Genomic DNA, 115,343 nt, shown 5'->3' with positions numbered 1-115,343 from the left:
GAATTTTGCCATTGACTTTGCCATTGAAATTCCTTTTCTTTACGATTCAAATTTAAGCTAAAATGACCAAACAAGAACGCGTGACGTTTGTTATTAATACGTTAAAAGAATTGTATCCCGAGATTCCAATTCCTTTGAACCACAAAGATCCTTACACCTTGTTGATCGCGGTTTTGCTTTCGGCCCAATGCACGGATGTTCGCGTCAACCAAATCACTCCCCTGCTTTTTGCCAAAGCCGACAATCCACATGACATGGTGAAAATGTCGATTGAAGAAATCAAGGAAATCATTCGACCTTGCGGTTTGTCGCCAATGAAATCAAAAGGAATCCACGGTTTGTCGCAAATCCTGATTGACAAACACGGTGGCGAAGTGCCGCAGAGTTTTGAATTTTTGGAAGAATTGCCGGCCGTGGGGCATAAAACGGCGAGTGTCGTGATGTCGCAAGCCTTTGGAGTTCCCGCTTTCCCGGTGGACACGCACATTCACCGATTGATGTACCGATGGAATTTATCCAATGGAAAAAACGTGACCCAGACGGAAAAAGACGCCAAACGCATTTTTCCAGAAGAAACCTGGAATGATCTACACCTGCAAATGATTTGGTACGGACGGGAATATTCACCGGCACGAGGTTGGGATTTAGAGAAAGACATCATCACCAAAACGGTGGGCAAAAAATCTGTTTTGGAGGAATACCATAAAAAAACGTCCCGATAATTTCGGGACGTTTTTTTTTAATTAGCTATAATTTCGAAAGTTTTACCTTTTACTTTTATTACGCTAAGCGCTTTTGAATAATTCAATAAAAAAGAAATCGTTTCTTTTTTGGGTTCCATCTTGTTGACAACTGATGGTTTCTTAGAGTAAATTTTTGCCATAGAGAAGTAAATTTTTTGTTTTTATTTACAACGCAAAAATTTGCACTATAGTATCAATTCGTTAAAATAATTTGATGTTTATCAATAACTTTTCTCATATTCATCAAAGCGTAACGCATTCTGCCTAAGGCAGTATTGATGCTAACCCCCGTTATTTCTGAGATTTCCTTGAAACTCATGTCTTGGTACATTCGCATCACCAAAACTTCTTTTTGATCGGCAGGAAGTTCCTCGATCAGTTTTCTCAAATCAATTTCAACTTGATTTTGAATAATTTTGTTTTCTATCGTAAGCGAATCATCACTCATTATCGAGAAAATGGAAAATTCCTCAGTTTCTCGGAACATTGGCATTTTTTTGTTTTTTCGGTAATGGTCAATAATCAAGTTGTGTGCAATTCGCATTACCCAAGGCAGGAATTTGCCTTCTTCGTTATAGGATTTTGATTTTAAAGTACGTATGACTTTAATAAAAGTGTCTTGAAATATATCATCCGAAATGTCTCTGTCAGAGATTTTTGAATAAATAAAACCGAAAATTTTCGATTGATGTCTATTGATTAATACGGTCAAGGCATTTTCATCGCCATCAACGTATTTTTTTACCAATAAAGCGTCTGAATGTTGAATATCAGCCATAGTTATACCTTTTAGTTTTTTTTAATAAAAATTGAAGCAATTTCTTCTAAAAAGTAGTTCTATAGTATAGGCTAATGTTTTTTTGTAGTTATTTATAGGTCAAATTTAACAATTAATTACAATAAAATGCAAGTTAAAACCAATAAAATTAACAGATTTAAAAAAAAATGAAAATACCGTCAACTAGCAACATACTTTTTTTTCAATAAAACCGTTACATAGCCCCATAACCAGAATTTTTCATGGTTTTTAAAAACTTCAAAAACTACTTGAAAAATTGGGAATAATTCAATGACAATTCTCATTTTAAAATTGATTACTTTTGTGAAAATTCGGTTTTCACATGCAAATTGACCTTTCTACACTAGATCCAAAGAAAAACATCATCATTAAAGGAGCACAAGTTCACAACTTAAAAAATGTGGATGTGGCGATTCCCAGAAACAAATTAGTGGTCATCACCGGGCTTTCGGGTTCCGGAAAATCAAGTTTGGCTTTCGATACTTTGTATGCCGAAGGACAACGCCGCTATGTGGAAAGTTTGTCTTCGTATGCCCGTCAGTTTTTGGGAAGATTGGACAAACCAAAGGTAGAATACATCAAGGGAATTGCGCCTGCGATTGCCATCGAACAAAAAGTAAACACGACCAATGCGCGTTCCACCGTTGGAACTTCGACTGAAATCTACGATTACATCAAATTATTGTTTGCCAGAGTGGGGAGAACTTTTTCCCCAATTTCGGGACAAGAAGTCAAAAAAAATACGGTTTCTGATGTTATCAAAGACGTAAAAGAATTTGGGGCAGACAGCAAATGGTTGCTCCTCGCTCCTATTCATCTGGAAAACGGAAGAGCTTTGGAAGACAAATTAAAAGCCTTGCTCAACCAGGGATTTTCAAGAATATTGGTCAACAATGAAACTATTCGCCTTGATGACATTGAAGCCCATACTTTAGACAACAAGGACATTCTTCTTATCATCGACCGAATTGTTGTCAAAGACGAGGAAGAATTCTACAACCGTCTTGCCGATGCGGTACAAACTGCCTTTTATGAAGGAAAAGGAATTTGCCATTTGCAGGAATTGAATACGCACAAACGCTACTCCTACAGTAATAATTTCGAATTGGACGGCATCAGTTTCCTGGAACCAAATGTCCATTTGTTCAGTTTCAATAATCCGTATGGGGCTTGTCCCGTTTGTGAAGGGTACGGAAACATCATCGGAATTGACGAAGAATTAGTCATTCCCAACACTTCATTATCCATTTTTGAAAACGCCATTTATCCGTGGCGTGGTGAAAGCATGAGCTGGTTTCGTGATGAATTGGTCAATAACGCTTACAAGTTTGATTTCCCGATTCACAAGCCTTTTTTTGAACTTTCCGATGCGCAGAAAGATTTGGTTTGGACAGGAAACAGCTATTTTCAAGGTTTGAACGGATTCTTCAAGGAATTGGAAGACAAAAATTATAAAATACAAAACCGGGTAATGCTTTCGCGTTATCGTGGCAAAACCAAATGTAATTCCTGCAAGGGAAAACGCTTGAGAATCGAAGCTTCTTACGTGAAAATCAATTCCAAAACCGTTTCGGATTTGGTTGATTTACCGATTAAACATTTGGTTACTTTTTTCAAAAACATCGATTTGGATGTTTACGAACAACAGATTGCCAAACGATTGTTATTGGAAATTAATAACCGTTTGTCATTTTTGACGGAAGTTGGTTTGGACTATTTGACGTTAAATAGAAACTCTGCTACACTTTCTGGCGGTGAATCGCAACGTATCAATTTGGCGACTTCTTTGGGAAGTAGTTTAGTGGGTTCGATGTATATTCTCGACGAACCCAGTATTGGTTTACATCCAAAAGATACCGAAAGATTAATCAAAGTATTGCAGTCTTTGCGTGATTTAGGAAACACCGTTATCGTGGTCGAACACGACGAAGACATTATGAAAGCCGCCGACATGATTATTGATATTGGTCCGGAAGCGGGAACTTTTGGTGGTGAATTGGTAGCTCAGGGAACTTTCGACGAAATACTGAAATCAAGTTCACTAACAGCAAAATATTTGAATGGAGAATTAGAAATTAAAACACCTCGTATTCGCAGAAAATGGAGCAATTACATTGAAATTCTGGGAGCGAGAGAAAACAATTTACAAAATATAGACGTCAAATTTCCTTTGGAATGTTTGACAGTAATTACCGGAGTTTCTGGAAGTGGAAAAAGTACTTTGGTCAAAAAAATCCTGTTTCCGGCAATGCAGAAAAAGTTGGATGGTGTTGGCGAAAAAGCGGGACAATTTACCGAAATGCGTGGCTATTACCATAAAATTCAGCATATCGAATACGTGGATCAAAACCCGATTGGGCGGAGTTCCCGTTCGAATCCCGTAACGTATATCAAGGCCTATGACGATATTCGGGAATTGTTTGCCAAAGAAAAACTATCAAAAATCAGAGGTTATCAAGCCAAACATTTTTCATTTAACGTCGATGGCGGAAGATGCGAAACTTGTAAAGGCGAAGGAACCATCAACGTTGAAATGGTTTTTATGGCGGATGTGCAGTTGCATTGCGAAACCTGTAATGGCAAAAGATTCAAAAAAGAAGTTCTGGAAGTCACTTTCGACGGCAAGAACATTCACGACATTCTGACGATGACCGTTGATGATTCGATTTCGTTTTTTACTGCCAACAAACAAACCAAGATTATACAAAAGCTGCAACCGCTACAAGACGTTGGTTTGGGTTATGTGCAATTGGGACAATCCTCTTCTACCCTTTCTGGTGGAGAAGCGCAACGTATCAAACTGGCTTCGTTTCTGGTTAAAGGTGCAACCAAAGAAAAAGCGCTTTTCGTTTTTGACGAGCCTACAACCGGATTGCATTTTCACGACATCAAAAAACTCTTGGCTTCTTTTGATGCCTTGATTGATAAAGGGCATTCTATTTTGGTAATTGAACACAATCTAGATCTGATAAAATGTGCCGACTGGATTATTGATTTAGGTCCTGAAGGTGGCGAAAATGGCGGACAATTACTCGCCGAAGGAACTCCCGAAGAAATCCTGAAAATGAAAAAATCAGTTACCGCTAAATATCTGAAAGAGAAGTTATGATAATTTGAAGCCTTTTTCCATACAACCTATTTAAAACACATCGTTAAAACAAAAATTTTACAATAAATAATAGTAATTATGTAAAATATTTAGCTACATTTTTTACAATTTTGTACGTTGAACAAGAACGTCTAATCTATCAATACTGATGGAATCTAAAAGTGTTTTATTGACTTATGAATACCCAACAAATTCATTTTCTAAAAAAAACACTGCGAGTGTTGATTTGGTGTGTTGTTTCGATAACTGCGCTTTTACTCCTTCTTGCAATATTAATTCAGGTTCCTTCCATCCAAAATTATGCAAAAGACAAAGCCATTTCTTATTTGCAAAATAAAATCAAAACCAAAGTTTCTTTAGACCGAATTGACGTTAATTTTCCAAAAGAAATTGTTCTGGAAGGATTTTATTTTGAAGACCAGAAAAAAGACACCTTGTTAAGCGGCAAACGATTGGAAGCTGACATTGATTTATTCAAACTCCTAAGCAGTGAATTGGAGATTAATTCTGTTTCCCTGCAAAATGCTACCACCAATATTTCCAGAAACAAGAACGGTGTTTATAATTTTGATTACATCGTCAAGGCATTCGAATCAAAAGAACCGGAGGATCCAAATAGTAAACCATTCAAAATATCGGTCGAAAACATCAATCTCGAAAATGTAAATTTTAATTTCAAGGATGATTTTTCCAGAAATGATCTTCGCGTGAAACTCGTCCACTTTGACACCAAATTCAAGAAGTTCGATTTGGATAAAATGGAATTTGACGTTCCAAATATTGATTTAGATGGCTTGAAATTGGTTTTGAATCAAGATGCTGTCGAAAAAATTGCCGAAGTATCCGTAAATACCTTGGACACCATTTCGAAAAGAAAAGATTTCAGTTTGAAATTGGGAAAAATCAGTTTGTCTAAAATTGATGTTTCTTATGACAACAAGGATTCCAAATTGGGTTCGGGAATCTTTTTGGGCAATTTGGAATTATCCGTCAACCAAATTGATTTGAACAACCAATTCCTGGATTTCGACACTTTCGAATTAAAAAACGGGAGAGGAAATTTGCGATTGGGCACAAATGACAGACAACTCATCACTCCCAATTTAGACACTACTTCCATAGCCCAAACGGGTTGGAAAATAAAATTGAATGCTGTCGATTTGCAAAATATAGCCTTCAAATATGACGATATGCAGTCCGAACCCATCCCAAAAGGAATTGATTTCAATCATCTTGATTTGGACAAATTCAATCTTAAAGCAGAAAAACTGTATTATAGAAATGACACTACCACGGGAAACATAAAATCACTTGTGGGAATTGAAAAAAGCGGGTTGCAAATTCAGGCCTTAAAAACAGATTTCTTTTATGGTCCAAAAAAGGCATATTTGAATCATTTGTATTTAAAAACACCGCAAACGCTGCTGCAAAACAGCATTAAAATTGGTTATCCTTCGATTGCTGCCTTAAAAAAGAATTCCGAAAACCTCTTTTTGGACGTCAATTTAATTCAATCAAAAGTTGGATTTAAAGACATTTTACTATTTAGCCAATATTTGCCCAAAGAAAATCCGTTTAAAAGCAATCCAAATGCCATTGCGTATTTGAATGCGCGTTTGAACGGAAAAATAAAAGACTTGAATATTCCGCAGTTTGAAATGAGCGGTATTGGAAACACCAGAGTTTCCGCTTCAGGCAGAATTATAGGCTTGCCAGATGCCCAGAAAGCCTATTATGATTTGGATATCAAGAAATTTTCCAGCACTGCCAAAGATGTTCTTTCGTTTGTTCCGGCAGGAACGGTACCAAAAACTATTCAATTACCGTCGCAGTTTAATGTCCAAGGAAAATTTAAAGGTTCGGCTCAGAATTTCAAGACTAATTTGGCTTTAAACAGCAGTTTCGGAAATGCCAAAGTCGATGGTTTGTATGACCAACGCATTAAAAATCAAGAACAATACGATGCGACCGTTTCCTTGCTCGACTTTGATTTAGGCCGCTTCATAAAAAATGATTCTTTGGGGAAAGTTACGCTTAATGCAAAAGTAAAAGGCAAAGGATTAGACCCAAAAACGGCTCAGGCAGAACTGGATGGAATTGTCCAAAAAGCTGAATTCAATAAATACACCTATCGAGATTTAACTTTAAAAGGAAATATCAAAAACGGATTATTCGATGTGAAATCTGGAATGAAAGACCCGAATTTGCATTTTGATTTGGTTGCCAACGGAAATGCAAAAGACAAATATCCATCGGTACAATTAAAATTAAATCTGGATATTGCCGATCTTCAAAAACTGAATCTTCACGCTGGTCCGATGAAATTACGCGGAAATGTCGATGCGGATCTTGCCAATACCAATCCAGATTTTTTGAACGGGGAGATTTCCCTTTCCAACATCCAAATTTTGCAGGAAACACAAGCTGTCGTGCTGGATTCTATTAAAATTGTGGCTTTCGCTGACAATGAAAAAAACAACATCAAAATAAGTTCCCAATTTCTGAAAGCCGAAGTTGACGGGAAATACAAGCTGACCACATTGGCAGCAACCGTAAAAAAAACATTGTCAAAATACATTTATTTAGGGAATGCAAAAACTAAAGTTGCATCAAATGAAAAACAACAATTAACTTTTAAATTGTCTGTAGACAACGATCCTGTCCTTTTTAAAATTTTTCCAAAACTGACAGGATTGGAACCCATTAACATCACCGGAAAATACAATAATGTCACCGATTCATTGGAAGTAAAAGGAACGATTCCCAGAATTGTGTATGACAACAACACCATTGCCGACGGGAAAATAAATATTGAAAACAAAGGAAATGCTTTGGAATACCAATTTTCCGTGGCCACAATCGAAAGCGGACAAATTAAACTTCCGCATACCAGTTTATCCGGAAAAATGGAAAACAATCTTCTTTCTTATGCTCTTGAAGTAAAAGACACAAAAGACAAACAACAATATTTTATTGCTGGCGAATTGCGTCATGATGATTCCAAAAACATATTGAAAATTGATGCCAAAAATTTTGTGCTCAATTATGACAAATGGAATATCAATGCCGAAAATGCCATTGAATTTGGCGATAAACGACTTTACGTCAACCAATTTTATTTGGACAATTCCGGAAACGAACTTAAAATCCAGTCGCAAGGCACTCAGGACAATGCGCCACTGCAGATTGATTTCGTGAATTTCAAGATTGAGACGATTTTGAATATGGTCAAAAAAGACAAATTGTTGATGCAAGGTTTGATAAACGGTTCCGCTTTGGTGGAAAACGTGATGACAAATCCAACTTTTACCTCGGATTTAAAAATTGACAAATTTGCCTTTAAGGGCGAAGCTGTTGGTGACATTGCGATAAAAGTGGACAACAAAACCAATAATTTACTGACTACAAATGTTGTGCTTAGCGGAGAAGGAAACGACGTTAGCCTGCTCGGGACTTACAAAATTAACGATGGTACTTTTGACCTTAACCTAAACATGAACAAGTTAAACGTCAAAAGCATTCAAGGGTTCAGTATGGATCATATTAAAGACGGAACAGGATATTTATCGGGGAATTTCAAGATTACGGGAAATACCGATGCTCCAAAATTAAATGGCGAATTAAACTTTAATGACACCGGTTTCAGAACCACAAAACTAAACTCTTTGTTCAAAGTCACTGATGAAAAAGTCAGATTTCAAAATGAAACAATTGCGTTTGACAACTTCACTTTATACGATGAAAATGACAATGAATTAACAGTAAACGGAACGATTCATTCTGCGGATTTCAGGAATTTTGACTTTGGCTTGACCCTTGTTGCCAATAATTTCAGGGCCATCAATTCTAAAGCTGCCGACAATGATTTGTTTTATGGAGATTTATTTTTGGACACGAAATTAAACATCAATGGAACGATTGACAATCCGATTGTTGGCGGAACCATCAAAATAATAGAAGGTACCAAATTTTCGGTTGTTTTACCCCAATCCGACCCTTCCATTGCTGACAGGGAAGGAATTGTGGAGTTTGTGGACGAAGATAATTTGTATCTGAAACAAACAGACGCCCTGCAGAAAAAACTCAATCAATCCGCCTTAATTGGCATGGATGTGAGTGTTGATATTTCAATCGAGAAAGAAGCCGAACTTACTTTGGTTATCGACAAAGGAAATGGAGATTACCTGAATCTTAAAGGCGAAGCCGAACTCACCGGAGGCATTGATCCATCTGGAAAAACGACTTTAACGGGTAAATATGAATTCACGGAAGGTGCTTACGAAATGAATTTCAACATGATCCGACGAAAATTTGAAATCCAAAAAGGAAGTTCCATTACTTGGAATGGCGAGCCAACTATGGCCACTTTGAGAATCACGGCCATTTATAAAGTGGAAACGGCGCCAATCAATTTACTTGGAAACCAGTTGGGAACTGTAAGCCCAACCGTAAAAAACACTTACAAACAAAAAATTCCGTTTCAGACCATCTTGAAAATGAATGGTGAATTGTTGAAACCCGAAATCACGTTCGACATTATTCTGCCTGATGGAAATTATGGTGTTTCCTCAGATATCGTGACGGCTTCCCAGGCAAAACTGGAACAGTTGCGACAAGAACCTGCGGAATTAAACAAACAGGTTTTTGCTCTTTTGTTGTTGAATCGTTTTATTGGCGAGAATCCTTTTGCCAGTGAAAGTGGCGGAACCAGTGCCGAATCGTTGGCCAGACAAAGTGTAAGCAAAATACTTTCTCAGCAATTAAATGATCTTGCCGGGGATTTAATATCGGGAATCCAGTTGGAATTTGATTTGGAATCGACAGAAGATTACACTTCCGGGACGATGCAAAACAGAACCGACTTGAATGTTGGTGTTTCTAAAAAACTTTTTGATGACAGAATCAAAATAACAGTGGGAAGCAGTTTTGGAGTCGAAGGCCAAGAACGGGCCAACGAAGATGTTACCAATATTGCCGGTGACGTTGCGTTGGACTATCAACTTACCAGGGACGGACGCTACATGGTTCGCGCCTACCGAAAAAATGAATATCAGGTTGCCATTGCAGGACAGGTTGTAGAGACGGGACTTGCCTTTATTTTGACGATGAGTTACAATAAATTTCGGGAGCTTTTTCACCGCAGTGCTGAAGAAAAAGCAATCATAGAGAAAGAAAAGATTCTTAAGGAAAAAGCAAAAATCAGGGCAGAAAAGGAAAAACAAAAAAGTTTGGAGAAAGAGATAATTGAGGAAAATGAGCAAAAAAATTAGAAATATGAAAACCAGACATCTAAAATATTTGATCGTGCTATCCTTGTTTTTTGCCTTTGGATGCAGCAACACCAAATATTTACCCGAAGGAGATTTTTTGTACACCGGAAGTTCTGTAAAAGTTAAAGATTCTATCCTGAAAAAGAATGAAAGAAAAGCGCTTGAAAAAGAGGCGGAAGATTTACTTGTTCCAAAACCAAACAAGCAAATACTGGGATTGCGACCTAAACTATTGATTTACAATTGGGCTGGACAACCTAAAAAAGCCAAAGGAATCCGATATTGGTTGAGAACCAAAGTCGGTGAAGCGCCCGTGCTTTTCAGCAAGGTCGATTTGGATTATAACGCGTCAATATTGAGGAATTTCACGGAAAACAAAGGTTATTTCAAAACCAGGGTCAGTGCCGATTCGACTGCCAAAAACAAAAGGGCATCCGCAGAATATACGATAATACCAAAAAGACAATACAAAATAAAAAGCATCCAATTCCCAACGGATTCATCAGATTTGGGGAAATCGATTGCCAGGACGAGCCGCAGGACTTTGTTGAAAGAAGGAAATCCGTATGATTTGGATATTATAAAAGCCGAGCGGGAACGCATAGATGCCAGACTGAAGGAAAAAGGATATTATTATTTTAATCCAGATTATATTTTGGCCCAGGTGGATACCACAAAAGGCGATCACGAGGTAACCATTAAATTAAAAATAAAAGACGAAACGCCCGATAAAGCCACAATTCCCTACAAAATAAACAAGATTGTGGTGTATCCCAATTTTTCGATTTTAAAAGACAGCGTTACCTATAAAAACGAGGATATTGTCCAGTATAAAGATTTTACCATTATTGATTCGGCGCATACTTTTAAACCAAGAGTGTTTGACAGGTCGTTGTATTTCAAAAAAGGGGATTTTTACAACCGAAAAAACCACAATCTCACTTTGAACCGTTTTGTAAATCTGGGCACATTCAACTTCGTGAAAAATGAATTCAAGGTTTCGGACAGCATAAAAAATACTTTGGATGCCTATTATTATCTGACGCTTTTGCCTAAAAAGTTTATTCGTGTCGAGGTTTTGGGCAAAACCAATTCAGCCAGTTATACCGGTACGGAAGTTAATGTCAACTGGAATAACCGAAACGTGTTTCGTGGTGCTGAATTACTGACGGTTTCCGTATTTGGCGGTGCCGATTTCCAGCTTTCTGGAGAAAACAAGGGACATAATATCTTCAAACTGGGAACAGAAACCAGTTTGACTTGGCCTCGATTCATCACGCCGTTCAAGATGGAAGGTTCCAGCGAATTCGTTCCCCGAACCAAAGCAACGGTACGCTATGAATATCAAAACAGGACACAACTTTATGCTTTAAATTCCTTTAAAACTTCTTTTGGCTACATCTGGAAAGACAATATTCGAAAAGAGCATCAATTGAACGTTGTTGACATAACCTATGTAAGCCCGAACAATGTAACGGCAGAATATGAGGAAGATATTTTGGCAGATCCGTCGTTGGGGAAAGTAATCGAAAAACAATTAATTTTTGGAACAACGTATTCCTACACGTTCACGAATACAATGTTGAAACGCAAAAAAAACACTTTCTATTTTAATGGCGAAGTGGATTTGGCTGGAAATATTACAGGATTGGCAACTGGAGCCAATATCAAACAAGGCGACACAATAAAAATATTCGATGTTCCCTTTAGTCAATATGTAAAAGTAAAAGCGGATTTCAGGCATTATTTAAAATTGGGAAAAGAAAGCGAATTGGCCAGCCGGATTATTGTTGGTGCTGGTTTTGCCTATGGAAATTCAACTACATTGCCTACAACCAAGCAATTTGTTGTGGGTGGAACCAACAGTATTCGCGCCTTCAGGGCAAGATCACTCGGACCGGGAAGTTACCAAGCTCCCATTACTTCCAACTCCTATTTGCCCGATCAATCAGCGGATTTAAAACTGGAATTCAATACGGAATACCGAGCGAAAATTTATGGTTTGATGAAAGGAGCCTTGTTTGTGGATGCCGGAAATATTTGGCTATTGAATGCCGATCTCGACAAACCCGGAGCCGAAATTTCGAAAGATATCATGAAACAGATTGCCGTTGGAGCCGGTGCGGGATTGCGTTTCGACTTTACTTTTCTAATATTGAGAACCGATTTGGCCTTTCCGCTAAGAAAACCGTATTTGCCTGAAGGACAAAGATGGGTGATGGATGCCATTGATTTTGGAAGCAGCGCTTGGAGAAAAGAAAACCTGATATTGAATATCGCAATTGGATATCCTTTTTAGGATAACATTAAAAATTGATTTGGGAGAAGTATCTATTCGATTTTGTCAAAAAAAAAAAGCATCATTATCATCCATAATGTTGCTTTTTGTAAAAAACTTACTTGACCCTTTTCGCTATAATTTATGATTTTTGTCTTTTGCCAAAAAAGATTAATTGTTGTTGGCAATGGCTCGATTTGAATTACCATTGATACGATTAAAATCCAAAGCTTGAGTCTCGTTTGAAATGTTGTTTCCCGTAATTGCATTGTCTTCGGCAAGGAGTTCCTCTGCAGTTTTTTCGACTTTGTTGACATTCACGATTTCAACAACTTCTTCAGGCATTGAATTTCTATTTATAACGGCAAAGTCCAAGGCTTGAGTCTCGTTTGAAATGTTGTTTCCGGTAATTGCATTGTCTTCGGCAATCAGTTCGTCGGCAGTTTTTTCGACTTTGTTGACATTCACGTTTTCAACCACTTCTTCAGGCATTGAATTTCTGTTTATAACGGCAAAGTCCAAGGCTTGAGTCTCGTTTGAAATGTTGTTTCCCGTAATTGCATTGTCTTCGGCAATCAATTCGTCGGCAGTTTTTTCGACTTTGTTGACATTCACGTTTTCAACCACTTCTTCAGGCATTAAATTTCTGTTTATAACGGCAAAGTCCAAGGCTTGAGTCTCGTTTGAAATGTTGTTTCCCGTAATTGCATTGTCTTCGGCAATCAGTTCATCTGTGGTTTTTTCAATTTTAATTGTTCTTATACTTTCAATTTCTTCAAAAACTGTTGAACAAAAATCCCTTTGTTGGTCAATTCCATTAGCTGCATTACTTACATTAACAAAAGATAGCAATGCGATTCCGGTAAATACGATTGAATTTTTCATGATAAATAATTTAAATGTTGATTTTATTGATTTTGAATTTGTTTTTATAAGGCATCGCTCAACAGGAGTGATGCCTTATTGAAGTTAATTAGACTTGTTTTAAAATTTTAACGGCATCATTGGCATTCGATAATTCGGCGTGTTTCAAGGCTGTATATCCTTTTTCATCTTTTGCTTTAAGATTGGCTCCGTTTGACAATAAAATTTTCAAGATTTCAACCTTGTTGTAACGGGCAGCAATCATTAATGGACTCAAACCGTTCGATTTTTCATTCACATTTGCTCCATACTCGATAAACTTTTTTACCGCTTCAACATCCCCCTTTAAAACGGCAGTGCCTAGAGGCGTCACACCATCATAAGTTGTAGTTACAATTTTGGCAGCAGTTGTGGAATTGGGATTGGAGGCCAAAGAAACATTTGTAAAAGCTAATAAAGCTACACCTAGATAAACGATTGATTTTTTCATGATAATTGATTTTTTGATTAATTGTTCATTTTTTGATTGATTGTTTTTGAAATATTAAAATCATATAATAATATCCTATGCAAATATATATCTAAAAGACAGTATCTTGTTTTACATAGTACCAAGTTTTAACTATACTTTAACATTTGAGACGCTTTAAACGTAAAATTAAAAGACTGTAATTAAGCTATTTACGAATAAGCCAAAGTTTTTTCCAACAAAAAAAAGGAAATTAGGAACGTCAAGAACAGCAAATTTTCGATAACTTTACTTTAAATAAATCACTATGCAATCTACAGCCAAAACAGTAAATGACTATCTGGAGGAACTTCCAGAGGAAAGAAAAGCTGCCTTTTCAAAGCTTCGAAACAGTATTTTGAATACTATTCCAAAGGGGTTTGAGGAACAAATGAGTTATGGAATGTTGGGTTATGTAGTCCCGCATTCCATTTATCCAGACGGGTATCATTGCAGTCCAAAACTACCGTTGCCTTTTATAAGTATTGGTTCGCAAAAGAATTTTATCGTCTTGCATCATTTGGGAATTTATGCCAATCCAGAACTATTGGAATGGTTTACGAATGAATATCCAAAACACGGAAATTATAAACTGGATATCGGAAAAGGATGTATCCGTTTCAAGAAAATGGATCAAATTCCTTTTGATTTAATTGCAGAGCTCGCAGGAAAAATATCGGTCGAAGACTGGATCGAATGCTATGAAACCCAATTAAAAAGCCGCAAATCCAAATAGATTTACGGCTTGTTTATGCGTGAGATTCTAACTTTTTATTTTGCCAAATAAGCCAAAACATTTTTTTCGATACGCTCGTTAATATTCGAAATATCGGCTTTAACGAATTTTTCGCCCAAAATATTTTCATACAATTCGATGTATCTTTCTGAAACCGTTTCGATATATTCGTCGGACATATCAGGAATTTGTTGCCCTTCCAGTCCTTGAAAACCATTTTGGATTAACCAACGACGCACGAATTCTTTCGATAATTGTTTTTGCTCTTCTCCCCTGTCTTGGCGTTCTTGATAGCCCTCTGAATAGAAATAACGGGAGGAATCCGGTGTATGGATTTCGTCTATAAGGACAATCACGCCGTCTTTGGTTTTTCCAAATTCATATTTGGTATCCACCAAAATCAATCCGCGACTGGCGGCAATTTCGGTTCCTCTTTGAAACAAGGCTCTGGTATATTTTTCCAACACCAAATAATCTTCTTCGGTAACAATTCCTTTCGACAAAATGTCTTCACGGGAAATATCTTCGTCGTGTGACCCATTATCGGCTTTGGTTGTTGGAGTAATTATGGGTTCCGGGAATTTATCGTTTTCTTTCAACCCTTCGGCCATGGCAACACCGCAAATTTGTCTTCTACCCGCCGCATATTCACGAGCGGCGTGTCCTGAAACATAACCACGAATCACCATTTCCACCTTGAAAGGCTCGCATAAATGACCAACGGCAACACTTGGATCTGGCGTTGCAATCAACCAATTTGGGACGATGTCTTCAGTAAGTTCCATAAATTTGGTTGCAATTTGATTCAGGATTTGTCCTTTGTAGGGAATTCCCTTTGGCAAAACCACGTCAAAAGCCGAAAGCCTGTCGGTGGCAACCATAACCAAAAGTTCGTCATTGATATTGTAAACCTCCCTTACTTTTCCTCGGTAAACTGATTTCTGGTTCGGAAAATTAAAATTGGTGGTGGTAATTGTATTCATTGTCTTAGATAGTTGTTGTTGGTGCAAAAATAGGTTGTTTCGAAGAGATACACAAAATTGTTTCAAAGATAATAGTATAAACGCACCAGTTCTTTTTTGCCACGAATTTCACAAATTTGCACTAATTTTAGTGATTATTAAAAGTAAAACTAAACTAGTTTTAACTGCTTTTAGAAGATTCGTGTAATTTTATGGCTTCCGAATTTGTGTTAATTCGTGAAATTCGTGATTAATTTTTTATTGTTTAAACTTGATGCGTTGGCCTTGTCAAAGATATATATTCCGCAGAAAAAGTTACTTTTTCAGCAGCGTGGTGTTAAACAAATTCAATATTCGGCTGTATTCATCAATCCAGGAATACGTTTCTTTGAAACTGTGGGATTCTACCGGAAAAACGGCGAGTTCCCAATTTTTCTTGCTCAATTCAATAAACCGTTGCGACAAACGAACAATATCTTTGTATTCGACATTGTCGTCAACCATTCCGTGCAACATAAGCAAATTGCCTTCCAAGTTTTCGGCATAATAAATTGGGGAACTTTTTTTGTAGGCTTCGGGATCGGTTTCCGGAAAATTCAAAATATTCCCCGCATAACCGTGGTTGTAATGTGCCCAATCCGTCACGGAACGCAAAGCCGCTCCAGACTTGAATTCTTTTGGAGCGGTAAGCATCGCCATCAATGTCATAAAACCGCCGTAAGAACCTCCATAAATCCCCACTCTATTGGCGTCAATTCCGTAGTTATCGACCAGATATTTCTTGCCGTCTATTTGATCCGACAAATCTTTTCCACCCATAAAACGATAAATTCCGGTTCTAAAATCGCGACCGTAACCATCACTGGCTCTATAATCGATGTCCAAAACGGTGTAACCCAAATCGGCCAACATAGTATTGAACATGAATTCCCTGTGGTATCTACTCCAATAATTATGCGCGTTTTGCAAATATCCCGCTCCATGCACAAAAAGCACTGCCGCTTTGTTCGCATTGGCCGTTTGAGGCTTGTACAATCTTGCATAAACCGTGGTGCCGTCTTGAGCCTTGAACGTAATCACTTCCGGTTCGCGCCATGGATATGCCTTGAAACTTTCGGTGGTTGAAAAAGTGATTTGGCGAAGTGTCGTGTTCTTTTTGTTATCGGCAAGATACAATTCCCAAGGTTTGTTTTTATAGGAATAACGCACCAACAACGTCGTTTCGTCAGGCGATACAATTACCTCGTGAGCGCCATCTTTGGTCAAAACAGGTTGTAAAACAGGATTGGAAGCATTCAATTTATAGAAATTCCTGTTCCCCGGATGCGTGGTGTTCGTGGTCAAATAAAATGTCTTCTTGTCATTGGACAATTTAACGTCTCGAACTTCCCAATTTCCTTTTGTAAGCTGGGTTTTCTTTTTTGTTTTTAAATTATAGGTGTACAAATGGGAATATCCCGTCTCCTCCGATTGAAAATAAATAGTGGAATTGTCGCCAAGAAATCCAAGGGTTCCAATTTCAAAAGAAGATGATGGAATTCCGGGCCCACCAATCCAAGCTTCGTCGTGCTGATGCTCGATTTCTTCGAAAGTTCCTTTTTCCAAATTAAAACCAACCAACCAACGATCTTTATTGTCCTGGCTCCTGATTTCCGAAACGGCAAAAGACCCATCTTGATTATAAACCGGATCATTCACCGCGATTAATTTATCGACTTTGTCCTTGTTTTTTAGTTTTTCGTAAGATTCATAATACTTTGGCGTATCTTGAATATGACTCAATGAAGAAAAATCCACGAAGTAAACCGTGTCTTTAGCGATGTTGTAGATTCCGAATTTTGTTGCCGCCAAATTGTTCTTGGACACTTTAGGTTTGGTGTTCGAGATTTGATTGTATCCGTCTGAGCTAATGAAAGCCTCCATTTTTTCATTCTTGTATTCCTTTTTTTCCATCAGCACGAAAGTGGCAAAATCCCCTTTTGGACTCGCTTTAAGACCTCCAAAAACATATTTGTCGTTGTAATATGCTCTTGGAAAATTGGATTTTATGTTTTTTGATTTGGCCTCATTCCATTTTTTCTTTGCTTCCTGATTCCTGACAAACTGGAATAATTCTTTCTGTTGGTCTTTCAAGAAAGAAGCTTTATCATTAGCCGGTTCAGGAGCTTTTCCTTGCTTGAAATTTGAAATCTGGATAATGCTTCCTTCTTTTGCATTGTACTTGAACAGATTTCCGTTTTGTTCAAAAAACAAAATCCCTTCTTCAAAACCCAATTGCAGGTTTGAAACAGGATCATTGTTTTGATATATTTTTTTGGTGGTTTTGCTTTTTTTGGAATACGAAAACAAAGCGCCTTTGTTTGAATAATAAACCAAATCGGATGTTGGTTTTTGTTTAAAATCCAATTTCGAAAAAGCACTTTCTTCAGGAGTCGCCAATTTGGGTTGTGCCAGTCCTTTTTCCCAAAAGTAGGTACTTGATCCCAATTCGTTGTTTGGATTCCATTCAAAATAGACTTTTTTGCCATCCAAAGACCAACGTGTGGTATCCGGCTGATTGCCAATGAAGGCTTCTCCCTTCATTATCTCTTCCAATTTCAATTTTTGGCCTTGAGCTGTTGTTGAAAATACGATACCGATAAGAACCAGAAAAAATTTATTCATTCTATGTAAATTATTTTTGACAAAAATACGCCTTGAAGATTGACAAAATTGTTAAATATTTTAGAAATTGACGAAGCGTTTAAACAACTGTTTTTACTATTTTTTCAGACAAGTATTTGGCTACACCATCATTGTCGTTGGAAGTGATCACTTCTAAATGAGGGAGTTTGTTTTTCAAACTTTCCACGGCATTGCTCATTATCAATCCTTTTTGGGTTGCCAACAGCATTTTTTCGTCGTTGAAACCATCTCCAAAAGATATGGATTCCTCAAAAGTGTAGTTCTCCATTTCCAAAATTCTCGAAATGGCGACACTTTTATCTACCGATTTGTCCATGAACTCCAAACAAAACGGAAGACTGAAGGCGTGATGAAATTCCTCCGAATGGTCTTCCAGAATTTTGTCCTTCAATTCGACTAATTTATGGTGTTCATTATGGGTGAAAAATAATTTTATGGCGCTTAAATCTTCAACCGATTTAAAATCCACAATTTCTGGCGGATAATTCATCACCGTTTGAAAACTGTTCAGCTTTTTATTTTCCTTGTTGGTTTGCCAAACGTTCTCTTTAAACAACACGGTCGTAAACTCCGAATCAATATCCAAATCCAAAATCGATTTTATGGAATCGCTTTCTATGTCGAAAGAAAAAAGCAGTTCTTTTGTTGGCGAATGAATTCGTGCTCCATTTGAGGTTACCAAATAAACGGGGCAGCCCAAGCTTTCGACGATGGGTAAAGCATCGAGATGATGACGCCCAGTGGCAACAATTATGAGGTAGTTTTTGCCGTGAAGTTGTTGGAAAACGGCTTTGGTGTAATCTGATATTTGATGTTCTGAATTGAGTAATGTGCCGTCTAAATCGCTAATTACTACTTTTATGTTCGCAAAATTTGAATTCATGTTAAAAACCAAGTATTTATGAACGGCAAATTTAAGGCTTTATGCTCGGAGGAAAAAGCTAAACATTTCTTAATTAATCCAACCATTCAAATAAATACTCATCCTTGTGTTCAATTTTAAATTTTTCTAAAAACTCAAGATACTCTTCTTTAAACGTTTTTTTCTGATGATGTGTTTTTTGATTTTTTATGTATTGCACCACTTTATCAATATGACTAAAACTATACGAAAACGCACCAAATCCTTCTTGCCAATAAAATGGAATCGTAGTGAACTGCTTTTCGTTTATGAAAGAATTACTGGATTTCTTGATTTCCCTTACCAAATCAGAAAGACAACAATTGGGTTTCATCCCGATAAAAATATGAATATGGTCGGGCATTCCATTTATGACAATTAATTTCTGGCCTTTATTTTGAATAATTCCAGTAATATATTTATACAATTCGTCTTCCCAAGATTCGTGAATCAATGCTTTTCTATTTTGAACCGAAAAAACAACTTGAATGTATATTTGGGAATAGGTATCTGCCATTATGATTTGCTTTGTTTCAAAAATCCCGGAGGGATTTCATATTTATGGAAAAATGATTTATAAATAGATTCGACCCCAGCTGGGGTCGAATATCATTTAAAACAAAATCAATTTCTATAAATATGTAACGGCTCTGCCGTTATTTAATCGTGATTTTCAATCATCTTGTAGGCATCAATCACTTTTTTGACCAAGCGGTGACGTACAATATCCTTGTCGTCAAGATATATGATTCCTATTCCGTCAACGTCTTTCAAAACCAATATTGCTTCTTTCAAACCAGAAATGGTTCTGCGTGGCAGATCGACTTGACCTGGGTCGCCGGTAATCATGAACTTGGCGTTTTTCCCCATACGGGTCAGGAACATTTTCATTTGGGAATGTGTGGTGTTTTGGGCTTCGTCAAGAATCACGAAAGCATTGTCCAATGTTCGTCCCCTCATAAATGCCAAAGGCGCAATCTGGATAACTCCCTTCAAGATATAATCTTCCAGTTTTTCGTTGGGCAACATGTCTCGCAAAGCATCATACAAAGGTTGCATGTACGGATCCAGTTTTTCCTTCATGTCGCCGGGGAGAAAGCCAAGATTTTCGCCTGCTTCCACGGCTGGCCTCGTCAGGATAATACGCTTGACCTGCTTTTCTTTCAGTGCTTTCACCGCCATGGCAACACCGGTGTAGGTTTTCCCTGTTCCTGCCGGACCAACGGCAAAAACCATGTCGTTTTTGTTCATGGTGTCCACCAACAATTGCTGGTTTGGCGTCATCGCTTTGATGATTTTTCCTCCAACGCCGTGTACCAAAATTTTGTCGTTGTCAAAAGCCTTTCTGTCCTCTTGGATGCCGCCTTGAATAACCCTTTCAATCACGTTGTCGTCAATGTTGTTGTAACGGGTAAAATGAAGCATCAAGCGGTTGAAGCGGTTTTCAAACTCATCCAGAACTTCTTTCTCACCAAATGCCTTCAGGGTTGTTCCTCGAGCAACAATCTTCAATTTGGGATAGTACTTTTTAATGGTTTCAAGATGAGTGTCTTGAGCGCCCCAAAAATCTTTTGGAGCGATGTCTATGAGCTCGATGATTCTTTCGTTCAAGATGGATATAGTTTTAATTAATAAATAAGGTTATTATTATTAGCTTTGCGTTTCTCAAATTTAATGAGTTTTAGGTTCAGTTTTCGTTTTATTTATAAACAATTTTATGTCAATAATTACCCTTACTACCGATTACGGCTTGAAAGACCACTTTGTTGGCGCATTGAAAGGGAAAATTTTATCCGAGTATTCCGAGTCCACAATTATTGATATTTCGCACTACATTGACCCATTCAACACTGTTGAAGCAAGTTACATTATCGGGGCTGCTTATTCCAGTTTTCCAAAAGGTACCGTACACCTCATTGGCGTGGATTTGGAATTAAATAAAGAAAACCAACATATCGTGATGCAATGGAACGATCATTATTTTATTGCCGCCGATAATGGCATTTTGAGTATGCTCACGCAAAAAATTGTTCCCCAAAAAATAGTCACCATCAACATTCACGATCGTTTGCCCAGCGATGCCACCGATTTGGATGTTTTCGTAAAAGTCGCTTGTCATATTGCCAAAGGCGGTTTGCTGAACGTGATTGGCAAGGAAATAAAATCCATCAAGCAAGTCACCGATTTGCAGGCTGTTACCGCCAATGACGGAAATTCGATAAAAGGATACGTGATTTACATTGACCATTTTGGGAATGTGGTGACCAATATTTCCAAAAAACAATTCCTGGAAGTCGCAAAAGGAAGACCTTATGAAATCGTGTTAAAAACCAAAAATATCAAAACGATTCTGCCCAATTATTCGGCTATTGCCACTTCTGACAAGTATGAAATCAAGAATTATGAAGGCGAAAAATTGGCCATTTTCAACGAAGCCGGTTTTCTGGAAATAGCCATTTTCAGAAGCAATCCATCCAAAGTTGGTTCAGCAAACAGCTTGTTAGGGTTGAATTATAGGGATGTAATTAATATAGTGTTTAGTTAAGCAATGATAAAACAAAAATGAATAAAACAACAATTTTAGTATTGATTATGACAACTTTATCTTGTCTATCACAACAAAACAGAATTGATATTGAAAAGATAAAAGAACTTAAAATAACATCAATTACTGGTAGTTCCATTTCTATAAAAAATGGTTTTATAAATACTGAGAGCAGCAACACATTTGTAGAAATTTTTAATGAAGAAGGCAAATTAACAGACCAGTTTTTCGCAAACTTAAAAGGTGAAAACATAACCAAATTAAAGTTATACTATGGAAAATGTAAAGGATATGAAAAATCAGAAGATATTGAAAAAGTTAACGGTAAAGACAAAATAACAAAAACTAATAAAATAATTTTTGATGATTTATGTAGAGAAAGTAAAATAATCTCGGTTGATGAAGAAAATAAAATTTCTGAAATTGAAGAAATAATTTATAATGCAGAAAATCAAAAAAAATCTAGCATTTCTAAAAATGCAGAAAAAGAGATAACAAGTAAAATTATATTTTCATATCCTGAAAAAAACATTGAGGAAACCAATGCGTATTTTGAAAACGATAAATTTTGGTATCACCATAAAATTAAAAAAGACGAAAACGGTAATGAAATAGAAAGTATATCATTTGATGAAAATGGGAAAATTGAACATAAAGAAACTACTAAATATCAATACAATAGTAATAATAAAATAATTGAAGAATTACATTTTGACGAAAATGATATATTGAAATATAAAAAGGATTACTTGTACAATAGTGATAATTTAATAGAAAGAATAACGTCAACAAAAAAAGAAGTTGGTATAAATATGCCAAACTTAACAGAAAGTGTAAGTATCACAATATATTATTATACAAAGAAATAAATACTAATAACACAGATCGCTAACATTTTCAATAATGAGTTAAAATCCTAAATCAAATGTTCGTACGAATAGTAAAAATGTCCTTTCACGAAGAAAACATTCCAGCATTTCTGGAAAACTTCGAAATAATAAAAGACAAAATACGAAACGCAACCGGAAATCGATTGTTGGAACTGTATCAAGACAAAACCAATAAATGTATTTTCTTTACGTACAGTTATTGGGAAACCGAAGAAGATTTGGAAAATTACAGAAAATCGGAGCTTTTCAACGAAGTTTGGGCATTCACGAAGCAATTGTTCAACGACAAACCAGAGGCGTGGAGCGTTGACAAAATAGCCAGTTTAAAATAAAAACAATGAACATAGTCATTAGAAAAATCTATTATGCACTTCCTGTTTCCCTGAGATACAGCCTAAGGAGAATCATTTATTTGCCTCAAGATTTATTGGTAAAAAGAGATTCACTTGTACCTCCCAAAGGTATCATCTTTACTGGAAGTGGCGATTATTTAAACATTGGAAACCATTTTTTTGGACATTTTAAAAAATATTGTGAATTTACAAAAGACAGTTCCGTTCTTGATATTGGTTGCGGAATAGGAAGAATGGCAATTCCTTTTACCCATTATCTTTCTCCAAAAGGTCGTTATGAAGGTTTCGACATCGTAAAAATAGGCATTGATTGGTGTACCAAAAACATTAGCAGCCGCTTTCCCAATTTTACTTTTAAATTAATTCCATTAAAGAATGATTTATACCGTTTGGACACGAATGAAAAAGCTGCCGAACTGCAATTTCCTTATGAAGACAACAGTTTCGATTTGGTGTTTTTAACCTCTGTTTTTACCCATATGCTGCCTTCGGATGTTGAAAATTACATTAACGAAATTCAACGGGTTTTGATAAAAGACAAAAAATGTTTTGCCACTTTTTTTATCATCGAAGAAGAAAATGAAACTAAACCAAATAGCATTGGAAGCAAAAATTTCCCCCATGATTTTGGAAATTATTTTCTAATGGACAAATCCGTAAAAGAAGCCAATGTCGCTTTCAAGAAAAGTTACATTGAAGATCTTTTGAAGAAAAACAATTTAGAACTTACCCATTTCATCAAAGGAAACTGGTCCGGAATTCAAAACACGGAATTAAACGAACATCAAGATATAGTGATTTTTAAAAAATTATGAAAAAGCTATTACTTTAGACGAAATAACAAACATTTAAAATAACTGGAATGAGATTGCTTCGTTCCTCGCAATGACAATATGAAATCAATAGTAGCAAGAGAAATAAAATCCTTTTTCGGTTCGCCAATAGGCTATTTGGTAATAGCCGTTTTCCTGATTGGAAATGGCTTGTTCCTTTGGGTTTTCGAAGGAGAATACAATATTTTGGACAGCGGTTTTGCCGATTTGAGTCCGTTTTTTACTTTGGCTCCCTGGATCCTGATTTTCTTGATTCCGGCAGTGACAATGCGCAGTTTTTCGGATGAAAAAAAACAGGGGACATTGGAATTGTTGTTGACAAAACCCTTGAGCATTTGGCAAATCGTGAACGGAAAATTTCTGGGTTCAGTACTGTTAATCGTTATGGCAATAATTCCAACACTGATTTACGTCAAGGTAATTTCTGATTTGGGAATGCCCGAAGACAACATCGACATGGGCAGCACAATGGGGTCTTATTTTGGATTGTTGTTCCTGATTGCGGCCTATTCCGCGATTGGAATCTTCACTTCCACCCTATCCGAAAATCAAATCGTGGCTTTTATTGTGTCGGTATTTTTGTGTTTCTTTTTTTACTATGGATTCGAAGGTTTGGCAACAATTTTACCTGGTTTTCAAGGTTTAATTTCTGGTTTCGGAATGCAAGATCATTTCAAAAGTATGAGTCGTGGCGTGATTGACACTCGTGATGTCGTTTATTTTGCGAGCATCGCGGTCTTGTTTCTTTCATTTACAGTTTATAATTTAAAATCCATTAAATCGTAATGACAACTTCCAAGAAAAACAACATACAATCCTTACTGATTATCATTGCCATTTTATTGGTTTTAAATATAATAAGCGGTTATTTTTTCCACCGTTTTGACTTGACCAAGGATAAAAGATACACGCTTTCGCCAACTTCCTTGAACATCATCAAACAGGTACAAAATCCTTTGTACGTAAAAATCTATTTACAAGGCGATTTACCCGCTGAATTCAAGCGTTTGCAAAGTGAAACTAGGGATTTATTCGAAGAATTTCAATCCTATAACAAGAATATTTTTTTCGAATTCGTAGATCCTTTGGAGAATGAAGAAGAAAGTATGGACAACATCAAGGAGTTGTATCTAAAAGGGCTTACGCCAATAAACATTACCGTTGACGACAAAGGAAAACAATCGCAAGAAATGGTTTTTCCTTGGGCAATTGCGGTTTACAACAACAAGGAAGTCAATGTTCCCTTGTTGAAAAATATTATGGGCGCATCGACTACCGAAAAAGTGGTTGGCTCCGTGCAACATCTGGAATATTCCATTGCCGATGCCATCAACAAAATCACCAAAGGCAAAAAGAAAAAGATTGCCGTAATCAAAGGAAACGGCGAACTTTTCGATCTTCAGATGGCTAAATTCCTGATGCAAGTTCGGGAAAGTTATCACATTGGCCCATTCACTTTGGATTCGGTTGCCAAAAATCCAACGGGAAGTTTGGACGCTTTACAAAAATACGACTTGGCGATTATTGCCAAACCAACCGAAACGTTTACGGATTCCGAAAAACAAGTCTTGGACCAGTTCATCATCAATGGTGGAAAAACCTTGTGGTTGGTGGATCAAGTCAATATGGAAATGGACAGTTTGTACAATGATTCCGGTTCGACTTTGGCATTTCCAAGAGACTTGAATTTGAACGACATGTTCTTTAAATACGGATTTAGAATTAATCCCGATTTGGTGAAAGACGAGCGAGGATGTCCCATAAAACTGGCTACTGGCGAACAAGGAAGCGCCACGCAATATCAAGAATTCAATTGGAAATTTGCGCCGCAAGTGTATCCTATTAGCAAGCATCCCATCGTGAAAAACCTGGGCGGAATCAAGTTCGATTTTGCCAGTGGTATCGACACTTTGAAGAATGGAATCAAGAAAACCGTATTGTTGCAATCTTCCCAATATTCGAAGAAAATTGGCTCCCCGGTTGAAATCAATTTGAATATCGTGGAAGAAGAAACTTCGCCTAATCATTACCTGAATACGGGCTATATTCCGATGTCGGTTTTGCTGGAAGGTTCGTTCCATTCGATGTTCGAAAACAGGATTTTGCCTTTTGACCAAAAATCTTTTCAACCCCTTGGCAAAGCCAATAAAATGATTGTGGTTTCGGACGGCGATTTGATTCGAAACCAATTGGACAAGAACTTTCAACCCGTGGAATTAGGTTATGACCAACGTTCCGGAAATTTATATGACAACAAGGATTTCTTGATGAATTGCGTCAATTATTTGCTGGATGATAGTGGACTTATTAACATTCGAAGCAAGGATCTGGATTTGCCTTTATTGGATAAAGAAAAAGTTCATGAAAGTTACACCCTGACACAAATCCTAACTATCGGGCTTCCAATCTTTATTTTAGGGCTTTTTGGCGTTGTTTTTACGTTTCTCAGAAAGAAAAAATACGGCAAGTAATGTTAATAAAAAATTTGAAAAAGTAAAATAGTTTACGATATATTTGTGGCTAGCATAGATTTTGGAAATTCACTGAAATTTATACCCGAAAAAATAAAACAAAACAGATGAAATCGCCATGCTTCAACAAGCAAATTAACATAAAAAATGGCGATACCATATTCCGATAAAAAACAAATATAATCTTCATATGAAATTTATAGTATCGAGTTCGTACTTATTGAAACAATTACAAGTTTTAGGAAGTGTCATTAACAGTAGCAATACGTTGCCTATTTTGGACAACTTTCTTTTTGAATTGGACAACAGTGCCTTGACCGTTTCTGCCTCTGATTTAGAAACAACGATGTCAGCCACTTTAGACATCGATTCCACCAGCAAAGGAAGCGTGGCTGTTCCTGCAAAATTGCTTTTGGAAATCCTTAAAACCTTTCCAGAACAACCGTTGACTTTCACCGTTGAAGAAAATAGCACGATAGAAATTAGTTCCAATTCAGGAAAATATGCCTTGGCGTATGCTCCGGGTGAAGAATTTCCAAAATCAGTGAACTTGGACGAACCTTCTGTAACTTTGGTTCCTGCCGATGTTTTGGCAACAGCCATCAGCAAAACCATTTTTGCGGCCGGAAACGATGATTTGCGTCCGGTAATGTCTGGTGTTTTCTTCCAATTTTCTCCTCAAGGTTTGATATTTGTGGCCACCGACGCCCACAAATTGGTAAAATATGCAAGAACCGATGTAACGGCTTCACAAGTTGCCGATTTCATTATGCCAAAGAAACCTTTGACTATTTTGAAAAATATTTTGGGAGCTTCAGATGCGGAAGTAAAGATTGAATACAACGATTCGAATGCCACTTTTTCTTTCGACAATTATGTTTTGATGTGTCGATTGATTGACGGAAAATATCCAAACTATGAAGCGGTAATTCCAAAAGAAAATCCAAATAAATTGATGATTGACCGTTCCCAATTCTTGAGTTCTGTTCGTCGTGTTGCGATATTCTCCAATAAAACCACGCACCAAATTCGTTTGAAAATTGCCGGTGCCGAACTGAACATTTCTGCAGAAGATATTGATTATTCGAACAAAGCTGAAGAACGTTTGACATGTGATTATCAAGGTGACGACATGCAAATAGGGTACAATTCCCGTTTCTTGACAGAAATGTTGACCAACTTGCAATCCGACATGATTATGCTTGAAATGTCATTGCCTAACAGAGCCGGAATCTTGACTCCAGTTGATGGATTGGAAGACGGAGAAACAGTGACGATGCTGGTAATGCCAGTAATGTTGAATAATTAATTCAAAACCACAATATAAGTTAACTAACCAAACCATTTTTATATTTAAAAACTGTCTCGATTTATTGAGACAGTTTTTTTTTTATTCGTGTACTGCCAAAATTGGAATACTGGAATGGTTGGCAATTTTTTGGGTTAAACTGGGCTTGAACAGTTCGACGAAAAAATTTCTTTTATACGTAAGCATAGCCAATACGTCGATATCTTTAAATAAAATAAAATCCATAATTGTTCCCTTCACGTCATCGCTTTGAACTATGGAAAACTGGACTGGTTCTCCTTCAAATTCTGTTTCCCAATGTTTGATTGTCTCTTTGGCAACATCTGAATGATCTGTTTTAACATAAAGACATTTCACTTTAGCCTCCATTTTTTTAGCGATTTTCAGCACGTCTTTAAGGGCTTTTTGGTCTTTCTCCCTATATCGGGTCGTAAATCCAATGACTTCAATTTTTTTGAATTTGGCTTCAAATGGTATGCATAAAACAGGAACATTAATCGTACTGATGACTGAACCCGCATTGGTTCCCAAGAAAAAGGCTTCCCATCCAGATGCTCCAGCTGTTCCCATTATCACAAATTTAATTTCATCTTCCTTTATGGCTCTTTTGATATTGAAAATCAAATTGCCGTCCATCAATCTGTGGCTCATTTTAATTTTGTCCAATTTCAATTCTTCGGCTATCTTCCGAAGTTTTGCAATCTCGTCTTTGAACATGTCAAATTGGGACAATTGAAGCGAGTCGAAAAGGACATTGTAATTCTCTGGAAAAAACTGGCTGTCAAAAACCGGCAGCTCAAAGGTGTGCAATAAAACCAGTTCTCCCTTCACTTTTTTTGCAAATTCCAAAGCGTGGACAAAAGCATTGTTCGCCACTTCGGAAAAATCTGTTGGAAACAAAATCTTTTTCATTTTTTATACTATTAAAGTGAACAATTTCTAAAAATTCAACGAGCTATCAAGCATGAATAACCAAAATGGGAATTTCAAATTCTGAAACATTTTTCTTGGCATAGGTAGGAACAAACATGCCTTCAAAAATATTGTTTTTATAAGTCAACATCGTCAAAACATCGATTTCCTGATGAGAAATAAAATCCAGCGTCATTTGCTTTATCTCTTCGTTTCGAACCTCAAAAAAAGCAATGGGTTCCTCACTAAAATTTTCTTCCCATTTTTTCTTGGTTCCTGCATCAATTTCTGATTTATGAGTTCTCACATAAAGGGATTTAACGGTTGCATTTATCATTTTGGCCATATCCAATACCACTCCAAGCGTTTCTTTGTCTTTGGCTGTATAATGATTTACATATCCAATCGTTTTGATATTTTTAAATTTCACTCCCGAAGGAACACAGAACATGGGAATTTCCAAGCCTAAAATTACAGAACCCGAATTGGAACCGGCAAAAAGAGCCTCCCATTCGCTAACGCCCGAAGTTCCCATAACCAAATAATCTATTTTATCCTCCTGTATCGATTTTTTAATGTTCGCCCTCAAATCTCCTTCCATCAGCCGATGCGTCATTTTTATGTGTTCCATTTGGTGGTTTTCCATAATGGCTCTCAGTTTTGGAATCTCCTCCTTGAACTGCTCAAAATTGGCCAACTCCACGGAATCATATATTTCATTGAAATTCTCTGGAAAAAACTGGTCGTCCATTGGTATTAAATCATAGGAATGCAGGACCATTAATTCCCCTTGAACTTTATTGGCAAATTCTAAAGCATATTCAAATGCATTTGTGGCAACTTCAGAAAAATCGGTTGGAAATAGAATACGTTTCATTTTAAATTATTTAAAGATTTAAACATATGCTTATAACCATAAAGATACAATTTTAACATATTAATTCCCAGATATTTATGCTTTTTATATAAAAAACAATATAAAGATTGGATGATATTAAATAAAATGGAGTCCGAAAAAATTAAAAATTGATACTTCTATAGATTTATTACCTTTGCAATCATTAAAAAATAATATGTTATACAACGATTCCATAGTGGCATTGGCCACACCTTCAGGAGCAGGAGCCATCGCCATCATTCGGATTTCCGGAGAAGAAGCCATTACCATTGGAAACTCCGTCTTTCAATCCATCAAGGGAAAGGATTTGACCCAACAAAAAACCCACACCTTGCACTTGGGACATATTATTGACAACAACAAAACGCTGGACGAAGTTTTGGTTTCCATTTTCAAGGGACCAAATTCTTATACCGGAGAAAACACCATAGAAATATCCTGTCACGGCTCGACTTATATCCAACAGCAAATCATTCAATTATTGCTTCGAAAAGGCTGTCGAATGGCTAACCCGGGTGAATTTACGCTGAGAGCTTTTTTGAACGGCAAACTTGATTTATCGCAAGCCGAAGCCGTTGCCGACTTGATTTCATCCGACAATGAGGCTTCACACCAAATTGCGATGCAACAAATGCGTGGTGGTTTCTCGAATGAAATTGCCAAACTGCGGGAAGAATTGTTGAATTTTGCTTCCTTGATTGAACTCGAATTGGACTTTGCCGAAGAAGACGTGGAATTTGCCGACAGAAGCCAATTTCACGAATTATTGAATAGAATCGAGTTTGTTTTGAAACGTTTGATCGATTCTTTTGCCGTGGGGAATGTCATCAAAAATGGAATTCCCGTGGCTATTGTGGGTGAACCCAATGTGGGAAAATCGACTTTGCTGAATGCTTTATTGAACGAAGAACGCGCCATCGTTTCGGAGATTGCGGGAACCACCCGTGACACCATTGAAGATGAATTGGTTATTGGCGGCATCGGTTTTCGATTCATCGATACAGCCGGAATACGCGAAACGCAAGATGTAGTGGAAAGCATCGGCATCAAAAAAACGTTCGAAAAAATAGAGCAAGCCCAAGTGGTTGTTTTTCTTTTTGACAGCTCCGAATTTAAAATTTCGGGACTAAAATTAAAAGTGGAATTAGAAAAAATAAAAAACCAATTTCCGTTGAAACCCTTGGTTATTATTGGCAACAAAGCCGATAAACTAACCGAAATGGAAATCCAAAACATCAAAACGGAAATCCCGGAAATCCTGTTGATTTCTGCCAAAGAAAAACTGGGCGTTGAAGAACTCAAAAACCAACTTCTTTCCTTTGTGAATACAGGTGCTTTAAGAAACAATGAAACCATCGTTACCAACACCCGTCATTATGATTCTTTGTTGAAAGCCCTGGACGAAATCCAAAAAGTAAAATACGGATTGGAAACCAATTTGTCCAGCGACTTGATGGCTTTGGATATTCGAGAAGCTTTGTACCAATTTGGGATGATTACCGGACAAGTCACGAATGACGAGCTTTTGGGAAACATATTTGCCAATTTTTGCATCGGGAAGTAATGACAATACAAGAATTAATTGGCGAATATTCTATTTCCGGAAGCAACCAGGATGATACCAATGAAATGACTTACAAAGGCATTTTGACGTTGTCGCTGGATAAAAACAACCGCATTAAAGCCCATTGGCTCATCAATAATGAGCAAGTACAAACGGGCAATGGTTTCTTCAAGGACAACATTCTGGTAATCAATTTCAACTACAAAGGAGAAGAAAACATAACCTATAAAGGTGTTGCGGTTTACCAATGCATCACCAAAGACGTATTGGATGGATTTTGGTCCGAAAAACACGGAAACCCACTCTTTTTAGGGACAGAGCATTGCTTGAGAATAGAAAGTACCGAACGTTTACACTAAATTGCAACTTTCAAACACACCATTCTTCTAGCTCATTTGCTACAGTTTGATAACCATTACGCCCTTCGAAAAAAATCAACAATAATGAAAATTACTGTTTATTTTCCATCAAAATACAACTCCATTTTGCAGTATCAAAAAATGATTGTAGCTTTGAAAAAACCGATTTAATCTCCTCATTACAGCATCCATTTTTATGAAAAAATACTATCTTCACAACGGAACCGAAAGCAGCGGTCCTTTTGACATGGAAGAATTGAAAGCCAAAAATATCACCAAAACAAGCCCTGTTTGGTTCGAAGGCATGCAACACTGGAAAACCGCCGGGGAAATACCAGAACTAACCAGACTTTTTATAGCAAATCCACCTCCTTTTACTCCTGTTTCAATTCCAGAACCTACACCAAAAGTGGAGAAAAAAAGAGAAGAACGCAAAATTTTGGGCTTGTCTAAAAACAGCTTTTTTTTAGTTTGTGGAGTCTTGGTTTTGACAACGGCAACCATTGTTTTCAATAACCTCCAAGAAAACAGAAGCCGAGAGTTAAGAATAAAAAACCATAAAACTGAAGTCGAAAACTATCAATTGGAACTCAAACAAAAAGAAATAGAAGACCAAAAAGTTCAGGCAGTCCTGCAGGAGAAAATTGAAGCTGAAAGAATGGTCAGGGAGAAAAAACAAAGCGACAACAATAGACTTTCGGAAATCAATAAAATGTTGGCGGACTACCAAAACAATTTGGTGGTAACCGAAAAAAAATTACAGGATGCATCGGGTTTTAAACTATTAAGAACCGCCGAAGAAAAAAAGGAACAAATGGATTTGTTGCAAAAAAACATTGATTCTTTCAGAAATGAAATGAGCAAATTAAAAAACGAATCCGACCAGTTGAAACTGGAATTGGAGAAAATACCCTAATAGACCAGTACAACTTTAAAAAGAAAGTTCTCTTTATTTCAAACTAAACTTCTTGCTGAAGATTTTAATCCACTTTGAATTATTCTTAAAATAAAAACACAAAAAAATCAATTTAGATGTAATTTTAAATAAATCAGTTTAATTATTATCATATAAATTCGATAATCAGTGATTTTTTTTCAATATTTGTATATACTAAACAACGTTGTTAAAAAAGCACTTCCCTATGTCCATAAAAATAGCCATTTCACACAAAACTGCTTATAAATTTGATCGGAGTGTAAAACTATTTCCTCATATTTTCAGGCTCAGACCTGCCGCTCATTCCCGAACGTCAATTGAAGGATATTCATTCAAAATCTATCCCGAAAATCATTTCATCAACTGGCAGCAGGATCCTTTTGGAAACTATCAGGCGAGAGTGGTTTTTAACGAACCAACAACCGAATTACGGGTCGAAGTCGAAGTAATCGCCAAACTGGAAGTCATCAATCCTTTTGATTTTTTCATCGAAGAATACGCCGAAAATTTCCCTTTTCTGTACGACAATAAGCTGCACAAAGAATTGATTCCTTACCTTGAAGTAAGGCAAAATGAAAGAGGAATTCTATTTGATGAATTTGTTTCGAAATTAACTCAAAAGAAAGACTTGATCACTGTCGATTTTCTGGTATTTGCCAATCAATTGGTTTTTCAAACCTTGAATTACAATATTCGTCTCGAAGTGGGCGTGCAAACCTGCGAAGAAACATTACAAATACAAAGCGGTTCCTGCCGTGATTTTGCCTGGCTTTTGGTGCAAGCATTGCGAAGTATTGGCTTGGCTACCCGATTTGTTTCGGGTTATTTGGTTCAATTAACATCGGATGTAAAATCACTTGACGGACCATCCGGACCAGAAAATGACTTTACCGATTTACATGCCTGGGTAGAAGTTTATTTACCCGGAGCCGGCTGGATTGGACTCGATCCCACTTCCGGGCTTTTTGCCGGCGAAGGACATATTCCTTTGTGCTGCACGCCCGATTACGAAAGTGCCGCTCCCGTAACTGGTGCTACCGAAATCTGTCAGGTGAATTTCGAATTTGACAACACCGTAACCCGCATTCACGAAGATCCAAGAGTGACCAAACCCTACACCGAACAGCAATGGGAAAACATTATGGAGGTTGGTAATGTTGTCGAAAAAGACTTAATTGAAGGTGATGTTCGTTTGACAATGGGTGGCGAACCTACTTTTGTTTCTATCGACGATTTTGAATCTCCCGAGTGGAATTCTACTGCCGATGGTCCTTTGAAACGTAAACTCGCTTATGATTTGGCACTTAGACTAAAAGGTCGTTTTGCTCACGGAGGATTGCTTCATTTTGGTCAGGGAAAATGGTATCCGGGCGAATTATTTCCGCGTTGGCAATATGCTTTATACTGGAGAAAAGATGGATTACCACTTTGGAAAAACGATGCTTTGATTGCCAAAGAAGATGGAAAAAAACTCACTTTTCACGATGCCGAACGTTTTGCCATAGAACTGACAAAATATCTGGGCATTGACATCAAAAATATAAATCCTACCTACGAAGATCCTATTTACTGGGCTTTGGAAGAAGGAAAACTGCCGGTTAATCTAGACCCGCTGGCTGTTAATCTTAAAGATTCCATTCAGCGTCATACACTGGCTAAATTATTGGAAAAAGGACTAAACAATCCTTCAGGTTTTGTACTACCACTAAAATGGATTCACGAATACAAAAACTGGGTCAGCTGTGTCTGGGAATTCCGAAGAGGGCAATGTTATCTTATTCCTGGTAACTCCCCTATTGGACTGCGTTTGCCTTTGGAATCGTTGCCGAAAGTTTCTAAAAATAAAAGAGAACAACCCGTTTCCCGAAGTTTATTCGAAGAATTACCACCATTAGGAGATTATTATGAATCTGTAGAAGAACGTTACGGCAGTACTTCGCCAACTTACAGAGCGAATGTAACTCCAAAATCGAAAGAGGAAACAGAAGAAAAGGAACCTTTATTATTTGAAGTAGAGACTTTTTCGACTGCAATGTGTGTGGAAGAACGTGATGGAATTATCTATGTTTTCCTGCCTCCAACAGACTATTTGGAAACCTATTTGGATTTGATTGCCTCAGTAGAAGCAACTGCCGAAAAATTGCAGATACCGGTTCGAATTGAAGGTTATCAACCTGAAACCGATTACCGCATCGAAAAAATGATGGTAACTCCGGATCCCGGTGTTATTGAAGTCAATGTTCATCCTGCGAAATCCTGGCAGGAAATTGTGGACAACACCACGGCTTTATACGAAGAAGCTTTTCTTTCCCGTTTAGGAACCGACAAATTTATGGTTGATGGCCGTCATACCGGAACTGGCGGTGGAAATCACGTGACATTAGGTGCTTCAAAACCAGAAGACAGTCCGCTGTTGCGAAGACCCGATTTATTGCGAAGCCTGATTACCTATTGGCAACATCATCCTGTTTTGAGTTATCTATTTGCAGGACCGTTTATTGGTCCGACAAGTCAGGCACCTCGTATTGACGAAGGTCGTGACGAACGCTTGTATGAAATGGAAATTGCCTTCGAACAAATTCCAAAAGACAAAGACATTCCTTTTTGGATGGTGGATCGAATTTTTAGAAATCTACTGACCGACATCACAGGAAATACGCATAGAACTGAATTTTGCATCGACAAGTTATACTCTCCCGATTCGCCAACAGGACGTTTGGGAATACTAGAATTACGGGCTTTTGACATGCCTCCGCACAAACACATGAATCTGGTTCAAAACCTATTGGTTCGTTCTTTGGTAGCCAAGTTTTGGAAAAATCCGTATGAGAAAAAATTAGTGCGTTGGGGAACCGAATTGCACGATAAATTCCTGTTGCCACACTTCGCTTATCTGGATATGATTGATGTAGTAAATGATTTGAAAGATGCTGGTTATGATTTTGATATTTCGTGGTTTGATCCATTTTTCGAATTTAGATTCCCGCATCACGGAGGTATTACAGTGGATAATATTCAATTGGAAATTCGTTTGGGAATTGAGCCTTGGCACGTTTTGGGAGAGGAATTATCAAGTAATGGAACTGCTCGTTTTGTGGATTCCTCATTGGAAAGATTGCAAGTTAAAGTTTCTGGAATCATCCCCGAACGCCATATTTTGCTGTGCAAAGGTTGTAGAATTCCATTGAGAAGCACGGGAACCAAAGGCGAATACGTGGCTGGAATTCGTTACAAAGCCTGGAATCCACCATCGGCATTGCATCCTAATATTGGAGTTGATGTACCTTTGGTTTTTGATATTGTTGATACCTGGAATAATAAATCAATTGGTGGCTGTACCTATTTTGTTTCGCATCCCGGAGGACGAAGTTTTGAAACTTATCCTGTAAATAGCTATGAAGCTGAATCTAGAAAAATTAGTCGTTTTTGGGATTTTGGTCATACACCATCCGCTGTTTCAGAACAAAGCGCACCCGTTATTAACACACCGACAGTTTCGAGATTTGTTGCTGAAAATAAAACCAATCTCAAACCGGACACACCTATAGAATTGGTTAATCCGGAATATCCAAATACACTGGATTTGAGACATTTTTGGGTGGCAAAAGAATAATATTTATTTCAAACATTTGCATTGCTGTTCGCATTAAAAGCTATTATTTTGCATAATAATAAAACGTAATTCATTCAATATCGACAAATGATTCAGGATATTTCATTGGGACTGCTCCAAACCTATAAAGAAAAAATCAATTCTTACGACGAAGTACTGGATCAAAATGGTCAGGTAAAGCCGTATTGGCAAGGGCTTTTTGACACTTTAGAATCTATTGGAATTGCAGAATTGGAATTGCGCAATCAAGAAATTGTAAAAAAATTAAGGGAAAACGGGGTTACCTATAATGTGTATGATTCCAATAAAGAATCAAATCGTGCCTGGAAATTGGATCCCATTCCGTTCCTGATTCACGAATCTGAATGGAAAGTCATCGAAAAAGGATTGTTGCAAAGAGCCCGTTTGCTGAATTTGATTTTGAAAGACCTTTACGGACCTCAATTATTGATTAAAAACGCCATTATTCCTGCCGAATTGGTTTTTGACAATTCGGGATTTCTCTTGCCTTGTTTTGACATTAGACAAAAACACGACAAACAATTATTGAATTATGCCGTTGATTTAGCCCGCGGTCCCGACGGAAAAATGTGGCTGTTGGACAACAGAACCCAAGCCCCTTCCGGTGCAGGATATGCTCTCGAAAATAGAATTGTAATGAGCAAGGTGATTCCTGAACTCAATAAAAAAACATATAGAAAAAGGCTTTCTCCTTATTTTAATCAACTGCAACAAACCGTTGATATGTTGGGAAACAATACCAATGAAAATCCAAACGTGGTTTTCTTGACTCCAGGCCCTGGAAACGAAACTTATTTTGAACACGTTTATCTTTCGTCCTATTTGGGTTATACCTTGGTTCAAGGAAACGATTTATTGGTTCGAGATGGTTTTGTGTGGCTGAAATCGATTGACAGACTCGAACGGGTAGATGTCATCATCAAACGATTGGATGACGAATGGTGCGACCCTTTGGAATTGCGCCGAGATTCCCTGCTGGGAATTCCGGGGCTGTTGCAAGTGATTCGTTTGGGAAATGTTTCGGTTATAAATCCTCCTGGAACCAGTGTTTTGGAAAATTATGGTTTGATGGCTTTTATGCAAAATGCCTGTAAATTTCTGTTGAATGAACCTTTATTGTTGAATTCCATAGCAACTTGGTGGTGCGGTCAACCGAAAGAATTGAACTTTGTTTTGGCTAATTTACCCAAGTTAATCATCAAAAAAACCAACCGAAAACAAGGTTTTAGATCCATTTATGCACGTTTATTGAATGTAGAACAACTGGAAGATTTAAAGAATCTGATTCTTAAGACCCCAAAAGATTATGTTGCCCAAGAAGAAGTGAGTTTATCTACCACTCCAGCTTTTATTAATGGAACGATAGAACCCAGATATGCAGCCATTCGTGCTTTCTTGATAGCTGACGGAGATGATTATAAAGTAATGCAAGGCGGTTTGACCAGAAGTTCTGCCTTAAAAGACAAGTTTGAGATTTCGAATCAATTGGGTGGAATTTCAAAAGACACCTGGATTATTACGGATGCACCAACAGAATATATTGAAAGAACGGTAGAACGAAAAAACACCAACAATCAACTGAATAATTCGTTAACGAGTCGCAATGCCGAAAACTTGTTTTGGCTGGGTCGCTTGTGCGAAAGAACGATGGCTTTGCGTAGTTTTCTGAAAATAATTTTGAGTAGCCTCAACGAAAACGTAACCAAGCACGGCAATAAACAACCTGAATTTTTGGTGGTTTTATTAAAATCGTTGACTCATCTTACACAAACCTATCCGGGATTTGTTGGAAAAGAAGACGAAGACGGGGAAGAATTTGACAATGAAGCTATTTTTGAAAACCCACTTGCCGAATTATTGCTTTTGATTAATGATCCAACCAAAAAGGGTTCAGTGGCTTACAACATTCAATCTCTCCTTCGAACCATTAACCAGGTGAGTGAAAAATGGAATCACGACACCCGACGCATCATCAATTTATTGGAAGACAGTCTTTTTGTGCTTAAAAAAACCAACACCAATAAAATCAATTATGTCAATCACGCCTTGGACAAATTGCACATTCGTCTTTTTTCCTTTTATGGAAATATATATGAAACCTTGCCTCGAGACAATGGTTTTTATTTATTGGAAACAGGGAAAAACGTGGAACGAATTTTATCTTTAATTTCTGTTTTCCGTTCTACTTTCAATTACAAAAAAATTGAGGAAGAAGAAGTCCTTTTGATGGAAGCTATTCTGGAAAACCACCATTTATTGGCACAATATCGACATATATACAAATCGCATTTGAGTTTGAAAGCCGTTATCAATATGGTGTTTTTAGAAAAAAACTTACCTTATACCCTTTCCTTTTTATTGGACACGCTTTCGTATTATCTGTCTCAATTACCCAAAACCAATGAGCCGAATCGATTGAGCATTGCCGAGAAATCAGCTTTGGAAGCCAGCACGATTGTTAAATTAATTAATGCTGACCATCTTATAGAAGTGGACGAGGAAACCCAATTTCGACCTGAATTGGACGAAACGCTCTCCAAGGTTTTTGAACTGATTTGCAATGTTTCCAACAACTTGTCCCGTTTGTATTTTAACCATTCTGTGATGCAACATTCCGTTTTAGACACCCTTGAAAATAGAGATACTGATGAAATATAAATTAAAACATAAGACTCTTTATACCTATGTAAATGAGGTGCACAATTACCAAAGCATTTTGTGTCTGCAACCACAGAATTCTGCCAAGCAAATATGTACCAATTTCAAATTAGAGATTGAACCAAAACCGTCTAAAATATATTCTCGCACGGATTATTTTGGTAATATCCAACATTATTTTTCGCTTCACGAATCGCATAAATCACTAAAAGTTATGGTTTCCAGTGAAGTTGAAGTATTGAACAATGTCGTTCAGCCGCTAAATCCAATTACCTGCGAAGAGGCCAGAATAAAATTCATAAAAGATCACGCCCTTAAAACGGAAGTTTTACAATACCAATTGCCTAGTCAATACATAACCTGGGACGAAGAAATACAAGCTTTTGCTAAGACCTGTCTGCTTCCAGATGTATCTCTTTTTGAAGCTATTTTGGATTTAATCAAAAAAATATATACCGAATTTCAATTCAAATCAGGTTCTACTAATGTCAATACACCCCTAAAAACAGTACTTAAAGAACGAAAAGGCGTTTGTCAGGATTTCTCACATCTGGCGATTGCCAGTTTGCGAAGTGTGGGAATTCCGGCACGATATGTAAGCGGTTATATCGAAACTTTACCTCCAAAAGGAAAACCAAAATTAGAAGGTTCTGATGCTTCACACGCCTGGATTTCCGTTTATATTCCTGAAATGGGCTGGTGCGAATTTGACCCAACCAACAATATGATTCCGCAACAGCGTCATATTGTAACGGCTTACGGAAGAGATTTTGCTGATGTGTCTCCTTTAAAAGGAATTATTTTCAGTTCTGGCGATCATAAAGTAAAAGTCGAGGTAGATGTGATACCTTTGCAATAATTATATTTTTAATAATAACACCATCAAAAGACATCCACTTTTAACGCCAAGAAAAGCATCAATATTAGATCTAAAAACAGCAAACGCACTATTTGCAGAAATTATGAAATCGGGAATTCCTTTTGGTTATCAACAAGCCAATTGTCATAATATCTCACATTATATCAGTTTGTTATTAGCATCTAAAGGCTATCAATGTGCCAAAATTTGGGCGTTTGCTCCTGTTGTTTATTCTACTTCCAGTTCCAAATTAATATCGATCCCTGATAAAAAAAACATATCACCTACCGGAAAAATCGATTGGGGTTATCACGTGGCTCCAATTGTTAAGGTTCGGATTGGAAATAAAGTACGTAAAATGGCTATTGACCCGGGATTATTTAAAACTCCTGTCCGCTACAGAACCTGGCTTGCCAAACTAAAAATAAAACAACTTATCTATTTAATTGTAGATTCGGAATGGTATTTATTCAATTCCTCTATGATTCCTAATTCGGAACTGCTTCCTTATGATGAATCACTAGATGCTAATCCAACTAATGTTAAACTGCCGGATTGGTTTTCGGACAAACTCATTACTGACTTTTTCAAATACGAAGAAGATGCTCTAGAGCAACATTGGATAGAACAAGGATTGTCAGTTAATGAAACCGCTATCGCTTTTTATGATGCGGAAATCAAACCGATACTGAATTCTCCTGAGCATCAGAATTTAGTTTATGATTACAAAATGTTAGTGGGAAATGTATTTAATTTTGAAACCGTTATTAGAGATGGCAATTGGAATTATGAAATGACTACTGACTTTCAGATTAAACATCAGGAAATAATTGCAAAATACCGCCAAATTTATTTAGCAAATCTCAACAAATGGCAAGAGTCTATGGCAGTTTTGAATGACTTAATAAACAATTAAATCTTAATCACTTTTTAACCAACCAGTAATACTCATTCGGGTATTTTGGGTGACCAAAACTTCGTGAACCAATTCATCACTTTTAAAGAAAACGGTTTTCCCTTGGGTGGGACTGATTTTCTGATTGTTGTCTAATTGATGAATGAGTAATTCGCCACCATCACTTTCCTGCCAATTGCTGTTCAAATAGCTAATCATCGAATATTTTCGACTGGGATTATTTTTGAATTGATCTAAATGTTTCAAATAGAAATCTCCCGTTTCATACAACGAATAATGAAACTCATAGCCCGTTATTCCCGCATAACAACTTTCGTTCAAATACAAAATAAAAGCCTCGATTTGAGTAAAAAATTCGTTTTCAAAAGTATTATTGTTCTTTTTATCCAGCCAATAAATCGAATCACTTCGAATCGCACCGTCATAAGAAAGTTTCTCGGAATTGCCAATTCCTGCTGATTTCAGCAAACTATTTTGGTTTAAAGTCAGTAAGTTTTGTTTTAGATTATTGGCTAATTCAGCACTCAAAAAATGTTCTGATATACCTACTTTATTTTCAATATAAGTGGCAATCAAATCCTCAAAGGAATTTTCCATTATTATTTTGGAAAGACTGAAAATACAGCCAACGGAGCAAGGTAGGCTAAATAAAATGGGGAAATGCCTTTTTGGGAATTAATAAAAAAAGGGTTTAACATATAACGCTTAACCCTTTTTCTATTTTTACAATTTGCTGATATAACTGCCGTACAAATCCTTGAACTGATAACCTTCGGAAAGGCGGTCTTTGCTCAATTTTTTGTATTCTACCAATCCCCAAAGAATAAACTCTTTCATAAAATAGCTGTCTTCTTTTTCTAATTGTGGCTGGTATTTTTTGACTAAAGCTTCCAACGGAGCAATACTCTCTAAAATGGTTTTGTACTCCTCATCCGAACAATCGTCTAATAATTCGAAGCCACTTTCGGTAAAAAACCATTCCAAAATATCTGAATAAGGCGTTTTTTCACCTTGCTTTTCCAACTTTTCAATTTTAGGAAAATAACCGGGGAAGAAAGTACGAATCGCATCTCCAATTAAATGTTGCGCCACAATAGCTGCTCCCTCCTGCTCTCCTTCGTACACTAATTCTACTTTTCCGGTAATGGCAGGAATAATTCCCATAAAATCGGATAATCTCAAAGTCGTTTTATCCACTCCCGATTTCAAGGCACGACGTTCGGCAGTGCTTAATAAATTCTCTAAAGCGGTGATGCTCAATCGGGCACTCACTCCACTTTTGTTATCTATAAATTCACTTGCTCTGGCTTCAAAACTGATTTGTTCCAATAAATCTCTAGCTAATGAAGGAACATAAACCAAGTCACTTTGAGCAACATCCAGTTTAGCTTCTTGCTCTGTAATCGTTCGGGCAATTTTGATGGTTTCCGGATAATGCGTCAGGATTTGAGAACCAATTCTGTCTTTTAAAGGCGTTACAATACTGCCACGATTGGTATAATCTTCCGGATTAGCGGTAAAAATAAATTGCATATCCAATGGCATTCTTAATTTGAATCCACGAATCTGAATGTCGCCTTCCTGCAAAATATTAAACAACGCCACCTGAATTCTGGCTTGCAAATCGGGTAATTCGTTGATGACGAAAATACTACGATTCGCTCTTGGAATCATCCCAAAATGAATTACTCTGTCATCCGCATACGACAATTTCAAATTCGCCGCTTTAATTGGGTCGACGTCACCTATTAAATCGGCAACTGTAACATCTGGAGTAGCCAATTTTTCAAAGAAACGTTCGCTTCTATGTAACCAAGATATTGGAGTTGCATCTCCTTTTTCCGCAATTAAATCTTTGGCAAAACGGGAAATCGGATGCAACGGATCGTCATTGATTTCTGAACCTGTCACAAACGGAATGTATTCGTCTAATAATTCAATCATTTTGCGCGCCAATCTCGTTTTAGCCTGACCACGAAGTCCCAACAAATTGATATTGTGACGGGATAAAATGGCTCGTTCCAATTCTGGAATTACAGTATTTTCAAAACCGTGAACTCCTTCAAATGTGGGTTGTCCTGACTTGATTTTCTCCCGTAAATTATGACGCAACTCGTCTTTGATACTTTTAGTTTCGTATCCGGATTTCTTTAATTCGCCTAGTGTGTTTATGTTGTTCATTTGTTCTTTATTGAAATTGAAATTCGTTTAGTAATACGGTTTGCGTTAGGGATAGAAGTGTAAATCCTTTTTTGAGGCTTTTCGCCGAAAAAAAGATTGAAACGAATAGCCCGACCCTTGGGTAACGCCCAAAACTATTTTATTCTTTTTTTACGATTGGTTTCATAATCTTCGAAAATCATTTCGCCCAAACCTTTTAATCCCGTGTAAAAAGCTTTTCCCTGATTGGCTTCGGTAAAACGATTCACAAATTGTTGCAAATACGGATCTTTGGCAATCATAAAAGTCGTGATAGGAATGTGCAATTTTCGGGCTTGTTGCGCTTCGTTGTAGCATTTATCGACTATATATTCGTCGAGACCGTTGCTGTTCATATAATAGGTACCGTCTCTTTCCCGAACACAGCTCGGTTTTCCGTCGGTAATCATAAAAATCTGTTTGTTGGTATTCTTTTTTCTGCGGAGTAAATCCATTGCCAATTGCAAACCGGCTACGGTGTTGGTGTGAAAAGGACCGACTTTTAAATAGGGTAAATCCCGAATAGCAATCGTCCAGGCATCGTTTCCAAAAACCAAAATATCTAAAGTATCTTTGGGATAACGAGTCGTGATTAATTCGGCTAAAGCCATTGCCACTTTCTTGGCAGGCGTGATTCTGTCTTCGCCATATAGAATCATACTGTGACTGATGTCAATCATCAAAACCGTACTCATTTGGGATTTGTATTGGGTTTCTTCGACCACCAAATCATTTTCGGTCAGCATAAAATCGGCTACACCATTATTGATTTGGGCATTGCGTAAACTTTCGGTTAAGGAAATTCTTTCCAATCCGTCTCCAAAATGAAATTCCCGAAATTCTCCCGTATGTTCATCGCCATTTCCGGCGTGTTTGGTTTTGTGATTTCCGCTTCCGGAACGTTTTAGATTTCCAAAAATGTTATCCAACGCTTGTTGGCGAATGGCTCTTTCGGTTTTGGCTGTAATTCCTGTTCCTGTAGTTCCATCGTCTTTGAGTTCATCCCGGATGTATCCTTTTTTCTTTAAATCTTCGATAAAATCATCAATGGTATAAGCGGAATCGGTGAGTTTGTATTCTTTGTCCAACTCCCGAAGCCAGTCGATAGCTTCGTCAAAATCGCCCGAAGTATGGGTGATTAACTCCTTGAAAATCGTAAAGAGTTTATCAAACGGAGACTGAAATGGTGCTTCGTAAGTCTTGAAATAAAATCCGTTTTTGATGGTATCTTTCATATTTTTTAAAATTACATTATTTTAAAAAGAACAGAAGCCAAACATTTATTAATTTTTAGTTAAAAGGGAAGGATTGCAGATTTAGGATTAACGATTTTTGATTTCAGAAGTATAGAACTTCACAAATCCATAACTAAATATTTATCAACACAAAATCTGAAATCGTTAATCATCATTCGAAAATCTTTTATTCAAACTTTCCGTCTAGATAAAACCAACTGCCGTTTTCCTGTTTAAAAGTTGAAAACTCATAATGCACTTGGTTTACTTTTTTTTTATCCAAAAAATAAGCTTTAAACTCAACCGTATTTTCTGTAGAAGAAATGATTTCCAGTTTTTGCCACTCATTGGCTGTAGCCCAATTCAGGATTTCGGACTTAGAATAGTATTTTCTTTGAGAACTATGTGTAGTATTCAACAAATAATCCGCTTGATGAGTCACATAAGCGGAATATCTTGATTTCATCAATGCCAAAGCAGTTGGAGCTTTTTCAATTCCATCAATATATTTTTGGCAGCAGTCTTGAAAAGGAATTGCTGAACCACAAAAACAGAGACCCAAATTACTCACCTTCTTCTTCCGGATTAATTTTTTGAAACAATTGATTAATCAATATCTGATATCTACTGATTTCGATCAAATCTTCATCTTCATCGGTGTGATCTAAAAAATCATCTAGTTTTTCACTCACTTCCAATAGTTTATTATTTGCCGATCTATTGTCTTTGGCTGCAATTAAATCTATAATTTCCTGAACTCCGTTTTTTAATTCCTCAAATTGACTCTTTCCCATAATTAGTTGTTTTCGTCAGCTTTATTTTCGTTGAACTTTTTCACAATTTGTTTCAATTTCTCTTTACGCAAGGCTTTAGCAGCTTTCACTTTATCCTGCTCTTTGTGCAACTTATCGTTGTGAATCTTGATATTTCTTTCGTTATTTCTTCCCATTATAGTTCTCTTTTTATTTCATCCAATGTTTTATTGGTGAAAATTAATTGATTGATTATTTCTTGTCGCAACTCATCTAAATCATCGTATTCAAAATACTTTGACCACGAAGTTAAAACAAATAAATTTCTGATTTGTTTAATCTTTTTTGTGGTCTCAAAACTCGTTCGCAGTATGGCTTTATTATCGTAATTCGGATTGTTTTTGTGTTGGTAGTTGACTGTGTTTTTAATGAAATTTGCTTCCAAATAATATAATTCTTCTTCGGAATTGTCAGGATAAAATTCGTTCCAGGCAGCAAAACCCAATTTGGTTTTAGAAGCTGTTTCCGGTTCCATGGGTTCCAATCGCCATTTACTATTGGCCAATCTCCCCCAATGATTGGACAGTCTATACATTCCTTCCTCGGTATAAAAATATTTACTCCCCGACTTGCTGTCGTATTGCACTGGTATTCCTTCAATTTCCTCAGGAAACACTTCCTGAAAAACACAAAACGTATTTTTGAAAGAATTGGGACTAGGACGAAATACTTTATTCATAGCACAAAGATAATCAGAAAGGCAATAACAACCCAATACAAACAATAATTGATTAACTTTGCAGCTTAGAATTACATTAAAACAAATTGATTATGACCAAGCCTTCAGAAGAAAAAATGCTGCAAAAAGGAATTTATACTGGAATAATAGAGCAAGACGAAAACAACAACTTTTTTTGTGGCGAATATCTATTGGATTATAAAATGGCTCAAAAATTTGCTTTAGGCGATTTGGTAACCATAAAGTCCATCATTGAAAACCCAAGCGACATCAACTACAACAAGTATCCAAAAAAGTCTAAAAACTTTGACAAAGCCAATAACAAGCCACAACAATAGGACTTTTTATTGATTTTTTTTAAGTCGGAAATTGAAAACTTAAAAAAAAGTGTACCTTTGCAAAAAATTGTCGATTTTGAAACCAAATTACATTGATTTCACACTAAAAGACAAATAGTTACCCTATAGATTTATGAAAAAAATAGTTGAATACCGCAAGCTGCTTAATGTAGACAAAACTGTAGAATTAAAAGAATTAAAAACCATCTATCGTAATGCGATGAAAGAATCGCATCCTGATAAATTTCAAGGAGACGAAGCTGGTTTGAAAGTTGCTGAAGAAAACAGTACAAAAATTATTGAAGCTTACCACTTTTTGGTAAGTATCAATCCTGAAACCATTAAAGCCAACTTGCCGGAATATACCGAAACAATCTCTACATCAACAATCACGGATTACAAATTTGTTGAAGGAAGATTAATCATCAATTTCTCTAACGGAAGTGTTTACGAATACATTAGTGTTCCTAAAGCAACTTACGTGAAAATGGTAAATGCTGATTCTCCAGGAAGATTTGCAAAAAGACATATATTGAATGCTTTTACTTGGAGAAAAACAATCAACCAAGACTAGATTTAATCGACTCATATATTTAAAAAACACTCCTTTCAGGGGTGTTTTTTTGTTTCCTGTCGAAAAAACAAAACAAGAATTGGACAGATTATTTATATTAAGTAAGTTAGCAATGCAGAATATAAAACAAATAATATGAGTGATCCTTGTGAACAATTCAAATCGCAATATAAAAAAGCAAAAGAAACCCTTGATGTTCTATTAATTCAAAAGGCTGAAATAAATCTTAAACTAAAATCCGATTATTCAAATCCACATTTGCAAAAAGAACTAAGAACAGTAAATATGGATATCCGAATTACGGAAAACGAAATGGAACATGCCGAATATCGCATTCAAGAATGTGAAATAAAAAACAAGACCCTAATCTAGAAAAGTTAGGAACTCAAAACAATCTTCCTTTATCTTATCGGCGGCTTTATTCTCCAAAATGCTATGGCAAAACAGCTAAAAATTGCATAATTTCATTTGTCTAATCCCTCATTACCAAAATACATAAACTATAACAAAAATTTAAGTCATAAAATTATTGATATTTTATAAATTTGGATACTTTTGCAGACTTAAAACATTTAACTAACTTATAATGAAAAAAATAATTTTATTGCTTTCGGCTACTGTATTCTTAATTTCTTGTAGCAAAAACAAGTATGTAATTTCAGGTACCGTGAAAGGTGTTGAAAATGGAAAAACCGTAATTATGGAAACTACAGATCCTGTTACTCAAGGATTGCTTGCCGTAGATACCGTAAAAATTGAGAACGGTAAATTTGAAATTACAGGAAAAGCTTTAGAACCAGCTTTCCACTTGTTGCAAGTTGAAGGAGTAAATGGAAAAGTGCCATTTATCTTGGAAAATGGAGACATCACCATAGAAATAAACAAAGACAGCTTGAATAAATCGAAAATTTCTGGAACATACAATAATGACGAATTTTCTTCTTTCAACAAAGAACTAATGGAAATTCAAAAGAGTTTGGTTGATTTTCAAACTAAAAACACTCCATTAATGAATACTGCACAACAAACTAAAGACACTGCAGTTATCAATAAATTAATGAAAGAATTTGGTGAAATTCAAAAAAATGTTGGAGAAGCTTCTAAAAAGAAATATACAACTTACGCAGAAACACATCCAAAATCATTTATATCTGCCTTGATTATAGAAGGAATGTCAAATGACCCTTCTGTTGACATCAAAAAAGTAGAAAAATTGTATGCCAGTCTTGACGAGTCGTTAAAAACGACAAAACCAGGAAAATCAATCGACACAAAAATCAAACAAATAAAATCAGGTCCAGCTGTTGGTCCAAGTCCAGCTCCTGCTGCTCCTGGTAGCGCTAACTGAAGATCAGATTTTTCTGCTCCAAATCCTGAAGGAAAAGTAATTTCCCTAAAGGAAAGTTTAGGAAAAGTAACAATTGTTGACTTTTGGGCTTCATGGTGTGGCCCTTGTAGAGCTGAAAATCCAAATGTGGTGGCTATCTATAAAGAGTTTCACGATAAAGGATTAAACATCGTGGGCGTTTCTTTAGATAAAGACGCTGCAAAATGGAAAGAAGCCATAGCCAAAGATCGTTTGACTTGGACTCATGTTTCAAATTTAAAATTCTGGGATGAACCAATTGCCGCTCAATATAAAGTGCAATCCATTCCAGCCACTTTCATTCTTGACGCTTCTGGTAAAGTAGTTGCAAAAGATTTAAGAGGAGAGGAACTAAGAGCTAAAATCAAGGAACTTTTGGCAAAATAAGTCAAAAACATACAACTCATAAAAAATCTCCCTCGTGGAGATTTTTTTATTTTATTCAATACCAACACATTGCAAATAATCTAAAAATTAAGCTCCTTTTTAATTTGGAAACATGAAAACAGTTGCTATATTTGCAACCGCATTCGAATAAATAATGACAATGCAGGGTGTCGGGGAGATACTCAAGCGGCCAACGAGGGCAGACTGTAAATCTGCTGTGTGAACTTCGCAGGTTCGAATCCTGCTCTCCCCACGATTAAAAAAACAAGAATTCTCAAAAGCCAGTAAATCTTATGATTTACTGGCTTTTTGTTTTTCTGATACCTTTTTACATTAAGCGAAAAACAACTGCCGCTAACATAGATGCCATAACGGATTTGGGCAATAAGCCTAATGGAAAAATGGTTTTGTATTTGGGATGATTTGGCAAATCCGAGAATAGGGCTTAATTTAGTCCCAAACCCACTGTAGTCCCATAACCATTAGAGATTAACAACTGTTTAGGGTTTGGCAAGCATTTGAATTTGCTTTTCGATATCTGCACATTGACTTTCAGCTTCAGGTAAAGGCAAGCCGGCATTCATCCCGGGCCTTTTATGTCCGGTAAAAGTCAAATAAGCATCTTTTTTGATGGCCTGTTCTTTCTCTATTAAATGAAAAATGGAATCGCCGTTTTTATACCCTAATAAAAGATCCTGCATATTTGTAGCAGTCGAAGCCTTTGTTTCACCCAAATTCAAAAGAATCTGTTTTACTATAATAAAATGTCCAACATTATCTGGGTGTATGCCATCTGCCGCAAACTGAAATGTTGCATCTTTAAGACGTTGGTCTTCCAAATATTTTTTCATTGGCCAATGGACATCGATTACGTTCCAATTATTGGTATAGCGCTGGCTGATTAACCAATCGGTATAAATATCCAACACATTGGCATAGGCATTCCCTTTTCGCTCATCATAAATGGGAGTGGTAATGTGAATTATAGGAGCACCGGATTTTGTTACCTGTTCATGCATCCATTGCATCCCCTCCTGAAATTTCTGAAAACGCTCATTATCAAAAGGCAGATAAATACCATCATTCATACCATAACAGGCAAATACAAGGTCTGGTTTTAATTTACTTAAAATGCGTGCCAATCGTTCGTGTAAATCGGGCCGGGGAAATTTACCCCTTGCATGATCAGGCTCCGACAAGCCAGAAACCGTTTCACTGGGCAAGCCCACATTAATTATTTCAAAATGTCTTTCAGGATATTGAAGACGAAGGTAAGCATCTATGCAGGACACATAATAACCCGCATAAGTTATACTATTGCCTATAAAAACGATTTTCTTCACGTTAGTTGGAATAGCATAAGGCTGTGCCAAACATTGATTTTGGCTTCCCAGACAAATAATTAATAGTAAAAGGAAACGTTTCATGCTATTAGAAATTTAGTTTTTGTACCACTGGTTTTCCCACCAATTTTCCCTGCGGCATTTCGAATACAAATGATTTATTGTTAAAGGAAACCGTAATTCGTTTCAGGGCTGCATTCATTTGCGGATCCTGCACCGAAGCCACATATTCATTGTTCTTCAATTCTATTTGCACAATACAGGGATCGGATACCGAAATACTAACCCCTTGCTGATTAAGCGCAGTGTTTCCATTATAAAAAACCGCCTGACAAACATTACCATCCAAAGATTTAACCGCCTGTACCTGAGTATCATTTTGCAATACAACAAAAGGTAATTCGGTAGCGGGGTTATCCTTTCCACAGTACACCACATAGCCATAAGTATCATTCTTCACCTGTTGGCCATGATCGATCCAAAGTCTCAGAATATCAACACTGGCAGGTAAATCTTTCACCGTTTTGTTCTGATTATTCATTTTTATCCAATCGGTGGCTTTGGTTTCGCAGGTATAATAGGCTGTTCTGCTGTACTGTGGTAAAACGGTATAAGCAAATTTATCCTGCTGTTTTACCCAAACAGGCTGGCCGTTATCAAAAAACGACTGGACACCCGGTTTCACTTTTTGCCAGGAGCCATTTTCGAGTACCACTACCTCATTCTCTTTTGCCGTTTGGTCAATGGTGGTACGAATAGTGCCTTCCAATTCAGGACGAAGATTGTTGACTCCTGCGCCCAAAGCAATCAGATAATCCCCCTGCATAAAATAGGCTTTATGCGCCTGAACCCCGTAAATACTCTCGTTTTCACCCTTATTAGTTCCTTTATCATTCACATCATCCCTTTCGGAACCATTCACCTTTTCAAAAATAAAACCGGCTACTGCATTGGCTGTACCCGAAGTAGCTGCGCCGGCAAAATTGTATTTGCTGTTATACCCTCTCCAGTTGGTAACCGGTTTGATTTTTTCCATGCCTTCTCGGGCTGTTACGCCGGGGGAAGCGGTAACATCCCAACCACCATAAATTTTTCTGTATTCGGTTCCGTTACGCTGGAAAAATGTCATGCCATCATTATTAAAAAAATTATAGCAATCGGCAAAAGAAGGAGCACTTTCCACTCCGTCACATCGGGAAGATGCCATATTCACCATGATGTGATAATCCTGATTCTTCTTCATCAGGTCGTCGTTATTAAAAAACCATCGGGTACCGCTGTAAATACCAGCGTCAAACTGTGACATATTAATAGCTTTCGCATTGGCTTCCTGCATGAACTGCTCTATTTCTTTTTGTTCTGAAGCTGTAAAGGAAGTTTTCCAGTCTTTCATCACGCTATTGGCAAGTCCCAAGGATGGAATAGTACCACTGCCTCTTCCATAAACAGACGAATAACGGTCCAAGCATGGGAGTTCGTTGCCTTTATAATGATACCAGCTACCTCCCCTGAAAAAATTGATTAAAGTTTCTTTATTTTCCTGCGTTAATTTCTTTTCCCAGGGTGAACCTTTCAATATCACCAACATGTTTAAAGCATTGTTTCCCCCATCGATAGGATAACCCCAGATCAGACTCTGTTTGCCATGTCCCCATCCAGCTCCATCGGCCGTAAATCCCTCTATCCAGAACGATTCATTATAAGTTGCTTGAGAAGCCTGACTAATGCCGCGCTGACATACTTCGGACAGTAAATCAATCATCGGAATGGACTTGTACATAAATGCGGTAGGCAATAGCGAACGATACGCCAAAGCATTACCTCCCACCCACCAAACATGGTTTCGGAAGCGTTCTATTTGGACTACGTTGTTATCAGTCGCATCGTTGCGCAGCGGTTGTGTCCAGCACTGCAAGGCCAATTCTTTCAACATTACACAGGCATCATTCTGTAATGAATTCTTGCTTTTAGCGGCTTCCACTTCATCCATTTGTTTCAGCAACGAAAAATAAATATTCACTGCCGCAGTAGGAATAAGAAAACAAGAGTCGTGAAACCTCGGGGCTGCATTGTTACGACCTTTTTCCAGATTGCCATAGCGAATAATGGCTTTATAAAATTTATCAACCAATGCCTCTTTCTCTTTCATTTTACCAAGCCGATACCCATCCGCTATTTTCCAAAGGCGGTTAATTGCTTCTGATACCACAGGCGCAACCACTTCCCTTTGTAATTCACCTTTGTCAAGCAATATTTTTTCATCCACAATCCTCTTTTCCTGCGATGCCAGATCGGTAAATTGGCCATCGGCTCCAAGCAAGGCTAAACATTCCTCGCTGGTCTTCTTCATCTCCTTCGCCAGTTGCTCATAACGATAAGGCTTTTTATTGAAACCTTCACGGTACTTTTTGATGGAGGCTTCTTTTTCAGCATCTTTTACCGTCGTGGCTAGCGTAGAGTATTTCACATAATTGTCGTGCGCGAACTTTCTCTCGGCTTCCTGTGCCTGACCACAAAGGACAGCATTCATTGCACATAAAACAAAAAACAGTTTTTTCATATTGCGTTTACTTGTTATTTATAACATTTTCTATTCTACTTCTTGAAAGGCACGACAACATTCCAGGAGTGTGTACCGTATTCAAAACCACCCGGACCATCCATCGTGGCAAAAAAGAAATAAGCAGGTTTTCCATTTTCAAAATAGATAAAAGGTCTTTCCAGTTGTCCCATCGTTTCGGTCTTGCCATCATTGTAATGAAGCGTTCTCGAATAAGCTTTAGGCGAAGCTGCAACTGTCCAATGAATAGCATCTTTGGAGTCAGCCAACACACCTGAGTGTTTCTCATCTGTATATTTGCCTACATGGTCTTTGAAAATTACATGATAGCCTTTCTTATCCTTCCAAAAGAAGGGGTCTTCTATTTCTGGCTGATCAAGGCCGCCCAATACTGGTTGTTTGTTGTTTAATACTTCAAACTTGTCATAAATACTTTTGGCACGGGCCAATCCAAAACACATGCCCGAATACTTGTCGTTACCCACATAACTTCGTGCTTTAAACATCATTAATACCGAACCGTCTTCTTCAATAATCGGACTCGGATTGGAAGTAAGAAAACTGTAAAAAGTATCCGGCTTTGTATCCAATACCGGCTCATCAAAACGTTTCCAAGGACCATAAGGCGAATCAGCAATAGCTACTCCTACCCGTTTGTTGCTTCGGCCAACAATACACCATTTACTGCTCAGCGTAAAATCTATTTTATTAGGTTCTTCAAACGGATGCGTAGAGCCCATATAGTACATCACATACTTGTTTTTGTATCTGAATATACGGGGGTTGTGTGTAGAGCGCCCATCCCAGTATTGCGCACCACGAGCAGGCAAAGCCACATCAGAAAATGTGTAAGGTCCTTCGGGTTTATCAGATATCGCATGCACCACTTCTGAAGCAACCATCCAGCCCGGATGAAACACTATGCTATCAGGCCAACGGGAGGCGTACATATGATATTTCTTGTCATCCCCTTTTACAATACTGCTACACCATACCCAATACCCTTTCATGGAAAAGGCGGGTGTTCTGTATGCTTCTCCCAACTGTGAATAAATCGGGTTCAGTGAATCTGTTTTTTGCCCCCAACTCAATTGAACGCTTATCAACTGTAGCAGCAAAGTCAAAGTAATTGTAAAATATTTTTTCATTTTTATCTTTTTAATCAATATCAATATTATATCCTATTAACATTTCAAATTGTTCTGAAACGATTTTTAGTACTCGTTTTAAAATCTATCGGATTTCAAATTGACTGTGACTTCTTATGGGATTTTAATCAAATCATTTTCAGCTAACCATTTTTCGCAGGCACTTGGCCAATATTTATTGGTTCCTACAGTTCCCAAACCAAAACCATGTCCGCCATTTTCATACAAATGCATTTCGACCGGAACTTTATTTTGCTTTAATGCCAAATAATAATTGATGCTGTTTTCAACCGGCACCGATTTGTCGTCGGTAGCATGCATTAAAAATGTTTTTGGCGTGGTTTGGGTAACCTGTTTTTCATTCGAATATTTGGCAATCATTTCACTGCTGGCGATTTTTCCTAAAAGATTTTCTTTTGACCCACCGTGCGTAATTCCGTCTTCCATAGAAATTACCGGATAAATCAAAATAGAGAAATCGGGACGTGCGCTGGTATTGTCTTTGGATTCATACACTTTGTCATTGTAATGTGTGGACAAAGTAGCCGCCAAATGTCCTCCTGCCGAAAAGCCCATGATACCAATTTTTGAGGTATCAAGATTCCATTTGTCAGCATTTCGGCGTAAAGTTCGTATCGCTTCCTGAGCATCCTGCAACGGACCGATAGTTTTGTTTTCCATAATGACATCGCTTGGAAGCCTGTACTTCAAAACAAAAGCCGAAATTCCAATAGACTGAAGCCATTTGGCTACTTTATCACCCTCATCTTCATGAGACAAATGAGAATAAGCTCCACCTGGGCAAATAATTACTGCTGTATTTTTACCTCCCTTGTTGTTTGCCAAAAAACATTTTAAGGTTGGCTCCGTCACTTTTTGAATTATTGAGACATTGTAATCCTTGTCAATTCTTGTTTCTTCTAGATATCCTTCAGCTTCTATAGAATTGGGGATTTTGTCCCATAATTTTATTTCATTGCTTTGCGAAAAAGAAGAAACACTCATTCCAAAGAATAAAATTAATGAGGATGCTTTTTGATATAAATTAATTGATTCGTTCATAAAATTTGGTTTTGAAAATGTATTTTTTCAATTAGACAATCACTACCAATCATCGGTTCTGAAACTGCTAGCAGGAAATCCTTCGGTGTTAAACAAGTCGCCCACCACAAAATCTTTAAACGCATATCGAACAGCTACAGGATTAGGAACCTCTTCCGATGATACAGTTAATACCCCTTTTGTGATTACCGCTTTTGCCGGATGAAAAACCTTATCGGCTCCGGCAATTTCAAAATTGCTCAACGGCTTTCCGTAAGAAGTGAAACCGTTTGCCGTATTGCTGAATTGGACAGTTGCCACATTACCGGCAAAACTTACCGATTCATACATTGGAGAGGCATACGGAAATCCTTTTAAACCATAAGTTTTGGCCAATGCCATATATGCCAAACGTTTGCCCACAGTTTCCTTATCCCAGGGATGAATGAAAACTTCATTACCAATATCCAATGTCACAGCCATACCGCTGTTTGGAATTACCGCCAATGCTTTTCTTTGGGCATCTCGCAAATAAGCCGAATGCAACTTTGGGTCGGATTCAATTATTTTATTTTTGTACGGTGCAATTTGCACATAGTAAAACGGAAGATTTTCGTCGTTTGATTTTGTTCTCAACATTTTCACAAAAGCAGGAAACAAGGTTTCGTATTGCTTCGGCTTGTTGTAATTGCTTTCTCCCTGATACCAGATACAGCCTTTAAAGGTATAACCCAACAAAGGATACAACATAGCATTATAAACTGCAGTGGCATTTTTATTATCGATTTTTTGTGAAGTATCCGTTTTTGATGGAAAAGAGGTAACATCTGGAAATGGTTTCAATGCTTCTTCATCCATAAATCCTTCTATGGGCGTACCACCATAGCTGCTGCACACTAGACCAATTGGCACTTTTAACTTGGCATACAATAATCTACCGAAGTAATAGGCAGTGGCGCTAAAATTAGCAACCGATTCGGGTTCAGCTTCGTTCCAAGTGGCTTTATTGGAATCATCCTGAGCCTCTCTCTGAACTGCTTTTGGTACGGTGTACACCCTGATTTTGTCATTGGCTGAATCAAAAATGGCTTCGCTTGCACCAAGAATAGGCTGCCCCATGAAGCCCTTCATTGGCATCTCCATATTACTTTGCCCGCTGCAAAGCCATACTTCACCTATCAAAACATTTTTAATAGTGATGCTGTTGTTGGCTTCACTTATTTTTATTTCAAAAGGGCCTCCCGCTGCAGGAGTCGCAACGTTTGCCTTCCATTTACCTTTTGAATCGGCAGTGATCGTAATCTTCTTTTTATTCCAAGATGTGACAAGACTTACTTTAGCACCTGCCGTACTCCAACCCCAAATCAAGGGATGCGATTGTTGTTGCAATACCATATTATCCGAAAATAAATAGGGAAGTTTGATGGCACTAAAAGCTGTACTTCCAAAGAAAGTAAAGCAAATTAGATAAATAATTACTTGTTTATGTATTTTCATATTTGGTTATTTTTGGAGTTAGTTAATTAATTTAATCATTTAAAATGTAGTTTAAAAAGCTATTCTGAACTCGTTGAAAAGTCTTGGATTAATTCTTTTCTTTAATCCATTTGGGTAATTTACCCAATCTTAATTTCAATTGAGCCAAATACAAAGAAGCGGGTTCAACAGCTGTACCAATGGATTCGGACTGTCCCAATTGTTCCATTTTAAAAGTGGTTCCCTTACTTGTAAAACCTACAATTATGGGATTAGGAATTTTCCACCATTCAAACACCGCTGAAGGGGGCCAAAATTCAAAATCTTTTACTGGCTCATTAGTTTGCTTATAATTCCATAAAACCAAACCCTGCATGTGATTGGGCATATTTTCCATCGCACCGCCGGCACGGCCATTTAGCAAACCACCTTCGACATCATCAAGCAATGTATTTCTGGGTTGGCTCGAGTGTGACTCAAAACAAGTAGTGGCGGGATAAGTACATTTCCAAATTACGGTATTCATTGATCCATTGGAAGAACCAAAAGAATGCCATTGCGAAGCCTCGTCAACACAATTGGCAATCAGCACATTGGTAGAACCGTTAGAATTTATGGCCTGATGACCTGCATTACCGTCAATTTTACAGTTTACGACCGTGATATTGGCACTTTGGCCAATTGTGGCTGCAACACTACAATTGGTAAAACGGCAATTTTTCATCCATGAATTAGTGGTTTTCCTAATATTCAGTATCGTATAACCACTATCGTCTTTCCAGGAACGGTGATGCACAAATTTTTCGGTCCAATTGCCCACAAACGCAATATCTTCTATCCCAATCTCTTCACTGTTGGCATATTTATAGACTTCCCAATTGTATTTTGGATCAATTGGATATGAAATGGGGGCATACAATGTTAGCTTCCCCTTCTTTATATTTTTAATCTGATAAAAGACCTTTACACTTATTCCTTTTTCTACAAGATTGGTCCACTCCGGTTCTACTTTATTGTATTTTAATTCGGATGCAATTAAATCTTTATCATTATCTAATAATTTTAGCATAATCCAGTCGCCTGCTGCCAAACCTTCGGTTGTGTTTACTTGAATAGTCAAATCACCAACAGAAGCCGCTGCAGTAACCTGCCCTATTTTTTTATCGGAACCGGAACTCGTAAAAATAAATAAAGGTGGAACGGTCCACATTTGAGTCGGATTTGCCGGCGGAAGGTTATTTTTCATATACAACTCCGTTCCTCCCGGACCGGAACCACTTCCCCTGAAAATAATATTACTCTTTTTTGAAATAATAGAATTTGTGAGATCACCATCTTCATTAACCAAAAATCTTCCTTTGGGAAAAAAAACAATTCCGGAACCGTTTTTATTGGCAGCATCAATGGCTAATTGTATCGCTATTTTATCTGATTTACCATCATTGGGCTTGGCACCAAAATCGGTAACATCAAAATATTTATAATCGGTGATATTCGGGATATTCTTTTCCCCCTGATGATACCCTGCATAAGAGAAATCAGGCAAGAGACTTCGGTCTTTCTTGTACGCTTCGAATATTTTGGCTTCCTGCTGGGCAGAAACCGTTGTTATGGCAAACAGATTCAAAAGAAGAATAAATCCCTTTTGAATCTGTCTTATATTGTTGTTGTATATCCTAATCGATTCTAACATAATATCAATATTTAGCCCTTTTAATGAATCTCTTTATTTTTTTAAAGTAATAACTTGTTTCCTAATAGTAGTAAAAATACAAAAACACATAGAACACAGATTTTAAAGTTGTTTTTAAATTAAATCTATTTATAATTTTTTATAAACTAATAAACCATGTTTCTATGTGTTTTTGAATTTACAACTTACTCCCAAGTTATAAATACCATTTTTTATATCTCAATAATGCTTCCAGGAAATAATAATCGGCATAGGTAAGCGGAACATCAATTTCCCCATTATGTGGAATTGAACCTACACTGTGCATTAACAGATACCCTCCATTAGAACCCAATTGCGCTCTGTATTTAGGAGTCGATAATGATTTCAAGATAGTTTTGGCAACATCAACATAATTCTTCTTTTCCTTTCCCGAAGTGTATTGTCCCAATTCCAAAAATGCAGAGGCATAAATGGTTGCCGCCGACACATCGCGCAACGCATTAGGAATATTCGGAGCATCAAAATCCCAATATGGAACCTTGTCAGCAGGTAAATTAGGATTGTTCAGTATAAACTTGGCAATTCCTTGTGCTTGTTTTAAATAAGCAGGATTTTTGGTAAAACGGTACATCATGGTATAACCATACAATGCCCATCCTTGTCCCCTGCTCCATGCACTGGAATCAGCATATCCCTGAGCCGTAACTTTTTTAAGAACTTCTCCTGTTTTTAAATTATAATCCAACACATGATAACTGCTGAAATCCGGTCTGAAATGATTTTTAATCGTCGTATTGGCATGAGTTTCCGCAATGTTGGCAAAACTTTTGTCGGAACTGTTCTGGCTCGCCCATTCCAACATTTCAAGGTTCATCATATTGTCAATAATTACTGGACCTACAAAACCTTTTCCGTTTCGCAATCCATCATCGCTAACTTCCCATGACTGAATCACTTTGGCATCGGGGCGGTATCGGGTTGCCAATGATTTGGAAGATTGAAGAATCACCTTTTTGTATTCCTCGTTTTTGGTCAATCGATAGGCGTTCCCAAAACTGCAATACATCATAAAGCCCAAATCATGGTTTTTTGTATAATATTTTACGGTGTCCAATATGGCAAGTCTTTTCTTGGCTTCATCGAGAATCAAAGGCTTTTTGGTATATTCATAGATATACAAAAGTGTCCCGGGATAAAAACCGCTGCACCACCAATACACATCAGAACTAACATTTTTGTTGTTCTCAAATGTTTTTGGCATTTCATTTGCCGGTGTTGCCTTTTCTAAATATTGATACTGCTTTTCGGCAAATACAAAATTGTCTTGGATCAGTTTTTGCATGGCAAAATGATCCTTGCTATTGTCTTTCTGGGCAGAAACAGATAAGCCGCAAAAGGACAATAGTACCAAATAGTACTGAATTGTTTTCATGAATATTAAAATGTGATAAAAAAGTTGGTAAAAATACTTTGTACCATTTTACCAACTTTTTTAATTATTAAACTAGATTTTACCAACCTGGGTTTTGGTCAGCTGGAGTTATCAACTTATTGGACAACATTTCTACAGAAGGAATAGGGTACAATAAGTGTTTTTGAGCTGTACTTTGTCCTGCTATCTTAGCGTATTGTACATTTTGTGCAGCTAACGGACCAGTTAAAGCATTAAATACTGTAGGTGCAGATGCCATTTCATTACCTATAGCATTCATCGTTTGAACATATTTTCCCCAACGGATCAAATCCATACGGCGTAATCCCTCAAAACACAATTCACGCATACGCTCGTCTTCAATCCATTGTTGAAAAGTCGCTTCGTTAAGTCCTACAGGTAGGTCGGCAACCAAACTTGGCGTGTTTATTGGAAGTCCATACCCTCTGCGACGTACTTGGTTAACTGCTTCGTAAGCAGCTGCACTTGGTCCATGTAGTACCTTATTTTCAGCTTCAGCAAACATCAAAAGAATATCGGCATATCTCAAGGCAGCAAAATTAATACTGCTTTGATTCTGGTCTTTAGGATTGGTAATTTCATATTCTCTTTTCCATTTCGTAGCTTCACGCCCATATACAATAGTTTTCACCATTGCTTGTCTTGCACCTGTAGTACCATTAAAATTATAGGTAGACAAATTCCAATCACGACGCAAATCTTTTCCGGTAGCATCATAACTATTGAATAATCGATGTGTTGCTCTTGCGAAACCATAACCATATCCAATAGAATTTCTAAAAGGCGAGCCTACTGCCGGCTGAAACTGAAATCCTACCTGGCTTCCTAAGCCTCCAAGTTCATTGTATGAATCTGTACGGTTCCCTTTAAATTCAATTTCCCACATATTCTCTTTTAAATCATACTTATTTTGTGCCAGATTTATAAATATTTGACGGTATGCGTTATTAGAATTTACAGGAACAGTTGCTATTGTTTGATTAAAACTGTTAAACTTAGGATCTGTGTCAAAAGTTACATTCAAACCATGCTCACCAGAATTTATAACTTTTTTCGTCCACTCTAAAGCCTCAGCATATTTTGAAGTATCATTTAACGGATTTCCAGCCATATACAAGCATACTCTAGCAAGAATCCCTTGAACTATTGTTTTTGAAACACGGCTTGAATATCCTATTGACGTTGAAGTAGCCACTTTTGTTTCGGCCTCCTTCATGTCTTTCAATATTTGGGCGTAAACCTCGGCTTTGGGTGTTCTGGCCATATCAATTCCTACAGGACTTGTCGTTGGAGTCAACCTCAAAGGCACATCACCCCATCTACTTACCAACATAAAATAATAGTAACCTCTTAAAAACAATGCCTCTCCCAACATTTGTTGGCGTTTGGTTTCGTCCATTTTTGGCACATTAACATCTGCAATGAAAGCATTGGCTCTTTGAACACCATCATAAAGTTGGGTCCACATAGCTGAAACTTGACCATCAGTAAAATTATAAAGGTTTAATGGAAAACCCGAAGTTTCAGCAGAACGATTACGATAACTCTCATCCGAAGATGCTTCTATCTGTCCAAGAAAATCCGTACCATATACTTTTGTTGCTCCTAAAATATCATATACCCCGGTTAGACCTTTCATCAAACCTGCTTCATCAGTATAAAATTGTTCTTTTGCCACTTTATCGATTGGCTGTTCATCCAAAAAACTCTCACATGAGCTCATCCCCATGGTAATCAAGCCCAATAATATATATATCTTTTTCATTTTGAGTGTAATTTACGGTTATTAAAATGTTATATTCGTTCCAAAAGCAATAGTGCGGGCACGAGGATAAGGCGAATAATCAAATCCTGGCGTCAGTGCTGTACTGTTGGTATTAACCTCCGGATCCGGGCCGGTATATTTTGTCCAGGTATATAAATTTTGTCCTGACACGAAAAATCTCATTGATTTAAGGTGCCACTTAGTAACCAATTTTTGATCTACATTGTAACCTAAAGCAAGTGTTTTGAATCTTAAATAAGAACCATCTTCAACAATGTAGCTTGAATATCCTCCTGCAGATCCAACAAAACCTCTAACACGCGGAATATCAGAATTTGGATTAGTCGTAGTCCAACGATCCACAACATTCGCCTCAAAAAGGTTTTTTGCTGCTCCTACTCCAGCAATATCAAAAGCAGCTCGGTTAACATTCAAAACGTCATTACCATAGGACCATTGGAAGAATATGTTCAAATCAAAGTTTTTGTAAGTGAAGTTATTATTGAAGCCCCCGGTATGTTTTGGCGCACCATTTCCAATCACGGTATAGTCCGCTTTGTCTATATTTAAATTCCCATCTTGATCTTTATATTTAACATCTCCAGGACGGATATTTGCTCTTACATTTCCATTCCCTGCAATCTCCGGTTTCAAAGTATAAACAGTTGCCCCACTACCATTAACCGAAGTATTGAAATCTTCATTTTTGTATGTCCCCAAAAATTCTAGACCATACATTTGCCCAATAGGCTCTCCTACTTTTGCAATATAAGCACTTGTATTTGCGTCATAACTCGTAACAGGGCTTTCCATAAAATTCTGCCCCTCGTTTAATTTTAGCAATTTATTTTTGTTGAACGCAATATTGGCACTGGTAGTCCAAGTAAAATCTTTGGTAACAATGTTTTTGGTATTCAATGTCAATTCCAAACCTTTATTTTCTACACTACCAATGTTTTTAAAGGCTGTAGTAAATCCAGAAGAATTTGGAATTTGCGCTCTCAACAACAAATCGTTAGTTGTTTTTTTATACACATCGGCAGCAAAAGTAATCCTTTGGTTCAAGAACCCTAAATCAATACCGGCATCAATTTGTTCCGTGGTTTCCCATTTCAAATCAGAATTTCCTAGTTTGTTAGGTATAACCCCTTCATTGTATTGATCTTGAAAAGAATATGTTGAACCTATAGTGTTTAAATAGGTAGTAAGATAATCATAAGCTCCAACTCGGTTGTTACCGGTTTGTCCGTAACTGGCACGCAATTTACCGTCTGAAAATGTTTTATTGTTTTTCAGGAAATTTTCTTCTTTAAATTTCCATGCAACAGCTCCCGATGGGAAATACCCCCAATGATTTTGTGAAGGAAATTTAGAAGATCCATCAGCTCTCATCGAAGCCGTAATCATGTACTTTGAACCGTAGTTGTAATTCACCCTTGCCAAAAACGAAGCCATTGTCCACTTGGAATTAGTAGGAACCACTATGGCAGGCACTCCTAATCCAACTCCCATACCGTCAAACATCAAACTCTCATCTTTCAATTGTGTCTCGGCATAACCATTGAACCAATCTTTTCTTTGTTGGGCAGTAAATCCCCCCAAAGCAGTGATTTTTGATTTGCCATAGGTTTTATCCCAGGTAATAGTATTCTCATTCAACCAGTTGCTGTAATTAGTATTCGAAATAGAACCATTAACTCCGTTTACACTTCCTACACGTCCTCTTGACGTTTTGGTATTATAGAATGCATCTTTTTCAGATCTATTTTCATTAATTCCAAAAGTGGATCTCAATTTTAAATTCTTGGCCAATAAATACTCCAAATAACCATTAAATCCAAAATTTTTCGTTTCGGTTACTTCGTAAGTGTTTTCAAGATTAATTATTGGATTCATTCTATAATCACTAGCATTGGTTATACTAGGATCCGAAAAAGCATCTGTTAAATCAACATCATCAGAAGGAACTGGTCGCGATCCCCATACAGACGCAAAAACATTGGACGTAGTCGCCCCGGCAAAATCTCCTTTTGTTGGATCTAACCCGGTTTGTTTTAAGAAACTATAGTTGGTATTAATACCTACTTTCAACTTATCGGTAATATTATAGTCAAGGTTTAAACGCCCTTGGTATCTTTTATAATTTGAGTTTACTACAATACCATCCTGATCTGTAGCAGAAACAGAAGCTGCATACTTAAACTTTTCAGTTCCTCCTCTTACGGCAAAATCATTATTTTTGTACAAAGCCGTACGAGTAATCAGGTCTTGCCAATCAATTGGAGATACTGTTTTGTAATAGTCCAATGTTCTTCCTGGCCCAGTAAGATAAAGCTCTGTAGGGCTTTTAGGCTGATTTACTGGAGCAACAGGTGTAGGATCATATTCAATTTGATAGCTCACATAATCGTATGGACTCAAGACCTCTATTCTAGATGTTGAACTTTGTACCCCTGTCGTACTGTTAAACGTAAATACCGGTTTACCCTGTTTACCTCTTTTAGTCTGGATTACGATAACCCCATTCGCTCCACGAGCTCCGTAAATAGCCGTAGCCGAAGCGTCTTTCAAGATATCGATAGATTCGATATCAGCAGGGTTGATCACGTTATTGTTGGGATCTTCAATCAAGAAACCATCAATAACATACAATGGACTGTTAGCTTGCGTAAGCGAGTTATTACCACGAATTACGATATCAACACCAGATCCCGGTCTACCGTCTGAAGAAGTTACCTGCACCCCAGCCACACGACCAGCCAAAGCATCGTCGAAAGAACGGATAGGTGCCTTGTTGATATCCGCCATGGATACACTGCCGACAGAACCAGTCAAATCTTTTCTTTTCATTGTTCCGTAACCAATTACAACGACCTCATCCAGGGCACTCGTTGCCGATTTCAGGGTAACATTTATCGAACTTTTGTCCCCTACAGTAACTGTAGCTGATTCATAACTTATATAAGTAAAAACCAATTGGTCTTTTGAATCAGCCTTGATGTTAAATTGACCATTACCATCCGTTAAAGCTGCTACGTTTGTTCCTTTTACTGAAACAGTTACACCTGGCAGAGGCTCTTTTTTGTCATCATGTACAGAGCCAGATATCGTTCTGCTCTGTGCCTGCACAAAACCTGGTGCCATTATCATAAAAATACCGACAAGTAAATGTCTGAAAACCTTGGATAAAGGCTGGTATTTCAAATTCAAATTTTTCATAATTATTTATTTTAGTTTAAGTTAATTTTTTTTAAATCGGTTTTTGGTTAAGGGTTAGTTTGTTTCACATAGTTGTCTTAGGTTCATTCATTTATGTTCATTTTTCATATTATTAATTTACTCTATTTATTCGAATTACGAAAACGTTTTCATTAAAAAGATGATTTCAAATGTACTCCGAAGCTTTATTTTAAAAGGAGACAATCTTCCTTTTTCAGGGTAAAATATTCCTTTTTCCCTTATTCTACGGATGCTAAAGCTTTTTTGGGGTTCTCAATAAACTATTTGGCTCAATAATTTATTTGGGACTAATTCTTTGTAGGGGCTTTCATTATTTTTGATAATTGTGCCGCCATCGCTTTGATTCTTTCAGGCATTTTTTCAGCCAAATTATTCTCTTCTCTAGGGTCATTACTTAAATTGTAGAGTTGCGGGGTTTGTTGCAGACCCGTTTTTATATCTTTATTGACCAACCAATCAGGTGTTGCTTTGGTTTGTGGAGCAATGTATTTCCAATTCCCTACTCTTATTGACATGGTAAAAGCTTCTTCAAGCATATTGGTGCGCCCTTTTGTATTTTTCCCCATCAATACGTCAAGCATATCAAAACTATCGACAGCTGTTGCTGCATTTTCTATTTTTACGCCTATTAATTTTGCAAACGAAGCAAAGAAATCTACCTGGCTAAGTAGCGCCTGACTTTTGGCCGGTTTAATTTTTGCAGGCCAATAAACAATTGTCGGTACTCGGGTACCTGCTTCATAAGCGCTGTACTTGCCTCCTCTAAAATTCCCTCCCGGACGGTGATTATCACTGTTAACAACCGACTTATCGGCATAACCATCATCCAAAACGGGACCATTGTCACTGCTGAAAACGATAATGGTGTTATCTGCCAAGTTTAGTTCTTTGAGCTTTTTCATAATCTGGCCTGTAACCCAATCCATTTGGACAATGGCATCGCCTCGGGGTCCCATAGTTGTTTTTCCGGCAAATTTTGCGTTGGGCGCCCTGGGTACATGAATATCGGGTAAGGCGAAATACAAGAAAAAAGGCTTGTTTTTATGACTGGTAATAAAGTCAGTTGCTTTGCTAGTTAGTATATTAGGAAATTCTTCATCTTTCCAATAAGCCTTATGTCCCCCACTCATATATCCTATTCGGCTTATTCCATTCACTACTGTCCCACTGTGTTGGGCATCGGCAGTCATTTTTAAAACCTCTCCTTCTTCTAAACCAATTGGGTCTGTCCCAATTCTTTTATCATAGCTCACTGTTATAGGGTCATTTGGATCCAGATTGACCACGTTGTGATTTTCAACAAATACGGTCGGAACCCTGTCTGCTGTTGCTGGTATTAAGTAACTATAGTCAAATCCTATCTCTAATGGTCCCGGTTTAATGGCTGCGTTCCAATCCGGACTGCCATTTCCTAACCCCAAATGCCATTTACCCACAACTGCCGTAGCATAGCCGCCTTTTTTAAACATGTCGGCAATGGTTTCTTGCCCAGGATTGATAATTAATGGAGCATTTCCCGGCAAAATGGCCGCATTGTTTCTAAAAGCATAACTTCCGGTAAGCAAAGAATATCTTGATGGTGTACAGGTTGCAGCAGTACAATGGGCATCCGTAAATTGAATTCCTCCGGTTGCCAATGCATCAACATTAGGAGTTTGAACCGCTGTTGCTCCATAACAACTCAGATCACCATAACCCAAATCGTCAACATAAATAAATATTACATTGGGCTTTTTAGCAGATTCATTCTCCTGTTTCGGCGTGCAAGACACTATGAGAAGCAAGGAAAATGAATAAAAAAGAAATGATATTTTTTTCATAATGATCTACACTTTGTTATAAAAAAGTCAACATTAGCCTATCTTACTTCTTTTTATGAAGCCTCAATTTTAATTGGGCATCATACAAGGACAACGGATATACTTTTCCCTTATTAAAATTTTCGGTATAAATCCATTGGTCATTGGTATCGGCTGTATTGCCGTTTAGGGTTGCCTCGAATTGCGGTTGGTAAACACCTGCCAAAATACTTTTTGGATACATTTGATGGCTTAAATTATCTTTGACCAAACCTTTTAGAGGAGACTGCCAACTATAAAACAGCTCTGAATCTTTATCGTTAAAATCGGCTAGTTCAATATTCCACCAAGTATTGAAATTGGCAGTGTGCGGTAAATTGTTTGGCGCTCCACCTCCACTGATTTTATTCAGACCTTTAATGTTTTCGAATAAATTTTCGGCAGGAGGCGAAAATCTTCTGTCACTAAAGCCATGGAAATCAAACAAGCCCGGCTTTCCGCTGACCGCCTTATAATTGACGTTTCTGAAAACATTACCATAAGCATTGCCCTCGCCGCTTAATACGTGGGTAAAATTGTTTTTGAAATTCAGGTTTTGAATTAAATTGTCGCAGGCATGACTGTAAATTTTAACCCCGCTGTGGCCGTCAAAACCTAAAAACTCTACACCGTCAACAGTAACATTTCTGCTGTCCAACAAATAAACCGGACTGGTAAAATTTTCCAAAGTCACATTTTTTATCCAACCATTGGCCACCCTGCAAAAAATGATGGCATTCCAACCGTAATCCATCTCCTGTCCTTGGTATTTATCGCTTCCCTCGCAACCGTGGTGGCAATAATAGCCTGCCCAAGCCGATTTTATGTAAATATTTTCGACACCAATTTCGCCAAGCATTTCCGCCTTTGCCAAAACAGGTTGGTATTTTAGATCAAAATCTCTTCTCAGAGGTTGCTTTAGGGTAATGCTGTTTTTAGATACACTCTCAATTTGCACTAGCCATTGGTAAGAAGGCGCTCTACTGGGACCTGCACTTTTGGCAGACGCTTCAAAATCATAAAATTCTTCAACAGGGCTGATAATACTTTTAATCAGTGTCCCTGCGTCATCAGAGTTGTATAAGCCCAATAAAATATAATCATTGGCCGCCAACTGTGCCGTGCTTTTTAACCACAAAGTTTTATCCCCTTTTTTGGCATTTTTAGTGAATTGGGTCAAAACTTGCGCTTCTTGAATTTCTCCGTTTACTGAACCTGCCTTGGTTGAAATTACTTCTGAATGGTTTACCGCATTTTTAGGATAATCTATTCCCCAGAAACTTGCTGTATTCTGTAATTTAGACCCCGTTTGAATTAACGCAGGAGACAACCAAGGGCTAATATCATCTTGTGTTAATGGATTACCGTCAAAAAACACGGTTCCGTTTATGCTATTATTCTCTCCTCTCAACACTATATTGCTATGGTTTATTTGCAAAAATTGCTTTTCCCTCGGGTTCATATTAAAATAATAAACTCCTTTCGGAAAATACAAAACGCCTCCTCCCTCGGTGCCTACTTTATCTATAAGTTTTTGCACTTCTTTGGTCTGGTCTTTCATCGAGTTTGCTTTAATGCCATGCTGGGTTACGTCAATTACATTCCTTGTAATATCTGGAATGGGTTGCTCTCCGTAATGGTAACCGGCATACGAAAAATCAGGCAAAATAGATTTTCTGCTTTCCTTCTTAAACTCCTTATAAATAGCGGATTCCTGTTGCGCAAAGCATGAAAAACCAATTGTTACAAGAAACACACAAACCAAAGCCTTATTGATATTATTTTTTTTCATTGCTAAAAATATGCTACTAAATTACTACCATCAAAATTGATATTAATGATTGGGAAAACAGATTAAATATCTCCTTTATAAGAGGAAAAATTTCCTTTTATTGGAGTTCCAGACATTTCATTTTTACCTACATCAAGGGATTAGATATTAATTTATTTAAGTTTTAAATCATTATTATTTTTAGACTAATAAAATTTCTACTAATTTTGACACATATCTATAATAGTAACAAATACTATTTTTTCCCCTACTTTACATTTTTTGAAAATAAAATTGAAATATTTTAACCGCATCAAAATGCTGCTTAATTTTATAAACCTTAAACCTTTTTAATGATTTTTAAAAATCACAATCTTAGATTTCTTTTTTGGGGGATTTGCTTCTGGAGCTTGCTTTTTTCATATTCTAAAAGCTTTGCTCAAAACAATTCATTATCATTTAACCATTTGGATGTTACAAATGGTCTTTCGAACAACTCTGTTTTATCAATCAGTCAAGACTCTACCGGTTTCATTTGGCTGGGCACAAAATATGGCTTAAACCGTTTTGACGGACGTACATTTAAAGTTTTTAAAAATGACCCTGAAAATAAAAACAGTATATCTTCCAACGATTTTATCAAAAAACTGGCATTAGCTTCAAACAAAAAAATGTGGGTGGTATCTGGCGGACTGGATTTATACCATTCCGAAGACAATTCTTTTGAAACCATTCTGCCACAAAGCGAAGGTCTTTTGAAGGTATTGCAAGACTCTAAAGGAAATTTATGGGTAGGCTCCTTAACACGACTAAAATTTAAAGCCGCAAACAGCAATACATTTCGCCCTATCAAAATTGCAAATGGCAATCTTCAGGTTTCAGAACTTTTTGAAGATAATGCCCATCATGTTTGGGTGGGGACATCTGATGGATTATATGAATTGTATTTCGCTAACCAAAAACTGGTTACAAAAAGACATTTCAGCTCCGAATTTAAAAACAGTGAAAACATTGACCTGATTTCAAGTATCATACAAGATCAAAATTTGAAATACTGGATTGGAACCAAAAAAAGCGGGCTCTATCTTTTTGACAAGAAAACATCGCAGCTGACTCATTTTGTAAAAAATAACAATGACAAAAACTCATTGGTCAATAATAATGTCCGTAAAATTTTGCTTCATAAAAATGGTTCGCTTTGGATTGGAACACAAGATGGATTATCAATTTTGAACCCCTACACCCACCAATTTATCAATTATCAGCACGATCCCACAAAACCAAACAGTTTAAGCCAAAACTCTATTTATGACATTTTTCAGGACAAGAATGGCTCAGTTTGGATAGGGACTTATTTTGGAGGGGCTAACGTTGTTTATTCGGTAAATACGCCATTTACTGTTTATCAAAATAACATCAATAAAAATAGTATCAGCAGCAATATAATCAGTTCAATAGTTGAAGACAACAAGCACAATTTATGGATTGGTACCGAAGCCGGAGGTTTAAATTATTTTAATAGGAGCAACCAACAGTTTACCAATTATAAAAACAATATTAACGATAAAAACAGCCTGAGTTCCAATCTGGTTAAGGCTATCGCCATTGACAAAAACCAAAACGTTTGGATAGGAACAGGTTTAGGAGGTTTGGATCTTTTTAATCCTAAAACTTCCAGTTTTACGATTTTTAGACGAAATGCCCCCAGCAACAACCGTATTGCCTCCGACAACGTTAACTGCTTGATCGTTAATAACAAAAACAAATTGGTTATTGGAACAGATATCGGTATTAATATATACGATATTGCACAGCAAAAATTCAGTTTCATTAGCACCAATGCAAAAGCAATTCTTGACAAGTCAATCAATGCATTATTTGAAGATAAAAAGGGTACTGTTTGGATTGGCACTCCTCTTGGAATTTATGTTTACCAAGGGTCAAAAATTCAGTATAAAAATTTTAAAGACAGCTCTAACAAGCCATTCAAATACAATATTAACTGTTTTCTGGAAGACAGTCAAGGCTATATGTGGGTTGGAACCTATCATAATGGTCTGGCATTGCTCAACCTGAAAAATAATAGTTTTAAAATTTTTAACACCTCTAATGGTTTACCGAGCGACAATATATTGGCCATTACGGAAGATAATGATTCCAACTTATGGATAGGTACTGATAATGGTTTGGTAAAATACAATCGCCTTTTAAATACTTTTAGAAATTTTAATATTTTTGATGGTCTTCCTGATATCCAATTCAATACCAATTCCGTATTTAAAGACAGTCAAGGGCAACTATTTTTTGGTACTTACAACGGCTTAGTGAGCTTTATTCCGCATAATATCCAAAAAAATACAATGCCACCAGATGTTGTGCTTTCTAACCTTAAATTGTTTAATAGAAGTGTAAAAGTCAACGATGAAAGCGGTCTTCTGGAACAAGACGTTAATTTTAGCAACTCCTTGACTTTTGAGCACGATCAAAACAATTTCACAATCGAGTTTTCGGCATTAAATTTTATAAAATCAAACAAAAACAAGTATGCCTATAAGCTTGATGGTTTTGAGAAAAACTGGAATTATGTAGCTATTCCATCGGCTACCTATACTAATTTGCCTGCAGGAGACTATGATTTTCTGGTCAAATCGTCCAATAACGATGGTATTTGGAACAAGAATGTCAAAAAAATAAATGTAGTGGTACTTCCTCCTATCTGGAAAACCTGGTGGGCATATCTTATTTATTTTATTGCTGTCTTTGCCCTTGTAAATTACATTATGAAGTTCCTAAAAGCAAGATCAGAACTTAAACAAGAACTGCATTTTGAAAAAATGAAGCTTGATTTTTTCACGAATGTGTCGCATGAAATCAGGACTCCATTAACCCTAATTTTAGGACCGATTGAAAAATTAGAAAAATTAACTGCCGCAAATACTCAGGCAAATAAATATGCGGTAAGCATTAAAAACAATACCGAAAGATTATACCGATTGGTAAACGAATTATTGGATTTCAGGAAAGCGGATTCCGGTAATATGCGCCTGTATTTTTTTGAAGAAGATATTGTAAGTGCTTTAAAAGAAGTTTTTAATCATTTTCAAACGCTGGCCGAAGCAAAAAATATTCAGTATACTTTTAAAAGCAGTCATCCTGAAATTTTGGTTTATTTTGACAAAGACCAAATGGAAAAAGTATTTTTTAATTTATTGTCAAATGCATTTAAGTTTACTCCAAACGAAGGCATAATAAACCTAAAAATAACTTTAAAAAATCAAAAGGTAAAAATTACGGTAAGCGATAACGGCAAAGGCATTTCCATCAATAATCTAAATGATATTTTCACGAACTTTTATCAGGCAGAGCAAAGTTTAGGTACAGGCATTGGCCTTGCGCTGACTAAAAGTCTGATAGAACTTCATAAGGGAAAAATAAGTGTAAAAAGCAAGCCTGCTTCTGAAGAAAAAACAGGAAAAACTACTTTTACGGTACTATTGAAATTGGGCAAAAATCATTTGAATGAAATTGATATTTCGCCAATACCTAGAATTGAAAATAGTATTATTGAGGACATTGAAGATAACTCATCCGAAAATTTTATTGACATTCCTGCTGAGGAAAATAAAAGCAAAAGCGCGACTATTTTAATTGTTGAAGACAATGATGAAGTTCGAGATTTTATTAAACAATCCTTAGAAACGAATTATCATGTTTATGAAAGCGAAAATGGTTTGGAAGGTTGGAAAACGGCTCTTCAGACCCTTCCCGATTTGATCATTAGCGATGTGATGATGCCTATTATGGATGGATTGGAACTTTGTAAAAAGCTTAAAACAGATGTGCGTACATCTCATATTCCTGTAATTATGTTAACGGCCAAGTCAGCTCCCGTACATCAAATACATGGTTTGCAACATGGTGCCGACGCCTATATTACCAAGCCTTTTAGCGATCAAATTTTACAACTTAATATCCGCAATCTCTTAACCTTAAAAGTTGCCCTGCAAAAAAAATACAGTGAACAGCTATTACAATTGCCGATTATAACAAATGCAGAATCATCCCAAGAAGAGATATTCTTGCAAAAACTGCAACAAATCATCCAAGAGAATATTGCCAATACCAATTTAGACCTCGGTTTTATTACTGCAGAAATTGGCATGAGTAAATCTGTTTTGTACAAGAAATTTAGTGCGCTCACCAACTTATCCTTAAACGAATTTATTAAAACACAACGTTTAAAACACGCAGTTGAGTTTTTCCAAAAAGGCGAAACCAATATCCTGTCAGTCGCTTTACAAGTTGGATTTAATGATGCCAAATACTTTAGCCGCGAATTCAAAAAAATATACGGCATTACCCCTAATGATTATATTAAAAATAAAGGGCAGAATGAAACCTAACCCATAATAAACAATTTAATTTTATTATTTTTTACAAATAAAAAAGAGGCTGTCCATACTTTTAGACAGCCTCTTCTATTCGAGGCAACTTACAGTTTCTTTTGCAAATATGTAATATTTATAAAGAGTTTGAGAACTTTTATGCAAGCTTATTCTATTTATTGAAAATCAGCAGGCTTATAATAGTTTTGTGGAGTTACAATAAATAATCCTCCATTAAAAAATTCCTTGTTAATCCTTGACATTACAGGACTGAACCCCGTGCTGACATTATTTATTTTTTTTGAATAAGTCATATTCGAATCATGATTGAAGCCCACACAATGCCCTATTTCATGTGCCGTAATATCTCCTGTATCCATTTTTATATAGTCCTTCAAAATATGTTCGGCATAACCTAAAGTGGCTCCTCCGCCTAAACCTGATACATTGGTACACTTACCACAGTTAAAACGAGGATGCACAAGAATATCGTTATAGGCTTTCTCCTTTTCGGCCATTGTTAAAACCGTTGTTCCATCATTGCCTATAATTGTCTCGTTTAAAAAAGCCTGTTTGAATTTATCCGACACAAAAACACTTCCCATATTGATCATCAGTCCTGAAAAACGACGAATATCTTTGGCCGTTATGGGCTCCCAATTATTATTTGGGTCATTATTAGGGTCAAAATCATGATACTTGATTTTCCATTTGAGTGCTTTTAGTTTTTTCAATCTGAGTATAATTTCGCTATCGCCTGTAAAATCAAATGAAATTTTAGTCGGATCCATCCCGCTTGTTTTATATTGGGATAAATCAACTACTTTATTATCCATATCCAAGAAAAGAGTAGTTCCCTCCAAAAATGGGTACTTCATACTTTGTGTGGCATGTGCCCTTATTTTTTTTATTTGAAAGAGTTTCAGCTGTCCCATACCTTCAATAGTGGCTAATATGGTGACATTTTCAATATCGAAAGGGGCAAAATTTGAGACTTCAATATTTTTTTCATCAACAGCTTTTACGCGTATAATCTGTGCAATGTTATAAGCCCTGGATTCTGAAGTCATTACTTCCAATGGCTCATTATCCTGAAACATTAAAGAGGAATTCTGGTCGGTATCGAAAGAAAACATTTTTAGGTTTACTTTTTCTTCATCTTCACTACAAGCGGCAAAAAATCCAAAAATAATCAGGAATGGAATAATTTTTTTCATTATATAATTATGGGGTTTTAGTTGATTAGGGGATACTATTTTTTAAATAAAACGCTCTCTTGGGAGACGGTCTAAAATACCTAGGCAATACAATTACCTGAATGTTTCAGAAAAAAAGAGACTGTCCTAAAAGTTAGGACAGTCTCCTCATTGTAGCAATTTATTGTTTAACAATCGTACTTCTAAAAGTCTCAACACCATTTTGGATAACTATAATATAGTTTCCGGAAGGCAAATCACCAGCGTACACATTTTGTGGTACTGCTGTAAAACGAACCTGACGAATCTTGTAACCATATATATTATAGATACCAATTGTTGCATTCGGATCTAGTTTTGATGATATGCCAACATTAAAGTTGTCCTGAACAGGGTTAGGATAGACAGTAAAATTGGATGAATTTGTTGCTTCCTCTTTAACTGCCATTTTTGACGTACCATCGCAAGAACCCAGCTTATCCCCATGATCCAAATGCGCCTGAACGGCAGACTGTGCCACACAAATTACCTTACCATTATGACAGACCATCACTCTGTCATTGCTATTACCACAAGTTACATCAAGTGTATTGATAGTAATTGAAGCCATAGATTGACATCCTCCAGCATAAGATACCGTTACAGTATAAGTACCAGCCTGGGAAACTGAAATCGATGGTGTATGTGCCCCGGTACTCCAATTATAGGTAAAATCTTGGTCGCCTTGTACCAATGAATTAAGGGTAAGCGATGTAGGCCCGTATCCTTGGTAAATAGTATTTTTATCATCTATGGCAGGATTCATTGCATACACATCCGGAATAGACAACTGTACAGTTGGACAAACCACATTTACAGAAACAACTGTGGAAGTTACAACAGCATCATTGTTATCGGTCACTTTTGCAGTTAATGCATAAGAACCTGAAGCAACGTTGTTCCAGTCAAAACTGTATGGCGCAGTTAAATCTTCACCTAGTTTAGTTGTTCCGTTGAAGAATTCAACTTTACTCACGTTACCATCTGCATCTGTAGCATTTACAGTGATTGTAATATTGGCAAGAGCATTATAGGTTGCAGCTGCCAAAGGCGAAGTTATAGACACAGTTGCTTCGGTATTAACCCTTAGTATTTGTTCTGCCGCTGTGGCAACATCATAAATGTTGTTACCTTCCTGCGAAGCCGTAATGGTAGTGGTACCTTTTCCAACAATAGTTACTGTGCTGCCGCTAATGGTAGCCACGGCAGTATTGGAACTGGTATAGCTAACCGGCAAATTGGATGAAGCCGTAGCTGTCAAATCAAAGGCTGCATCACTGATTGCTTTTACAGGTATCGCGTCAAAAGTAATGGTTTGTGCCGCAGGGTTCACCGTTAGTGTTTGTTCAACTGCCGTGGCAGCTCCATAAATGTCATCACCGTCCTGTTTGGCCGTAATAGTGGCAGTCCCTTTACCAACAATAGTTACTGTGCTGCCGCTAATGGTAGCCACGGCAGTATTGGAACTGGTGTAGCTAACCGGTAAATTGGATGAAGCCATAGCAGTCAAATCGAATGCAGCATCACCGATTGCTTTTACAGGTATCGCGTCAAAAGTAATGGTTTGTGCCGCAGGGTTCACCGTTAGTGTTTGTTCAACTGCCGTGGCAGCTCCATAAATATCATCACCTTCCTGTTTTGCGGTAATAATAGTGGTGCCTTTACCAACAATAGTTACGTTGCTGCCGCTGATTGTAGCCACGTCAGTATTGGAACTGGTGTAGGTAACAGGCAAATTGGATGAAGCCGTAGCCGTTAAATCAAATGCCGCATCAGTGGTTATTTTTGTAGGCAATGCCTCAAAAGTAACAGTTTGGGAGGTAAGAACACGTGATAATGTAATTTCTACCGGCAATCCATCCACAACAGTGAACTGGATTATAGTCTCTCCGTTTGCAGTACCTGTTATACTGGCATTCACATTAGGTTGCGAAATTTGCCAGTTTGTCCCTTTTACGGTAATATTTACTTGTCTGTTTACAGATGAATTGTACTGTCTGTAAACAAATCCAAGATCAGGATTGGTTAACGCCAGTTTAAGGCTTTTCTGTGCTTTATCATATTGTGACATCACCAAACATGGATAGTCCGCACCGGTCAATTGTCCTGTATTGTTTAGACCGGAAAGCGCACTAAAAAATGCATATCCAAATATGGAATTTGCGGCAACGGTTGGTTTGTATTCCACGATGTGAGCCATTTCGTCTTTACGGTGTACCGTATAAGGTTTGTTTCCGGCATCAATTTGACTCCCCAAAGTGGTCATGTCTGTGGCAGTGGTTTTTGGCATACAAACATACTCGTATCCTTTGTTTGATGGAGTTGTTCCGTGGTCGATATAACCAATGGCATAGTTTCCTACCGGATTATTGGCAATATTTTGAGCCGACCACAATTGGTTATGTTGCGGTGTTTGTTGATCCGCTTTTGTCAGCTTGATAGTTCCGCTTCCGGCAAATACGTAGAAACCGGTACCGTAATTATCCACGATCCAGTGGTTGGCTGTGTCGTCATAGGAATTGTCATAGGAACCTGTCGACAATAAATTGCTGTCAATATTTACCTGATCTTTCCCTGCAAAGGCTTTGCGTTGGTACAAGGTGGTCAATGTGGTATTGGCAGCATCGTTGTTGCCAATACCTGAACCAAGGCAAATCAACATATTGTCAAAGGTGAATACCGATTTCTTGAAAGTAAATGTGCTATTATGACTTTCTGGACCAATAGTCGTTCCAAATCCCAGGCCAGTTCTTTCCTGGAAGTCCATGGCAAACATTCCGTAAGTCCCCTGAATGGCTTTTAGATAAGCATTATTTTTATTGATAAAACTTAAGGAACCTGCAAAACTTTTTTGTTGCAGTTCATCTACATTGCCTCTTTCGCCATGAAGCTTGTCCCATGGAAGTCGGATAATCGTCGTTCCCGGGTTGTAATTCCAATTCCAGGTTGTATAATCATATCCATTTCCGGTTGCAGCATCTCCGTCATAAACAATATTAACGGCACCATAACTTTGATAGCGTCCAAAACGGTTAGCATCTGGATAGATCTCTGTTCCAAACATACTTTTATTAAATCCCTTGCATGTCACCACCCAATCATCTTTGCGATAAACACCTGCCATACTGTGATTAAACTGAAAATAACCTTCATTAAAAGAAGCTTTAGTACTATTTCCAAATGGCGTATAACCTCCCCAAACACGATTGTAATAGGTAGCCATCACAGGGTCTGAGGCTCCTGTTCCCAGAATACTTCCTCCGGCAACTGCCATATCGCGGAATTGAAATCTACTAATCGAAGTAGCTATTTCTTCCGGTTTTCTTCCTACCAAGGTTAAAATTCTAGTTGTCTTATCATTAGTTAACATGAGTTGTGCCATGATGGCATCCCTTAAACGAAGGTAAGATTCCCTATTTACTTCAAAGGAAGTTTGTCTTAAAAAATAAACAATGCTAGCTTCCGAATTTAAATTGTACATATACGATGGGTAAGCTGCCCAGTGATGATATGCAGAGCCATCAGGTTTTAACCCGTCATTAGTACCCGGTGTAAAACTCATGAATTTTTCCATTTGACGTTTGAATGCTGTCATATAACGGTAACGCTCATCGGCAGAATCGATCCATTTTACATAAGCCATGGTCACAACTCCAGTATTCCCCACAAGGTCTACATTCATAAATTCACTACGTTGGGGTTCCCATATGTAGTCAAAATTATTTTGTTGGTACAGTACATTTTCAAACAAACCTTTCACGTGTGGGTTGTCCTTAATGCGGGGGATAAGTATCGCAGGGGTTGAAAAATTTCTGTAGCTATACTGATTGTAGTCTAAAGCCAGTGTTCCTTTACATACACGTTCTGATACCAACCATACCGTGTTAAGGGCTTTGGTAAATATATTATTGGTATCCTCAGGATGAAACTTGAGGTATTGGGCAAAGGTTTTTAAGAATGCCACTTGGTCATAACTGGTAACAGCGGTTCCAGCAGTAATCGTATATCCGTCCACGGAAATGTTAAGTGCATTATAACTGGCGACGGCGGCATCAAGTGCAGCGGTGGTAGGTTCGGCAGTACCCAAATACGAGTCGGAAAAACGCTGGATGATGGTTTCTATTTCGGCCTCTACAGCTGCGTTAGAAGGCACCAATGGTAAATCAGGATTCAAGCTGATTGGACATGGTGGTGGCGGTGGTGCTGGTGCCGGTGTCGTAAGTATTTGATATTTTACAGTATTTCCCGTGTAAGTGACATTACCTGTATAACCCGCTGAACTTTGAATGGTTCCAAAGGTTCCCGAAACAGTTCCAGGTGATGTTGATTGTGCAAAAGTGAGAAATGGTTGTGTTGAAGTCGTATATAAGTTAATGAAGTCAACCTTTAATGTTGTCGATGACCCTATGCTAATATTTCCCGTTGCATTTAATTGATCGTAAGTAGTTACCGCTGTGGGACCTCCCGCTTGTACACGCATAGTTCCATTGTTGGCTAATGTAAAACTACCGTTTACCTGTAAGCTTCTGGTTGCCTTATCTCCGGAGGCAGTACCAAAAGTCAATGAATTTACTGTAAGATTTCCATTAATAGTAACAGGTCCAGCCGCTGTGGCCAAGTACTCGCTATTTACGCTCAATTCATTAAGAACCGCTGCATTAGGATCAAAAGTAATTAATGTGGCGGCGGTACCTGAAGTAGCACTAGTCCCCGAAATGATAAGTTTGGAATTGACATTCCCTTTTATCAATCGAGTACTGCTATTCCCCTGTTTAATGGAAGATGCCTGCAAGTTATAACCATTAAGATCTAACGAACAGGTAGTTGCCTGAAAAATAAGTGGACTATACAACTTGCAATTTCCTACTAGTGTACGAGGACTAGCTCCATTAAGCAGGATACCAACACTGATACTGCTATTAGTGATAACTCCCGTTGAAAGCTGGGTCAAACTAATGGTTTTGTTGGTACCTCCCACGTAAATTCCTCTGGTACTATTACTATCATGAATGGCTGTACTCCCTACAATATTCCCGTTTACGTTGAAAAAACCTCCGTTTGTTAGTTTTATGGTTCCATTCCAGGTAAAAAGCCCGTTTATGGTAAAATTACAATTAGTACCACTGAGATGGTTAATAGTCCCTACTGTATTGATGGTTACGTTGTTAATACTTGTAGTGGCAGTAACCGTAGCTGTACCACCATTCAAAATAATAAGATTGTCCGTTGCTGCAATGGTCACTGAAGTTGAGCCGGTAAGTCCATCTGGATTGGTGGTCCAGTTGGCGTTAACCGCACCGGTGTTTCCTGCCAGCGTTGCATTAGCCGATGCGGTGTAATAATCGGTAGCAAAAGCACAAGGCATGAAGCTGTTAAATAGCAGCAACATAAAAATGACGTGTAATTTTGTTTTCATGGTTTGTTGAAATTAGTTAATAGTTTAATAGTTAAGTTAGATCATAAAAATCGAAATCGTTTTCGCTTAAATGATGATTTCAAATTTACCCTGATGAAGGATTTCAAGAGGAAACTATCTTCCTTTTTAAGGTTAAATTCTTCCTTTTTATCTGTATATCAACACTTAAATTCCGTTTGAATCATTTCAAGAAGTTAATACAAGAGTCGACCATCATTCCCTCCCAATTTTGATTAACAGCCCATATTATTATCAAAAAATTATTTGATTTGGGTTAGATGGAAGCGACAAAAAAGAAAAGTGATCTGCTATTTTCAAAATCTATATTTATAGAAATTTTCAGGCAAAAAGAATGGATTAGGAGACAAAAGGAAGGTAAAATGGAAATTTTCAGAAAATGGGTTAAACATAAAAATGCCATCGACAATCAAAGCTGGATTACCTGTTTATGCATTTAAAAATTAAACTTATTTGGGATGGAATTGAAGTGCAACAAAGTAGCGTGATATCATAGATAATTCTTTTTTTTTCTTGATTTAATGTTTTTTTTAATTTGTCAACAGTTGCAAATATGAAAACGTTTTCATTTATTTGCAGAATTAATTTAATTCTTTATCATGTCAAAAGAAAAAAAACAACAAGACAATACGATCCTTGACATAGCTGAAGCTTTAAAACTTTCACCCGCAACTATATCCAGGGCCTTAAATAATGGCAACTATGTAAAAGCCGAAACCAAAAAAAGAGTTTTGGATATGGCCGAAAAATTAGGCTATCGTCGTAATCTTATGGCATCAAGTCTGCGCAGTAACAAAACGAATACCATCGGCATGATTGTGCCTCGCATAGCGATGTTTTTTCATGCAGAAGTAATAACAACCATACAAACCCAATTACATAAGCTTGGATATAACTTGATCATCAGCCAGTCCGGTGATTCTTTGCAAATGGAAAAAGAGCTGGCCAATACCATGTTTTCATCACGAGTTGACGCATTAATCGTGGCCTGCACGCTCCAAACCGAAGATTTTAGTCATTTTGACGTGTTTGTCAACAGCAACACACCTTTGGTTTTTTATGATCGAGTACCCACCAAGCCCTACAAGGCAATTATTGTCAAAGGAGATGATTACAGGGGCGGCTATTTGGCAACCCAGCATTTATTGGAATTGGGTTGCAAAAAAGTCGCACTTATTTCGGGTCCATTGACTACCAATCTTTATATTGGTCGCTCTATGGGCTACAAAAAAGCATTGGCACAATACAATATCCCGGAGAATGACGACCATATTTTTTACCAATTATTGACCCACGAAAATGCCCGAAAAGCAATGGAAAAAATGTTTAAAGGCAAAGTCAAACCAGATGCCGTTTTCGCTTCAAACGACGTTACTGCAATTGCCGTCCTGGAGTTTGCCCGTGAACACAACATTGCAGTGCCCGAAGAGTTAAAAATTGTTGGTTATTCCAATGATTCCCGTACAGAAATCATCAGGCCATCCATAACTACAATTGAACAGTTTCCTAAGGAAGTAGGTAAAAAAATAGTCGAGGAGTTGATGAAAAAATTAACAAAAAAAACAAATGAAACTGACACTATCGTACAGGATGAAGAATCAATAATACCCGTGCAACTAATTAGAAGAATGTCGACTTAAACATCCTTCTTTATTTCAATAAATACAATAGAAAAATCTAAAAAAAATAATCTTATGAATTCCAATTTTGAAAGTCGTTTTGCAGTAAGTCCAAATGAAGTAAAACAAATGAACACCGAAGCATTGCGTGAAAATTTTTTAATCGAAAGCTTGTTTAACCAGAATAAAGTCAACCTGACCTTATCCCATTACGACAGATTTATAACAGGAGGGGCAATGCCTGTAAACCAAAAATTGGCAATGCCAAATCCCGAGAATCTAAAAGCCCAATATTTTTTGGAAAGAAGAGAAATCGGCATCATCAACGTGGGTGGCAAAGGAATAGTCACCGCAGACGGCGAACAATATGAACTTGACTATAAAGAAGCTTTGTATCTTGGAAAAGGAACCAAAGAACTGTTTTTTGAAACGATTGATTCCAGTAAACCTGCCAAATTTTATTTAAACTCTACTCCTGCCCACCACACTTTTCCATCAAAAAAAGTAACCAAAGAACAAGCAGAAATTGTTGAATTGGGATCCTTGGAAACAGCCAACCATCGCATCATAACTAAATTGATCGTGAATAGCGTGGTGGAAACCTGCCAAGTACAAATGGGAATGACCGAACTAAAAACCGGCAGCGTATGGAACACGATGCCAGCTCACGTACATGATAGACGAATGGAAGTGTATTTTTATTTTGAAGTTACTGAAAACCAAAGTGTTTGCCATTTCATGGGACAACCACAAGAAACAAGACACATCTGGATGCAAAACGAGCAGGCCGTCATCTCGCCCAATTGGTCCATCCATTCTGGGGCAGGAACCTCCAACTATACTTTTATTTGGGGTATGGCAGGCGAAAACCTAGACTATGGAGACATGGATCATTGTGCAATTAATGACTTAAAATAATCAACCATGAAATTTATCAAATCTTTTTTTGCAATTGCATTTATCTTGCCAATGTTCATTTTTGCACAAACAAAAAAGAACATAACTATCCAAAACAATTCGGCTTTAGATCGTAAAGAAACAATTGTTTCCATAAAATGGGAAACCATTCTATTACATTATCCACAAATAGACACTACGGGATTTGTCGTGATAAACTCGGTTACCAAAAAACAAATTCCTTTTCAATTGGAACATCGCGGAAATAAAACAATCCAAAATTTGTTGGTACAAGTTGATGTTAAAGCAAAATCAACACTTTCTCTTTTGATACAAAAAGGAAAACCGGAAATTTTTGTTGCAAAAACCTACGCTCGCTATGTTCCGGAACGCAAAGATGATTTTGCTTGGGAAAACGACAAAATAGCCTTTCGTGCTTACGGGAAAGCATTGGAAAACACAAAAGAGAATGCCTTTGGTTTTGATGTATGGGTCAAAAGAACCGACAGACTCATACTCAACGAAAGATACAAGCGAAACGAATATCACATAGACCATGGAGATGGAATGGATTATTACCATGTAGGTTTTTCATTGGGAGCGGGAAATATGGCTCCATATGTAAACGATTCCATATATTACTCTGCAAATTACCGTCAATGGAAAGTATTGGACAACGGACCTTTGCGCAGTACTTTTCAATTAACATACGCTGCTTGGAATGCAGGTGGAATAAATGTTAAAGCCACAAAAACCATTTCTCTGGATGCCGGTTCCCAACTTAACAAGATAGAAAACGTTTATTCTTTTGAAGGTGACAAACCGCTGCCTGTAGTGGTTGGAATAATCAAAAGACCTGAAAATGGCACTATAGCATTAAACGAAAAGCAAGGGATTATGGGCTATTGGGAGCCTACTCACGGCGCAGATGGCACAACGGGTGTTGGATCCATATTAACCACGCCTCTAAGCAACATGATGGTAACCAACAAGCAAATTTTGGCAAAAACCGAAGTTAAAAACAATACTCCCATCGTTTATTATACCGGAGCAGCTTGGGACAAGGCAGGAAAAATTACCGATGCCAAACAATGGCAGAACTATTTGAATAATTTTTATCAGCAAATAAACGAGCCTTTAATCATAAACGTAAAATAATACCGATCATTCTAAAAGAGGGTTAGAATTATTAGTATTTGCATAGGAAAAGAATATTTACCAAAAAATAAATTAAAAACAACCAATAACTAAAAAAAGAAAAAAATGTCAATAAACTTATTTGATTTAACTGGAAAAACAGCGCTTGTTACAGGCGGAGTACACGGTCTTGGAATGTCGATGGCTAAAGGCCTTGGATTTGCAGGAGCCAAAATTGTAGTAAATGATCGTTCATCACAAGAAGCGGTGGACAATGCCGTTGCAGAATATAAATCGGTTGGAATTGAAGCCTACGGATATATATTTGACGTAACCGATGAAGCTGCCGTAATTGCAAACATCAAGAAAATAGAAGCCGAAGTTGGCTCAATTGATATCTTGATCAACAATGCGGGAATCATCAAAAGAACTCCAATTATCGAAATGGAAGTCGAAGATTTCACGGCGGTAATAACCGTGGATTTAATTAGTCCTTTTATTGTTTCAAAAAATGTTGCCAAAGGCATGATTCAACGTGGTGGTGGGAAAATCATCAATATTTGTTCAATGATGAGCGAATTAGGTCGAAATGATGTAAGCGCTTATGCCGCTGCAAAAGGAGGATTAAAAATGTTGACCAAAAACATGGCTACTGAATGGGCCAAGTTCAACATTCAAACCAACGGAATTGGTCCAGGATATTTTGCTACCAGCCAAACGGCTCCGATTAGAGTGGATGGGCACCCATTTAATGATTTCATCATCAGCAGAACACCTGCTGCCCGCTGGGGAGATCCAGATGATTTACAAGGTGCCGCAATCTTCTTGTCTTCAAAAGCGAGTGATTTTGTGAATGGACACATACTTTATGTAGATGGAGGAATATTGGCAACTATAGGAAAACCATCAAACGAAGATTAATATCTTGTAAAAGATAAACAAAAACGGCCGAACTAACACTTCGGCCGTTTTTAATTAAAACTGTTTTGATAATTGAGAAAATTGGGAGTAATTCTCAAAATAAAAGCAGTAAAAAGGTTTAACTCTTTACTGCTTGTTTTATTTCTACACTAAGCCTTTTATAACCACATAGTACAGGATAGTATATTAAAATGGAACTGTTAGTTTTGAAAATCTATTAAAAACTAAAATTTCATAAAATTGTCAACAATTAAAACATTGGTATTGGTCGCTTTATGCATTGGTATGCATGGTACTTTTTTTGCCCAGCAATCAAATGCAAACAATCAGGATACTGCTCAAAATTCTCAATTATTTTATTTTGGCACTGCTGCAAAACCTACGAAAGGAACAGCAATCAAAACTCCCCTGCTTTATACTCCAAGCACGGGATATGGGTTTGATTTTGGCTCTGTTTCGAATGTAAAAATTGCTTCTAAAGGCTTTTACACTGATAAACCAACCTACTTTTCGGTAGCCGTTCCCGAGGGAAATTACAGCGTTGAAGTAACAATTGGAAGCAATGAAAAAGCCACCAATGTTACCATAAAAGCAGAATCGAGAAGACTGATGCTGAACCAGTTTTCCATAAAAAAAGGAGGTCAAGTAACCCAGACTTTCAATGTAAACATCAGAAACCCAAAAATTGATGCCACCACCAACATGGGGCTTAAAGACAGGGAAAAAGACACCTTCAATTGGGACGACAAACTAACCCTGGAATTCTTGGGAGACGCCAACATTCAAAGCATTAAAATAACACCCGTAACAACCATTCCCGTGATTTATTTAGCCGGAGATTCAACTGTTACCGACCAAGACGTGGAGCCTTGGGCTTCTTGGGGACAATTTATCACCAACTATTTCAATAATGGAGTCGTGGTTGCCAATTATGCCGTTTCAGGTTCTGCTTTGAGTTCTTTCAAAAGCAGCAACCGTTTGAAAAAAATAAATTCGCTAATTAAACCCAGCGATTATTTGTTCGTTGAATTTGCACATAATGACGAAAAACTAAAAGGTCCCGAGAACACGGCTTGGGAATCCTACTCCAAATATTTGGAGGAATACGTGGAAACAGCTCGAAACAAAGGAGCCTTTCCTGTTTTGGTTACCCCAACCCAACGCCGCACTTTTAATCCCGACGGAACCTTGAAACCTACCCACGGTGATTTCCCTGATGCGATGCGAGCCGTAGCCAAAAAATTGAATGTGCCTCTTATCGACATTACCCAAATGACCACCATATTATATGAAGCTTGGGGCGTTGAAGCTTCAAAAAAGGCTTTGGTACATTATCCAGCCAATACTTTTCCGGGACAGGAAAAAGCATTGGAAGACAACACCCATTTCAACAGCTTTGGTGCCAACGAAATTGCACTTTGCGTGATTAAAGGTATCCGTGATCTTGACCTTCCTTTGAAAAAATACATTACCAAGGAAACTCCTGCTTACGACCCAGCGAAACCGAATTACTTTTCAAATTGGACAGTTCCCATGAGTGCCCGCTTTGAAATTGCGAAACCAGACGGAAATTAAATCTCTTTTGAAAAAACCAATTATGTTACTTAAAAAAAACTTCTTATTTATTGCTGTTGCTGCACTTACGACTTTTTCTGCACTGAATGGCTTTGCACAACAAACCGACAAAGTATTCCTTTCCGGACAAGATTTTGAACATCCCGTAAAATGGGATTTCTATTGCACCGACGGCAACAACAGCAAGACTTGGTCCAAAATAAACGTTCCTTCCCAATGGGAATTGGAAGGTTTTGGCGAATATACTTATGGCAGATGGTACAAAGAATTGAACCAAAAAGAACCAAGTAAAGAAGAAGGACTTTACAAATATGAATTTGAAGTTCCCGCCGATTATAAAGGCAAGGATGTCTTAATCGCTTTTGGCGGAGCAATGACCGATACCGAAGTAAAAATCAACGGAAAATTGGCCGGAGAAATACACCAAGGCGGTTTTTATGAATTCAAATATGACATTACCTCTTTATTGAATTATGGAACCAAAAATGTTTTGGAAGTCCACGTTTGGAAACATTCCAGCAACAAATCAGTCAATGCGGCCGAACGTAGAGCCGATTGGTGGTTGTTTGGCGGGATTTATCGTCCGGTTTGGTTGGAGGTTTCTCCAAAAACACAAATTCAACATATTGCGGTAAACCCAAAAATGGACGGTTCGATCACCATCGACATGAACCTTAAAAATATTGCCAAGAATGCCGTTGTAGAAGCGACTTTAAAAGGCTTGGATGGAGAAAAATTTGCGACTTTTACTTTTCCAATAAAAGCCAAAAGCACCAAAGAAACGATTGCCGCCCAATGGAAAAACGTAAAACCCTGGAATCCGGAAACCCCAAATTTGTATGACTTGGAACTCGTTTTGAAACAAAACGGAACCGTACTTCATAAAGTGGAAAAAAGAATTGGTTTCCGAACATTGGAGTTCAAAAAGCAGGACGGAATTTACGTAAACGGTACCAAAATCATAATGAAAGGAATCAATCGTCATTCCTTTTGGCCGGAAGGCGGACGAAGCACCAGCAAACGAATCAGCGAATTAGACGTAAAATTAATCAAAGACATGAACATGAATGCCGTGCGTGGCCATTACCCGCCCGACGACCATTTCTTGGATGTTTGTGACTCTTTGGGACTATTTGTCTTGAACGAATTGGCAGGCTGGCAAAATTCGTATGACACCAAAACAGGAACAAAATTAGTGACCGAAACAGTTGTTCGCGATGTCAATCACCCTTCCGTAATTATTTGGGACAACGGGAACGAAGGCGGTTGGAATTATGATGTGGACAAAGTTTTTGCAGACAACGATCCCCAAAAACGAATCGTTATTCATCCTTGGGCTGATTTCAACGGTTGGGACACGCACCACTACCCTACTTATTTGACGGGAATGCACCGTTTCAACAATGGCGAAAACGTGTTTTTCCCCACCGAATTCATGCACGGAACTTACGACAACGGACACGGAGCAGCCCTGGAAGATTTCTGGACGCGCTACAAACAAAGTCCCTTGTTTGCGGGTGGTTTTATGTGGGCAATGCTGGACGAAGCCGTATTCCGTTCGGATTGGAAAGGAGAAACCAAATTTGATTCGAAAGGTTCGCTCGCTGCCGACGGAATTTTGGGTCCCCATCGCGAAAAAGAAGGCAGTTATTATACGGTAAAAGAAGTTTGGTCACCCATACAATTTGAAAACAAACAAGTAAACGATGCTTTTGACGGGTCTTTTTTGATAACCAATGATTATCTTTTCAGCAATTTGAATTCCTGTAAAATGGAATATAAAGTCCTGAAATCGGATGCCAACATTCTTTACACAGATGCAGTTCAAGCAGCAATAAGTTCTGGAACAATCGACATTCCAAGCATTGAACCCGGAGAAACAAGAAAAATCAAATTTGCCCTTCCTTCCAACTTTTTCGAAGGCGATGTTTTGTCCATAACGGCCAATGACATCCACGGAAAAGAGATTTACACTTGGACTTGGCCTATTCACAAACCCAACTATTATGCAGCCAAATTTTTAGTTTCCAAAACGACCAAGGCAAAAGCCTCTGTAGTTCAAACCGGCAATGAAGTTGTTTTAAAGGGAAGTGACATCAGCGTAACTTTGGACAAGACAACTGGCGAAATCCTTGCTGTCAAAAACGCAACTTCAGTAATTCCGTTGACCAATGGCCCTCGTCCTGTCGGGATGAAAGCCAAAGTAAGTGCAGTACAAGTAGCGCAAGAAGGAGACAAAGCAAGCTGTACGGTGACTTATACGGGTGGGTTGACTTCAATAAAATGGATTATGGAAGCCGACGGAAGATTCAAAATGGAATTAATTGCCTTGAAAAACGCAGAGAATGCAGGCGGTTTTGACGGCGCTTATTTCGAAGACAAGATTAGTGCTTTCGGAATCACGTTCAGCTTTCCCGAAAAAGGAGTCACGGGAATGAAATGGTTTGGAAGGGGTCCTTATCACGTTTGGAAAAACAGAATCAAGGGAACGACTTATGGTGTTTGGGAAAAAGCATACAACACGACCATAACGGGAGAAAGTTTCGAAAATTTGGTTTATCCTGAATTCAAAGGCTACCACGCCAACATGATAGGTGCCAATCTAAAAGCGGGTGCGTCATCGTTCAAAGTATTTAGTGAATCCGACAATGTTTATTTACGATTATTTACCCCTGATTTGCCCAAGAACGGTTTCCCGGGAAGCAATCCACAGCCGGCATTCCCGGAAGGAGACATTTCCTTTATGTATGAAATCCCTGCGATGCGTGATTTCAAACCATTGGAACACCAAGGGCCAGAAAGTCAACCAACCAATATCCGCATCAAAAAAGGCGATGACGGGATTTCTATGAATCTTTGGTTCGATTTTAGATCATTAACTGAAAAATAAAATTTACACATTATACTATGAAGGCAATTAAAATACTTTCAATCCTTTGTTTGTCATTCTTGTTTTTCAATTTTGCAGACAAAAAGCAAGACAAACCAACCGTTTATACCGTAGGCGATTCCACCGTAAAAAATGGCAGAGGAGACGGATCTGGCGGACTTTGGGGCTGGGGAGATTACATCGGCCAGTTTTTGGACACGACTAAAGTTAGGCTTGAAAACCACGCTTTGGGCGGAACCAGCAGCCGAACTTTTCAAGACAAAGGTTTATGGGACGTAGTTTTCAAAAAACTTAAAAAAGGAGACTACGTGATGATCCAATTTGGTCATAACGATGACGGCCCATTGAATGATGATTCCAGAGCCAGGGGAACCATCAAAGGCATTGGGAATGAAACCCAGGAAATCGACAATATGTTGACCAAAAAACACGAAACAGTGCACACTTACGGATGGTATATCCAAAAAGTAGTGCGCGAAGCCAAATCCAAAGGCGCAATTCCAATTATTTGTTCTCCTATTCCAAGAAACGATTGGAAGGAAGGAAAAGTGCCTCGCAACAACAAATCTTACGGTTTGTGGGCAAAGCAAATAGCTGAACAAGAGAAGGTGACTTTTATCGAATTGAACGATAACATGGCCATCGAAATGGAGAAATTGGGTGAAGCAAAAGTAACCGGAACCTATTTCTACAAACGAGACCACACTCACACTTCCGCAAAGGGAGCCGTACTTTCGGCTTCGGTAATTATCAGTGAATTGAAAAAAAGCGACAACTCCCTGAAAAATTACGTTCTGAAAAACCCAAAAATTGTATTGCCAGCCAAGAAAAAAGTCTATTTGATCGGCGATTCCACTATGGCAAATAATGGCAACAATCCTAATGCAGTTGGCTGGGGAGTTGAGTTTCCTAAATATTGCGACACCACAAGAATTGAAGTCATCAACAAAGCCCGTGGCGGAAGAAGCACCCGAACTTTTGTCAAAGAAGGATTGTGGGAAGCGGTAAAAAATCAATTGAAACCGGGCGATTTTATACTAATTCAATTTGGTCATAACGATGCCGGTGCGGTTGACAAAGAAAAATTCAGGGGTTCCCTAAAAGGAAACGGCAATGAAACTCAAGTTGTGGTTCGCGACAGTTTAACCGAAACCGTGCATACTTTTGGTTGGTATATGGAAAAATTCGTCAAAGAAGCGAAAGAAAAAGGAGCGATTCCAATCGTTTTGAGCCAAACCCCAAGAAACGAATGGCCGAACGACAAAGTGGAACGCAGAGCCGATTCTTATGGCGGATGGTCGAAAATTGCAGCAGCAAATACAGACGCTTTTTTTATCGATTTAAACGAAATCGTGGCCTTGAAATACGAAGCATTGGGCAAAGAAACCGTGAAAGCATTTTTTCCAAAAGACCACACCCATACCGGTCTTGAAGGAGCTAATCTGAACGCACTTACAGCAGCCGAAAGCCTCAAAAAAATAAAGGAATGTGCCCTGAAAGACTATATTGAGATTCCAAAAAACGATTCTAAGCAAGAATCCAAATAAAAAGTACAACCACCAATAGATGAAAAATATTTTTATAATCACTGTACTCTTTTTAACCAGTATTTTTTCCTATGGAAAAGATTATTATGTTGCTCCAAATGGAAAAAATTCTAATATCGGAACCAAAGACAAACCCGTTGAATCCATCAAAAGAGCACAGGAATTAGCCAGTTCCGGAGATACCGTTTACATCAGGGGCGGTCTTTATTCGATGAGGGAAGATCAAATCGCGAGCTATCAACGTGCCTATGCTTATGTAACTCAACTGGATAAAAACGGAATCAGCTATTTGGCTTTCCCTAACGAAACTCCCGTGTTTGATTACAAAAAAGTCAAACCTGCCAAGTATCGCGTTGTTGCTTTTTTGGTCAAAGGAGATAATATTCACGTTAAAGGCATTGAAGTAACAGGCGTTCAGGTAACCATAACGGGGCATACCCAATCCGAATGTTTCGAAGTTTTAGGTAGCCATAATACACTGGAACAAATCAAAATGCACGACGGAATGGCTATTGGAGTTTACATGCTTTCCGGTTCCCATAATCTCATATTAAATTGTGATGCGTACAACAACTGGGATTCGGTTTCAGAAGGAGCAAAAGGAGGAAATACGGATGGTTTTGGCGCACATCTTAAAAAAGGAAGTGTCAATAATATTTTCAGGGGTTGCCGGGCTTGGTTCAACAGCGATGATGGATACGATTTAATCAATAATGCCGAAGCTGTCGTAATAGAAAATTGCTGGGCTTTTTACAATGGATACTCTCCTGATTTTGTGAGTCGTGGTGACGGAAATGGATTTAAAATCGGTGGCTATGCCAAAGGAAGAAAACCTTATGACGATGTTGTTGCCAATTACACGCCCATCCCAAAAAACACGGTCCGTTTTTGTTTGGCAGTTGGAAACAAGCAAGGTGGTTTTTATGCCAATCATCATCTGGAAGGAAATTATTGGCACAATAATACGGCCTACAAAAACAGGGTAAACTATGACATGCTGAACTGTTTGGCGTTGAACCCAACCGATTTTGGCACTGATGGACCAGGTTGGAATCACGAAATGGCCAACAACTTGGGGTTTGCAGCGAAAGTAAAGGAATTAGCAAACATTGACAAATCCCGTTGCGTATTGAAAAATAATTATTTTGACCTCAATCTAACCGTAACTACGGCTGATTTTCTAAGTTTGGACGAAGCTTTGTTGACAGCGCCAAGACAAGCCGACGGCAGTCTTCCCAATACCCACTTTTTGAAATTGGCTCCCTCAAGTAAATTGATAAACGCAGGAACCGATATTGGATTCCCTTTTAAAGGAAAAGCTCCCGATTTAGGTTGTTTTTAATTTGATGGTGTGCGTTAAATCAAGATATTTCTAATCATCTAAAAATCTCAATAACAAATTTTAACTGTGCGCGTGTTTTAAATCATAATATAAAAAACACCATCCTGTCGTTTTTGTTTCTTCTGTTGTTTGTTCAAAAAAGTGTAGCTCAAAAAGAGGCTATTCACTTATTTGAAACACACATAGTATACTCAATGTGAAAGAAATATATTTCTTTTTGGCTTTCTTTTTTTAATTAAAGTCTATATTTCTATGTGTTTAATAAAAAATTTACGAATTACATCCAATGAGTTAATTAGAGTCTTTTCTTCGAAATCACGGCGATTCAATCCTAATATTTTCATTTTGCAAAAATAGAATCATCTTATGCAAATTTAGGCGATAAAATTAGTGTTACATATACTTAAATTTGTTCATACAAAATCAAAAAACACAATATGAATCAATCATTTAGCATCAAAGGAAAAAAAGCAGCCATAATAACGCGAGAAGGTGGTGTATTGTGCGGAAGTATAACAAAAAGTTTTCTACAGGCTCTGACTAACCCCCTTTTTTATTAAAATGAAATTAACAATTATGAATAAATTATTTTGGAAAAATATTCAGCTAAAAAACACTGCATATTTTATTTTGTATGCTGCATTTTTAATCAATTCCATTAATATATATTCCCAAAAAACTCTTGAAAATAATCATTCAAGAAAAGTATTGTTTGACAACGATTGGCATTTCTATAAAGGGAGCGTGAAAAATGGCGAACAACCCAATTATGATGACAGTTCTTGGAGAGTATTGGATTTACCGCACGATTGGAGTATTGAACCTTTACCCAACCAAAAAAAAGACTCGGTTGTAGGTCCTTTCAGCAGGGCAAGCGTGGGAGGTCACGCCACGGGGCAAACTGTGGGAGGTGAAGGATGGTATCGCAAAACATTCACCATTTCAGCTGAAAATAAATCACAACGACACGAATTGTATTTTGAAGGTGTTTACAATCAGGCCGAGGTTTGGGTAAATGGGCATAAAGTGGGCAATAATGTTTATGGTTATACCAGCTTTAGATTTGATATTACCAACTATTGCAATCCTGTGGGTCAGCAGAACGTTGTTACCGTAAAAGTACTCAATGAAGGCAAGAACTCCCGTTGGTATTCCGGTTCCGGAATTTATCGCCATGTTTGGATGTTGCATACATCGCCAACTTATCTGGATGATTGGGGAACTTTCATAACCACAAAAAAGGTTGAAAATGGTCAGGCCAAAATTGATTTCTCAACTACAATAGTGGGAGGAAATGGCAAAAATGAAGATTTGGCAATAGTAACCGAGTGGATTTCTCCAAAGGGAAAAGCTGTTGTAAAAGCATCACAAAAAGTCAGCATAAATGCCGCTGAAAATAAAGTAGTTCCTTTTGCCATAAATGTTGAGAATCCTTCTTTGTGGTCAACTACTACTCCAAATTTATATACAGTACAAATCTCTCTTTGGAAAGGAAAAAACAAAATTGATGAATTATGCATTCCATTTGGAATCCGAACACTGGATTTTTCTGCCACCGAAGGATTTAAATTGAACGGTGTGAAGACCTTGTTGAAAGGAGGCTGTGTGCATCATGACAACGGACTTTTGGGAGCGGCGGCTTTTGACCGTGCCGAAGAACGCAAAATAGAATTATTGAAAAAGAACGGATTTAATGCTGTAAGACCTTCCCATAATCCCATGTCGGAAAGTTTCTTGAATGCCTGTGACCGATTGGGGATGTTGGTTATCAATGAGGCATTTGACCAATGGAAAAACAAGAAAAATCCGGATGATTATCACCTTTATTTTGAGGAATGGAGTGCCAAAGACATTCGTTCTTTTGTGTTGAGGGACAGGAATCATCCTTCGGTAATTATGTGGAGTATCGGAAACGAAATCCCGGAAAGAATTTCCAAAAGTGGCGTTGAAATTTCATTGTATTTAAGGAACGAAATTCTAAAATATGATAGTTCCAGACTTATTACGGCAGGTGTCAATAAATATTGGAATAAAGAAAAAACTGTAATGCTATCTTTAGAAAATGCTTTTAAAAATTTAGATATATCGGGTTATAACTATATGTGGCGTTTTTATGAAGAAGAACATGCCAAAAATCCCGACAAGCTGATGTTCGGTAGCGAAAGTGTAGCCACTGAAGCTTCTGAAAATTGGGACAAAGTTGAAAAATTACCTTACGTGATTGGCGATTTTATCTGGACTGCCATAGATTATTTGGGAGAATCTGGTATAGGAAACTCTACCGAGGTTGCCCCCCAGGAAAATGTGCACCAGTTTATGGGATGGCCTTGGTATAATGGATGGTGTGGCGATATTGATTTGATTGGTATAAAGAAACCCCAATCTTATTACAGAGACATCCTTTGGAGAGAAAAAAACATCAGTATGGCAGTAGAATTACCGGTTGCTGAAGGAAAAACTAAAAAAGTGAGTTTTTGGGGTTGGCCTGAAGAATCATTGTCCTGGACTTTTCCCAATATGGAAAACAAAGAATTAAATGTAAATGTATATTCCCGAGCTGCAAAAGTTAGATTATATTTGAACAATCAATTGATCGCAGAGAAAGAAACCAACAGCCAATATAAATCAAGTTTTAAAGTGCCGTATAAAGCAGGTACGCTCATGGCGGTAGAAGTCAATCAAAACAAAGAAGGTGCCAGCACAATTTTGCAAACTATTGGTAATCCAGTAGCCATAAAATTGACTGTCGACCACGCCACCATAAAGGCTGATGGTCAAGATCTTTCGTATGTTTTAATAGAATTGGTCGATAAAAACGGAAATGTCGTTCTTGATGCCAACCAGAAAATCAAGATTGGTTGTGAAGGCTCCGGAAAAATAATTGGTTCAGGAAATGCTGCACCAACCGATATGGCCAGTTTTGGGTCGCTGGAGCCATCACTTTTCAAAGGCAGGGCAATGGCAATTGTCAGGGCCGGCAAAGTGTCGGGTAAAACAGAATTAACCGTTTCATCAGTCGGAATACCATCGGCTTCAATTACAATCAATTCAAAATAATTAATTTTTTTAGCATGAAATATTTATTACAACTGTTAAGTTTGATGTTGGTCAGCCAAACCGCTTTCCCAAAAACGGATTTTGCAAAAAAGGAAACACTTCCAGCTTTCGAAATATATTCCAAGAAGCATCAAGCAATAATTTTATACGATAAAGAAGGAACTTCACTTGATTCCATAGCATCCCATCTTTTGGCAGAAGACATCTATAAAGTTTCCCATTACAAACCTAAAGTTGTAACAAATATTAGTGAAGTTGAAGGGAACGTAATTGTAATTGGAACTATTGCTTCAAAACTCGTCAACACTTTTATTGACAAAAAAACGATAAAAGATGGATTCGAAAAGCAATGGGAAAGTTACCTCTACAAAGTTATTGACAAGCCAACCTCCAAAATTAAAAAAGCATTTATTATCGCGGGAACAAATCCTAGAGGAACTGCTTACGGGGTTTTTGACTTGTCTGAAAAAATGGGGGTTTCCCCTTGGTATTGGTGGTCAGACGTGCCTGTAGTCCAACAAAACGAATTGGTGCTTTCGCAAAATTTATTTCAATCCAAAGCACCATCTGTAAAATTCAGGGGAATATTCCTGAATGATGAAGATTGGGGATTACGACCTTGGGCGGCAAAAACTTTTGAACCTGAAGTGGGCAATATTGGTCCTAAAACCTATGCCAAAATATTTGAATTGTTGTTGCGCTTGAAAGCCAACACCATTTGGCCGGCAATGCACGAAGGAACGACGGCTTTTTTTAATATCCCCGGAAATGCCAAAATAGCCGAGACTTATCAAATTGTGGTGGGAACTTCTCACGCAGAACCGATGTTGCGCAACAATGTGGACGAATGGAAAGAAAAAGAAATGGGTCATTTTAATTATGTTTCCAATCGAGACAACGTATATAAATATTGGGAAGACCGAGTAAAAGAAAGCAAGAATGTCGATGCCATTTACACCATTGGAATGCGTGGCGTGCACGACAGCAAAATGGAAGGGGTAAAAACCAACAAAGAAGGAGCGGAATTATTAAAACAAATCATAAAAGACCAACGAAAGTTGTTTGAAACCCACATCAATCCTGATGCGACCAAAGTCCCGCAAGCCTTCACGGTTTACAAAGAAGTCTTGGATTTGTATGAGGAAGGTTTGCAGGTTCCGGATGACGTGACTTTGGTCTGGACAGACGACAACTATGGCTACATCCGAAGGTTGAGCAACGAGCAAGAACAAAAGCGTTCAGGCGGTGGCGGCGTGTATTATCACGCTTCCTATTGGGGAAGACCACACGATTATCTTTGGGTAGAATCGGTTCATCCTGCCTTGTTAAGGGAAGAAATGATGAAAGCCTATCAAGCCAATTGCAAAGAAATCTGGATTCTGAATGTGGGCGATTTGAAAGCCATCGAATATTCGACCCAGCTTTTTTTGGATATGGGTTATGATGCAAATTCTTTTGAGGATGCATCCAATGTCAAAAAACACATGAGTACTTTTTATTCGTCGATTTTTGGAAAAACTTATGGAAAGTCGATTGCCGACTTGAAATGGGACTATTTCGATTTGGCTTTTGAAAGAAAACCCGAATTTATGGGTTGGAGCCAAACAGAACCGACCACAAAAACCAAACAAACGGCCTACAATCCGTTCTATTTTGGGGATGAAAACCAAACCCGCATCAACAAGTACCAAAATTTGGAAAATCAAGTTGGTTTCCTAAAAGACAAATTGCCAAAAGACTTGCAAGACAGTTATTTCCAATTGGTTTATTATCCAGCTAAAGCCGCTTCGTTGATGAACAAAAAGTTTTTGTATGCCGACAAAGCCAATATATACGGAAAACAAGGACGTTTGAATGCCAAGGAATATGCCTTGAAATCTGAGAATGCGTTCAATGAAATAAAATCAATTACCCAAGAATACAATCAAGTAGCCAATGGAAGGTGGAACGGCATGATGGACATGAGTCCAAGAAATTTACCCGTTTTTCAGATGCCGACAATTGAAACTCCTTTGCAAACTGAAAGCGCTGATTCAGTGGGCATTTTGGTGGAAAACGAAACCGATTCAAGCATTCAAGACAGTAAATTACCTACTTATTCCCACAACTCGAATACTTCCCATTTCATCGATATTTTTCTGAAGAAAGCCGAAGTTGTATCGTGGAAATTACAAAACCTTCCTGATTGGGTTATTGCCAATAAAAAGAGCGGTGTTTTGAATGCCAACGAAAGCAATAATGAAAGAATCCAAATCAGCATCGATTGGAATAAATGGAACAAAAAACAACCAAAAAGCACGCAGTTTACCATCAATTACGGCAATAAAATAAAATCGATAAACCTCAACATTGATGTTAATTCGATTGATCTTCCCAAAAAATCCTTCATCGCAATGGAAGACAAAGTCGTTATTTATGCCCAAAATTACAGTTCCATCCAGAACAAGAATCCATACAAATGGGAAAAAATTGATGGTTTAGGATACAGTAAAGCCGCGATGCAAGCCTATCCAATGGCTACAGCGGCATTACAAACAGATAATTTGGCCAAAGTTGCTCCACGTCTTGAGTATCAAATTAATTTGGGAAATCCGGATGCTTTTTCAAATCCAGAATTAATTTTGTATTCCGTACCTACTCTGCCGAGCACCACAAAACAAGGAGTTCGTGTTGGAGTACAATGGAATGAGGAGCCCATCCAGATAGTCGATTTTGTAACTCAGGGCAGAAGTGAAGAGTGGAAACAAAACGTATTGTCGAATAAAGCGGCCAAAAAAATCGCCCTTAAATCAACCAATAAAGGAACGAATACCCTAAAAATCTACATGATTGACGAAGGAGTGGCATTGGATTATTTTTACCTCAACTTGAATAAAAACAACCCTGTGCCCTACTCGCTTTTACCGGAAACGGCTAAAGAATAGCAGTTATTATTTTAGATAACCAGAACACATAATGATATTTTAGATAAAAATTATAATTTTGTAAAAATGGCTGAAAACACCAGACGTAATTTTATAAAAAAGTCAGCTTTAGTGACTTTAATGGCAATGCATTTACCGGAAGTATTGAGGGCTTCAAGCCCTTATGATTCCAATCCAGAAAACAAAAGTTTTACTTTTTTATTTCAAGGAGATTCCATAACCGACGGCAATCGAGGAAGAAATGCAGACCCAAATCACATTATGGGTCACGGTTATGCTTATAGTATTGCCAGCTGTATTGGAGCCGATTTCTGCAAGGACAATCATCATTTCATCAATAAGGGAATTAGCGGAAACACTATATCCGATTTAGAAAAACGATGGCAAAACGACGCTTTGGATTTGAATCCGGATGTCATCAGTATTTTGGTTGGAATCAATGATGTTGCTTCCGAAATAGACAAAAAACCAACAGCCTTGAATAGTGCAGAATTCGAAAATAAATACCGCAAATTGATTTTAGATTCGATGAAAACCAATTCGGCAACAGTGCTAGTTTTGTGTTTGCCTTTTGTGGCTCCTGTTGGAAAAAGAATTGCTGATTTCGAGGATTGGAATAAAGCCACTATCGAAAAAGCCGATTGTATTCAAAAATTGGCAAAGGAATACAATGCTGTTTTGGTCAACTTCCCGCAGGTTTTAGAAAGAGCAATAAAGAAAGCCCCGGCCGAGTATTGGATTTGGGACGGCATTCATCCCACCGTTCCTTTTCATACCTTAATGGCAAGAGAATGGATTAAAGAAGTGTCGAAAAAAGTAACGTTTTTAAAAGGGTATTCGGGTTTGTAAAAGAGATATTTTCTGTCACATCTAGCGCAATAGAGAACCTTTATAGCATCTCGACTGCGCTAGATCTGACAAAAAACTAGACTCTTGTAGTTCTAAATGTACATAATCTTATTTAATTCTATCCAAATTAACTTCTTTGGCATCTTTTTTAAACTGGTTTTCAAGGGCGATTTTCATTTTTTCGGCTAAAGCTCCGTTTTGCAAAATCAGGTTATTCTTTTCTTCAGAATCCTTTTCGATGTTGTACAATTCATAATCGGCAGGAATGGCAAGATGTCGGGTTCTAATTATTTTCCAAGGTTTTTGTATCAAACTTTCCTGCAAATGACCTCTTACGTAAATTTCTTGATTGGGAATCGCCTTGTTTTCTGAAATGGCCGACCAAACATTTTTTCCCTCAATACTTTGTGGAAGATTTTTATCACCAACCAAAAACAAAAAGCTGGGCAACAGGTCTATGACCGAAATATAACTTTCATTTTTATGGATTTTCAGATGTCCCTTCCAATAAAATACGGCCGGAACCCTGATGGCACCTTCATAATTGGAAGTTTTCCAATCCCTGAGCGGTGTGTTGTCGCCAAGTCTGTCATTCGAAGGATGAACATCATTGTATTCGCCTTTGGAATCCCAATTCTCCATGGCGCCATTATCGCTCATAAAAATAATCAAGGTGTTTTTATCCAGATTTTCCTGTTTCAATTTATCCAGCAATAAGCCAATGCTGTTGTCCATGTGACTCATTGCGGCGGCATAATCTCTCCGCGAACTGTTCTTTATGGAATGCATGTAAGGCTCTTTCCATTTTTGTTCTTCCTGCAAAGGAAAGTGTGGCGCACTATAGGCTACTTGCAAAAAGAAATTTTTCTTTGCATCTCTTTTTTCCGAAATCCATTGGATTGCTTCCTGGGTAATTAAGTCAGTCGCGTGTCCTTCCTCCACAATAAACTCGCCGTTCCTGTACCAACTCTCGTCCCCATTTTTATATTTATGGGTATATTGGTCGATTTGTCCGTGCAAAAAGCCATAGGAATAATCAAATCCGTAAGCTTTTGGTCCACTGCTGGGTTGCAATCCCAGATGCCATTTTCCAATAAGTGCCGTTTCATACTTGTTTTGATGCAATAATTTGGGCAAGGTAGGTATCGAATCCGGTAATTTTGTTTTGCTCTTGTCACTTATTGGCGCAACAATCCCCATTCGGCTTGAAGGTCTTCCCGTCAATAGGCTTGCTCTCGTAGGCGAACAGGTTGGATTGGCATAAAAGCGGTTCAGCACCACTCCATTTTTGGCCAAACGGTCAATATTGGGTGTTTTTATTTCCGAGCCATTATAGCCTACGTCATTCCATCCCGCATCATCGGCAATAATCAAGATAATATTGGGCTTTTCCACTGGTTTCTTTTGGATTTTTTGACCATAAGACATCAAAAAACAAAACAACAACGCGATGGACAACTGTAGTTTTGAATTAAAACTTTTACTCATTTATGATACATTTTTGAATTGTATATTTATTCCACTTTCATATTATTCACCAAAACATTTTTGAAAGTAAAACCTTTTATCAAGCTTTTATCAATGTCCGCTTTTTTAGATTCTATTTTCAAATTTTCAAAGGCGAAATTGGTCAAACGAACATTTGGATCGTTCTCCACTACGTAAAAATTATCGCATTTAAGTTCAATGTTCTTTAAAGTAACATTGTCTCCATATGACAATGGAATATCGGGGCGACCTTTCAAATCAAAAAATTGTTTCCATCCTAAAATGACAAGGGCATTTTTGGCTTCTCCTTTAATATTTTCCACCCTGATGTACTCGTATAGTTGTGGGGTATCAGGTCTCATTTTTAGATGTAGCATTCTTGTTGCTCCATCAATTTGGCAATTGCGCATAATCACGTTTCGGTTATGAATAGATTCGCTACCGTTAGTCAATGTCGAATGGCAGAATCCAAAACGGCAATCTTCGATAATAATGTTTTTATTCGGGCCATTGTTTTTATCTTGATCTGCATAAGGGCCTTTTCCGCCTTTTAATGCAATGGCATCATCGTTAACCGACATGTAACATCCTTTTATGAGTACATTGGTGCAAATATCAATGTCTATGGCATCGGTACTTGGGGCTTTAACACCGGTATGCGGAGAAGAAATATGCAAATCAAGCATTTTTACATTGTAGCATTTGTAAAAATGATTCGTCCAAAAACCGGAATTGATCAATTTCACGTCTTGAAGTTGCACATTATTGGAATTCCAAACAAACACTAATCTTGGTCTTGAAACTTCAAGATTGGTACATTTTGGATTTTCCTTGCGTCTAGCCCAAAAAGCTTCCCAATATTTCAAACCATTTCCATTGATTGTTCCTTTTCCAGAAATGGAAAAACCATCAACTCCATAAGCATTGACCAAAGCAGGGAAATAATCCAGGTTTTGCCCTTCCATTCGGGATGCCATAATTGGAAAATTGGAAATATCGTCAGACCCTTTCAAGGTTCCGCCTTCTGAAACGTACAAACTTGTTTTTGGCTTGAAAAACAAGGCTCCGCTCAAAAACACGCCTTTTGGAATCACGATTACTCCTCCTCCATTTGCCGAAGCTTTATCGATAATTTTCTGTATGGCCACGGTTTGCACTTTTGTGCTGTCTTTACTAACGCCATAATCGGTAACAGTATATTGCTTACCCAAATTTTTCAATTGAATTTTTGAGAAATCGGTAAACCAAGCAGTAATTGCCGATCCGTCAGGAAAGGTCTCTGCTTTGCTTTTTTGCGAAAATGTCATTTGCGAAAATCCAACAAGGCAAATTAACAGGTTAAAAATCTTCTTCATTATGTTCTTATTTATGTATTTAAAATCAAAGTTGTTTCTCAAATATATGCTTCCCTGAGCCTACATTTTCAATCAGCAAATAATTTCCTGTTGGCTTCGCTGTTACAGTTTTCCCGTCAACGGTAACTTCGTTTGAAGTTGAACTGCCTTTTAGAATGTAAACCTCGGCCGTAACGTTGTTTGGACTGTTAAGCGTCAATTGAAATGTTTTCGCTTTTATTATCCAAGTTACTTGGATGTCTCCTTTGTCCGTTGGCACCGAACCGGATACATTTGTCAGTTTCCCGTGGAAATCGAGCGGTTTTACCTGAATCCGTTCGTGTTGTGGTTTTAGGGATTTTACGCCCAAAATATATTCTTGTATTCCATTAAGACCGCTTGTACCCCAAGGATGACACATACTTTGATTCGTTTCCAGTGCATCCCAAGATTCCCAGGTTGCAGTTCCTCCTTTTGAGATTGTCTTTGCCCATCCGTCCCAGACCGGGTTTGTATAGAGTTCCAACAAATGGTCTCCCTCTTCCGCAAGTCCTAATGCCTGTGGCAGAAAGCGGACAGTTACCATCCCTACGCTCATTTTACGTTCTTTTACGGCATCAAGAACTGTTTTTTTATTGCTCTCCGGAGCGATGTCCAATGCGATTGGGAACATATTGGCGTGTTGGGAAACGTGTTTGCTTTGGCTTCCGTCTTCCAACAGTCCGTCAATATAAACTCCCTCCGGGTTAATCAATTTACTGTTGATGGCTTCGCGAATCAAAACTGCTTTGGCTCGGAAAGAATCGGCATCGGTCTTGTTTTCGGTAACTTCGGCTATTTTGGACATAATGTCAAAATCAGCATAAGCATAAGCATTAATCACTGTTCGGGCATCGGCAGTCATATCGTAGCCATAACGCATCGTTGCCGGCCAGTCAATTATTCCGTAAATGTATCCACCACTGCCCCCGGCGAGTTTGTGAATCAATCCCGTGGATGGATTTTTATAGGAATCAACATAATCTGCCACTTTTTTAAGTTTCAGATAGTTTGTTTTCAGGAATTCGATATTTCCGGTTTGCGTATAATAATCCCAAGCCCATAACAAATATTGCTGTGTAAAATCGGGAATATCACGCTTGCCGTCCACATTGGGGTAAACGGCGTTCAGTCTTCCGTCCGGCCAGTATTGATCTTGTGAATCCAAAAACTGAAGCAAAACCCTGTGGTTAAACACCCTGTCGCCCATTACCTTCATTGCCGAAACTCCCATACTCCAACCGTCTCCCAAAAAGCCTCCTTTTTCGCGTGTGGGAGTATCCACAAAACTTTCTTGTGCGCCAAGAGTCAGCGAATGAGACATCAATTCCCAAACATTGTCCAACATAGTATTTGAAGATGAAAATTGGGAACGTTCCGGTTGTAGTTCATAGAATCTTTCGATAAAAGAAACATTCTCTGTCGTCAGTATTGTAGGGGAATTGTTTACCTGCAGGTATTGGTACCCGAAGTAAACTACCGGTTTGAATACGCTTTTCTTGCCATTCAACACAAAAGAATAGGCAAGGTTCGTACTCTGATTGATTTTTTCAGAAACCGTGCCGTCAGGATTCAAGACAAAACCACCTCTCATTTTTATCGTGTCTCCAGCTTTCCCGCCATTGAAAGCTATTTCCGGCACACCAGCATAGATTTTTCCAAGGTCAATTAAGTAATTGCCGTTGCCTATATTTTTTACCGAAACAGGTTTGAATTTTCTTTCCTTTAGTTGGCTCAATTCAGGTCTAAGTTCTCCCGTGAACGCCCCCGATGGATGCTCACCAATTTCAACGGCATTTTGCCAAGCCGAGTCATTAAAACTTGGGCTGTTCCAACCTGCAATTTCCTTGCGGCTGTCCATAACGTCAAGATAGCCTACTCCTTCTCCACCTCTTTGTTTCGTATTCGGATTGAAAACCTCAACTGCGGATTGTTTCCAACTTTTGTCGGTACCAAAAACCGCTTTTGTACCATCAGCATACGTAACAATCAATTTCAATATAAATCGGTTGTCGCCCTTTGCTCTTCCCTGCCCTCCACCGTACCAGTGCGTCATTGCCGAAATAGTGGTGTTATTGCTCATCAAGGCCGTCACATCATACGAATTGTAATAGGTATATTGAGGATACGAGTAAACAAGCCCTTTCCCTACGGCTTTTCCGTTCAGATACAGTTCGTAATTGTGGCAAGCAGATAAGTAAACCATCGCTTTTTTTACCGCTTTTCCAGACAGTTGAACCTGCTTTCTAAAATAAGTATATACATTAGTATCTTTGCTCTCACGCTTAATCCAGAACGAGCCTTTCCAGTCTTCTGCACGGAATAATCCGGTATCAAAATAGGTCGCGTCAGAATAAGCGCTTGCATTTCCTGCTTTGTCCCAAGTGCGCACTTTCCAGTAATAGCGGGTTGCGGGCAAAAGCGAACTTCCGCCAAAGTCGATATAATTTTGCATACGCGACATAATTTTGCCACTGTCCCAAACATCCCCTTTTCCCGATGCCAACAGTTCCGGATTCGAAGCCACAATTATCTGATAGGCGGTCTGAATTTCATTGGCTTTGGCATTGCTGTTATACCAGCCAAAAAATGGCTTTTGTTCTGTTCCGGCAGGCTTTCCCTTGTCGCAAGTCCTAAGATTAAACGGACTATCTATAGAATTTCCCCTTAAAAAAGGCGTAAAACAAAGAAAGATTATGATGTAAACGTATTTGTTCATAGTAAAGGTTGTTAGGGAATAAACAGGTAAACTTAGTTTTTAATTATTATTTTATCCAAAGAAATAAAATTTCCTGTACTTCCATAATCCGATTTTCTTTTATCGGACCATTTTGATCTTTCCCCCGTTACATAAACGGTTAACTTATAATCTCCTTTCTTCAAAAGAGGAGATCGAAACACTTGCGCCGACAAAGCTGACTTGCGATACATATCAACCAGAGACGTTACTATTGTTTTCCCTTTTTTGTCGGACAACACAATTCGGGCATAACCATTTTCGGTTCCCGCATACGTGTATAAAGCAATTTGCTGACCGCTGAATTGGATTGAAAAAGAAGCATCTTTCTCGTCAGATCTGCTTTCCGATGTGCCTGCATTATCCAGATGTTTCCAATTCCCGCTGTATTGAATTGATTTATCCGTATTCTCAATGATTTTATCAGCTGAATTTATCGACGATGCAACTCCCGTCGCAATGTTGATTTGCCACGCTTCCTGATACGTGGGCATAGAAAGCGATGTCCCGGATACTGTAAGCGGTTGCCACACATAAGTCGCTGAAGAGGCCTGTTTTGGAAAAGACCATCTGTCCCCCATAAACATATAGGTCGTTTCCTGCGTTCCTGTAATTGGCAACACAAAAGTCGATTGTGAATTCCATGTTAAGGAACCCTCGGGAGCAATAATCCCTCTCGATTCCCAAGGCCCTTTGACAGAATTGGAAGTGTAATAATAATTGTCGTTCCGTTCCCAACTAGTAAGATGTGAACCAATAAGATAATAAAGACCGTCTTTTTTCAACATTGTAGGCGATTCAAATCCAGTCGTCATATTTTTATTCACCTGCTCCACAACCGAATGGTAATCATCTGCCAATTTATAAATTTCACCGCCGTGAATAAGAATGTAGCCTGAACCGTCCGTATCTTGAAAAGTTCCCATATCCCATTTCTTTATCGGTTTGCCGTCAAACAGCAAAGCCCCTTTAAATTGATAAGGCCCCGTAATCGTTTTTGAAGTGGCGTACCCCACAAACTGGTCTTTATACGTCAAAGTATCGGCGTGCATATACATAACATATTCTCCGGTTTTTGGGCATTTCATCACTTTGGGTCTTTCGCCTACCCTATTAGGCCCTAGTTTACCCGACTTTTGCAAAGGAAGCGCCACCTTTTCAAATTTCCAATTGTAAAGATCTTTGGACGAGTAACAGTTAAATCCTGCAAAGGCATTGCTGTCATCACTATGGGCTTCGCCAAAAAGATAGAATTTATCTTTGTCCTTGACAATATTGGCACCGTGTGCGCTCACCACGTTTCCGTTTTGATCGAACCAAGGAGTCCCGGAATAGATGGCATCCGCTTTTCCTTGAAGCTGTGCAAATGAAAAAGAAGTGTTGATTAAAAAGAGGATACAAACACTTTTTTTAATCCAAATTCTTAAAATGGAAGTATTAATTCTAGACATTTTTATGTTTTAAATTTTACAATAGAAACAAATTTACTTTTTTCTGTTTTTTTCTGTATCCTGTAGTATCTGTCATAATTTATAAAAAACAAACAGGATGCCACAGGATAGCAATTGTAACGGCACAACCTATTTTTACTTACGAAAAAAACAAATACATTTTCATCAAAATATTGTGAATTCAAAGTAGTCTGTAATTATGATAAAATCAGTAAATATTTTTTTGGTAGTTTGTGCAACAACTATTTTTACATTGACCAGTCTTTTTGCACAAAAAGATCCAACTTGGGATGATACTTCAAAAAACAATTGGGACAGTGCTTTCCAAAAAGTTGAAATACCTTCTTCCGTGGACAACAAAACTCAAAAAGCATACCTATATTCATCGAAAAGCAAAACCCCCAAACCATTAATAATAAGCCTTCATACTTGGAGTGCCGATTATACCCAAAAAGACCCTATTGCCAAAGAAATACTGGCGCGGGACTGGAATTACATCCATCCCGATTTCAGGGGGGCAAATAAAACACCTGAAGCCATGGGAAGTCAACTGGTTATTTCGGATATTGAAGATGCCATCCAGTTTGCATTAAAAAACACAAATTCCGACCCCAATGAGGTACATATTGTAGGAGTTTCGGGAGGAGGATTTGCCACATTGGCTGCTTACATGAATGTTCATTATCCAGTAAAAACCTTTTCGGCCTGGGCGCCAATTTCCGATTTAGAAACCTGGTACTGGGAATCTGTTGGACGCAAACAAAAATATGCCGACGACATCTTCAAAGCGGTATCAACAGATAGCATTTTCAATAGTAAAGAGGCTGTAAAACGTTCTCCTTTGCTGCAAAAATTTCCACAGGAATTACGAAAAAACGCCAAATTATACATTTATGAAGGCATTCACGATGGTTATACAGGCTCTGTTCCAATTACGCATTCCATCAACATGTACAATCGTTTAGTTGGAGAACTTAAATACGGACTTACCAATCTTGACGAAATTTCATCAAAAACAGCAACAGATTCCGACCTTGTCTCCGAAAAAGAAATCATTAACTTGATAACAAAACGTTTCAACCCCAACTACAACAAGGAAGAGAAATTATTTGATCGCAACATCTATCTCTCTCGAAAATTCAACAACATTCAATTGACCATTTTTGAGGGTGGTCACGAGCAAATACCCCAGGCTTTGGGATTAATACCACACAAAAACACAACATCGCTAAAGCATACTATTTTAACTCTCGGCGATTCCAATGGAGCCAACAAAGATGGTTGGGTTGACCAATTAAAAAAGATGATGCCGGAATCGTTTATCTACAATATTTCCAAAGGAGGCAGAACCATTGGATTTGATAATCTTGGAAAAAAAGACCTCAATGCATTGGACAACATAGATGACTATTTGAATGAAGCACAACAGAAAATTGGAAACAAAAAATACGATTATATTATTGTTTGTTTAGGTACCAACGACACCAAAAAAGTATTTGCCGACAACCAAAATGAAGTAGCGGCCAACTTTGACAAGTTGCTGAATAAAATAAAAAGCCATTCCATAGCTAACTCAAAAACAAAATTCCTTTTTGTAACGCCACCTCCCATCAGAACAACTAATATTTTGGATAAATATTCCGGGAGCAATGAACGATTGCAGGCATTATTGCCTCAATTAAAAACAGTCGCAGCCCAATATAATTTTAAAGTAATTGACATATACAATCCATTATTGGGCATACTCGATTATTATGCACAAGACGGAATTCACATGGCTGGCTCCGGTCAGGAAATCATTGCATCACAGATAGTGGAATTTATTGGAAAATAATCCTGTCAAAAGCCTGTTCACATCAAACTATTGGAAAATGAAAAATATAAAACTCAATGCAATCTTGTCGGTATTAATTTATGTTTTGGGAGTAACAAAAACGGGGAATCTAAATGCACAGACACAAAACATCAAAAACGATGTGTTCTGGAACACCAAAGACGGCCAACCCATCAACAGTCAAGGCGGAGGCATTTTTAAATTCGCTGATCCAGCTACGGGCGTAAAAAAATACTATTGGTATGGTGTTCATTACGCTGAAGCCGATACCTATAGAAATAATCCGTCTGTTACGCCACCGAATGCGACTTTTGAATCGGTAACCTGCTACAGTTCCACTGATTTGGTCAACTGGACGTTTGAAGGGAATGTTTTGACCAAAGCCGAAACCAACAAGTCTGGAAAAACCTGGGTGGGTCGTTTGGGAGTGGCTTTCATCAAGGAATTGAACAAATATGCGATGTTTGTCCAACACGGCAACAAGGTATTGATTGCCATTTCCGATTCAACAACGGGTCCTTTTACATGGCACCAAAAAATAAACATGGAACCCATGATTGGGACTACCAATACCGGCGACCAAACCGTATTTACCGATGAAGACAGTGGAAAATCCTATCTTATTTATTCGTATGGACAAGGACGAAACAAGATTTATGTTTCCGAAATTGGCGTCAAAGAAGGAAAAGTCAATCTGTTGGACTGTACCCAAATTTTCAAGGGCGAAAGCCGTGAAGGGAATTGTATGTTCAAGTACAACAACAAATATTATATGTTTGCTTCCAACATTTACGGTTGGGATGCTTCTTATGCCTATTATCTGGTAGCCGATGATATCAGGGGGCCTTATCTTCCCACCAACGAAATGTTGGTCATGAATGGAGTTTCCTATGATTTTGCACACGTTACCCAAACCGGTTTTTTCATCAATGTCAAAGGCAGCCAACAGGAAACCGTGCTGTATTGTGGAGACCGATGGGCCAATTTAGCCGGAAACGGATTAGGCTACAACCAATGGTTTCCGATTTCATTTGATGGAAAAACCCCTCATTTTAATTCGCTTGGTTCATGGAATTTAGACGCCCAAACTGGTTTATGGGAAGTAGCCAAAGACAATGATTTTGTAAAAAACGGCAGCTTTGAGGCAGACCGAAGACATATTCCAAGTCCCGTAAAACCGGTGCAATTGCCATTAACGGGCTGGACGACAGAAATTATTCAAGGAAACAAAATTTCACTTGACAACGCCACTTCACCAGTCTTGAATTATTTCAACACGGAAAACGACCGAAAGCTTGTAATCGGCGAAAAAAGCCTGAACATCAGTGACAAAGTGAATTTCAAGCGAAAAATATCCCAAACTATTTCATCTTCACCCTATGTAAAACTGGAAGATGGAATTTATACCTTGACAGCCAAAGTAAAGAACGGCAATGGTTTTACCACTCTGGAAATGTATGCCACAAGCGATGGAAACCAATTCAAATACGGCATTAAAGAGGAAAACACGGCATGGCAAACGATTCTCATAACGAACATCGCTGTCAAATCCGGAAAAGTGGAAATTGGTTTTCTGGCAGAAGGAATAGCCAATGCGTCTTGCCAAGTGGATGATGTGTCATTGGTGAGAAACCATGATAAATAACGCCCCCATACTTTGGAAAACCTAAACCAAAATAAATTTAGTCTTTTTTCTTCTTGCGGTATTCGCTCGGAGAAACGCCTATTTGCTTTTTGAACATTCGCGAAAAATAATAAGGGTCGTCAAAACCCACTTCTTTGCATATTTCCTTGATGTTGAGATTTGTAAAATAAAGGTACTCACAAGATTTTAGAATTTTTAACCGGATAAAAAATTGAATGGGTGAATAGCCTGTTTTTTGTTTGAAGAGTTCCGAATACCTGGAAATGGAATAGCAAGCTTGGTTTGCCAACAGTTCGATGGTCAAAATTTCGCTCAAATGGACTTTCATGAATGCGATGGAATGACTTATTTTATCATCGACATTGCTGTTCAAGGTATTTGAATAACATAAAGAACTCAAAAATGCGATTAACTTAAAGTGGGTTAGTTCAACTTTTTCATCGGTAAAATCACTTTCCAAAAGTGTGATTATTTCGTTCAACAGAGTAATTCGACTTTCGTCAAATGCTATCTTGATGGCTGCATCATTGGAGGTCGAGAAGCGTTTGTAAAGTGTTGCGGCATAATCGCCTTCAAAATGAACCCAATAAATACTCCAAGCATCTTTTAAGGAGCTTCCATATTTGTGACCCGTGTTTTCAGGGATAATGAAACCCGTATTGGGAGTTAGCGGTATCGTTTTTCCGTTGATTTTAATCCAGCCTTCTCCTGCCAAACAGTATAATAGTATGTATTCGTTGATCCCGTTCTTTCTAGACCGGTTGTGATGTTTTGCATTTGGAAAATAACCAATGGCATCAGGGAAAAGGTTGCGAAAAAAAAGATTGGAAACCAGCTTTCTTTTCTTGTCGGGATCCAAAACCACCATGGTTTGTCCAAGGAAACCGGCCTTGATTTTGGGTGTCGTTGTATTATTCATTATAAACAGGTTAATATTGCCGAAATAGAATCAAGGTCGTAAGATAATCCATTTATTTCAATATATAATCTATTTATTAATGAATTGCTACATGTATTTTTGTTTGATTAATTAACAAAACCACAAAGCTTATATTATGACGAACCAAAACAAACAATTCAACAATTTCTATTTATTTGCCATCTCCATGGTTTCTGCCATGGGCGGATTGCTTTTCGGTTATGACTGGGTGGTAATCGGTGGTGCAAAACCGTTTTACGAGCGTTTTTTCGACATTACCACATCGGCAAACCTGCAAGCCTGGGCGATGAGTTCTGCCTTGATTGGTTGTATCTTGGGTGCGGTTGTATCCGGCGTAATCAGTGACAAGTTCGGACGAAAATGGCCGTTATTGCTTTCTGCCTTCTTGTTTACGGTGGCTTCTTTGGGCACTGGATGGGCTTCAACTTATCTACTATTTGTTGTTTTCAGAATAATTGGTGGTGTGGGAATTGGCTTGGCATCGGCACTTTCGCCCATGTATATTGCCGAAGTCGCTCCCTCCCATTTAAGGGGGCGCTTTGTTTCACTCAACCAAATGACCCTTGTCATCGGTATTCTTGCGGCACAAATTGTCAACTTGCTTATTGCCGAAAAAGTTCCTGCAGGAGTGACCGACGAATTCATTCGCGCTTCATGGAATGGGCAAATGGGTTGGCGTTGGATGTTTTTTGCATGTGCAATGCCGTCGGTAGTATTCCTTTTACTGGCTTTTACCCTTCCTGAAAGTCCTCGTTGGTTGATGAAAGCCGGCAAACAAGAAAAAGCGTTCCCTACCCTGAATAAAATAGGAGGCGAAGAATATGCCCGTGAAGAAATGGCCAACATACAGGCAACCTTGAACGATGTGACCGAGAAAATGGATTTCAAGGCACTGCTCAATCCTAAATTCCGCAACGTGCTGCTGATTGGAATTGTCATTGCTGTTTTCCAACAATGGTGCGGAATCAATACCGTTTTTAATTATGCCGAAGAGATTTTTACTGCCGCAGGTTATGGCGTAAGCGACACGCTGTTCAATATTGTGATAACCGGAACGGTAAATCTCGTGTTTACGCTTGTTGCCATGTTTACTGTCGATAAATGGGGGCGTAAAAAACTGATGGTCTTCGGGGCATCCGGTTTGGCTATCACGTATTTGCTTCTGGGTTCTGCCTTTTATTTTGAGTTGAAAGGGGTGGCCGTTCTTTCGTTGGTGGTAGTGGCCATTGCCATTTATGCGATGTCGTTGGCACCCATAACTTGGGTAATTCTCTCCGAAATTTTCCCTAACCGGGTGCGTGGTGCAGCCATGGCCTTGTCCACGTTCGCCTTGTGGATTGCCTGTTTTATTCTCACCTACACCTTTCCATTACTCAACAAATCGTTCGGTGCAGCCGGAACTTTCTGGGTGTATGCCGGAATTTGTATTCTCGGATTCTTCTTTATCTTGAGAAAACTGCCTGAAACCAAAGGGAAAACATTGGAAGAAATCGAGAGTGAATTGGTCAAGTAACATCTATGATTTCTTCACAAAAAACAACATTTAATCAGCATATCAATATCCATTTCCATGAAAAAACATGATCGCAAACTTTTAATACTTTTGGTTCTATTGAAGTGCGCATTTCTTTCGGCACAGGATTTCATGACCAATATTCCAGATCGCAAGCAGACAAGTCTCAACGGTAAATGGCAAGTCATCATTGATCCATACGACGTAGGAATAAAGTCCTGGAAGGCTTTGTACAAAGACAAAAAGCCTGTTGAAAAATCTGAATTTTACGAATACTCCTTCGATGGAGGCCCAGTGTTTGATGTTCCCGGCGATATCAATTCGCAATTGCCGGAACTTAAAAACTACGAATCCACCATTTGGTACAAGAAAACTTTCGTGGCCCAGAAACAATCCGGCAAGCGCTTGTTCCTGTATTTTGATGCAGCAAATTACATTACCGACGTTTTTTTGAACAACGAAAAAATTGGTAGTCACGAGGGGGGCTTCACCCCATTCCAATTTGAAATTACCGACAAGATAAAAAACGGTGAAAACTCGATTATTGTGCGCGTCAACAACGAGCGACAAAAAGATGGTGTGCCGGCAACGGGTTACGACTGGTTGAACTACGGCGGCATCACTCGTGACGTGAGATTGGTGGAAACGTCTTCGGTTTATATCGACGATTATTTTATTCAATTGGAAAAAGGGTCGAAAAATGTAGTGTCAGGATATGTGAAATTGGCTGGAGTAACCTCGGCCCAGCAAGTTGAAGTACAAATCCCGGAAGCAAAAATCAACTTGACTTTAAAAACCAATGCCAAAGGATATGCAGTGGTAAAATTTTCGGCAAAATTATCGCTTTGGAGTCCGAAAAACCCAAAATTGTATAAAGTAAATATTAGCTGTGATAGCGATGCAGTTTCTGAAGAAATTGGATTTCGCAGCATTGAAACCAAAGGTGTCGACATTCTGCTCAATGGAGAATCGGTCTTTCTGAAAGGTGTCAACATTCACGAAGAAATACCGCAACGCAGGGGTCGTGCCTTTTCCGAATCGGACGCACTTATTCTCCTTACTTGGGCCAAAGAACTGGGGTGCAATTTTATACGAACTTCCCATTATCCCCACAACGAAAACATGGTGCGAATGGCTGAACGCATGGGCTTCATGATTTGGGAAGAAGTTCCCGTTTTCCAGTCGATTAGTTTTGACAAAGAACCAACGCAAAAGCTGATGAATTTGCAAATGAAAGAAATAGTGCGACGCGACAAAAACCGTTGTTCCATTATCACTTGGAGCATGGCCAACGAAACACCACAAGGATCCAAGAATCGAACCCAAGCCATTGCCGACATGGCAACCCTTTGCCGAAGCATTGACAATACTCGGCTTATTTCTGCGGCTTTCAATAACATAAAATATAAAGACAACAAAGTTATTATTGAGGACGATCTTATCAACTCGCTAGACGTGATTGGCATCAATGAATATATCGGTTGGTATAAACCGTGGTTCAAATCACCGTCGGAAATTGAATGGGTATCGAGCTACAACAAACCGGTAATCATGAGTGAATTTGGCTGTGAAGCCTTGTACGATAATCATGGGCCGGCAGATGTGGCCAGTTCGTGGAGTGAAGAATACATGGAGCAATTTTACAAAGACCAGATCACGATGCTGAAACGAATTCCATTTTGCGTGGCACTTGTCCGTGGATTTTGGCCGATTTCCAATCGCCTCTTCGCTTGCACCCCACTTTCCAAAAAGGATGGAATCGAAAAGGATTGCTTTCGGATAAAGGCGAAAAGAAAAAAGCGTGGTATATATTGAAAGCGTTTTATTCCGAAGAGAAACCAGTACAAAATTAAAAGGGAGTACTTCAACTGGAATGGTTATCAATCCGATATCCAGTTGAGATAGAAACAAGAAAATTAAGTAATTGTAAAAATAAAAAAATGAGTGTTAAAGCTTGGCAAGAGGATGTAATCATCCCTACATACGAAATCGGGAAACCCGAAAAAAACCCAATCTTTCTTGAAAAAAGAGTGTATCAAGGCAGTAGCGGTGTTGTTTATCCTTATCCCGTTGTAGAAAAGATTGAAGACGAGAAACAGGACAAGATTTATAAAGCTGTCTATCTGGAAAATGAATACATCAAGGTGATGATTTTACCCGAGTTGGGTGGGCGTGTGCAAATGGCTTACGACAAAATCAAGCAACGTCATTTTATTTATTACAATCAGGTGATCAAGCCTGCATTGGTGGGACTTACCGGTCCTTGGATTTCTGGTGGAATAGAGTTCAACTGGCCACAACACCATCGTCCCAGCACGTTTTTGCCGGTGGATCACACCATAGAAAACAATGCCGATGGCAGCATTACAGTTTGGGTAAGCGAAAACGAAAAAATGTTCCACCAAAAAGGAATGGCGGGATTCACTTTGCATCCCGGAAAAGCCTATCTGGAAATCAAGGGAAAACTGTATAATCCAACTCCCGTTCCGCAAACTTTTTTGTGGTGGGCGAATCCTGCCGTGGCGGTAAATGAGCATTATCAATCGGTTTTTCCTCCGGATGTGCACGCCGTTTTCGACCATGGAAAAAGAGACGTGTCCACATTTCCGATTGCCACGGGAACTTATTATAAAGTGGATTATTCCGCTGGTATAGACATTTCAAACTATAAAAATATTCCAGTTCCCACTTCGTATATGGCCATCAACTCGGATTTTAACTTTGTGGGCGGTTACGAAAATGACACCAAAGCCGGTGTGCTGCACGTTGCCAATCATCATATTTCGCCCGGAAAAAAACAATGGACTTGGGGAAATGGCGATTTTGGAAAAGCCTGGGACAGAAATCTTACCGATGAAGACGGACCTTACATCGAATTGATGGCGGGCGTTTTTACCGACAACCAACCCGATTTCAGTTGGATGCAACCCTATGAAGAAAAAACATTTACCCAATATTTTCTGCCGTATCGCGAACTGGGCGTGGTGAAAAATGCTTCGCAAGATTTGCTTTTGAACCTTGACAAAGAAGGAGACAAAGCCATTGTGAAGATTTTTGCCACCTCCTTGCAGAAAAAGATCAGAATAGTATTGGAAGGATTTTTGGATGAAACCCTGGATTTAAGTCCTGAGTTAGTTTATGAACGCGAAATTTTGGTTGGAGATATTGCTTTCATCGATTTAAAATTAATGGTCTATTCCGAAAACGGAAGAGAACTTTTGGGCATAAAATCTGAAGAACAAGAGGCAAAACCAACTCCAGAACCCGCCAAAGCGGCTTTTTCCCCTGAAGAAACACCAACTTGCGAGCAATTGTATCTTACCGGCTTGCATTTAGAACAATACCGACACGCCACTTACATCGCCACCGATTATTACTTGGAAGCCTTGAAAAGAGACCCGTCCGACGTAAGAAACAACAATGCTATGGGGCTTTGGTTGCTTCGCCGTGGAAAGTTTGCCGAATCCGAAAAGTATTTCAATGCCGCAATTGACACCCAATTGCAACGCAATCCAAACCCTTATGACGGTGAACCTCATTATAATTTAGGTTTGGCGCTACAATATCAAGGCAAAAACAAGGAAGGGTATGATGCTTTCTATAAATCCTGTTGGAATGCCGCGATGCAGGATGCCGGCTATTTTGGTTGTGCCCAAATTTCATGCAAAAAGGACAATCTAACCAATGCACTTCACGAAATTGACAAATCATTGGTACGGAATTGGCACAACCACAAAGCACGTGCCTTGAAGACGGCTATTTTGCGAAAATTAGGAACGGAAAAAGAAGCTTTGGCACTGATAGCAGATTCCTTGAAAATCGACTTGTTCAATTTTGGGTGTCGTTTTGAAGAATACCTTATTACAAATTCGGTTGCTGTTTTGGAAGAAATGCACCAACTGATGCGTGGCGAAATCCATAATTACGAGGCCATGGCATTGGATTATGTGGCTGCCGGAATGTACGATGAAGCCGTCCAGTTATTGGAAGAGGGAATCAAGGTTTGTCCAACCACTCCGATGACTTATTATTATATGGGTTGGGCGTTGAATTTGGCCAACAAAGACGCCAAAGCCGTGTTTGAAACAGCGGCGAATCATGCACCGGAATACTGTTTTCCAAATCGTTTGGAAGCCATACTTGCATTGGAAGTGGCACAAAAAGTAAATCCAAAAGATTCGAAAGCACCTTATTATTTGGGCAATTTATGGTACGACAAGCGCCAATATCCTGAAGCCATTGCCAACTGGGAAAAGTCGGCAGCCATAGACGGTACATTTCCAACTGTAATCAGAAATTTGGCATTGGCTTATTTCAATAAATTGCAACAGGAAGAAAAAGCGGTTCAATACCTGGAAAAAGCCTTTTCTTTGGACACCACAGATTCCCGCATCTTGATGGAGCTGGATCAATTGCACAAGCGTCTTTGCAAACCCCATGCAGAACGATTCTCCTTTTTGGAAAAACACTTCAATTTGGTGACCCAACGGGATGATGTGTATCTGGAATATGCCACTTTGTGCAACCAGCTTGGAAATTATGCTAAAGCCATTGAATTAATTGACCATCGAATTTTCCATCCTTGGGAAGGCGGCGAAGGAAAAGTACCGGCACAATACCAATTGGCACGCGTGGAATTGGCGAAACAACATTTATCCAAAAAAGAATTTGAACCTGCCATAAAATTATTGAACGAATGTCTGGAATACCCGCACAATTTGGGTGAAGGCAAACTTTCGGGAGCACAAGAAAATGATTTCCATTATTGGTTGGGCTGTGCTTACGAAGGATTGGAACAAATGGATGAAGCTCGAAAATACTGGGAGTTGGCCAAAGACGGAAATTCAGAACCTGCGGCAGCCATTTTTTACAATGATCAAAAACCCGACAAAATATTTTACCAAGGATTGGCATTGCTGAAATTAGGATTGCCGAATGAGGCCAATATCAGGTTTAACAAACTGGTTGGTTTTGGAGAAAAGCATTTGGATAACACCATAAAACTGGATTACTTTGCGGTATCATTGCCAGACTTGTTAATTTGGGAGGATGATTTAACTTTCCGCAACAAAATCCATTGTCATTACATGCTCGGCTTGGGAAATTTAGGATTAGGAGAAATGGACAAAGCAAAGAAACATCTGCAAGAAGCGGCAAAAATGGATGTAAACCATCAGGGAGTACAGGTACATTTAGCAATCAATTCCATCATTTAATTTATTACAGAAATGACACATAAAAAATTCTACGCATTACTTTCAGCATTGCTGTTTGTAGCATTTTCGTTATCTGCCCAAAATAATTACACCATTGACATAACTAAAGTCCGCACCGACGTGACTCGTGGCCATCTCGATTTGGGAGGCAAAAATCCCGTTGGTGAAGAAATTTCCGTAAACAGTTTTTATCTCGAAAAAAACGGAAAACCTTTTATTCCCGTTATCGGGGAGTTTCATTTTAGTCGTTATCCGCACCAATATTGGGACGAGGAATTGAAAAAAATGAAAGCCGGCGGAATTACGGTGGTGGCAACCTATGTTTTCTGGAACATGCACGAATTCAAGGAAGGCAAATTCGATTGGACTGGCGATTTGGATGTTCGTCGTTTCACGGAATTGTGTGCCCAAAATGGATTGGATGTACTAATGCGCGTTGGT

General features: G+C 38.1%; 77 protein-coding genes, 1 tRNA gene and 1 pseudogene (1 of these 79 cut by a window edge). 43 read left to right on the top strand and 36 right to left on the bottom strand.

Annotated elements, in window-relative coordinates; translation table 11 throughout:
- The first annotated feature begins 62 nt into the window (after positions 1-62).
- A complete protein-coding gene (locus BUC16_RS06960; RefSeq protein ID WP_073369240.1) occupies positions 63-722 on the top strand; it encodes an endonuclease III domain-containing protein in 660 nt (219 codons plus the stop codon).
- 17 nt (positions 723-739) lie between these two features.
- Here BUC16_RS06960 and BUC16_RS17730 read toward each other — a convergent pair whose 3' ends face one another.
- Together BUC16_RS17730 and BUC16_RS06955 are read right to left on the bottom strand one after the other, a co-directional pair.
- The gene (locus BUC16_RS17730) at positions 740-883 is read right to left on the bottom strand and encodes a hypothetical protein (RefSeq protein WP_170860858.1); all 144 of its coding nucleotides are present in this window, start codon (positions 881-883) and stop codon (positions 740-742) included.
- 53 nt (positions 884-936) lie between these two features.
- Positions 937-1,521 (bottom strand): RNA polymerase sigma factor, encoded by a 585-nt coding sequence (locus BUC16_RS06955; protein WP_073369238.1) that lies wholly within the window; start codon positions 1,519-1,521, stop codon positions 937-939.
- 343 nt (positions 1,522-1,864) lie between these two features.
- Here BUC16_RS06955 and uvrA point away from each other — a divergent pair, with 343 nt between their 5' ends.
- The 3 genes from uvrA (at position 1,865) to tamL (ending at position 12,220) form a co-directional block, all read left to right on the top strand.
- Positions 1,865-4,651: an excinuclease ABC subunit UvrA gene (gene uvrA, locus BUC16_RS06950; RefSeq protein WP_073369235.1), complete on the top strand. Its 2,787-nt coding sequence runs from the start codon at positions 1,865-1,867 to the stop codon at positions 4,649-4,651.
- A gap of 176 nt (positions 4,652-4,827) precedes the next feature.
- Entirely contained in the window at positions 4,828-9,921 is a 5,094-nt protein-coding gene (locus BUC16_RS06945) for a translocation/assembly module TamB domain-containing protein (RefSeq protein WP_073369233.1), read from the top strand.
- Positions 9,922-9,925: 4 nt separating this feature from the next.
- Positions 9,926-12,220: a translocation and assembly module lipoprotein TamL gene (gene tamL, locus BUC16_RS06940; protein ID WP_244534347.1), complete on the top strand. Its 2,295-nt coding sequence runs from the start codon at positions 9,926-9,928 to the stop codon at positions 12,218-12,220.
- 150 nt (positions 12,221-12,370) lie between these two features.
- Here tamL and BUC16_RS06935 read toward each other — a convergent pair whose 3' ends face one another.
- Together BUC16_RS06935 and BUC16_RS06930 are read right to left on the bottom strand one after the other, a co-directional pair.
- A complete protein-coding gene (locus tag BUC16_RS06935; protein WP_073369228.1) occupies positions 12,371-13,084 on the bottom strand; it encodes a hypothetical protein in 714 nt (237 codons plus the stop codon).
- An 88-nt stretch (positions 13,085-13,172) separates the two neighbouring features.
- Positions 13,173-13,553: an ankyrin repeat domain-containing protein gene (locus BUC16_RS06930; protein WP_073369226.1), complete on the bottom strand. Its 381-nt coding sequence runs from the start codon at positions 13,551-13,553 to the stop codon at positions 13,173-13,175.
- Between the two features lie 286 nt (positions 13,554-13,839).
- Between BUC16_RS06930 and BUC16_RS06925 the strand changes: the two genes are divergently transcribed.
- The gene (locus tag BUC16_RS06925) at positions 13,840-14,307 is read left to right on the top strand and encodes an iron chaperone (protein WP_073369224.1); all 468 of its coding nucleotides are present in this window, start codon (positions 13,840-13,842) and stop codon (positions 14,305-14,307) included.
- A 35-nt stretch (positions 14,308-14,342) separates the two neighbouring features.
- Here the strand turns inward: BUC16_RS06925 and BUC16_RS06920 are convergent, their stop codons facing one another.
- The 5 genes from BUC16_RS06920 to BUC16_RS06900 all read right to left on the bottom strand — a co-directional run bounded on the left by BUC16_RS06920 (position 14,343) and on the right by BUC16_RS06900 (position 20,466).
- The gene (locus BUC16_RS06920) at positions 14,343-15,290 is read right to left on the bottom strand and encodes a phosphoribosylaminoimidazolesuccinocarboxamide synthase (RefSeq protein ID WP_073369222.1); all 948 of its coding nucleotides are present in this window, start codon (positions 15,288-15,290) and stop codon (positions 14,343-14,345) included.
- Between the two features lie 294 nt (positions 15,291-15,584).
- Entirely contained in the window at positions 15,585-17,933 is a 2,349-nt protein-coding gene (locus BUC16_RS06915; protein ID WP_073369220.1) for a S9 family peptidase, read from the bottom strand.
- Between the two features lie 79 nt (positions 17,934-18,012).
- The gene (locus BUC16_RS06910; protein WP_073369218.1) at positions 18,013-18,837 is read right to left on the bottom strand and encodes a Cof-type HAD-IIB family hydrolase; all 825 of its coding nucleotides are present in this window, start codon (positions 18,835-18,837) and stop codon (positions 18,013-18,015) included.
- 73 nt (positions 18,838-18,910) lie between these two features.
- A complete protein-coding gene (gene tnpA, locus BUC16_RS06905; RefSeq protein ID WP_073369216.1) occupies positions 18,911-19,372 on the bottom strand; it encodes an IS200/IS605 family transposase in 462 nt (153 codons plus the stop codon).
- A 143-nt stretch (positions 19,373-19,515) separates the two neighbouring features.
- Positions 19,516-20,466, bottom strand: a complete 951-nt coding sequence (locus BUC16_RS06900) for a PhoH family protein (RefSeq protein ID WP_073369214.1) — start codon at positions 20,464-20,466, stop codon at positions 19,516-19,518.
- A gap of 106 nt (positions 20,467-20,572) precedes the next feature.
- Between BUC16_RS06900 and BUC16_RS06895 the strand changes: the two genes are divergently transcribed.
- The 7 genes from BUC16_RS06895 to dnaN all read left to right on the top strand — a co-directional run bounded on the left by BUC16_RS06895 (position 20,573) and on the right by dnaN (position 27,256).
- Positions 20,573-21,400: an SAM hydrolase/SAM-dependent halogenase family protein gene (locus BUC16_RS06895; RefSeq protein WP_073369212.1), complete on the top strand. Its 828-nt coding sequence runs from the start codon at positions 20,573-20,575 to the stop codon at positions 21,398-21,400.
- 17 nt (positions 21,401-21,417) lie between these two features.
- Positions 21,418-22,269: a hypothetical protein gene (locus BUC16_RS06890; protein WP_073369210.1), complete on the top strand. Its 852-nt coding sequence runs from the start codon at positions 21,418-21,420 to the stop codon at positions 22,267-22,269.
- A 56-nt stretch (positions 22,270-22,325) separates the two neighbouring features.
- The gene (locus BUC16_RS06885) at positions 22,326-22,622 is read left to right on the top strand and encodes a putative quinol monooxygenase (RefSeq protein ID WP_073369208.1); all 297 of its coding nucleotides are present in this window, start codon (positions 22,326-22,328) and stop codon (positions 22,620-22,622) included.
- A gap of 5 nt (positions 22,623-22,627) precedes the next feature.
- The gene (locus tag BUC16_RS06880) at positions 22,628-23,458 is read left to right on the top strand and encodes a class I SAM-dependent methyltransferase (RefSeq protein WP_084546117.1); all 831 of its coding nucleotides are present in this window, start codon (positions 22,628-22,630) and stop codon (positions 23,456-23,458) included.
- A gap of 78 nt (positions 23,459-23,536) precedes the next feature.
- Positions 23,537-24,262 carry a gliding motility-associated ABC transporter permease subunit GldF gene (gldF, locus tag BUC16_RS06875; RefSeq protein ID WP_073369206.1) on the top strand — a complete coding sequence of 242 codons (726 nt, stop codon included), beginning with the start codon at positions 23,537-23,539 and terminating at the stop codon, positions 24,260-24,262.
- Positions 24,262-25,947, top strand: a complete 1,686-nt coding sequence (gldG, locus tag BUC16_RS06870; RefSeq protein WP_073369204.1) for a gliding motility-associated ABC transporter substrate-binding protein GldG — start codon at positions 24,262-24,264, stop codon at positions 25,945-25,947. Before gldF ends, gldG begins: the two co-directional genes overlap by 1 nt.
- Before the next feature lie 190 nt (positions 25,948-26,137).
- On the top strand, positions 26,138-27,256 hold the full coding sequence (dnaN, locus tag BUC16_RS06865; RefSeq protein ID WP_073369202.1) for a DNA polymerase III subunit beta: 1,119 nt from the start codon (positions 26,138-26,140) through the stop codon (positions 27,254-27,256).
- An 81-nt stretch (positions 27,257-27,337) separates the two neighbouring features.
- On the opposite strand, the gene BUC16_RS06860 is transcribed toward dnaN, so the two are convergent.
- Positions 27,338-28,168, bottom strand: a complete 831-nt coding sequence (locus BUC16_RS06860; protein ID WP_073369200.1) for a universal stress protein — start codon at positions 28,166-28,168, stop codon at positions 27,338-27,340.
- Between the two features lie 46 nt (positions 28,169-28,214).
- On the bottom strand, positions 28,215-29,045 hold the full coding sequence (locus BUC16_RS06855) for a universal stress protein (protein ID WP_073369198.1): 831 nt from the start codon (positions 29,043-29,045) through the stop codon (positions 28,215-28,217).
- Between the two features lie 196 nt (positions 29,046-29,241).
- On the opposite strand from BUC16_RS06855, the gene mnmE reads away from it, so the two are divergent.
- The 7 genes from mnmE to BUC16_RS06820 all read left to right on the top strand — a co-directional run bounded on the left by mnmE (position 29,242) and on the right by BUC16_RS06820 (position 39,993).
- Positions 29,242-30,630, top strand: coding sequence for a tRNA uridine-5-carboxymethylaminomethyl(34) synthesis GTPase MnmE (gene mnmE, locus BUC16_RS06850; protein ID WP_073369195.1), 1,389 nt, complete (start codon positions 29,242-29,244; stop codon positions 30,628-30,630).
- Positions 30,630-30,989 carry a hypothetical protein gene (locus BUC16_RS06845; RefSeq protein ID WP_073369193.1) on the top strand — a complete coding sequence of 120 codons (360 nt, stop codon included), beginning with the start codon at positions 30,630-30,632 and terminating at the stop codon, positions 30,987-30,989. The genes mnmE and BUC16_RS06845 overlap by 1 nt, the downstream gene beginning before the upstream one ends.
- 196 nt (positions 30,990-31,185) lie before the next feature.
- On the top strand, positions 31,186-31,905 hold the full coding sequence (locus BUC16_RS06840; protein WP_073369191.1) for a GYF domain-containing protein: 720 nt from the start codon (positions 31,186-31,188) through the stop codon (positions 31,903-31,905).
- A 226-nt stretch (positions 31,906-32,131) separates the two neighbouring features.
- Positions 32,132-35,539 (top strand): transglutaminase family protein, encoded by a 3,408-nt coding sequence (locus tag BUC16_RS06835; protein ID WP_073369189.1) that lies wholly within the window; start codon positions 32,132-32,134, stop codon positions 35,537-35,539.
- Positions 35,540-35,626: 87 nt separating this feature from the next.
- Complete coding sequence (locus BUC16_RS06830) at positions 35,627-38,218, top strand: circularly permuted type 2 ATP-grasp protein (protein WP_073369187.1); 2,592 nt, start codon at positions 35,627-35,629, stop codon at positions 38,216-38,218.
- The gene (locus BUC16_RS06825; RefSeq protein WP_073369185.1) at positions 38,208-39,077 is read left to right on the top strand and encodes a transglutaminase family protein; all 870 of its coding nucleotides are present in this window, start codon (positions 38,208-38,210) and stop codon (positions 39,075-39,077) included. The genes BUC16_RS06830 and BUC16_RS06825 overlap by 11 nt, the downstream gene beginning before the upstream one ends.
- A gap of 4 nt (positions 39,078-39,081) precedes the next feature.
- Positions 39,082-39,993, top strand: a complete 912-nt coding sequence (locus tag BUC16_RS06820; RefSeq protein ID WP_317614991.1) for a protein-glutamine glutaminase family protein — start codon at positions 39,082-39,084, stop codon at positions 39,991-39,993.
- A gap of 3 nt (positions 39,994-39,996) precedes the next feature.
- Here BUC16_RS06820 and BUC16_RS06815 read toward each other — a convergent pair whose 3' ends face one another.
- From BUC16_RS06815 to BUC16_RS06790, 7 genes are all read right to left on the bottom strand, one after another.
- Positions 39,997-40,590 carry a 2OG-Fe(II) oxygenase gene (locus tag BUC16_RS06815; RefSeq protein WP_073369181.1) on the bottom strand — a complete coding sequence of 198 codons (594 nt, stop codon included), beginning with the start codon at positions 40,588-40,590 and terminating at the stop codon, positions 39,997-39,999.
- 126 nt (positions 40,591-40,716) lie between these two features.
- On the bottom strand, positions 40,717-42,174 hold the full coding sequence (locus BUC16_RS06810) for an AAA family ATPase (RefSeq protein WP_073369179.1): 1,458 nt from the start codon (positions 42,172-42,174) through the stop codon (positions 40,717-40,719).
- 134 nt (positions 42,175-42,308) lie between these two features.
- Entirely contained in the window at positions 42,309-43,427 is a 1,119-nt protein-coding gene (locus tag BUC16_RS06805) for a vWA domain-containing protein (RefSeq protein WP_073369177.1), read from the bottom strand.
- 187 nt (positions 43,428-43,614) lie between these two features.
- A complete protein-coding gene (locus BUC16_RS06800; RefSeq protein ID WP_396180645.1) occupies positions 43,615-43,998 on the bottom strand; it encodes a YchJ family protein in 384 nt (127 codons plus the stop codon).
- Positions 43,991-44,221, bottom strand: coding sequence for a hypothetical protein (locus tag BUC16_RS06795; RefSeq protein ID WP_073369175.1), 231 nt, complete (start codon positions 44,219-44,221; stop codon positions 43,991-43,993). Before BUC16_RS06795 ends, BUC16_RS06800 begins: the two co-directional genes overlap by 8 nt.
- 2 nt (positions 44,222-44,223) lie before the next feature.
- Positions 44,224-44,376, bottom strand: coding sequence for a hypothetical protein (locus tag BUC16_RS17725; protein ID WP_170860856.1), 153 nt, complete (start codon positions 44,374-44,376; stop codon positions 44,224-44,226).
- Positions 44,376-44,918, bottom strand: a complete 543-nt coding sequence (locus BUC16_RS06790; protein ID WP_073369173.1) for a hypothetical protein — start codon at positions 44,916-44,918, stop codon at positions 44,376-44,378. The genes BUC16_RS17725 and BUC16_RS06790 overlap by 1 nt, the downstream gene beginning before the upstream one ends.
- Positions 44,919-45,010: 92 nt before the next feature.
- Here BUC16_RS06790 and BUC16_RS06785 point away from each other — a divergent pair, with 92 nt between their 5' ends.
- From BUC16_RS06785 to BUC16_RS06765, 6 genes and pseudogenes are all read left to right on the top strand, one after another.
- Complete coding sequence (locus tag BUC16_RS06785) at positions 45,011-45,256, top strand: hypothetical protein (protein ID WP_073369172.1); 246 nt, start codon at positions 45,011-45,013, stop codon at positions 45,254-45,256.
- Between the two features lie 133 nt (positions 45,257-45,389).
- Positions 45,390-45,830, top strand: coding sequence for a KTSC domain-containing protein (locus tag BUC16_RS06780; protein WP_073369170.1), 441 nt, complete (start codon positions 45,390-45,392; stop codon positions 45,828-45,830).
- Positions 45,831-45,965: 135 nt separating this feature from the next.
- Entirely contained in the window at positions 45,966-46,202 is a 237-nt protein-coding gene (locus tag BUC16_RS06775) for a hypothetical protein (protein ID WP_073369168.1), read from the top strand.
- A gap of 214 nt (positions 46,203-46,416) precedes the next feature.
- Entirely contained in the window at positions 46,417-47,178 is a 762-nt protein-coding gene (locus tag BUC16_RS06770; RefSeq protein ID WP_084546116.1) for a DUF4369 domain-containing protein, read from the top strand.
- Between the two features lie 18 nt (positions 47,179-47,196).
- Positions 47,197-47,583, top strand: a pseudogene (locus tag BUC16_RS17470) (TlpA family protein disulfide reductase); the annotation flags it as partial.
- A gap of 172 nt (positions 47,584-47,755) precedes the next feature.
- Positions 47,756-47,836, top strand: a tRNA-Tyr gene (locus BUC16_RS06765).
- A gap of 247 nt (positions 47,837-48,083) precedes the next feature.
- Here the strand turns inward: BUC16_RS06765 and BUC16_RS06760 are convergent.
- From BUC16_RS06760 to BUC16_RS06710, 11 genes are all read right to left on the bottom strand, one after another.
- Positions 48,084-49,010 carry an SGNH/GDSL hydrolase family protein gene (locus BUC16_RS06760; protein WP_073369166.1) on the bottom strand — a complete coding sequence of 309 codons (927 nt, stop codon included), beginning with the start codon at positions 49,008-49,010 and terminating at the stop codon, positions 48,084-48,086.
- A gap of 4 nt (positions 49,011-49,014) precedes the next feature.
- Complete coding sequence (locus BUC16_RS06755) at positions 49,015-51,486, bottom strand: polysaccharide lyase family 8 super-sandwich domain-containing protein (RefSeq protein ID WP_073369164.1); 2,472 nt, start codon at positions 51,484-51,486, stop codon at positions 49,015-49,017.
- Positions 51,487-51,521: 35 nt separating this feature from the next.
- Positions 51,522-52,370: a glycoside hydrolase family protein gene (locus tag BUC16_RS06750; protein WP_211517978.1), complete on the bottom strand. Its 849-nt coding sequence runs from the start codon at positions 52,368-52,370 to the stop codon at positions 51,522-51,524.
- 378 nt (positions 52,371-52,748) lie between these two features.
- A complete protein-coding gene (locus BUC16_RS06745; RefSeq protein ID WP_073369162.1) occupies positions 52,749-53,696 on the bottom strand; it encodes an alpha/beta hydrolase in 948 nt (315 codons plus the stop codon).
- A gap of 42 nt (positions 53,697-53,738) precedes the next feature.
- Positions 53,739-55,172, bottom strand: a complete 1,434-nt coding sequence (locus tag BUC16_RS06740; RefSeq protein ID WP_073369160.1) for a sialate O-acetylesterase — start codon at positions 55,170-55,172, stop codon at positions 53,739-53,741.
- Positions 55,173-55,260: 88 nt separating this feature from the next.
- Positions 55,261-56,844: a DUF4955 domain-containing protein gene (locus tag BUC16_RS06735; protein WP_073369158.1), complete on the bottom strand. Its 1,584-nt coding sequence runs from the start codon at positions 56,842-56,844 to the stop codon at positions 55,261-55,263.
- Positions 56,845-57,040: 196 nt separating this feature from the next.
- The gene (locus BUC16_RS06730; protein WP_073369156.1) at positions 57,041-58,258 is read right to left on the bottom strand and encodes a glycoside hydrolase family 88 protein; all 1,218 of its coding nucleotides are present in this window, start codon (positions 58,256-58,258) and stop codon (positions 57,041-57,043) included.
- A 79-nt stretch (positions 58,259-58,337) separates the two neighbouring features.
- Entirely contained in the window at positions 58,338-60,044 is a 1,707-nt protein-coding gene (locus tag BUC16_RS06725; RefSeq protein ID WP_073369154.1) for a RagB/SusD family nutrient uptake outer membrane protein, read from the bottom strand.
- Between the two features lie 21 nt (positions 60,045-60,065).
- Complete coding sequence (locus BUC16_RS06720) at positions 60,066-63,263, bottom strand: SusC/RagA family TonB-linked outer membrane protein (protein WP_211517977.1); 3,198 nt, start codon at positions 63,261-63,263, stop codon at positions 60,066-60,068.
- Positions 63,264-63,571: 308 nt separating this feature from the next.
- Positions 63,572-65,104, bottom strand: a complete 1,533-nt coding sequence (locus tag BUC16_RS06715) for a sulfatase family protein (protein WP_073369152.1) — start codon at positions 65,102-65,104, stop codon at positions 63,572-63,574.
- Between the two features lie 43 nt (positions 65,105-65,147).
- Positions 65,148-66,914, bottom strand: coding sequence for a DUF4955 domain-containing protein (locus BUC16_RS06710; RefSeq protein ID WP_073369150.1), 1,767 nt, complete (start codon positions 66,912-66,914; stop codon positions 65,148-65,150).
- Between the two features lie 446 nt (positions 66,915-67,360).
- Between BUC16_RS06710 and BUC16_RS06705 the strand changes: the two genes are divergently transcribed.
- Positions 67,361-71,296 carry a hybrid sensor histidine kinase/response regulator transcription factor gene (locus tag BUC16_RS06705; protein ID WP_170860855.1) on the top strand — a complete coding sequence of 1,312 codons (3,936 nt, stop codon included), beginning with the start codon at positions 67,361-67,363 and terminating at the stop codon, positions 71,294-71,296.
- 158 nt (positions 71,297-71,454) lie between these two features.
- On the opposite strand, the gene BUC16_RS06700 is transcribed toward BUC16_RS06705, so the two are convergent.
- Together BUC16_RS06700 and BUC16_RS06695 are read right to left on the bottom strand one after the other, a co-directional pair.
- On the bottom strand, positions 71,455-72,495 hold the full coding sequence (locus BUC16_RS06700; RefSeq protein ID WP_073369146.1) for a zinc metalloprotease: 1,041 nt from the start codon (positions 72,493-72,495) through the stop codon (positions 71,455-71,457).
- Between the two features lie 160 nt (positions 72,496-72,655).
- On the bottom strand, positions 72,656-77,929 hold the full coding sequence (locus tag BUC16_RS06695; RefSeq protein WP_084546114.1) for a polysaccharide lyase family 8 super-sandwich domain-containing protein: 5,274 nt from the start codon (positions 77,927-77,929) through the stop codon (positions 72,656-72,658).
- 617 nt (positions 77,930-78,546) lie between these two features.
- On the opposite strand from BUC16_RS06695, the gene BUC16_RS06685 reads away from it, so the two are divergent.
- From BUC16_RS06685 to BUC16_RS06635, 11 genes are all read left to right on the top strand, one after another.
- Complete coding sequence (locus BUC16_RS06685) at positions 78,547-79,587, top strand: LacI family DNA-binding transcriptional regulator (RefSeq protein ID WP_073369140.1); 1,041 nt, start codon at positions 78,547-78,549, stop codon at positions 79,585-79,587.
- Between the two features lie 54 nt (positions 79,588-79,641).
- On the top strand, positions 79,642-80,484 hold the full coding sequence (gene kduI, locus BUC16_RS06680) for a 5-dehydro-4-deoxy-D-glucuronate isomerase (protein WP_073369138.1): 843 nt from the start codon (positions 79,642-79,644) through the stop codon (positions 80,482-80,484).
- A gap of 6 nt (positions 80,485-80,490) precedes the next feature.
- Positions 80,491-81,621, top strand: coding sequence for a BT3233 family polysaccharide utilization protein (locus BUC16_RS06675; RefSeq protein ID WP_073369136.1), 1,131 nt, complete (start codon positions 80,491-80,493; stop codon positions 81,619-81,621).
- 105 nt (positions 81,622-81,726) lie between these two features.
- Positions 81,727-82,521, top strand: coding sequence for a gluconate 5-dehydrogenase (locus BUC16_RS06670; protein WP_073369134.1), 795 nt, complete (start codon positions 81,727-81,729; stop codon positions 82,519-82,521).
- Positions 82,522-82,761: 240 nt separating this feature from the next.
- Positions 82,762-84,096 (top strand): rhamnogalacturonan acetylesterase, encoded by a 1,335-nt coding sequence (locus BUC16_RS06665; protein ID WP_244534346.1) that lies wholly within the window; start codon positions 82,762-82,764, stop codon positions 84,094-84,096.
- Between the two features lie 22 nt (positions 84,097-84,118).
- Positions 84,119-86,986, top strand: a complete 2,868-nt coding sequence (locus tag BUC16_RS06660) for a glycoside hydrolase family 2 protein (RefSeq protein WP_073369513.1) — start codon at positions 84,119-84,121, stop codon at positions 86,984-86,986.
- 17 nt (positions 86,987-87,003) lie between these two features.
- A complete protein-coding gene (locus tag BUC16_RS06655; RefSeq protein WP_073369132.1) occupies positions 87,004-88,533 on the top strand; it encodes a rhamnogalacturonan acetylesterase in 1,530 nt (509 codons plus the stop codon).
- Positions 88,534-88,552: 19 nt separating this feature from the next.
- Positions 88,553-89,875, top strand: a complete 1,323-nt coding sequence (locus BUC16_RS06650; RefSeq protein WP_073369130.1) for a right-handed parallel beta-helix repeat-containing protein — start codon at positions 88,553-88,555, stop codon at positions 89,873-89,875.
- A gap of 576 nt (positions 89,876-90,451) precedes the next feature.
- Positions 90,452-92,932 (top strand): glycoside hydrolase family 2 TIM barrel-domain containing protein, encoded by a 2,481-nt coding sequence (locus tag BUC16_RS06645; RefSeq protein ID WP_084546122.1) that lies wholly within the window; start codon positions 90,452-90,454, stop codon positions 92,930-92,932.
- A gap of 14 nt (positions 92,933-92,946) precedes the next feature.
- Positions 92,947-95,856: a glycosyl hydrolase 115 family protein gene (locus BUC16_RS06640; protein WP_073369128.1), complete on the top strand. Its 2,910-nt coding sequence runs from the start codon at positions 92,947-92,949 to the stop codon at positions 95,854-95,856.
- A 66-nt stretch (positions 95,857-95,922) separates the two neighbouring features.
- Positions 95,923-96,705, top strand: a complete 783-nt coding sequence (locus BUC16_RS06635; protein ID WP_084546113.1) for an SGNH/GDSL hydrolase family protein — start codon at positions 95,923-95,925, stop codon at positions 96,703-96,705.
- A 108-nt stretch (positions 96,706-96,813) separates the two neighbouring features.
- Here the strand turns inward: BUC16_RS06635 and BUC16_RS06630 are convergent, their stop codons facing one another.
- Genes BUC16_RS06630 through BUC16_RS06615 form a run of 4 tightly spaced genes read right to left on the bottom strand, consistent with a single transcriptional unit; the run spans position 96,814 to position 103,754 of the window.
- Positions 96,814-98,193 (bottom strand): sulfatase-like hydrolase/transferase, encoded by a 1,380-nt coding sequence (locus BUC16_RS06630; protein WP_073369126.1) that lies wholly within the window; start codon positions 98,191-98,193, stop codon positions 96,814-96,816.
- Positions 98,194-98,219: 26 nt separating this feature from the next.
- On the bottom strand, positions 98,220-99,548 hold the full coding sequence (locus BUC16_RS06625; RefSeq protein ID WP_073369124.1) for a rhamnogalacturonidase: 1,329 nt from the start codon (positions 99,546-99,548) through the stop codon (positions 98,220-98,222).
- 25 nt (positions 99,549-99,573) lie between these two features.
- On the bottom strand, positions 99,574-102,285 hold the full coding sequence (locus tag BUC16_RS06620) for a family 78 glycoside hydrolase catalytic domain (RefSeq protein WP_073369122.1): 2,712 nt from the start codon (positions 102,283-102,285) through the stop codon (positions 99,574-99,576).
- A 32-nt stretch (positions 102,286-102,317) separates the two neighbouring features.
- Positions 102,318-103,754, bottom strand: coding sequence for a family 43 glycosylhydrolase (locus tag BUC16_RS06615; protein ID WP_073369120.1), 1,437 nt, complete (start codon positions 103,752-103,754; stop codon positions 102,318-102,320).
- 199 nt (positions 103,755-103,953) lie between these two features.
- Here BUC16_RS06615 and BUC16_RS06610 point away from each other — a divergent pair, with 199 nt between their 5' ends.
- Both BUC16_RS06610 and BUC16_RS06605 read left to right on the top strand, forming a co-directional pair.
- Positions 103,954-105,588 (top strand): SGNH/GDSL hydrolase family protein, encoded by a 1,635-nt coding sequence (locus tag BUC16_RS06610; protein WP_084546112.1) that lies wholly within the window; start codon positions 103,954-103,956, stop codon positions 105,586-105,588.
- Between the two features lie 37 nt (positions 105,589-105,625).
- Complete coding sequence (locus BUC16_RS06605) at positions 105,626-107,233, top strand: family 43 glycosylhydrolase (RefSeq protein ID WP_073369507.1); 1,608 nt, start codon at positions 105,626-105,628, stop codon at positions 107,231-107,233.
- 37 nt (positions 107,234-107,270) lie between these two features.
- On the opposite strand, the gene BUC16_RS06600 is transcribed toward BUC16_RS06605, so the two are convergent.
- Entirely contained in the window at positions 107,271-108,152 is an 882-nt protein-coding gene (locus BUC16_RS06600) for an AraC family transcriptional regulator (protein ID WP_073369117.1), read from the bottom strand.
- Positions 108,153-108,288: 136 nt separating this feature from the next.
- Between BUC16_RS06600 and BUC16_RS06595 the strand changes: the two genes are divergently transcribed.
- The 4 genes from BUC16_RS06595 to BUC16_RS06580 form a co-directional block, all read left to right on the top strand.
- Positions 108,289-109,686 (top strand): sugar porter family MFS transporter, encoded by a 1,398-nt coding sequence (locus BUC16_RS06595; RefSeq protein WP_073369115.1) that lies wholly within the window; start codon positions 108,289-108,291, stop codon positions 109,684-109,686.
- A gap of 57 nt (positions 109,687-109,743) precedes the next feature.
- Positions 109,744-111,501, top strand: coding sequence for a glycoside hydrolase family 2 protein (locus BUC16_RS06590; protein ID WP_211517976.1), 1,758 nt, complete (start codon positions 109,744-109,746; stop codon positions 111,499-111,501).
- Positions 111,502-111,626: 125 nt separating this feature from the next.
- Positions 111,627-114,902 (top strand): DUF5107 domain-containing protein, encoded by a 3,276-nt coding sequence (locus tag BUC16_RS06585; RefSeq protein ID WP_073369113.1) that lies wholly within the window; start codon positions 111,627-111,629, stop codon positions 114,900-114,902.
- Between the two features lie 12 nt (positions 114,903-114,914).
- Positions 114,915-115,343, top strand: partial view of a beta-galactosidase gene (locus tag BUC16_RS06580; RefSeq protein WP_073369111.1) — the beginning only. 2,004 nt of this gene lie beyond the right edge of the window; only the first 429 of its 2,433 coding nucleotides appear in the window; it begins with the start codon at positions 114,915-114,917; its stop codon lies off the right edge, out of view.

Origin of the sequence: Flavobacterium fluvii (assembly GCF_900129545.1) — a bacterium.
Taxonomy (GTDB): Bacteria; Bacteroidota; Bacteroidia; order Flavobacteriales; family Flavobacteriaceae; genus Flavobacterium; species Flavobacterium fluvii.
The sequence above is the reverse complement of the archived record's forward strand: the minus strand, read 5'-3'. Positions and strand labels throughout refer to the sequence as shown.

What these genes read in the sequence shown, in the direction of transcription:
- gldG (WP_073369204.1), top strand. Translation starts at nt 24,262, where the DNA reads ATGACAACTTCCAAGAAAAACAACATACAATCCTTACTGATTATCATT.
- tamL (WP_244534347.1), top strand. Translation starts at nt 9,926, where the DNA reads ATGAAAACCAGACATCTAAAATATTTGATCGTGCTATCCTTGTTTTTT.
- BUC16_RS06605 (WP_073369507.1), top strand. Translation starts at nt 105,626, where the DNA reads ATGAAAAATATAAAACTCAATGCAATCTTGTCGGTATTAATTTATGTT.
- BUC16_RS06615 (WP_073369120.1), bottom strand. Translation starts at nt 103,754, where the DNA reads ATGTCTAGAATTAATACTTCCATTTTAAGAATTTGGATTAAAAAAAGT.
- BUC16_RS06915 (WP_073369220.1), bottom strand. Translation starts at nt 17,933, where the DNA reads ATGAATAAATTTTTTCTGGTTCTTATCGGTATCGTATTTTCAACAACA.
- gldF (WP_073369206.1), top strand. Translation starts at nt 23,537, where the DNA reads ATGAAATCAATAGTAGCAAGAGAAATAAAATCCTTTTTCGGTTCGCCA.
- BUC16_RS06775 (WP_073369168.1), top strand. Translation starts at nt 45,966, where the DNA reads ATGAGTGATCCTTGTGAACAATTCAAATCGCAATATAAAAAAGCAAAA.
- BUC16_RS06860 (WP_073369200.1), bottom strand. Translation starts at nt 28,168, where the DNA reads ATGAAAAAGATTTTGTTTCCAACAGATTTTTCCGAAGTGGCGAACAAT.
- BUC16_RS06725 (WP_073369154.1), bottom strand. Translation starts at nt 60,044, where the DNA reads ATGAAAAAGATATATATATTATTGGGCTTGATTACCATGGGGATGAGC.
- BUC16_RS06640 (WP_073369128.1), top strand. Translation starts at nt 92,947, where the DNA reads ATGAAATATTTATTACAACTGTTAAGTTTGATGTTGGTCAGCCAAACC.
- BUC16_RS06785 (WP_073369172.1), top strand. Translation starts at nt 45,011, where the DNA reads ATGACCAAGCCTTCAGAAGAAAAAATGCTGCAAAAAGGAATTTATACT.
- BUC16_RS06840 (WP_073369191.1), top strand. Translation starts at nt 31,186, where the DNA reads ATGAAAAAATACTATCTTCACAACGGAACCGAAAGCAGCGGTCCTTTT.
- BUC16_RS06695 (WP_084546114.1), bottom strand. Translation starts at nt 77,929, where the DNA reads ATGAAAACAAAATTACACGTCATTTTTATGTTGCTGCTATTTAACAGC.
- BUC16_RS06720 (WP_211517977.1), bottom strand. Translation starts at nt 63,263, where the DNA reads ATGAAAAATTTGAATTTGAAATACCAGCCTTTATCCAAGGTTTTCAGA.
- BUC16_RS06620 (WP_073369122.1), bottom strand. Translation starts at nt 102,285, where the DNA reads ATGAACAAATACGTTTACATCATAATCTTTCTTTGTTTTACGCCTTTT.
- BUC16_RS06855 (WP_073369198.1), bottom strand. Translation starts at nt 29,045, where the DNA reads ATGAAACGTATTCTATTTCCAACCGATTTTTCTGAAGTTGCCACAAAT.
- BUC16_RS06755 (WP_073369164.1), bottom strand. Translation starts at nt 51,486, where the DNA reads ATGAAAAAACTGTTTTTTGTTTTATGTGCAATGAATGCTGTCCTTTGT.
- BUC16_RS06815 (WP_073369181.1), bottom strand. Translation starts at nt 40,590, where the DNA reads ATGGAAAATTCCTTTGAGGATTTGATTGCCACTTATATTGAAAATAAA.
- BUC16_RS06710 (WP_073369150.1), bottom strand. Translation starts at nt 66,914, where the DNA reads ATGAAAAAAAATAATATCAATAAGGCTTTGGTTTGTGTGTTTCTTGTA.
- BUC16_RS06885 (WP_073369208.1), top strand. Translation starts at nt 22,326, where the DNA reads ATGTTCGTACGAATAGTAAAAATGTCCTTTCACGAAGAAAACATTCCA.
- BUC16_RS06930 (WP_073369226.1), bottom strand. Translation starts at nt 13,553, where the DNA reads ATGAAAAAATCAATCGTTTATCTAGGTGTAGCTTTATTAGCTTTTACA.
- BUC16_RS06610 (WP_084546112.1), top strand. Translation starts at nt 103,954, where the DNA reads ATGATAAAATCAGTAAATATTTTTTTGGTAGTTTGTGCAACAACTATT.
- BUC16_RS06835 (WP_073369189.1), top strand. Translation starts at nt 32,132, where the DNA reads ATGTCCATAAAAATAGCCATTTCACACAAAACTGCTTATAAATTTGAT.
- BUC16_RS06670 (WP_073369134.1), top strand. Translation starts at nt 81,727, where the DNA reads ATGTCAATAAACTTATTTGATTTAACTGGAAAAACAGCGCTTGTTACA.
- BUC16_RS06625 (WP_073369124.1), bottom strand. Translation starts at nt 99,548, where the DNA reads ATGAAGAAGATTTTTAACCTGTTAATTTGCCTTGTTGGATTTTCGCAA.
- BUC16_RS06845 (WP_073369193.1), top strand. Translation starts at nt 30,630, where the DNA reads ATGACAATACAAGAATTAATTGGCGAATATTCTATTTCCGGAAGCAAC.
- BUC16_RS06925 (WP_073369224.1), top strand. Translation starts at nt 13,840, where the DNA reads ATGCAATCTACAGCCAAAACAGTAAATGACTATCTGGAGGAACTTCCA.
- BUC16_RS06830 (WP_073369187.1), top strand. Translation starts at nt 35,627, where the DNA reads ATGATTCAGGATATTTCATTGGGACTGCTCCAAACCTATAAAGAAAAA.
- BUC16_RS06595 (WP_073369115.1), top strand. Translation starts at nt 108,289, where the DNA reads ATGACGAACCAAAACAAACAATTCAACAATTTCTATTTATTTGCCATC.
- BUC16_RS06825 (WP_073369185.1), top strand. Translation starts at nt 38,208, where the DNA reads ATGAAATATAAATTAAAACATAAGACTCTTTATACCTATGTAAATGAG.
- BUC16_RS06630 (WP_073369126.1), bottom strand. Translation starts at nt 98,193, where the DNA reads ATGAGTAAAAGTTTTAATTCAAAACTACAGTTGTCCATCGCGTTGTTG.
- BUC16_RS06880 (WP_084546117.1), top strand. Translation starts at nt 22,628, where the DNA reads ATGAACATAGTCATTAGAAAAATCTATTATGCACTTCCTGTTTCCCTG.
- BUC16_RS06805 (WP_073369177.1), bottom strand. Translation starts at nt 43,427, where the DNA reads ATGAAAGATACCATCAAAAACGGATTTTATTTCAAGACTTACGAAGCA.
- BUC16_RS06895 (WP_073369212.1), top strand. Translation starts at nt 20,573, where the DNA reads ATGTCAATAATTACCCTTACTACCGATTACGGCTTGAAAGACCACTTT.
- BUC16_RS06645 (WP_084546122.1), top strand. Translation starts at nt 90,452, where the DNA reads ATGAATAAATTATTTTGGAAAAATATTCAGCTAAAAAACACTGCATAT.
- BUC16_RS06810 (WP_073369179.1), bottom strand. Translation starts at nt 42,174, where the DNA reads ATGAACAACATAAACACACTAGGCGAATTAAAGAAATCCGGATACGAA.
- BUC16_RS06600 (WP_073369117.1), bottom strand. Translation starts at nt 108,152, where the DNA reads ATGAATAATACAACGACACCCAAAATCAAGGCCGGTTTCCTTGGACAA.
- BUC16_RS06590 (WP_211517976.1), top strand. Translation starts at nt 109,744, where the DNA reads ATGAAAAAACATGATCGCAAACTTTTAATACTTTTGGTTCTATTGAAG.
- BUC16_RS06760 (WP_073369166.1), bottom strand. Translation starts at nt 49,010, where the DNA reads ATGAAACGTTTCCTTTTACTATTAATTATTTGTCTGGGAAGCCAAAAT.
- BUC16_RS06685 (WP_073369140.1), top strand. Translation starts at nt 78,547, where the DNA reads ATGTCAAAAGAAAAAAAACAACAAGACAATACGATCCTTGACATAGCT.
- BUC16_RS06780 (WP_073369170.1), top strand. Translation starts at nt 45,390, where the DNA reads ATGAAAAAAATAGTTGAATACCGCAAGCTGCTTAATGTAGACAAAACT.
- BUC16_RS17730 (WP_170860858.1), bottom strand. Translation starts at nt 883, where the DNA reads ATGGCAAAAATTTACTCTAAGAAACCATCAGTTGTCAACAAGATGGAA.
- BUC16_RS06795 (WP_073369175.1), bottom strand. Translation starts at nt 44,221, where the DNA reads ATGGGAAAGAGTCAATTTGAGGAATTAAAAAACGGAGTTCAGGAAATT.
- BUC16_RS06730 (WP_073369156.1), bottom strand. Translation starts at nt 58,258, where the DNA reads ATGAAAACAATTCAGTACTATTTGGTACTATTGTCCTTTTGCGGCTTA.
- mnmE (WP_073369195.1), top strand. Translation starts at nt 29,242, where the DNA reads ATGTTATACAACGATTCCATAGTGGCATTGGCCACACCTTCAGGAGCA.
- BUC16_RS06635 (WP_084546113.1), top strand. Translation starts at nt 95,923, where the DNA reads ATGGCTGAAAACACCAGACGTAATTTTATAAAAAAGTCAGCTTTAGTG.
- BUC16_RS06770 (WP_084546116.1), top strand. Translation starts at nt 46,417, where the DNA reads ATGAAAAAAATAATTTTATTGCTTTCGGCTACTGTATTCTTAATTTCT.
- BUC16_RS17725 (WP_170860856.1), bottom strand. Translation starts at nt 44,376, where the DNA reads ATGGGAAGAAATAACGAAAGAAATATCAAGATTCACAACGATAAGTTG.
- BUC16_RS06650 (WP_073369130.1), top strand. Translation starts at nt 88,553, where the DNA reads ATGAAAAATATTTTTATAATCACTGTACTCTTTTTAACCAGTATTTTT.
- BUC16_RS06790 (WP_073369173.1), bottom strand. Translation starts at nt 44,918, where the DNA reads ATGAATAAAGTATTTCGTCCTAGTCCCAATTCTTTCAAAAATACGTTT.
- tnpA (WP_073369216.1), bottom strand. Translation starts at nt 19,372, where the DNA reads ATGGCAGATACCTATTCCCAAATATACATTCAAGTTGTTTTTTCGGTT.
- BUC16_RS06585 (WP_073369113.1), top strand. Translation starts at nt 111,627, where the DNA reads ATGAGTGTTAAAGCTTGGCAAGAGGATGTAATCATCCCTACATACGAA.
- BUC16_RS06955 (WP_073369238.1), bottom strand. Translation starts at nt 1,521, where the DNA reads ATGGCTGATATTCAACATTCAGACGCTTTATTGGTAAAAAAATACGTT.
- dnaN (WP_073369202.1), top strand. Translation starts at nt 26,138, where the DNA reads ATGAAATTTATAGTATCGAGTTCGTACTTATTGAAACAATTACAAGTT.
- BUC16_RS06675 (WP_073369136.1), top strand. Translation starts at nt 80,491, where the DNA reads ATGAAATTTATCAAATCTTTTTTTGCAATTGCATTTATCTTGCCAATG.
- BUC16_RS06745 (WP_073369162.1), bottom strand. Translation starts at nt 53,696, where the DNA reads ATGAACGAATCAATTAATTTATATCAAAAAGCATCCTCATTAATTTTA.
- BUC16_RS06945 (WP_073369233.1), top strand. Translation starts at nt 4,828, where the DNA reads ATGAATACCCAACAAATTCATTTTCTAAAAAAAACACTGCGAGTGTTG.
- BUC16_RS06910 (WP_073369218.1), bottom strand. Translation starts at nt 18,837, where the DNA reads ATGAATTCAAATTTTGCGAACATAAAAGTAGTAATTAGCGATTTAGAC.
- BUC16_RS06935 (WP_073369228.1), bottom strand. Translation starts at nt 13,084, where the DNA reads ATGAAAAATTCAATCGTATTTACCGGAATCGCATTGCTATCTTTTGTT.
- uvrA (WP_073369235.1), top strand. Translation starts at nt 1,865, where the DNA reads ATGCAAATTGACCTTTCTACACTAGATCCAAAGAAAAACATCATCATT.
- BUC16_RS06700 (WP_073369146.1), bottom strand. Translation starts at nt 72,495, where the DNA reads ATGAAAAAAATTATTCCATTCCTGATTATTTTTGGATTTTTTGCCGCT.
- BUC16_RS06715 (WP_073369152.1), bottom strand. Translation starts at nt 65,104, where the DNA reads ATGAAAAAAATATCATTTCTTTTTTATTCATTTTCCTTGCTTCTCATA.
- BUC16_RS06960 (WP_073369240.1), top strand. Translation starts at nt 63, where the DNA reads ATGACCAAACAAGAACGCGTGACGTTTGTTATTAATACGTTAAAAGAA.
- BUC16_RS06920 (WP_073369222.1), bottom strand. Translation starts at nt 15,290, where the DNA reads ATGAATACAATTACCACCACCAATTTTAATTTTCCGAACCAGAAATCA.
- BUC16_RS06660 (WP_073369513.1), top strand. Translation starts at nt 84,119, where the DNA reads ATGTTACTTAAAAAAAACTTCTTATTTATTGCTGTTGCTGCACTTACG.
- BUC16_RS06655 (WP_073369132.1), top strand. Translation starts at nt 87,004, where the DNA reads ATGAAGGCAATTAAAATACTTTCAATCCTTTGTTTGTCATTCTTGTTT.
- BUC16_RS06890 (WP_073369210.1), top strand. Translation starts at nt 21,418, where the DNA reads ATGAATAAAACAACAATTTTAGTATTGATTATGACAACTTTATCTTGT.
- BUC16_RS06740 (WP_073369160.1), bottom strand. Translation starts at nt 55,172, where the DNA reads ATGAAAATACATAAACAAGTAATTATTTATCTAATTTGCTTTACTTTC.
- kduI (WP_073369138.1), top strand. Translation starts at nt 79,642, where the DNA reads ATGAATTCCAATTTTGAAAGTCGTTTTGCAGTAAGTCCAAATGAAGTA.
- BUC16_RS06735 (WP_073369158.1), bottom strand. Translation starts at nt 56,844, where the DNA reads ATGTTAGAATCGATTAGGATATACAACAACAATATAAGACAGATTCAA.